Source organism: Microbacterium sp. P03 (assembly GCF_043556235.1).
Lineage (GTDB): Bacteria > Actinomycetota > Actinomycetes > Actinomycetales > Microbacteriaceae > Microbacterium.
Genome location: NZ_JBIGIM010000007.1, coordinates 1 through 115,343 on the forward strand (window position 1 = coordinate 1; position 115,343 = coordinate 115,343).

A 115,343-nucleotide genomic window follows, 5' to 3' on the forward strand; every position below is an offset into this window, starting at 1 on the left:
GGACCGATGCGACGGCTGCTCTGCAGGCGGCAGGATCGGTGGGTGTCTCGTCAACCGTCCCGACGTCGGCTGCGGCGTACCCCGTCAAGGTCACCTTCCCCGAGATCACGATCACCGACCCCACCATTCCGTGACACGATGCCCGAGGACAACGTCATTCGAAGGGTGCCTGGCGTGCCGGACCCTCCGGGTGCCCGTGCAGATCCGCGACGGAGAGAAGTGATGGTGCAGACCAACCGCTTCGAGTGGGTTGACGCTGGTCGCGGCATCGCGATCTCCTTGGTGGCGTTGTTCCACGCCACCAACTGGATGGCCGGCACGGGCCTCGACCTGTCGATGTGGGTGGACATCAACACGGTGGCATCCTCGTTGCGAATGCCCCTGTTCTTCGTGTTGTCGGGTCTCTTCGCAGCCAAATGGCTGATCGCTCCGTGGCGAGAACTGCTTCGTACCAAAGTGCTGCTCTTCATGTGGGTGCTCGTCATCTGGTCCATCATCGGGATGGCCGTGCAGCTCACCGGATTGCAGGCGGCTGGTCAGCAGGTGAACATCTTGGCCGGAATCCGGGACGTCTTCCTGGCGCCGGCGGATCCCCCCTTCGAGCTGTGGTTCATCTGGGCGCTCGCTCTGTTCTTCATCGTTGCCAAACTGTCGCGCACGGTGCCCGTCGCCGTTCAGCTGATCGCCGCGGGACTTCTCTCGGCGGGGGGTCTCACCATCTGGCTGACGACGACGACGGGGCTCACGGGCAGCGTCAAGTTCTACTTCTTCTTCATCGCCGGCCTCTACTTGAGGTCGGTCATCGTGGCCTTCTCTCGACGCTCCCCGTGGCTTCTCGCCGCGGTCTTCCTCGCGTGGGCTGCACTGTCGATTGCTCTGTTCGAGCTGGGTTTCCGCGCGCTGCCCGGCGTCTATTTCCTGAACTGCGTTGTGGGAGTGCTGGCTGGGATCGCCATCAGCCGCGCATTCAGCGGAGCGCGTCTCTTTCGCGGGCTCGGCCGGCAGACGCTTCCGATCTACCTCGCACACACCCCCATCGTCATTGCGATCTCGATCGTCTTCTTCTCCTTTCCTGGGCTGATCGATCTCGCCTCGCCCTTCACCTGGGCGGTGCCTCCCGTCGTCGCAGCCGTCGCGATCGCCTTGGCCGTAATGCTTCACCGCGCGGCCAGCAAGACGACGCCACTGAGCTACTTGTACCAGCCCCCCCGTGTTGCCGTTCGGGCTCTGGGAGGACGACCATGATGCGCAAATCATTGGAGGATGTCTTCGATCCGCGCCTCAATGCGCTGAACGCCGTGCGACTCCTCCTCGCGGCGGGGGTGCTTCTTCGCCATTCCTTCACCATGCTGGGAACATCCACGGGGATCGTCCCTCTCGAGACGATCATGCGCAGTGCCTTCGTCGACGGGTTCTTTGCGATCTCGGGCTACCTGATCGTCAGCAGTTGGATCCGCCGCCCGGACTGGCGTGCCTATGCGCGTGCTCGCTGCCTCAGGATCCTCCCTGCGTTCTGGGTCTGTCTGGGCGTCACAGCGCTGATCTTGTCCCCGCTTCACGCGCTCATCACCGGACACCCCATGTCGCCGCAGTTCTGGGCCGACTCGCTGGGCTATATCTGGCGCAACTGGTTCCTGTGGATATTCCAGGAGGGTATCGACGGCACCCCCACGGGGGCTGCGCCGGCCGAGTCCGGTGTATGGAATGGTTCGCTGTGGACGCTGGCGTGGGAGTTCATCTGCTACATCGCCGTCCTCGCACTCGGGCTCATCGGTCTCCTCAACCGCCGAGCGGTGGTTGCGTCTCTCTTCGTCATCTCTCTCCTTACCCTCGTCGTCGTGAAGCCCCTCTTCCCTGAGCTGTACCTTCTCCACCACGCTGCGCGATTCGGGACCATGTTCCTGGCCGGGGCTGTACTTTACGTATTCCGCACGAAGCTCCCCGCGTCTCCATGGCTCGTCTTGTTGAGCGCCTGTCTCGTCGTGCTGAGTGGCTGGCTGCCTGACTACCGGCTGGTTGCAGCGCTTCCGCTCGCGTATCTCTGCATCGTGGGGGGTGCGCTCATCAAAGTGCCGGCGCTCCGATTGCGCAACGACATCTCGTACGGCACATACATCTACGGATATCCCGCCCAGCAGATGCTCATTGGTTTGGGTCTTGCCGGCGCGGGCGTCGCGGGATTCTTCTTGATGTCGGTCGCGGCGGTCATTCCGCTCGCCGTCGCAAGCTGGTTCCTTATCGAACGGCCGGCCCAGAAGCTGCGCTTCTCAGGTCAACGTACCCGGGACACAGTCTCGGTTACGCCTGGACGGCCCGGCTGAGCTTTCAGCGACGCATCGACGGGTAGGAATGGACGCCCACCGTGGCATCCGCGCCTTGCTGTAACTGATCCCTCGCCCGCAGCCCGGCGGGGGTAGTTTCGGTGATCGCAATGGCTGCCAGAGCGATCGTCAGTGTGACGAACTTCATGGAGCTCGAGGCAGGGCTGAATAGAAGGTCCCAGAAGAATCGCACGGAAAGGTAGGCGAGCAACGCCGTGAGGCCGGCGGAGCGCAACCGGTGTTCCAGGCCCCAGACCACGGTGGTGACCATGACTACGCAGGCGGCGAGGCCCGCCAACCCGAACCAGATCCAGAAGTCGCCGAGCATCGAGTGCACCTCGATTCCGCTGCCGAACATGAATCGCTCCACGTAGCCGTTGTTGGGGTCGTACCCGATCTGCTGCATCGCGGTCTTGGCTGCAGTCACATCGCCGCCCGTCGGAAGCGTGCCTGAGCCGAGACCGAGCGGGTATTCGCGAATGATGGCGAACGAGGCGGATGCTTCTGGCCGACCCCCGAGTAGCAGACTTCCGCTCGTCGCTATCTGCGCGGCGGTCTTGTCCTGCGAGACCTCCCCGAAGTACCCCTCGAGGAGGCTGAACTGTGCGAGTTGGAAGAAGCCGGCGGCAACAAGAATCAAGCCGATGATGTTACCGGCGCGACGCCGACCCTTGGACACAGCCCGGGAAAATCGCTGCCACAGCAGGATGGCCGCCGCGAGGAAGAGCATCGCTGAGTTCGAACGCGAGTCGTTGACAAGTCCGATCACTCCCAGGCCTACGAGCGCGAGCAGTTGGGGGGCGAGACGCGGACGCATCGACAGGATCGCAAGTACCAGCACGGCGATCGGGAGCGAGTAAGTGAACCGCCAAGCGTTCGAGCCCGAGACCGGCTCCAAGAAGATGCCCCCCACCATGCCAGCTCCGTACGAGATCGCGGTCCATGGAGTGCCGATGTGTGCACGGGCGAAGAGCAGAACAGCGATCCCGCCAATCAGAGCGACGACCATTGCTGAGTGAGAGATTGCGAGAGACATGCTCGTGTCATGTGTGGCGGAGCTGAACGATGTCAGAGCTACTCCCGCGCCTAACGAGACAGCGAGCAGGATGAGGAGGGTCGGGATGGTGCGGAAGCGTCGGATAGTGGGAATGAGCGCGGGCAGAAGCGCAATCCCCACCAGCCCGGCGACGGGAGCGAAGGGAACGGCGTTGATGCGGGCGCCGAGAATGACGCAGAGCACCACGGAGACAGCGGCTTCGATAGTGATCGGCCGGTCGAGCACACTGAGCGTGCGGGGTGTCTGCACACTTGATTTTGTCAGACGATGACCCGCGCCTTGCACTCTGCCCGCCGGCCACGGCCTCGCGGACACGAGAACGGGGGACGGGCTCCAGACCCGTCCCCCGTTCTCAGACCAACGCTATTGCCCCGAGCCGAGTTTTTTGGTTCCCGTTGCCCAGCCCAGCAGGCTCGCAACCTCGGCAGAGAGAGGGACGGCGATAGCAGCGTTGGCCTGGGCGTCGGCGGCCATCTGAGCGACACTCTTCGCTGAACTCGTCATCGCGTTCGTCCAGGTGGACCCCTTCGCGGCAGCGAGTGCAGCGGGAGTGTTGTAGACCTCGAGCGACTTATTGTCACCCTTGCCCCACGCGACCATTGTGGGTCCACCGGCCGCCTTGTTGTTGAAGAGATTGCCCTTGATCACGACGTTCCAGGTGTCCACGGCGCGATTCGTCGAGCCATCCAGGGCATTGACGGAGATGCGTCCAGGCGACCCGAACACGTTGTTGGAGACCGTGATGTTCTTGACGAGCCATGTCATCGCCGGGTCGTTCTTACCGACACGGGGATCCCAGCCGGTCGAGGCGGTCGCTGGGCGACGCGCATCCTGCTTCAGGCTGATGCCGTTGTAGACCCCGCCCCCGAAGTCGCTGTTCAAGATCTGCACGTCGGACGTGTTCATCACAATGACGCCAGTGCCTCCACCGATCGTCTGGTTACCCGCCAGAATCGCCTTGGCGGAGATCTCGAGCTGGATCCCGGTAGTGGTGTTGTAGTTGGACGTGGACCGCGTGACCTTCACGTTGTAGCAGGATTCGTCGAACCAGATGCCGGAGCCGGTGTTGCTGCTGGTGTCGACGTTGTCGATGACCACGTCGCGTGACCGCGTGATCTTCACTCCGCCGGCGACCGGCGCGTCCTTGAACTTCTCGACGTTGTTGCCGGTGATCACGGAATTGCGAAGGATGAGGCGATACGCCGCATTTGCACCGAACCCCATCATCCCGTTCCGCTGAGAGGTGACCCGATCGACGAGGGTGTCGTTGTTCCCCACAGACAAACCGATCATCGCATTGTCGACGATGACGAGATTGCGTACGGTCGCGTTCGTGTTCTGCATGCGCACGGCTCCGCTCGATCCGTGCGTCGTGGCGTACCGCCGAACGCCGAACCCCTGCAGGGTGGTGGACTTAGCCATGACGTTGAACGCCTGATTCAAATTGCTCGCCCGCACGCTCTTTCCCGACGGATTGGTACCCAAGATGAGGCGCTTGTTCGTGTAGTCAACGGCGAACGTACCTGCCGTCACTTGCGACGCTGATGCCACCTGTCGCTGCGCGACGCCGTCGATGAAGAGCTGATCGGGGTGTCCGGCCATCGGGTATGAGGGACTCACGAACCGCGAAGCCATGCCACTCATGTCGCTGGCGAACTGTGGGGTCCAGTTCGCAGCCACCCACACCTTGCCGGATGCGGCCCAGTTGGTCACCGGCACCGACCCGTCGAACCAGACCGCCTCGTTGGGGTACGCCTGAACCGTGAGGTTCTTGCCCGCGGGGATCGACACCGACTCGTTGTAAGTACCGCCCCGGATGACAATGGTCGATCCGGCGGCAGCGGCGTCGACGGCCTTCTGCACACTCTTGAACGGCGTACCGATGGCTCCGTTCTGGGTGGCTTGCGTCGAGGTGTTCTTCACGAACAACGCCCCTGAAGGGACGGCGTAGGCAGCGCTTCCCACCGCAAGCGAGCCCCGCCCCGTCGCCGTGGCGACGGGTGTGGTCGCGATCGGTGCAGGGTCAGTCGGGGTCGGGGTCGGGGTCGGGGTCGGAGTCGGCGTCGGGGTCGGAGTCTGGGTGGGGGTTGCGACCGGCGTCGAGGTCGACAGCGCGGCGGCACCGTTCGTGACGGTCAGGTTGTCGAGGGACAGCGTCGTATCACCCGAGCCGCCTGAGGCAAAGCCCCACCATCCGACTCGCCCTCCCGAGGAGATGCGCCCGGCCCCCGCGTCAGTGACACTCAGCTGCGGCGTCGCGGCAACGGCACCGGCGGGCGTGAGGCTGGCGCGGATGACGACGGGCGACTGCCCGGTGATGGAGAAGGACAGGGTCTGCCAACCCGCGTTCTTGATGCTCGAGGCGAGCTTCACGACTCCGATCGACGTCTCTGTCTTGCCGTTCAGGCGCGAGACGGCAAGAAACGGTACTCCGGCTGAGTTCAGCTCGACACGGGCGCGATAGTGCGAGCCATCGGCCTGGTACCGAAGGATCGTGGCGTAATAGGCGCTGCCGGCGAGCGCATCGAGGCGGAGGGTGACGTCCGAGCGGACATCGGCCGCGGTCGCGTCGCCGAGGAGGACGGATCCGCTCTCATTGGGCTTCAAGGTGAACTTCGCTACCCCGCCAGCGACGGTCATCGCTCCCGGCTGGTATGTCCCCCGATACTCTCCGCCGACCGTTGCCGTGCCCCATCCCGTCGTCATCGTCCGGTCGAAAGCATCGTTGACCACGACGGACGAGGCGCCGAACGCGGCTTGCCCGACGAGCGCAGAGGCGACGACGGCGAGAGCGGCCACTCCTGCACCGACGGCTCGCCACCTCCGTCGTGAAGGCGGAACCGAAGTCACTCGCGAGCGCCGTCGTCTACCGACGGGATCAGCGGTCGGTATCGCGGGGATGTCTCCATGAGACCGGGCGAGCGGAGTATGAGCGGAAGTCATCGGAGATCCTTCGAATCGTGTGCGAGCAGAAAGCCCTTGACGGGGTTGTGGCCCAACATTCCGGCCTCGGAGACGGCCCGACCAGGGCCAAAGGTCCCGAAGCGCCGTCTGAGAGCGCGCTCGCGAGGGGAACAGATGGTCACGTGGAGTCGTCTCCGGGAGTCGGCGAGGTCCAAGCGAACACGGCGCACGTCAGTGCGCAGGCGCGACGAAACATCGGGTCGGCGGGGAATGAGAGGCTCATCGGGTTGAGCGTCGGTGGTGAAAGCCAACCTACCTAAGGGTAAATAGTTTCCCGAGCCAGATGAGATGAATCTCACGTCGCGGTAACACCGCGGACTCATGCGTATTCAGTCTGATCTGGTGTATTCGATGACGAGAGTGGATGGACCGTTCCAGACGACCTCTGCCTCGAATCCCAGCTTCGCGAACAGTTCGCTGCTCTCCGCCCGCACTGCGGGAAGGGATTTCTGGTTGAAGATCGCCCACACACGCGTCTGGGCGGACAGCGGCGTGGCAGCGCTGTCTATCGGGCGGGAGAACCCGTCCAATGTGGCGGTCTCAGCACCCGTACGCTCCAGCGTGAGGTCGGTCAATCCGCCGAAAAACCCCGGGTAAGAGGCCGCTATTCGCCGCGTCGTCATCTCGACGACGTCGCGCTGATCGGGGTACCGAGGAGCGAAGTACACACCGTCGCCTTCGATCCTGTTCTGCGCGATGATGCCTGCGACAGCAGACCAGTCGCTCCCTGACTTGGCGAAGGGGGTCCGCTGCGAGACGAAGATCACAGCGATGCTCATCGCGTAGAGGACCACCCCGACCACTGTGTACCAGCGACGTCCGGCAGCCCGTAGGCCCATGGCGATGAGGAGAGCCGCCGCCGGCGCCGTGAAAGTGAAGTACCGCGGCTGGTAGATGGGTGACACGGCGACGGCGTAGGCGCCGATCGCGGCGGTCGGCAGGATGATCCAGGGAATGGCGGTAGCGAGGACACGGCGTTTGTCATCGCCCGGTGCCGCCGGCCTGACCATCGCGATGAGCATCGCTGCGATTCCGACGGCCGCGGCAAGCAGCGCCGCGCCTTGCCACGCGACCGTGAACCACATTGCCGAGGCATCCGGGTCGGGGGTCTCCCCGAGGAAGAATTGATTCACGAGGATCTTACGCACGATACTCGGCAAGCTGCGGTCCCCGTTCCCGCCCAATTGCCCCTGCTGAGACCTGACGAGCAGGAGCAGCGGGATACTGAGGACTCCGGCGGCGGCTGCCGCGGCGATGTAGCCGACGATGGCAAACCTGTCGCGTCGGGCGAGCAGCACCACGGTGACGGCGTGGGCTGCGACGAGCGTGACCAGGTACACGTTCAGGCCGATCCCCACGACTGCCGTGGCGGTGTAAGCCACCCATGGGGCCACTCGCCGTCGCGCGAGCGCCACGGCGAGGAAGTAGGTCGCCCATATCGCAGCGAGCGCCGAGAAGATGAACGGCCTTGCCTCGATACCTCCCCAGGTCAGACGCGGAAGGGTCATGCTGACAATCGCCGCAACGAGGGCAGTCCGCGGTGTCGTCATCACGCGCGCGAGTAGGTACACCCCCACTGCAACTCCGCCGCCCGCCAAGGCGCTCGGAAGCCGCAGCGAGAAAGGGGAGGCGCCGAAGAGGTCGACCCACACGCTCATCACTGCGTAGTACAGGGCGTGCACCGCGTCGATGCGTTGGATCAAATCCCAGAGTTCACTGAGAGATCGGGTTGCGGCCGATATCGTGACGGCTTCATCTGTCCAGATCGACACGCTCGGCGACATGACAGCCGCGAGAGCGGTTGCCGTGACGAACAGTATCGCGGACGTCAACCAGGTGGAGCGTCGCGTCGAGCCTTCCATCGCACGCTCGACCGTCACGTCGATGACGTTGCAGGGGGCAGGCCGAAGGGGCGCTTCTTCTCCTCTGCCCGATAGTAGGGACTGGTGTTCTTGACACGCTTGACACCGTTCAGGACAATTCCGAGGATGGGGACCCGAGTGGTTTCGAACGCCGTGATCGTGCGGAGGATCATGTCCCGTTTGGTCACACGTGATCGCGCCACCAGGACGATGCCATCCACGACCGGAGCAAGGAGGAGAGGATCGCTGACGGCGAGTACGGGAGCGCTGTCGAAGATGACGTAGTCGTACGACGCACGCACTGTCTCGATGAACTCGACCAAGTGGTCAGAGGTGAGCAGTTGTCCCGGGTTCGGCGGGAGCACTCCGCTCGTGAGGATGTGCAGACCGTCGTTGCCCCAAATCTGAACGGCATCGGCGATGCTCACGTCACCCAGGAGAACAGTGGTGAGGCCGACTGAGCCTTCGAGCTGCGTATACGTGGCCACTGATGCGCGTCGCAGATCCGCATCGACGAGGAGCACTTTCGCCCCCTGTTCGGCCATGATCTGGGCAATGGACACACCGATGGACGACTTGCCCTCACCCGACGTTCCGGAGGTGATCAAAAGCACCTTCGACTTGCCGTCGACGTCAGCGAAGCGCAGGTTCGCGACGATGCTTCGCAGCGACTCTGCGGCCGAGCCCGTGGGATCGGCGCGGATCAGGGCGGGAAGAGGCCTACTCCCGGGTGTTTGCGAGACGTCACCCAGGATCGGCGTATCGGTCAGAGCGGTGATGTCGCCGGCATTGGTCAGTCGAGTAGCGAGGAGTCGCCTCAAGAGAGCGAAAACCACTCCGGCGATCAGCCCCGCGATCGCACCTGCGATGGTGAGCAGGCGGACGTTGGGCGAAACCGGGAACTGCGACAACTTGGCAGGGGAGATCGTCTCTATGCGTACCGCTGACTGCTCCTCGGCGTTTTGGGGCGAGAGCCCCTGGACGGCGGAGGCCAATTCGCTCGCGACAGCATCCGCCACATCCCGTGCGAGTGCGGGGTCGCGGCTCACGACGGCGATATTGAGCACGACCGTGTTGAGCGGGGACTCGACCGTGATCGTTCCGGCCAAGGATGACGCAGAAGTGTTCAGCCCGAGATCCTCGATGACGGGATTCAACACCGTCGGTGATGTGGCGACGACAGCGTAGGTCTGCACGAGGTTGGCGACGTAGTTCGAGCCCTGAACCAACTCGTTCGTGTTGTCGCCACGGGCGGGGATCACGATCACGGTCGATTCGGAGCGGAAGATCTCGGGTTGCAATTGCGAGTAGCCGTACCCCGCGATGGCTCCGAGCAGTGCGAGCGCGACGACAACCACCCAGTGCTTCTTCAGGGAGACCAGGTAATCGCGTAAGGTCACGGCTTCTCGATTCGCGTACGGCGTTGAGTGCGGCCCGAAGATCGCGCCACCCCCCCATTCTGTCTGGTCAGGGATGGAATCGATGGCAGCGCCTGCCACGCAGTCGCTGCGTGGCTCCGTGTCGACGGCCGGGATCGTATCGGTCGCTGGTGTCGAACGGTTCTGATGCCGGTGCCCTTCATGTCGGCTGGTAGGGTCGGACAGAGTCTTTTGGGGAGGCCGAAACCGTGGCGGTTCATCGTGTCCTTCTCGTGTGCGAGCAGAACGTTTGTCGTTCGCCGTACCTCGCGGCCGTCGTGAACTCCCTCCTGGCCGGTGACGACAGGCACACCTTCGTCGTGGCGAGTCGTGGCACCACTGTGACTGCGGGGGCGGAGATCTGCTCGGTCGCAGAGAGGAACCTGCGAGGACACGGCATCTCGGTGGGCGTCGAACACGGATCCACGGCACTCGAGCAGGAGGACGTCGTGCGTGCCGACCTCATTCTCACAGCCACCGAGAGGCAGCGATCCGCGATCGCCCTGCTCAGCCCGGGTGCCCGTGTGCGCGCCTACACCGTCCGCGAGGCGATCCTGCTTTCCGAGCGGGAGTTGGGCGCGGACGAGCTCGCACGAGTGCGCGTCGCGTCCCGCCGGTCCTCGTTGCGCGAATTCGCCAGCGCCATCAACGCCCGACGAGGGACTCTGGACCTCCCCGGAGCCACTGTGCGTCCACGACTTGGGGGTAGAAGGGCGGCGCCCGACTCGCCGCTCGACATCCCGGACCATCATCGAACCGGCGGGCAGAGTCATCGCCGGCTATTCGACGAAATGTACGCCGATGCCGGCGTCCTCGCCGCGCGCATCAAGTATGTGCTCGAGACTCCCTGACTGAAGATCTCGGAGTGATCCAGCGAATGCTCAGCGTCTTGTAACGCGCTCGCCATACGTCGCGTTGTCGCGCAGCACGGGAACCGCTATCGTAAGTCGTGGGGATTCGCGCCTACTGGGGTTTGCGCGATGTGTCAGGTGAGGTCATTTCGATCTTCGCCATTCCCCGTCGACAGTGTCTTGGGGGGCACCTTGGATATCACGATCGTTGTGCCCACTTTCAATGAGGCACCGAACATCGCCGAACTGGTTCGCAGAGTGACGCTCGCCACGGCGGGACTCGACGCGGAGATGATTTTCGTCGACGACAGCAAAGACCACACGCCAGAGGTCATCCGGCAGGTCGCGTCAGCCGCATCCTTGCCGGTCAGGCTCATACACAGGGACGAGCCGGCCGGCGGACTGGGCGGAGCGGTCCTGGAGGGTATCGCTGCGGCGGAGGCGGATCACTGCCTCGTCATGGACGGTGACCTGCAGCATCCTCCGGAGAAGATTCCCGAGATGCTCGCTCGTGCGCGACGCCAAGACGTCGATGTCGTCGTGGCATCGCGGTACATGGGGGACGGGACAGCGGGGGGTCTTGCGGACCGATCACGAGTCCTCGTGTCGCGGGCATCCACTCTCGTGACGCGCGCGATGTTCCCGATCAGGCTCAAGGATGTTTCCGACCCTATGACGGGGTTCTTCCTCGTTGATCGTCGCGGTCTCGACATCGAGCAGCTTCAACCGCGAGGCTTCAAGATTCTGCTCGAAATTTTGGCGCGCAAGACGCTGCGCGTGGCGGAGATCCCGTTCCAGTTCGCCGACCGTCACGGTGGCGAGTCGAAGGCATCGTTCCGACAAGGACTGCACTTCCTCGTCCAGCTCGCATCGCTTCGCTTCGGCAAGATGTCGGGTTTCGCCATCATCGGCGGAGTGGGCGCGCTTGCCAATATCGCGATCGTGTGGGCATTGACCGCCGTCGGGGTGAACTACATCGTCGCCGCCATCATCGCGGCCGAGCTCACGATCATCGCCAATTTCCTGCTGATCGAGCGTTTCGTCTTCGATGACATGCGCGGCCAGGCGTCGGGCGTGGGCTCCAGATTCGCGAAGTCCTTCTCGTTCAACAACGCTGAAGCGCTTGTGCGCATCCCCATCATGGCTCTCATGGTCAGCAGTGGTCACGTCTCGAGTGTCATCGCGACAGCCATCACCTTGGCTGTGGCCTTCTTCGTTCGGTTCTTGTTCCACTCTCTCGTTGTCTACGCTCCTCGACGTGCGAGTGCAACACCGAGTCGTGCTCGTGAGATCATCCAGGAGTTGGACCGTCAGTCCGTGGCTCCCGGAGAGCTCTAAATCATTGATCGCGTGACGACAGCGAGCGTCACGTCTGCGAGGAGAATGCGCGTGCGAATCAAAACACGCGGTTTCGGCGTCAAGCGCGCGAGCCGCCGAGTGGCCGAAAGGGTCGACACGGTCTTCGGGCGTTCACTGCGCATGATGTCGCTTCGCGGCCCGAAGCGGACCGTCGGTGTCGTCGGAATCTATCGGGAGGCGCAGCCGATCGCCGCGCTTGTCGAGGAGCTGTCGTCATCCCGGCACGACGTGGTTTTTCGGCTCGGCGCCATGGGGGACATCGCCACGGAACTGCGAGACGAGACGTCGCATGCGCATCTGACAGCAGGCAAGTTTCAGAATCTGAACGTCCTGACGGAATCGCTGGCCGACGTCGACTGGCTTCTGATCATCGATGACGACGTCATCGTGCCGCGGCACTTTCTGGATCAGGCCATCGAACTGTGCGAGCGCCTCGACCTGTCGCTCGCGCAGCCTGCTCAGACACGACTGAGCAACGCGAACTGGCCGCTGACGAAGCGCCGGTTCCTCACCATTGCCCGAGATACACAATTCGTCGAGATCGGCCCAGTCACGCTGATCCGCGCCGACGCGATGCGTAAGCTCCTTCCCTTTCCCACCGACCTCCGGTACGGCTGGGGCCTCGACTTCGAGTGGGCGCAGGTGATGACCGATTTCAAGATGCGAATGGGAGTGATCGACTCGTTGGCAGTCATACACGCGAGCCGAGCGGTCGCGAGCACATACTCGTGGGACGCAGCGCAGAAGGAGGGCCAGGAGTACCTTCGCGGTGTGCCGCACCTCCCGAAGGACGTGGCCGAGGGGAATGGGCTGCGGTTCCACCGGACGATTCCACGCCCTGTCACTCGGTGAACGCTCCCGGCACGACGGGTTTCAGATGACGTCGGCCGCGTGAAGGGTCGCCTCGAAAGCCGCGATGACTGCGTCGCGATTCGCGTTCCGCGAGTGAGGTAGCCGGCGCCCGAGCAGCTCCTCGACGGCCGCGCGGAGGGTGTCATCCTCGACTTCGCGGAGAGTCGGCGGTTCAGGCAGGACCGCGAAGGCATCTCGTGTCTTGCCCACACCGGGGACGAGGACCGGCGTCCCGAACGATGCGGCGACGATCGCCGCGTGCATGCTCGTCGTGAACACCGCACCGGCTCCGGCAAGGACCGCGGTGATGTCATCCGCGGGCAGGTCGTGGAGTGTCGGGATGGCGAACTCGGCGGCGGCAGCGCTCAGCAGCCGGTCCTCTCCTGCATATGAACCCAACGACAATGTCACCATGGGTATGCCCTTCAGCCCGCTCAACACCTTCTTCACGCGATCGAGCGGCCAGCCGTGGAACTGAGCCGCGTGGAAGACGAGTGGCGCATCAGAGAGTCCCGCATGCTGATGGAAGATCGCCTCTCCTCGATCGCGGACGCGGTCTGCGATTTCGAAGTCGGGCATCGCGAAGATCATGTCGGGCGCAACGACGATCCGATCGCGGGCGACTCCCGCACCCGCCAAGCGGTCTGCGCCGTTGTGGGTCCGGACCCACGCGGCACGGTAGTTCGCGACAGCTTTCTGGGCCGCAGAGTCCGCGGGGACGGTGTGGACGCCCGCGGAGATGAGGACTGACGGGCCTGTGCTAATCCACGGCTCGGCGGGCGCCCATGCTCCGGGTCCGTTGAGGAAGTGGCGTGCACCGAACCAGCGCGCGCGAAGGCGATTGATCCTCTTGCCGCGGTCCGCACTCGGTACTGAAAGGTGGTCCATCGCGACCGTCCGATTGTCGAAACGCAGCAGATCTCCCCCGCCCACGAGCGCGACATCCGCATCGCTATCGCGGACCTTGTCCAGCGGCAGGATCGCCTCGCCCGCGGAAGTGCTTCCCGGCACGGGGCAGTAGTGCGAGAGCTGAGCGGGGACACCGAGGATGTCCAAGAGCGACGCGAGCGCACCAGGGTAGAGCTTGTCTCCCCAATTGGGCATCGAGAATGCCCCGATGTGAGCGATGGCCAGCGGCCTTGAGGACGTTCGGGCCGATGTGTTCACTCCGAAATATTACCAGTGCGGCTGATGCGGCCATGTGCCCGGCCGGCCGCTCCCACGCTTGCCGCTTCGAGCTAGGTGTGAATCGTCACGCTGATTTCGTGTGGCCGTCGATTCATGAGAAATTGGTGTGGGGGGAATGGGGATTCCATTGGCTTTGGAAGAGCAAGTACACCCGACGGCAGCTTCGACACGCCGCGGCCTACTGAAGTCCGTCGGCGGCAGTGCGGCGGCTCGCATGATGGTGCTGCCTATCAGCGCGATTCTCGGAATCGTGGTCACCCGCCTCATCATCGACAACTACGGCGAGGCTTCTTACGCCCAGTACATGCTCCTCGTCGGGATCGTCTCGCTGATCCCCTTTGCGGACCTCGGGATCTCAGCGGCGATCATGAATGCGGTTGCTGAGGCCAAAGACCCTCGCACCGATGCCAACCTCCGCGGCACGTTGATCACTTCGATGAGGATCCTGGCGGGGTCGGCCACGACGCTGGCCGTCATCGCCGCGATCCTCACCCTGACAGGATCTTGGTCGACCCTTCTCGGCGAGGGGCTCGACGGGCAGACAGGTGAGCTGGCGGCCGGCCTCTGCATCATGGCGCTTGCACTCGCCATGCTCATCGGGTTCGGTCAACGTATCCTGATCGGCCTGCACCTGAACTTCGTCGCGATCCTTGTCGGCGGCCTGCAGACTCCCATGGTGCTGCTGACGCTTCTCGGCGCCATCGCCATCGGAGTCGATATCGGTCCTTTCGTCGCGGTCATCTCCTACGCCGGGCTCACCGTGACGGGCGCGATCATGCTGTTCCTCGCCAACCGCCGCATTCGCCCGATCCTGGGAGAGGCTTTCCGGGACGCCTGGCGTGTGTTCAGCGTTCGTGGTGGTCGGGTGTTTGACACAGCATGGCCGATGCTCATTCAGATGGTTGCGCTGCCTCTCGCCATGCAGTCCAACCGCCTGATCCTGAGCCACACGTCAGGCGTGACGGAATTGTCCACGTACTCGCTCGCCTCGCAGATGTTCAATCCGATCTTCTCGGTATCCGTCGCCGCCAGCATGGCTCTGTGGCCCGTCTTCGCGCGAGCACGAAAGACGGGGATCTCCGAGGTGTCGCCCGTCAAGCTGTCGCTCATCTTCGCTTCGTTCGCACTCGTCGCTGTGACCGCGATGTCGTTCGCATCACCGCTCCTGGCGCAGCTCGCCTCAGGTGGGGTCATTCAGCTCCCGATCGCACTGGTGATCGCATTCGCGGTGCTGATGGTGGCCCAGGCCGCCAAGAGCCCGCTGGGGATGTATATGACCGACGCGCGAGGACTGCGGTTCCAGGCATATATGGCTCTGGCGATGCTCCCGGTTAACGTGGGTCTCTCTGTGCTGTTGGCGATCCAGTGGGGAGCTGTGGGTCCCGTGATCGGGTCGATCATCGGCGTGCTGCTCTTCCAGCTGTTCGCGAACTGGATCTACGTCCGACGCGATCAACGACGTCGCGCCGCCAGCGAGGACGTGGTCGGTACCTCAACGCTCGTCTGACCGAGTGCCCTCGCCCGTTCGGCCGGAAGCCGATGAGGGCGTCCTTCGAGGAGGCGACACTACGACGACCTCGCGGGTGGTCGCGCTCACGTGTGGGCGGAGGGCGCCGCGCTGCGGCCATCCCACTCACCGTCTGCGCGGCGCGCTCTCCGGCCTGTTGCATGAATCGAGCGACGATCGGCCAGCCGTGCGGCCAGGTCCTCGTAGGCGTCGGCCACGGTGTCCCACCGGAAGACATCCCGCGCGCGGGAGCGGGCGCTCGCGCCCAGTTCGGCAGCACGCTCGCGATCGGCCTCGACGGCGGCGAAGTGCCCCGTGACGTCGCGGGTCGAGTCGAAGAACCAGGCCTGATCGTCGAGCGTCTCGCGGTTGAAGGCGACGTCGTATGCGATCACGGCCGTGCCGGCGCCCATGGCCCGCAGGAGCGACGGGTTCGTTCCGCCGACGGAGTGCCCGTGGACGTAGGTGAAGGCGTGGAAATACAGGGCGTCGAGGAGGTCCTGGTCGTACACACCCCCGAGGAAACGGATCCGTGGATCGTCGGCGGCCGCCGCGCGGATCGCCTGCGTGTAGTCGGCGCTGTACGGAGCGGAGCCCACCACGACGAGCGGCATGTGCGCATCGCTGTGCCGGTAGCCCTCGACGATCTCGAGAACGTGATTCTCCGGCTCGAAACGCGCCACGACGAGGTGGAACCCGTTCGGTTCCAGACCCAGCTCGCGCACACCCTCTTCGGGCGCTGACTCGAGGATCGGAGCACCGTAGCGGATCATCTCGGTGGGGACGTTGAACTGGTGACTGTAGTAATCGGCGATACCCGGGGCATCCGCGATCAGAGCGTCCGCCTTTCGCACGCCGAACTCCTCGGCCCATCGGTAGTAGGCCTTGCCTCTGGCGCCCCACTTGGAACGCCGCCACTCCAGACCGTCCATGTGGAGAGCGACGGGGATGCGCCGGGCGCGCAGCAGCGGAAGGAAGGGAGAATTCGCCGCATTGAAGACGAACGCGACGTCGGGTTTGCGACCCGCCATCGCGTGCACGACGGAGAACCCGGTGTGGCTGAGCGTTTCGACCTGCTTCTGAGGCACGGCGGGAAGATGCACGACCTCCATGCCGAGGTACGTCTTCGCCTTCGACTCGGACCCGCGGGTGTACACGATCACGCGATGTCCCCGCTCGGCGAGCCGCTTTCCCACTTCTTCGATGGCGGTCTCGAATCCGCCGTACGCTGCCGGCACGCCACGGGTGCCGACCATGGCGATCGTCAGCGGCGCGATCGAAGCGGGGTGGTCGTCAGAATCCTGGCGGTCCGTGTGCACGATCTTCAGTAAGCCCCACTCGGTTGAATCATGACCTTGGCGGTGCGCCACATGATCATGAGGTCGTTCATCACCGACCAGTTCTCAACGTAGCGGAGGTCGAGCCCCACGCTCTCATCCCACGACAGGTCGCTGCGACCACTGACCTGCCAGAGGCCCGTGATGCCCGGCTTGATGTACAGGCGGCGGAAGACCGTGCCGTCGTACTCGCTGACCTCTTTCGGAAGCGGCGGTCGCGGACCGACGACGCTCATGTCGCCGACGAGCACGTTCCAGAACTGGGGGAGCTCGTCGAGCGAGTACTTGCGCAGGACGCGGCCGACACGGGTGACCCGCGGGTCGGACTTCATCTTGAACAGCAGACCGGAACCTTGGTTCTCGGCCTGAAGGTCTGCGAGCCGCGCTTCGGCGTCCGTTCCCATCGAGCGGAACTTCACCATGCGGAAGATGGTGCCGTCTCGCCCGATGCGCTCCTGACGGAAGAACACCGGACCGCGCGAGTCCGTCTTGATCAGGATCGCGAGCACGGGCAGCAGCGGCGAGAGCATCAGGATCGCGAATCCGGCGACGAGGATGTCGAGGGCGCGCTTGAGCACGTGCTGACCGCCCGCGAAGGTCGGGATCGCGACGCGGATCAGGGGGAGGCCCTCCACCTGGCGCAGCGAGATGCGCGGCCCCGCGACATCCGCCAGCCGACTGGAGAGGACCATCTCGGCAGCGGTGCCCTCGAGCTGCCAGCTGAGCTGCTTGATGTAGTCGGGATCGTTGTCCGGCTTGCTGGCCACGATGATCGTGTCGGCGCTGAGCACGTTCGCCACCTTGGCGACCGTGTTGGCCGTGCCCACGTTGTCGTACGTGATGCCACCGACCGTCACGGCGGCCGCATCGTTGTCGTCGTCTTCGAGTGTGGCGCCGACGACCATGTACCCGGCGAGGTGGTTGCGCTGGAGCGTGTCGATCACGTACTCGACGTCTTCACGATGCCCGACGACGAGTGCCCGCGAGATGTAGTTGCCGAAGCGGCGCTGGCCGAGCAGCCACTTGCGCCACGCCCAGCGACCCGCGAGCAGGGCGACCAGTCCGACGGGCAGAGCGAACAGGAGCTGCACACGGATGCCCTGCCACTGGAACAGGACGAAGGCGATCGCCAAGATGCCGAAGGCGAGGCCGGTGGCGTGCGCGACGCGCTTGTACTCGGTGCTGCCCGATCCGATGATGTCGGCGCTCCGCGTGTGGAACAGCCCGAGCACGATCAGCCACGTCAGGGCGGACACGAGGGGGACACGCGCGAGGATCGCGGGGTCCGCCGCCAGCAGATCAGGAGCCAGCAATTGAAGCTGACCGACGGTGGTGAGCGCGGTGACCGCGAACACGATCACGACGTCCGTGATCGCCAGACGCGTGCGGTACATCTTCTCCCACCGGCGGCGACGCTCGAGCGTCGGCGTCGAGCGCGGCGTGACCACGGTGCGCGGTACGGCCACGTCGGACCGCGGTGCGGCGACCGGCGAGAAGATGCCCGGCAGCGCGATAGACGTGCTGCGCAACGAATCGTCGACGGCAGTCATCGTGCACCATCAAAATGAGCGCACGAAAAATCGGTTCCCCAGAAACCCATTGTTCTTATTCCCCAGTCGGGCTGAGCCCGTGACACGCGAAGGATATTGATCCTGTTCCGACCCCATATCGGAACATTGCCCCAGCAAGATCTCCGTAGAACGGGATCCTTCGCTGCTACCTACTGTAGCGGGAGATTCCGTGGCTGCAAACGGTGCACGTTAACAGTTCGTTTCATCTTGTTCACCGAAAGTTGTCCGCCGACACGGTTTTCCGGCTGTTGCGTGCACCGCCGCTAACCGATCATGCCGATCAGCGCGTCGACGCCCATGCCGTAGTTGATGCGCTGCACCGGCAGTGCGAGCTTGTCGGTGCCGATCGAGACGTAGCCCGGCTCGATCGTGCGGGCCATCTCGAAGCCGGCCTGGGCGACGCCCTTCTTCGACGTGTCGTTGAAGTGCCCGAACGGATAGGCGATGACCTCTTTGACGCCGAGGACGGACGCCGAGGTCTCGAGGTCAGCGGCGATCTGATCGGCGGGCAGATTCACCATCTCGCCCTTGCCGTTCGCGCCCGCCTTGTGCATGTCGTGGGTGTGCGAGCGCTGCAGCACGTAGATGTTGGGCGCCGGGTCCTGCCGGTAGGCGGTGATCATGAACGATGTCGTAAGCAGCTTGTACTTGTCGACGACCGGCGCCGCGAGATCGAACCACGTCTGGTCGGCATCGTCATCGGTGATGATCACCGAGTGATTGGGCAGGTAGAGCTTGCCGTCGATGAAATCGCCGAGCTCGCGCCACGTCGGCAGGTAGAAGCCTCCGGTCGCGATGTGGTTCATCTGCGCGTCGAAATCGCCGATAAAGGCGTAGTTGCCCCGCAGCCAGCCGCTCTCGCCCTCGGGCTTGGTCGTGAACTGGTGGTACATCAGGATCGGGACCTTCGCCTTCTCGGCGACGTTCTCTTCGGGCGACTTCCACGCACCCGTGAGGGTGATCTGACGATCGGTGCACGCGACGGCGCGCGAACCGTTGACGCGCTGCGTGATGGTGAAGGCCGCGGCATCCGCCGGCGTCGTGTACCAGCCCGCGAATACCGCCCCCTCGCGAGCGGGCGAAGGAAGATGCGCGTACAGCGTCCCCTGCGTCTCGAGCACCGGGGTGTCGGAGATGCCGTCGCCGGCGAACGACACGGCGCAGACGTTCGGGTCGTCCACGCGCGCGAGCAGAAGCTCGGCGTCACTGCGCGGCGTGAACTCCGGGTCGGGCGTCGGCGTCGCGACGGGCGATGCCGGAGCGGATGCCGCGGCCGGCGTCGGGCTCTGCATCAGCGTCGGCACCCAGACGAAGGCGCCGACGACCAGCAGGACCATCGCCGCCGCCGAAGCGAGGACGGCGAACAGGCGCCGACGTCGCCGGGCCCGAAGCGAGGGACCCCGTCGCTGTCGTCGCGATTCGCTCATGCCCGGCCTCCGTCGGTCCTCCCCGCCATCTCTGCGGTCCGCTCCGATCATAAACGTCCAAGACGGCCCTCCCCGGTCCACAGTGTGGTAGGAGACGCGCCGCGACACAACGGAGCCGCGCGGCGAGAAGGGGTGGGTCGCGGCCGGTTAGCCTGGGACCATGGCGACGACGCGTGCGACTCTGGTGCTGATCATCGCGGGTGTTCTCGCACTCGCCGGATGCACGGCGGCACCCGACGCCTCGCCGACGAGGTCCCCGTCGGCGGGGGTGTCCGCGACGGCGACGCGCGTGCCGACGTCGGCCGCGCCGCAGGCCGGAGCGTCGGCCTCACCCGAAGCAGGCGCCACCACGGCGCCGCAGCCCGCCCCCGAGCCGGGATCGCCCGAAGAGGCGGCCAGCGCCTGCGCCCCCATCCAGGCCGCGGTCGAGCCGTACATCGGCGGTCTGACCCTGCGCGAAGGCAGCGGAGCAGTGGAGTCGGGGCAGTCCTGCGGATGGCAGACCGGGGGAGAGACGGATGCCGCGGCCCCGCGCGCCGTCGAGGTCATCGTGTCGTCCGATACGTCCGAGCAGCTCAGCCCCGACGATCTCGCCTCCGCGGGGTTGGACGAGGTGCCGGATGCCGCGATCGAGGCCGCCGGCGGCACCGCTTACACGACCGAGGTGCCGGAGGGCGAGGCATCCGTCATCATCACCATCGTGTCGATGCCGGATCGTCAGATCAGCATCACGGGCGGGAACTGGGACGGGTACCCCGTGCTCGACGGACCTGCCGCGGTCGCCGTCGCGAAGACCCTGCTCGGCATCTGACGCGCCGGCGGCGCGTCGAGAACAGGCGCGAGGCCGCAGACGGGCGGATGCGCGGGAGACGTCCTGTCTTCGGCAGATCTCCGGTGCGCGGTCAGGCGGTGGCGCTCTCTGCGCGCACGCCGGCGGCGGGCAGGATGACGTCGTCGATCGTCGCGACGAGGAAGTCGCGCGTAACCGGTTCGCCGAGCATGAGGACCCGGTAGGCCATCATGGCGGGGCCGATCATGCAGAGGGTCTCGAGGTCGGCGTCGGCGTCGACCTCGCCGCGGGCGATCGCGCGGCGGAAGATGATGCGATTCGCGGCGGCGCGCGGCTCGACGAGGGCCTCGCGGGCGGCGGAAGCCATCTCGGGCGAGCGCGCGATCATCGACACGATGCCGGCCATCACCTTGAGCTTGCGCTGGCTGTCTTTCATGCTCGGCGACTTGATCATCGCGACCAGGTCGCCGCGCAGCGTGCCGGTGTCGGGCGGCGAGGTGAAGTCGGCGCCCCCGGACTTCATGCAGGCCACGGCCTCCAGCACCAGTTCGGGCTTGGACGCCCACCGGCGGTAGAGCGTCGCCTTGCCGGCCTTGGCGCGGGCGGCCACCATCTCGATCGTCATGCCGTCGTACCCGGTCTCGGCGAGGACGTCGAGCGCAGCATCCAGGATCTCGGGATCGCGCGTGTGATCGCGTTTGCGTCCGAGCCGAGGTTTGTCGTCGATGAGGTCGGTCTGCGTCATCGCGGCCACCTCCCTTTCGCTCCCGAGGAACGTTACCAGCGGGTAAATTCCTGAACCATGTAGATCCGGAACTCAAGAGTACCGTATATAGTCATCGTCATGTCTTCTTCACCCACCCTCGCGACGGACAATCGTCGCTGGATCACGCTCGTCGTGGTCGGGCTCGCCCAGCTGATGGTCGTTCTCGACGCGACCGTCGTCAACATCGCCCTTCCCTCCGCGCAGGCCGATCTCGGATTCTCGGACGGTCAGCGCCAGTGGATCATCACCGCTTACTCACTCGCTTTCGCGAGTCTGCTGCTGCTCGGTGGCCGGCTCTCCGACCTCCTCGGGCGCAAGCGCACGTTCATCATCGGCCTGATCGGATTCGCGATCGCCTCGGCTCTCGGGGGCGCCGCCGGCTCGTTCGAACTGCTGGTCGCGGCCCGTGCCCTGCAGGGCGTTTTCGGGGCCCTTCTCGCTCCCACGGCGCTCGCCGTGCTCACCACGACCTTCACGATCCCGAAGGAGCGCGCCCGCGCGTTCGGCGTCTTCGGCGCGATCGCCGGGGCCGGCGGCGCAGTCGGACTGCTGCTCGGTGGCGTCCTCACGGAGGCTCTCGACTGGCGCTGGAACCTGTACATCAACGTCGTCATCGCCGCCTTCGCCCTGATCGGCGCCATGATCTACGTTCCGCACATCACGCGCACCGGTCCGCGACCCAAGCTCGACGTGCCGGGAACCCTGCTCATCTCGGGCGCGCTCTTCGGCCTGGTGTACGGGTTCTCGAACGCCGAGACCGACGGCTGGGATTCACCGCTCACGTGGGGGATGCTCGCGGCCGCGGCCGTGCTGCTCGTCGGGTTCGTGCTGTGGCAGCGCCGTGCGGAGCATCCGCTGCTGCCGCTGTCGATCGTCCTCGATCGCAACCGCGGCGCCGCGTACCTCTCGGTGATGATCGCCGGCGCCGGCATGTTCGGCATCTTCCTGTTCGTGACCTATTACCTGCAGCTCACGCTCGGCTACTCGCCGATCCAGACCGGGCTGTCCTTCCTGCCCATGATCGGGATGCTGGTGCTCGCCGCTCAGCTCGGGACGAACATCTTCGTGCCGCGCTTCGGTCCGAAGATCCTGGTGCCGGTCGGCATGCTGCTCGGCGTCAGCGGGATGATCTGGCTCACGTTCCTCGACGCGTCGAGCACGTACGCCGCGAACGTCATGCCGCCGCTCATGCTGATCGGCTTCGCGATGGGCACGATCATGCCCGCCTCGATGCAGACCGCGACCCTCGGCGTCGACCGTCAGTTCGCCGGCGTCGCGTCGGCGATGGTCAACACGAGCCAGCAGGTCGGCGGCTCGATCGGCACCGCGTTGCTGAACACGCTGGCGGCCACCGCCGCCGCGGACTACCTCGCGTCGCACACGCCGGTCACCCCGGAGGTCGGCGTGCAGGCGGCGATAGCCAGCTACGCCACCGCCTACTGGTGGGGCGCCGGGTTCTTCGCGCTCGGCGCCGTCGTCTCGGCACTCCTCTTCCGCCGGCGCGGGCACGGGCTCTCGCTCTCGCACACGCCGTCGGAGGCGACCGAAGCCCCGACCGAGCCGGTCATCGCGCACTGAGGTCTCGGTGCCCTCGCCTGACGCGGACGCCGTCAGGCCCGCGCTGTCGTCTCGTGGGCGGCGGCCCACGAGGCCAGCAGCCGCAATCGCTCGGCCGACGGTGAGCCCGGTTCGGCGGTGTAGATCATCAGGACGTGCCCGGGCTCGGCGGTGATGGACAGCTCTTCATAGGCGAGGATCACTTCGCCGACCACTGGATGCTGGAAGCGTTTGGTGCCGGAGCCGTGGGTTCGCACGTTGTGCGCCGCCCACAGTGTGCGGAAGACATCGCTGCGGGTCGACAGCTCTCCGACGAGGTCCTGCAGCCCCTTGTCGTGCGGATCGCGGCCCGCCTCGGCGCGCATGATCGCGACGCACATCTCGGCGAAGAGGTCCCAGTCGGGGTAGAACTCCCGTGAGGCCGGATCGAGGAACTGGAACCGCGCGAGATTGGGGACGCGGCCGCCGTCGCCGATGAGCGGCGAATAGAACGCACGTCCGAGCTCGTTGGTCGCCAGGATCTCCTGACGCGGATTGCGGACGAAGGCGACGCCGTCGGTGATCGAGCTCAGGGCCCACTGCAGGCTGAGGCGGGAGGCGGCGGGCTTGCCCGCACGTCGCCGCGACCGCCCCGACGTCGGGATGCCGTCGGCCGCACGGGCGAGATCGAGCAGATGCGCGTGCTCGGTGTCGTCCAGCTGCAGTGCGCGCGCGACGGCATCGATGACAGACGCGGACGCCCCGGCGATCGCTCCGCGCTCGAGCTTGGCGTAGTACTCGACGCTGACTCCGGCGAGGCTCGCCACCTCGCTGCGGCGCAGGCCGTCGACGCGGCGGTTCGGGCCCGCGGTCAGACCCGCAGCGTCCGGAGTCACCCGCGCTCGCCGCGTCATGAGGAACTCGCGCACCTCGGCTCGATTGTCCATGCCTCGAGCGTAGGACGGCAGCCGCCCATGAGGGATGCCCTGCCGGTACACCTCTCCGCAGGGACTCCCTGCGCGGGCGCGGGGCGCGCACAGTGGGTGTCATGCCTACGAAATCGACGCCGCGCTCGCGGCCGACGCTCGGCCGGCCGCTCCCCACGCTCCTGCTGCTGCTCACCGTGTTCGGGCCCATCTCGATGGACCTCTATCTGCCCGCGCTCCCGCAGCTCGCGATCGATCTCGGGGCGATGACGTCCGTCGCCCAGCTGACCGTCACCGCGTGCCTGATCGGCCTCGCCGCCGGTCAGCTGATCGCCGGACCGATGTCGGACCGATTCGGCCGGCGCGGCATCCTTCTCGTCGGCATCGTCGCCTACCTTGCAGCCTCGGTGCTGTGCGCGCTGAGTCCGACGATCGAGCTCCTCGTGCTCGCCCGCGTCGTACAAGGACTCGCCGGCGGTGTCGGCATCGTCATCGCCCAGGCAGCGGGCCGCGACATCCACTCCGGCGGAGCGCTCATCCGCTTCTACGGGCGACTTACCGTCGTCGGCGGGCTCGCCGCGATCGTGGGCCCGCTCCTGGGCGGGGTGCTCAGCACGGCGACCGACTGGCGAGGACTCTTCTTCTTCCTCGCGATGGTCGGTGCCGGCATCCTGATCATCACCCTGGGAGTGTTTCGAGAGACGCTGCCCGTCGAGGACCGCACGTCGGGCGGACTCGCGCACACGCTCAGCGATTTCCGCGTGCTGCTGCAGGACCGGGTGTTCGTGGGGGCGATCCTCAACCAGGGCTTCCTCTATGCCGCGCTCTTCGCCTATCTCTCCGGCTCGACGTTCGTCCTGCAGGACATCTACGGCCTCTCGCCGCTGGGCTACGCCCTGGCATTCGGGGTGAATTCCGCCGGGTTCATGGTGTGCGGATTCCTCGCCGGCCGGTCGGCCGAGAAGTGGAGCGTGCGCGGGACGCTGGCCGTGGGGATCGCGGTGGCGTCCCTGGGCGGTGTGGGCCTCCTCGCATCCGGTCTCACCGAGATGCCGCTCTGGGTCGTGATCGTGTCGCTGTTCGCCCTGGCGAGCGGCGTGGCCGTCTCATCGCCGCCCGCGACCACGCTCGCGCTGGTGGATTACCCGAAGATGGCCGGCACCGCGTCCTCCCTTCTGGGAATGGTGCGCTTCGGCTTCGGCGGGGTGGCCGCGCCGTTGGTGGGCGTCGCCGGCGCCACGAGCATCCTGCCTCTCGGTGTCGTCACGACCGTCGCCGTGATCCTCGCCTCCGCGGCGTTCGTGATCCTCGTGCGCCGCCGTCCCGTCGACGCCCTCGATGCGCTGCCGAGCGCAGCATCCGAAGACCAGACCCCCGCCGTACGGCTACCCACCAGCTGAACAGCACAACGAAGGAGACACCCACATGCGTGGAGTCATCATGCACGCCCCCGGAGACGTCCGCGTAGAAGACCGCGACGACCCGACGATCATCGAGCCGACGGACGCGATCATCCGCCTCTCCGCGACCTGCATCTGCGGCTCCGACCTCTGGCCCTACCGCGGCGCGGAGCCCGCAGACCACATCCCGATGGGCCACGAGTACGTGGGCGTGGTGACCGAGATCGGGGCGGAGGTCTCGACGGTGTCCGTCGGCGACTTCGTCGTCGGATCGTTCTTCGCCTCTGACAACACGTGCGAGATCTGCCAGGCGGGCTATCAGTCTCGCTGCGTGCACGCCGAGGTCATGGGTGCGGTCGGCACGCAGTCCGAGTTCGCGCGCATCCCGCTGGCCGACGGAACGCTCGTCGCGACCCCCGGTCAGCCCGACGCCGACCTCATCCCATCCCTTCTCGCGGCATCCGATGTGCTCGGCACCGGCTGGTTCGCGGCGGTCGCGGCCGAGGCGGGACCTGGCAAGACCGTGGCTGTGGTGGGAGACGGTGCGGTGGGGCTGCTCGCCATCCTCGCGGCGAAGCAGCTGGGCGCCGAGCGCATTATCGCGATGTCACGTCACGCCGACCGGCAGGCCCTCGCACGGCAGTTCGGCGCCACGGACATCGTCGAGGAGCGCGGCGACGACGGCGTGGCCCGGATCAAGGAGCTCACGAACGGCCTCGGCGCGCACTCCGTGATCGAGGCGGTCGGCACGCAGGAGTCGATGATGCAGGCCATCCACGCGACACGGCCGGGCGGGCACGTGGGATACGTCGGCGTCTCGCACGACGTGTCTCTCGACGGGCTCGAGCTGTTCTTCTCGGGTGTCCACCTTCACGGCGGGCCCGCGCCGGTGCGCCGCTTCCTTCCCGAGCTGATCCAGCTCATCTGGGACCGCGCGATCGACCCGGGAACGGTGTTCGACCTCACGCTCCCGCTCGAAGACGCTGCCGAGGGCTACAAGGCGATGGACGAGCGTCGTGCCACGAAAGTCCTGCTCACCGTCTGACCCGTGCTCACCGACTGAGCCGAAACCGAAGGAGAACACATGAACATCGAACCGACCGCCCCGACCGTCAAGAACCCGCCCACCCAGTTCGCCGGCGACGTCTGGGTCGACGTTATCGCCGCGCCCCACGATGCTGACCAGCGGATGTCGGTGGCGGTGGTGCGATTCGCGCCCGGAGCGCGCACGGCGTGGCACGCGCATGCGCGCGGCCAGTTCCTGCGTGTCACGCAGGGCGTCGCCCGCTTCGGCGATCGCGACGGCAACGTGATCGAGGTGCATCCCGGGCAGACCCTGTACACCCCGCCCGGACAGGACCACTGGCACGCGGCGGCCGGAGACTGCTTCATGGAACACATCGCGATGCTCGAGAGCGCGGACGACCCCGCCGCCACCACGGTGTGGAAAGAGCACATCACCGACGAGGAGTACAGCGGCGCGCGGGCCGATCACTGAGGAACCCGGCGCCGCGTCACGCCGACCATGCGCTCGTCGGGTCGACGAGCGGTCCACCGATGAAAGGTATGAGCATGACCGAACAGTCCTCCGCCCAGCGCATGCTGGGTGGTTTCGCCGACAAGCTCGTCGCCCTCACCGACGACGTCCTGTTCGCTGACGTGTGGGAACGCTCCGAGCTGGCCCCCCGCGACCGCAGTCTGATCACGATCGCGGCTCTGGTGGCCGGAGGGAACACGGAGCAGCTCCCGTTCCATCTCGACCTCGGCAGGCGCAACGGGCTCACCGAGACCGAGCTCGTCGAGGCGATCACCCATCTCGCGTTTTACAGCGGGTGGCCACGGGCGATGTCCGCGATCGCCGCCGCCAGAACGGTGTTCGCGTGCGATGAAGGCGCCGAGGGGTGACGCGCCGCGGGGCGAAGGGTCGCGGTGCATCGGTGGCCTGGAGTGCTGCGGGCTTCGTCGGCCTGCTCGCGGCGCTCGCCGCGTGCGCGTCGGCGGCGCCCGAGCCGGGACCGGCGGTGTCTTCCGCGCCGACATCGAGCGAAGCATCCGTCCCCACTCCGACATCGCCGACGACGGCCGCGTCATCCGACTCCACGGAGGGGACGATCGTGCGCTTCACGTCGGCGCGCACCTCGGTCGATGTCGTGATGGGCGAGAGCACTCCAGCGGTGCGCGACTTCCTCGCGTCACTGCCGCTCGAACTCAGCGTCGAAGACCTCGACGGTGCGGAGAAGATCGCGTACCTGCCCCGTGCTCTGGAGCACTCCGGATCGCCGGGCTCCGACCCGGAGGACGGCGACCTCATCTACTACGTCCCCTGGGGCAACGTCGGCTTCTACTACGACGCGACCGGCATCGGCTCCTCCGACGCCACGCTGCACCTCGGCACCTATGCCGCCGACCCCGATCAGCTCGCGCTCCTCGAAGGGGCCGTCTCGGTGGTACTGGTCGGCTGAGCGGATGCCTCGACCTCCGTGGCGCCGGACACCTCGATACACGCGTGTCGGCGTGCGCGCCCGGGCAAAAAAAGACCCTCCTCCAGTAGAAGCCTGGAGAAGGGTCAGTGGCTCCGACGGGCGTCGATCCCGTGACCTCACGATTTTCAGTCGTGCGCTCTACCAACTGAGCTACAGAGCCGCGCAGCATCCGATGTGGAATGTCGCGCTCGAGACGAAAGGCCCTTCTCGGAAGAAAAGGGCCCGTCGCTCGAAGCGACCCTGACGGGACTTGAACCCGCGACCTCCGCCGTGACAGGGCGGCACGCTAACCAACTGCGCTACAGGGCCATGCGTATTCAGTTGTGGGTGTGTCGAGTGACCCCAACGGGATTCGAACCCGTGCTACCGCCGTGAAAGGGCGGCGTCCTAGGCCACTAAACGATGGGGCCGACGTGATCCCGAGGGCTCACTGTGCCGACGCTCAAGCATACGCAATCCCCTTCGGATCCGCCAATCGGGGGCGCGTCCACCGGGGTATCCCGCGTGCAGGGGGGCAGGATGGGGCTGTGCTCTGCGACTGCACGCCGCATCAGGGATCACCCAGTTCGTTGCGCCTGTGACTGAAGTTGCTAGTGTGATGGGTGTTGTGTCCGCCGAACGGAAGGGCCGAGGTGGAGTTCGAACAGCGCCAGACCACGGTCGATGCCTCCGAAGACTGCGGGTGCGCCCCCACCGTCGCGGAGAAGCGCGCTCTCTGGCCGGGGCTCTCCCGCCGGGCCGCTCTAGGCGTCGGTGCCATCGGTCTCGCCACCATCGGAGCGATCGGCACCCCGTTCATCTCCCGTGCGTTCGCCGCCGACTACCCCTCGTGGGACGACGTTCAGGCTGCCAAGGCCAATGAGGCGGCGAAGGCGTCGGAGGTCTCCAAGATCCAGGGACTGATCCAGTCGCTGAACGCCGAGGTCGCGCGCACGCAGGCCGAGGCCCAGCGCACCTCGGACGTCTTCTACAACGCCCAGCAGGCCTACTTCGACTCGGCGCAGCGCGCCACGAGCCTCCAGGAGCAGGCCGACACGCAGGCGGCGGCAGCGACGGATGCCGCGAACAAGGCCGGCCGCGTCGCCGCTCAGCTGTATCGCAACGGCGGCGATGACACGTCGATGAAGCTGTTCTTCTCGGGGTCCGCTGCATCTGCCGACGACCTCCTGGCGCGCCTCGGCACGATGGACAAGCTGCTGTCGCAGAACCAGGCCGTCTACAACGACGCGATCAGCGCCCGCAACTCGGCGCAGAGCCTGAGCGATCAGGCTGTCGTCGCCCGCGACGAGCGCGACAAGCTGCAGAAGGAAGCCGAAGCGGCGATGCGTGCCGCACAGGATGCCGCGACCGCCGCGCAGGCGGCGCTCGATGCCCAGACAGCCAACCTCTCCACTCTTCAGGCTCAGCTCGCCGCGCTCCAGGACACGACGGCCAAGACCGTCCAGGAGTATCAGGCCGGCGTCGAAGCCGCCCGCATCGCGAAAGAGAAGGCCGAGGCCGAGGCGAGGGCTGCGGCTGTAGCTGAGGCTGCGCGCGCCCAGGCTGCTGCGCAGGCCGCAGCAGCGGCTGCCGCAGCGAGCGGCGGTGGCGGCGGAGGCGGCGGTGGCGGCGGAGGCGGCGGCGGCGGTGGAGGCGGCGGAGGAACAGTCGCATCGGGCTGGGCCCGGCCGTCGAACGGTGCGCGCAGCTCCGGGTACGGGCCGCGGTCCGTGCAGTGCGGCAACACCTACTGCTCGAGCGGTTTCCACCACGGCGTCGACCTCGCCAACTACTGCGGGTCGGGCATCTTCGCCGCCCACGCCGGCACGGTCGTCTACTCCGGGTACAACGGCGGGTACGGCAACTACATCAAGATCGACCACGGCGACGGCACCGGTTCGGGATACGGCCACATCGTCAACGGCGGCCTCTATGTGCGGTACGGCCAGCGCGTCAACGCGGGCGACCTCATCGCGGCCGAGGGCAACACCGGCAACTCGTTCGGCTGCCACCTGCACTTCGAGATCTACGTCAACGGACCGGACGTCAACCCGATCACGTTCATGGCAGCGCGCGGCATCTACGTCTGACCCTTCGGCTCCTCACGCCGGTCCGGGCCTGAGCTTCTGCACCCAGCCTGAGCTTCCGCCCGTGAGGGAAAGCCGAGGGCGGACCACCGACGCCGTCGCGTCGAGGCCCGCCCCACGGCATCCGCTCAGACGGTCTTCGGCGACTCGCCCTCACCCTGCGTCTTGGTCTCGCCCTCGTGCTCCTGGAAGCGGGTGTAGGCCTCGGCGACGAGACGCTCGGCTTCGCCGGCGCCCGCCCACTCGTCGACCTTGACCCACTTCTTGGGCTCGAGGTCCTTGTAGTGCTCGAAGAAGTGCTCGATCTCCTTGCGCGTGAACTCGGGGATGTCCTCGACGTCCTGCACGTGGTCCCAGCGCGGGTCCTTGGCGAGTACCGCCACGAGCTTGTCGTCACCGCCGGCCTCGTCGCTCATCTTCAGCACGCCGACCGGTCGCACACTCACCATGACGCCGGGATACAGGTCGTAGTCGAGCAGCAGGAGCACGTCGAGCGGGTCGCCGTCCTCGCCCAGGCTGTTGTCGAAGAAGCCGTAGTTCGTGGGGTAGCCGAACGCGGTGTAAAGGATGCGGTCGAGGAAGACGCGGCCCGTGCCGTGGTCGACCTCGTACTTGACCCGGCTGCCGCGGGGGATCTCGATGACGGCGTCGTATGCGCCCATGCCTGTGCTCCTCTGTCGTGGGGTGCCGGACACGGCGTTTTCCCGGGTCCGGATGCCGCCGACCAGCCTATCCGGTGGCCCGTCCGCGCAGTTGTCGTCCCCCACTTCTGAAGAACGCGACCCCCACAGCGATCACCTCGCGGAATCACGCGGGGTCGCTGCGGTGAGCCCGACGTTTCTCAGAAGTCGGGGACGCCGAGGCGGCGATACCGTAGAGCCGTGGACCCGCGCCCCAGCCTCGACCCCGCCGTCGCCGCGGTACGACTCGCGGTCCGCCAGGCGCTCGCGCCGTTCGCGGCACCCGCCATGCCCGAGACCGCGCCCGCCCGCGACACCGCACCCGCCTCCGACGCCCCGGGCACCGGTCCCATCGTGCTCGTCGCCCTGTCGGGCGGCGCAGACTCGCTCGCGCTCGCATCGGCCGTCGCGTTCGAGGCGCCCAAGCGGGGGTTGCGCGTGACGACGATCACGGTCGATCACGGTCTGCAGGCCGGCTCGGCCGAGGTCGCGGCGCGCGCCGCCGCCCAGGCTGCGGCCATGGGTGCCGACACCCTCGTCGCGACCGTCGACGTGGGTGAGGGCCCGGGCCCCGAGGCATCCGCTCGCGCGGCTCGCTACGCCGCCATCACGGATGCCGCGGCCGACGTCGGCGCCGTGGCGATCCTGCTCGGCCACACACTCGACGACCAGGCCGAGACCATCCTGCTCGGGCTCGCGCGAGGGTCGGGATCGGCGAGCCTGCAGGGGATGGCGGCGACGTCCGATCTCGACGGCATCCCGCTGCTGCGTCCGCTGCTCGGCGTCCGGCGCGAGACGACGCGCCTCGCCTGTGCGGCCCAGCACCTCGACCCCTGGGACGACCCGCACAACACCGACCCCCGCTTCTCCCGCGTGCGCGTGCGGCAGCGGGTGCTCCCGGTGCTCGAGGCGGAACTCGGTCCGGGGATCGCCGAGGCGCTGGCGAGAACGGCCGAGCAGCTCCGAGAGGACGCGGACGCGTTCGACGACATGGTGAACGAGACGATCGAGGACATCGTCGAGCATGCCGAGGCGGGCATCTCGGTGTCGGTTCCCGCGCTCGCCGCGAATCCCGCGGCGCTCCGCCACCGCATCATCCGGCACGTCGTGGCGAGCGAGTTCGGAGAAAGCCTGACCCGGGCGCAGACCCTCGAGGTCGCCCGGCTGGTGACCGAGTGGCGGGGGCAGGGCCCGATCGATCTGCCGGGATGCCGTGCCCGGCGCCTCGGCTCACGACTGGAGTTCGTCGCCCGCGACGCCGAGGCCGCGCTCGGGGGCTGAGCTCGAAAGGCCCCGGGACCCGGCAGCCGCTCGCTCTAGAGTGGGACCATGCGCGCGACGGACATCTCGGCCGACCTCACCTCGACCCTCTTCACCGAGGAGGAGATCCACGCGAAGCTCGACGAGATCGCGGCACAGGTCGCGATCGACTACGAGGGCGAAGAGCTGCTGCTCGTCGGCGTCCTGAAGGGCGCGGTCATGGTCATGGCCGATTTCGCCCGCGCGCTGCCGATGCTCGTGCCCATGGACTGGATGGCCGTCTCGTCGTACGGCGCCGGCACGCGCTCGAGCGGCGTCGTGCAGATCCGCAAGGACCTCGACACCGATCTGCACGGCAAGCACGTCCTCATCGTCGAGGACATCATCGACTCGGGTCTGACCCTCAGCTGGCTGCTCGAGAACTTCGCCTCCCGTGGGGCCGCGTCCGTCTCGGTCTTCGCGCTGCTGCGCAAGCCCGCGGCGATGAAGGTGCACGTCGAATGCCGGTACGTGGGTTTCGACATCCCCAACGATTTCGTCGTCGGCTACGGCCTCGACTACGACGAGCGCTACCGCAACCTGCGCGACGTCGCGGTGCTCGCTCCGCACGTCTACAGCTGAGAGGACGGATGCCTCAGCCGGCGCCGTCGGCCGAGGCATCCGGCGCCCGCACCGTGTGCTGTACGCCGTGGGCGAATGCACAGTCTGGCCATAGCCCGCGCGTTATACCCTGAATCATCGCGCTCGCGCGACTCGTCGACGAAAGGGAACGGGCGTCGCCCGCACCATGGATTTCAAGAAGATCACCCGAAACCCGCTCATCTATGTGCTGCTGATCGGGATCCTTCTGATCGTGGGCTTCTCGCTCATCTCCAGCCTCGGCGGAGCCAAGCAGATCTCCACGCAGGAGGGTCTGCAGCTGCTCAAGGGCGACACGGTGACCGAGGTCACCAACACCGACGGTGACCAGCGTGTCGACATGAAGCTCTCGTCTCCGTACGAGGGCTCCACCGACGTGCAGTTCTACTACGTGACGGCTCGCGGCGCCGAGGTGGTCGACGCGATCAACGCGGCCGACCCGAAGGACGGGTTCGACGACGCCGTTCCGCGCGCCAGCTGGTTCGACGGCTTCCTGTCGCTGATGATCCCGATCCTCCTGCTCGGCCTGCTCTTCTGGTTCCTGATGTCGAGCGCCCAGGGCGGCGGCAGCAAGGTGATGCAGTTCGGGAAGTCGCGCGCGAAGCTCGTCTCCAAGGAGTCACCGACCGTCACGTTCGCGGACGTCGCCGGCTCGGACGAGGCGATCGAGGAGATGCAGGAGATCAAGGACTTCCTGAAGGACCCCACCAGGTTCCAGGCCGTCGGCGCCCGCATCCCGAAGGGCGTGCTGCTGTACGGCCCTCCCGGAACCGGCAAGACCCTCCTCGCCCGCGCGGTCGCCGGTGAGGCCGGCGTGCCCTTCTACTCCATCTCGGGCTCCGACTTCGTCGAGATGTTCGTGGGCGTCGGCGCGAGCCGCGTGCGCGACCTGTTCAACCAGGCCAAGGAATCCTCCCCCGCGATCATCTTCATCGACGAGATCGACGCCGTCGGCCGCCACCGCGGTGCCGGCATGGGCGGCGGCCACGATGAGCGAGAGCAGACGCTGAACCAGATGCTCGTCGAGATGGACGGCTTCGACCCCAAGGTCAACGTCATCGTCATCGCCGCGACCAACCGCCCCGACATCCTCGACCCGGCACTCCTGCGGCCCGGCCGCTTCGACCGTCAGATCGGCGTCGACGCCCCCGACCTCAAGGGGCGCAAGCGCATCCTCGAGGTGCACGGACGCGGCAAGCCCCTCGCCGACGGCGTCGACCTCGAGGTCGTCGCCCGCAAGACGCCCGGCTTCACCGGCGCCGACCTCGCGAACGTGCTGAACGAAGCCGCGCTGCTGACCGCGCGCTCCAACGCGCAGCTGATCGACAACCGCGCCCTCGACGAGGCCATCGACCGCGTCATCGCCGGTCCGCAGCGCCGTACGCGCGTGATGAAGGACAAGGAACGTCTCATCACCGCGTACCACGAGGGCGGTCACGCGCTCGCCGCGGCCGCGATGAACAACACCGACCCCGTCACCAAGGTGACGATCCTGCCGCGAGGCAAGGCGCTCGGCTACACGATGGTGCTGCCCCTCGACGACAAGTACTCCATCACCCGCAACGAGCTCCAGGATCAGCTCACGTACGCGATGGGTGGCCGCGTGGCCGAGGAGATCGTGTTCCACGACCCCACCACGGGCGCCTCGAACGACATCGAGAAGGCGACCTCCATCGCCCGCAAGATGGTCACCGAGTACGGGATGACGATGGATGTCGGACCCATCAAGCTCGGTTCCTCCAGTGGCGAGGTCTTCATGGGCCGGGATATGGGCCACGGGCGCGAGTACTCCGAGCGGGTGGCGGAGCAGATCGACCAGCAGGTGCGCGGGCTCATCGAGCAGGCGCACAACGAGGCGTACCAGGTGATCAACGAGAACCGCGACGTGCTCGACCGCCTGGCGCTCGAGCTGCTCGAGAAGGAGACGCTCGACCACCTCGAGCTCGCCGAGATCTTCTCCGGCGTGCGTCGCCTGCCCCCGCGCCCGCAGTGGCTCTCGAGCAGCGAGCGCCCGGTGTCGGAGCAGCCTCCCGTCGAGGTGCCCCGTCGTCGCGAGGAGGCGGGCCTCGCCGCCTCCGTCGAGGCCGACCCGCAGACCGAAGCCTCGAAGGAGCCTCGCCGCCGGCCCTCCGGGCAGGCGCGTCCCGCGACCGCGTAGGCTCGGCCACATGGCCGTGGATCATGAGCGCGTCGCCGCCCTCGTGCGCGAGCTGCTCGAGGCGATCGGTGAGAACCCCGATCGCCCGGGGCTGAGGGAGACTCCGGAACGCGTCGCATCGGCGTACGGAGAATTCTTCTCCGGTGTGGGAGCGGATGCCACCGCCCCGCTGGCCCGGACGATCTCGGTATCCCGCGGGCCGGCACCCGATACCCTCCCGTCGGGTGCGGTGATGCTGCGCGACATCCGCTTCCGCTCCGTGTGCGAGCACCACCTTCTGCTCTTCCAGGGCCGGGTGCACATCGCGTACCTGCCCGGCGAGAAGGTCGTCGGTCTCGGCGCCCTGCCCAAGGTGGTCGACATCCTCGCGTCGCGCCCGCAGGTGCAGGAGCGCCTGGGCGAGCAGATCGCCGACGCGATCGCGGGTTCGCTCGATGCCCGAGGCGTGCTGGTCGTCATCGATGCGGTGCACGGTTGCGTCGCGATGCGCGGGGAGCGTCAGCCGGATGCCTCGACCCTCACGATCGCCGCGCGGGGCGAGCTCGCCGAGCCTGCCGCCCGCGCCGAGCTGATCGCGCTCCTGGGGGCGCCGCGCTCATGAGCACCGTCATCATGGGGATCGTCAACGTGACCCCCGATTCCTTCAGCGACGGCGGCCGGTATCTCGACGTCGACGCCGCCATCGCCCATGGTCTGCGTCTGCGCGCGGAGGGCGCGGACCTGCTCGATGTCGGCGGGGAGTCCACCCGGCCGGGTTCGGAGCGCGTCGACCCTGCGCTCGAACAGGAGCGCGTGCTGCCGGTCGTGCGGGCTCTGGCGCGCGAAGGTGCCGTGGTCAGCATCGACACCATGAACGCGTCGACGGCGCTGGCCGCGATCGGGGCCGGTGCCCGCATCGTCAACGACGTGTCGGGTGGGCTCGCCGACGCCGGCATGCTGGCCGCCGTCGCCTCCACCGACGCTGACATCGCCCTCGGTCACTGGCGTGGCCCGTCCGCCGACATGTACGCACGTGCCGAGTACGACGACGTCGTGCGCGATGTCGTCGGCGAGCTCACCGACCGGGTCGCCGCGGCCGCGGCCGCGGGCATCCCGCCCGCCCGCGTCATCGTCGACCCGGGGATCGGCTTCGGCAAGCGCGGTGCGCAGAACTGGGACGTGCTGCGCGGACTGCCCCGCCTGGTGGCGCTCGGACCCCGCGTCCTGGTCGGCACCAGTCGCAAGAGATTCCTCGAGGACGCGTTGGGGACCGCGACGCCGGTCTCCACCCCGCCGACCGTCGCCGCGCCGCGCTCCGGACAGGAGCGTCGCGACCTCGCCACCGCCGTGACGAGCGTGCTCGCCGCGCAGGCGGGCGCCTGGGCCGTGCGCGTGCACGATGTCTCGACCACCCTCGACGCCCTGCGCGTCGCCCAGCTCTGGCAAGGAGACGCGCGATGGACATCGCAGACCGGATCGCGGTGAGCGGCATCCGTGCCCGAGGCTTCCACGGTGTGTACCCCGATGAGCGCCGCGACGGGCAGGACTTCGTGGTCGACGTGGTGATGGACCTCGACACGCGGCGAGCCGCCGAGACCGACGACGTGCTCGACACGGTGCACTACGGCGAGGTGACCGAAGCGGTCGCGGCGGTCGTGAGCGGCGACCCCGTCGACCTGATCGAGACGCTGGCGGCGCGCATCGCCATCGCGGTTCTGGCGTTCCAGCTGGTGGAGGCGGTCACCGTGACGGTGCACAAGCCGGATGCCCCGATCCCGGTGCCGTTCGCCGATGTGACGGTCACGATCCACCGGCGACGGGAGCAGCAGGCATGAGCCGCCGGCTGGCCGAAGGCTTCTCGGGGGATGCCCGCCGGCACGACCGGCACCCCGTCGCGGCCGTCGTCGCGTTGGGCGCGAACCTCGGCGACCGGGCGGCGACGCTCGTCGCGGCCGCGGATGAGCTGCGCGCACTGCCGCTGACGACCGAGGTGCGGGTCTCGACGCCGGTCGAGTCGGTCGCCGTGAAGCCGGAAGGACCGGATGCCTCGGCCCCGGCCTACCTCAATGCGGTGGCTCTCGTCACGACCCGTCTCGCGCCATCGGTGCTGCTCGGGTTCCTGCATGCGATCGAGTCGTCGCACGGACGCGAGCGGCGTGAGCGGTGGGGTGACCGCACCCTCGATCTCGACCTCATCGCGTACGCCGATGTACGCAGCACCGGACCCTCCCTGCTGCTGCCGCATCCTCGCGCCGGGGAGCGCGAGTTCGTGCTCGTGCCCTGGCTCGAACTCGACCCCGACGCGGAGCTACCCGGGCGAGGACGCGTCGACACGCTGCTCGCGCACCTGAGAGGCGCATCGTGAGACGCACGAGTCCCGGCATCCTGATCATCGCCGCCGTCATCGGCGTCGTGCTCGGCTTCCTCGCCGACCTGACCCTCACATCGCTCGGTCGTCCGACCTTCACCCCGGTCGTCACGCTGCCGATCCTGCTGGTTCTGCTGGGCGCCCTCGTCGTGATCCTCGCGATCCCCATCCGCCGGGCCACGCGCGGTGCGCGGCAGGATGCCGCCGGGGGAGCGCTGCGCGACCGCGTGATGGCCGCCCCCGTCAACCCGTTCCGGGCGCTGCGCATCGCGATGCTCGCCAAAGCGTCGAGCATCGTGGGTGCCGTCGTCGGCGGGATGGCGGCGGGGCTGGCGGTCTTCCTCCTGACCCGACCCGTCATGCCGTCGGTAGGCTCGTTGAGCATGCTCATCGCGACGATCGTGGCCGGCGTGCTCCTCGTAGCAGCCGGGCTCGTCGCCGAACACCTGTGCACCATCCGGAAGGACGACGATGACGAACAGCCCGGAGGCACCGACCCCGGCAGCCGCCGCGACGCCGGAGGGCGCGAGCCCCGAGACCCGGACTCCGGAGACCGGGACGCCGGAGGCTACGGTCACTGACCCGGCCTCGTCCTCGTCCTCGTCCTCGTCGCAGGATCCGGCGTTCGTGCGCCCCGGCGATGACGCGGCGATCCATGGGTCGCACCTCGGCGACGACGCGGTGCTGGATGCCTCGACCTTCGACCACATCCGCGAACCCCGATCGGCAGCCCGCCTGCCGTTGGGTGACGGTACGTGGCACCAGATCGCCCGTGCCTACGTGTGGGTGCGCATCATCTCGACGGCCGTCTCGCTCCTCGTCGTCACGGCCATCGTCCTCGCGCTGTGGCTGCTGCTGCACCAGACGTGGGTATGGATCCCCGGCGGCATCCTGATCGTGATCCTCGCGTGGACGATCATCATCACGCCGCGCCAGGCGCGATCGATCGGCTATCAGCTGCGCCACGACGACCTCGTCTTCCGTCGGGGCATCCTGTGGCAGCGCATGGTCGCGGTGCCCTACGGCCGGATGCAGCTCGTCGACATCACGCACGGGCCGCTCGATCGGGGCTTCGGCATCGCGCAGCTCAAGCTCGTGACGGCCGCCGCCAGCTCGGGCGTCGTCATCCCGGGGGTCACCCAGCTGGCCGCCGAACAGCTGCGCGACACCCTGATCGACGTCGCCGAGACCCGCCGGACCGGCTTGTGACCAGCATCCCTCCCGGTTTGCCGGAAGTGCCCGCCGCTCCGGTGAATCCGGCGCGGTCCACCACGCGGTCGCCCCTCAGCGACGGCGAATGGCACCGGCTGCACCCGTTGACGCCCCTGCTGCGCGGCGGTCTGTTCCTCGTCGTCGTGATCGGCATCGTGATCGCCAACCTGCGCGAGCGTCTCATCGACTGGTTCCTCCCCGCGCTCGTGCCCGATCTGCCCGACGGAGAGCTCCCGCCCGACCCGCTCGACTACGTGCTCGAGCACAACCTGATCCTGATCGGACTCCTGGCGGTGCTCGGGATCGCGGCGATCGTCGTCGGGATCTTCTGGCTGTCGTGGCGCTTCCACACTTTCCGCATCACCGGCCACGAGGTCGAGGTGCGCAGCGGTGTGCTGTTCCGCACCCACCGCCGCGCGCCCCTCGACCGCGTGCAGGGCGTCAACCTCACCCGCCCGATGATCGCGCGCCTGCTCGGCACCGCGAAGCTCGAGGTGGTCGGTGCCGGTCTCGACGCCAACGTGTCGCTCGAGTACCTGTCCACCCAGAGCGCCGAGGCCGTCCGCGCCGACATCCTGCGCCTGGCATCGGGCATGCGCCTCGCCGCAGAGACTCCGGCCCTGCCCGGCGAGTCCAGCGCCGCGCGGGCGCGCCGCGTGGCCGGCACGGTGAGCGACGGCATCACCGGGATCATCGTCGGAGCAGAAGAACCCGTCGCCGAACCCGAATCGGTCGTCCACATCCCGGTGCTCCGGCTCGTGGCATCCCATCTCCTGAGTGGTTCGACTGTTTCGCTGCTCGTGCTGCTGGTGGCGATCGTCGTGGGATCGACCATGGGCTCGCCCTGGGTGCTGTTCGCCTTCATCCCCGCGCTGCTCGGCTTCGGCGCGTACTGGGTGCGCGGCATCACCCGTGCTCTGCGATACTCCATCGCCCCGACGCCGAGCGGGGTGCGCATCACGTTCGGCCTGTTCACCACGATCACCGAGATCCTCCCGCCGGGCCGTGTGCACGCGGTCGAAGTGACGCAGTCCATCCTCTGGCGCCCCGCCGGCTGGTGGTCGGTCACCGTCAACCGCCTGTCGGGCAGGTCCGTCGAGAGCGGGCAGGATCAGTTCACCACCGTGCTGCCGGTGGGCACCCGGGCCGACGTCGAGCGCGTCCTGCGACTGCTGCTGACCGACCTGCCCGAGTCGGAATGGCCGCTCGTGTTCGAGCACGGCATCCTCGGACCGCAGCAGGACGATCCCTACACGAACACCCCTCGTCGAGCCCGCATCCTGCGGCCGCTCTCCTGGCGGCGCAACGGCTTCCTCCTGGCCAGGGACGCGATGTTCCTGCGGCGCGGCCTGATCTGGCGGGCGCTCGCGATCTTCCCGCTCGCGCGCATGCAGAGCGTGGCGCTCGAACAGGGTCCTCTCGATCGCGCGCTGCGCGTGGCATCCGCTCGTATCCACACGATCACCGGGCGCGTGCACGGGGGACTCGGAGCCATCGACCGCGACACCGCCGTCGACCTCTTCGCTGACACGTCGCAGCGCGCGATCTCGGCCGCGGCGACCGACCGCAGCCACCGGTGGGCGGGGAGCGACCAGGTGCCGGTGGAGCCCGACATGAGTGGAGTGCGCGAATGAGCAGGGACGGCCGACTGGGCGTGGGAATCGTCGGCGCAGGCCGTGTGGGACCGGTCATCGGGGCGGCGCTCGCCGGCGCGGGCCATGCTCTCACGGGCGTCACGCACGGGTCCGACGACGAGCGCGTCGAGGCGATCCTGCCGGGCGTGCCGGTGCTGGATGCCCTCGAAGTGGTGCGGCGCAGTGAGCTCGTCGTGGTCGCGGTGCCGCACGATCAGCTGCCCGGCCTCGTCGCGGGCCTCGCCGAAGTGTCGGCCTGGCAGCCCGGGCAGCTCGTTCTGCATACCGATCCGGCGTACGGCGTGGATGTGCTCGCCCCCGCCGTCGGGCGTGGAGTCATCCCCCTCGCGGTGCACCCGGCGATGATCTTCACCGGCACCTCGATGGACCTCCGTCAGCTGCACCACACCTACGCCGCAGTCACTGCACCCGCGCCGGTGCTGCCGATCGCGCAGGCGCTCGCGGTCGAACTGGGGTGCGAGCCGGTGGTGATCGCCGAGGCCGATCGCCTTGCCTACGCCGAGGCGATCTCGACGGCGACGGCGTTCTCCCGTTCGATCGTCCAGCAGGCGGCTGCGCTGCTGACGGGCGCCGGGGTCGAGAACCCCGGGCTGTACCTTTCGGCGCTCGTGCACTCGGCGATCGACCAGGCTCTGCAGGACGCCGGCCCGCCGGTGGTGCCGCCGCTGCTCTGACGTCGGAAGGGATGCGCCGTGCGGCCGACGCCCCCTGCAGTGTCCCTCGGTGCGGCCGGTCGGCGGTCGGCGGTCGGCCGGTCGGCGGTCGACCGGGGCCAGAGGCTGTTCGGGCTCCGTCGATAGACTGAGGCCGACTTCCGAGGAGCTTCCCCCATGACTGACACGCCAGCGGCCGACACGACCGCCGCGCCCGCCACCCCGCCCGCCGTCGACACCGAGGCCGCAGAGGCCGAGGTCTTCGAGCAGAAGGCCGTGCGGCTGGCCAAGCGCGAACGGCTGATCGCCGAGCGAGCGGATGCCGCGGGGGGCGCGTACCCCGTCAGCCTGCCCATCACGACCACGATCCCGGCGCTCCGCGCCGAGTACGGCGACCTCGAAGCCGGCGCCGAGACCGGTGTGATCGCGGCGGTCGCGGGACGCGTCGTCTTCAGCCGAAACACCGGCAAGCTCTGCTTCGCGTCGCTGCAGTCCGGCGACGGGAGCCGCATCCAGGCCATGGTCTCGCTCGCGGCCGTCGGCGAAGACTCGCTGCAGGCGTGGAAGGAGCTCGTCGACCTCGGCGACCACGTGTTCGTCAGCGGTGAGGTCATCTCCAGTCGCCGTGGCGAACTGTCGATCATGGTGGGTGAGTGGGCGATCGCCTCCAAGGCGATCCTGCCGCTGCCCAACGTCTACTCCGAACTCAACGAGGAGAGCCGCGTCCGCAGCCGTTACCTCGACCTGATCCTTCGCGACCAGGCCCGCGAGACCGTGCGCGCACGAGCAAAGGTGAACGCGAGCCTGCGGGCGACGTTCGCCGAGCACGAGTACCTCGAGGTCGAGACCCCCATGCTGCAGGTGCAGCATGGAGGAGCGTCCGCTCGTCCGTTCGTCACGCACTCCAACGCCTTCGACACCGACCTGTATCTGCGCATCGCACCCGAGCTCTTCCTCAAGCGGGCGGTCGTCGGCGGCATCGATCGGGTGTTCGAGATCAACCGGAACTTCCGCAACGAGGGCGCCGACTCGACCCACAGCCCCGAGTTCGCGATGCTCGAGGCCTATCAGGCGTACAGCGACTACAACGGCATCGCCGACATGACGCAGGAGCTGATCCAGAAGGCGGCGATCGCCGTCTCGGGTTCGACCACCGTGACCTGGGCCGACGGGACCGAGTACGACCTCGGCGGCCAGTGGGATCGCATCTCGATGTACGACTCGCTGTCCGAGGCATCCGGCCGTTCGATCACGACCGAGACGTCGCTCGATGAGCTTCGCGCGTTCGCGGACGAGGTCGGCGTGACCGAGCCCCCGCACCCGACGCACGGCAAGTACGTCGAGGAACTGTGGGAGCACTTCGTGAAGGGCGGCCTGACCCGGCCGACCTTCGTGATGGACTTCCCGGTCGACACGAGCCCGCTCGTGCGCGAGCACCGCTCGATTCCCGGCGTCGTCGAGAAGTGGGACCTGTACGTGCGCGGCTTCGAGCTGGCGACCGGCTACTCCGAGCTCGTCGACCCGGTCATCCAGCGCGAGCGTTTCGTGGAACAGGCGATCCTCGCCGCCCGCGGCGACGTCGAGGCGATGCGGATCGACGACGAGTTCCTGCGCGCGCTCGAGCACGGCATGCCGCCGTCGGGCGGCATGGGCATGGGCATCGACCGGCTGCTCATGGCGATCACGGGACTCGGCATCCGCGAGACGATCCTCTTCCCGCTCGTCAAGTAGCGGCGTCCGGGGAGGGCGTTTCGTCTCGCTGCGCTCGCTCGACGACCGGGGCGCAACAGGGTCAGTTCGTTCCGCGCGCTCGCTCGACCGACCCGGGTCAGGCGATGCGGGTGCCCTTCGGCAGCCGCCTCGCGGGCGTGCGGGTGCGGGTGATCGCCCACCACAGTGCGCCGAGGGCGAGGAGGACATGGATGCCGAGGCCGAGGAACCAGCTCGGGACGGTGCCGGCCACCTGCTCCTCGGTCGTCGGGTAGTCCTGCGCGCTGAACTCGTTGTAGTTCGCGCAGTCGTCGTAGGTCTGCGCGAGCTCCGGCGCCTTCTGCGTCAGCCGGACCCCCGACGAGATCTGTGAGAAGAGGTCGACGGGCTGCCCGTTGGCGTCGAACTTGAGCGGAGTCGCGTCGGCGAGGATCACGTACGGGTTGGCGGACAGGACCCACCACACCCGGTCGAACCGTGGGGCCTGGTACTCGTACGTGGTCCACTCGCCGCAGGTGGGCGGATCGGTCGTGGGCTGACCGGTCTCCTCGTCCCACTCGATGGAGCGGTTCGTGCTCGTGGCGGTCGAACTGAACGCGGTGCCGCCGAGCCCGAACGCGATGAGGGTGCCGATGCTGAGCGCGGCGACTACGAGATAGGTCGTCACGACCGACAGCACGGGTCGAGAGATGATTCCCGACAGGCCGACGCCGATCGCCGCGATCACACCGACCTCGATCACGAGCACAGCCAAGGAGCACAGCACCGTGAGCGCTCCGATGCCCGGGTTGCCCGGGTCGGCCAACGCCGCGGTGGACGCGTACGTGCCGTACCGCACGGTGGAGTCCGCACCGCGCCCGGCGCCCAGGATGGCGGCGAAGATCATGAACGGGGCGGCCGTCACGAGGAAGGCCAGTCCGGTGATCCACGCGGCGAAGAACTTGCCCCAGACGATCTGTGCGGTGCTGAGCAGTGTCACCTGCACGGGTGCGAGGGTCGCGGCATCCCGATCGGAGTTGATCGAACCACCGCTCAGCGCCGGCGAGACGAGCGTCACCATGAGCAAAACGACGTACGTCACGACCGAGTAGACGAGTGCGGAGCTGTTGCCCGAGAACGCCGATGACATGGTCGCCAGCGCGGTCACGATGAGCAGCACGACGAAGAAGACGCCGAGCAGCACGTACCACGCGACGCCGCGCACACGCTGCCGCAGCTCGAGCCCGATCATGGTCCGGACGCCCCCGCCGAAGGCGCTCACGCCGGATCCCCCGCCGTGAGGTCGAGGAAGGTCTGCTCCAGCCGACCCGTCACGGGGGCGAACTCCGTCACGAGCATGCCCGCCGCCGTCAGTCGGGCAAGGGCGTCGGCCGCCGCACGGTCGGACGTGAACGGCGCGATGATCTCCTCGCGCTCGCGGCTCATCACGTCGCGTGGCACACCCATGTCGCGGAGGACGGCTGTCGCGGCATCCGCTCCGCTGATCTCGGCGACGTCCAGCGTCCGGATGCGCCATGCGCGGGCCCGTTCGGGTGCGTAGCTGATCTGGTCTGCGCTGACGGTGCGTCCGCCGCGGAGGAAGACCGCGGTGTCGGAGAGCTCCTCGAGTTCGGCGAGGATGTGGCTCGAGACGAGGATCGTCCGGCCCTCGCCGGCGAGTCGCCGCAGCAGGATCCGCAGATCGATGCGGGACTGGGGGTCGAGTCCGGAGGCGGGTTCGTCCAGCAGCAGGACCGAAGGGTTGTGCACCAGGGCCCGCGCGAGCCCGAGACGCTGCTTCTGCCCGCGCGAGAACACGCGCGCGGGCTTGTCTGCGAGGTCCTCGAGGCGCACGAGCGCGAGCAGCTCGTCTGTGCGGGCGGATGCCTCGGCCCGCGGCATCCGGTACATCCGCGCGGTCGTCACCAGCGTCTCGCGCGCCGTGAGCGAAGGCCAGGCACCGAGCGCGTCGGGCATCCAGCCGAGGATCGAGCGGACGGCGGAGGGATCGGCCACGGGATCGGCGCCGCCGACGGTCATCCGCCCGGCGTCGGGTGCCAGCAGGGAGGCGAGCATCAGGAGCAGTGTGGTCTTGCCCGACCCGTTGGGTCCGACGAGAGCGGCGATCTCGCCGGGATGCGCCTGGAATGTCACGTCGACGACGGCATGGACGTCGGCGAACGAGCGACGCAGCCCCTCGACGCTGATGCCCGCCGAGGAGGCGGATGCGGGCGTGGGGACTGAGGCAGGCTCCATCGTCATAGCGCAAGCCTATGCGGGGGCTATGGCGGGGCCCGGGAGTGCACACCGGATTCGGAGGGTCGGCCATCGGTCAGCGCGCGCCCGGAGCGCGGAACGCCCAGTCGGGAAGGTGACCCGCCTGGACGAACGAGCAGACGATCTCGGCGAGACCGTGCTCGGGCTCGATGGAACGCGCTTCCTCGGCGTAGTGCTCGGCGTGCGTGGAGCGGCCGAGAGCCCAGGAAAGCCAGGCGCACGCGGACAGCGGGCCCGGCCGGACATCGCGGGGCGCCGTGGCTGCGGCCCGGCGGGCGACGTCGAGGGCGCTCTCGAGGCGCGCAGGATCGGGCCGACCGCCCTCGCCCCACATGTGCATGGCGAGGTAGGTCGGGTACTCCTCGCCCTCCTCCCAGCGCAGCTGCGCCTGGAGCGCATCGTCGCCCGCCGAAAGGTCGCCGCACCACTGCACGAGGGCGATGTCCCGCAAGGAAGGTCGGGAGAGGCACCAGATCATGGCCGCCGCCAGGTACGGGTCGCGCTCCCCGGCACCGGCATCCAGGGCGTCCTCGAAGAGGGACGGGAGGTCGTCCAGCGCGCAGACGGTCGCCAGCGCCCGCGGGTCGACGCGCGCACTCGGAGGCGGCGCGGGTTCGGAGGGCCGGCCGCGGTCGGGTCCGCAGATCAGCCTCACTCCGTCATCGAGGGAGATCAGTGCGCGCGCCACCCTCTCCCGCTCCGCCGGATCGGCCGCCGGGAGCAGTGCACCCGCCCGTTGGTCGCCGACCGGCGCAGCCGGCAGCTCGGGGTGAATGCCTGACGGCCGATCGAGATCATCCAGCGACCGGCCCTCGTCAGGGCACTCCGGGTCGAGGTACGACCCCCATCCGTCGGGCGCGACGCAGAGCACGTTCGTCACTCGCAGCCCGCACTCGTCTGCGCGGAGAAGCAGCGCGCGGGCGAGGTCCTGACGCGGCATCGACGACGATGTCGTCGTGCCCCTCCCCGCGGCCGTCGAACCCCGCCCGGCCGCGGCCGACGCGAAAGGGTCGTCGGTGTAGATGACCGCGGCGATCGCGTCGGCGTCCGGCACGCGGCACACCAGACCGACGTAGGTGGCCGACAGCGGGTCGACGTCGGCGTCCTCCGGCGGAAGATCCACGCGCATCCCGCCCAGACTGCGGCCGCCGGCGAACGGGATGAGCACCAGGCTGTCGCGCGGCACGCAGCCGACCAGGTGCGGGACGAGGGACAGGAACTGAGCGGCGCTCGCCGCCTTCACGATGGTTGTCATGTCGCGACTCTGGCCCGCGGCATCCGTCGCCGGGATCATCGCGCCGGCGTCTGGGGAGTCGGATGCGCAGAACGGACCGACGCACAAACAGCTTCGCGATCTGTGGAGGAACGGCGGCATTGTGGGTGTCCGCGCTTCCGCGGCGACCGGGGGAGGAACGGACGGTGTCGAACCACTTCCGCGCGGGTCACCTGGCGCCGCGTATCCTGGGGTCATGGACTCCTTCTGGGTCGCGGCATCCCTGGCCCTCCTGCCGACGGTCGTCGTCAGCGTGCTGTTCTTCTTCGTGCTGCGGAGCATCATCCGGATGGACCGCACCGAGCGCCGCGTCTACTCCAAGATCGAGGCGGAGGAGCGGGCCAAGCGCGGCCTGCCCGCGGCGGCCGCCGCCGACCGCGCCTAGCCCGGACAGGCGGTGTCGACACCGCCCGCTACGCTGAGAGCACGTGTCGGCGAGGGGGTGCGGTGATCAACATCACCTTCGATGCCACGTGGTGGCTGATCGTCGTCTTCGTGTTCGACATCATCGTGCGCGTCGCTGCGATCATCATCGTCCCGCGCAACCGTCGCCCGACGGCCGCCATGGCGTGGTTGCTCGCGATCTACTTCATCCCTCTCATCGGGGTGTTCCTCTTCCTCCTCATCGGCAACCCGCGTCTTCCCCGCAAGCGTCGGCGTCAGCAGCACCAGATCAACACCTACATCCAGGAGACCAGCGAGCATCTCGACTTCGGCACGCACCGCCCGCGGGCGCCCGAGTGGTTCACGTCGCTCGTGACGATGAACCGCAACCTCGGGGCGATGCCGCTCGCCGGTGACAACACCGCCCACTTGATCTCCGACTACCAGACCAGCCTCGACACCATGGCCGACGCGATCCGCACGGCGAAGCAGTACGTGCACGTCGAGTTCTACATCCTGCAGACCGACGACGCGACCGACAACTTCTTCCGGGCACTGGAGGAGGTGGCGGCGCGCGGCGTGACCGTGCGCGTGCTGCTGGACCACTGGGCCAACCGCGGCAAGCCCTACTACCGGAAGACCCTGAAGCGCCTCGACGCGATGGGCGCCCAATGGCATCTGATGCTCCCCGTGCAGCCGTTCAAGGGCAAGTACCAGCGGCCCGATCTGCGCAACCACCGCAAGCTCCTGGTCATCGACGGCGCCGAAGCGTTCATGGGGTCGCAGAACGTGACCGACTCCACCTACAACCTGCCGAAGAACATCCGTCGCGGCCTGCACTGGGTCGACCTCATGACACGGCTCGAAGGCCCGGTCGTGGCATCCGTCAACGCCGTCTTCCTGTCGGACTGGTACAGCGAGACGAACGAGGTGCTCACCGACGAGATCGACCTGTTCAACGTCGGGTCGGGTCCGGGTGAGCTCGACTGCCAGGTCGTGCCGTCCGGGCCCGGGTTCGACGGCGAGAACAACCTGCGTCTCTTCGCCGGCCTGCTCTACGCCGCGCAGCGCCGCATCTCGGTCGTGAGTCCGTATTTCGTGCCCGACGAGTCGCTGCTGCTGGCCATCACCACGGCGTGCCAGCGCGGGGTCGATGTCGAGCTGTTCGTCTCCGAGGAGGGCGACCAGGCGATGGTCTACCACGCGCAGCGCAGCTACTACGAGACGCTTCTGCGCGCGGGCGTCACGATCCGGATGTACCGCAAGCCCTACATCCTGCACACGAAGTGCTTCACGATCGACGACGAAGTGGCCGTGATCGGCTCGAGCAACATGGACATGCGCTCCTTCGGCCTCAACATGGAGATCTCGCTGCTGGTGCGCGGCGAGGAGTTCGTCGCCGAGATGCGCGAGGTCGAGGACATCTACCGCGGACTCAGCCGCGAACTGACCCTCGAGGAATGGCTGAAGCAGCCCCTCCGCTCGACCGTGCTCGACAACCTCGCGCGACTCACCTCCGCCCTGCAGTGACGTCGGGCGAGCAGAAGAGCGGATGCTGCGCCCTCTCGGCCGCGCGCGCCGCGGCGAGCACGGGGCGAGGTGTCTCCCGGTAACGGCACAGCGGGATGTTACGGGTCCGTGACCCATTTCGCCGGTTGCGCCCAGCGGGTTCCGACAGGATCGAATCATGACCTCGACCCCCCGCCGTCTCCTCGCCATCTGCCTCACCCTCGGCGCCGCCGCCGCCGCCCTCAGCGCCTGCGCCACCCCGACGGCGGGATCGCCCGCGTCCTCCTCGCCCCCCACGGGGGACGGCACGGTCGTCACCGAACTGGATGCGGCCTGGTTGGACAGCGGCCGAGCAGTCGCGATCATCACGTCGGGCAGCTCGACGTGTCTCCCCATCGCCGATGAGCCGATGTACGCCGACGGAAAACTGACGGTCGAGCTGACCGACCCCGAGGCTGCGGCTTGCACCCAGGACCTCGTGCCACGTGCCTCCGTGGTGACCCTTCCGGAGGGCGTCGACCCGACCAAGAACCTCGAGATCGTCGTGACCGGCACGTACGCCGGCGACACCGACCTCGACGGGGATGCCTCGCTCACCGGCATCCCCGGGCAGCCCACCGATTACCTGCCCAGCGCGGGCTGGTTCGACGACGGCGCCTTCGTGCTCCTGTCCTGGGGCAGCTCGACGTGCGTCCCGGTGCTGGAGAGCGCCGAGGCGACCGGGGCATCCGAGGTCACGGTCACCTTCCAGACCCCGCCCGCCGACCAGATCTGCACGGCCGACATGGCACCGCGGACGACGATCATCGACGTGACGGGCCTCGAGGAGGACTCCGGTGCGCAGCTCGTGCTCTCGGGCGGCGAGTTCGACGACGTGACGATCCCCATCGCCGGCTCCTGAGCCGCGCGGGGATACCGCGCCCGGAGACCCGCTGAGATCAGCCGATCCGCCGAGCACGGGACCCGTCAGGCGTCGGACCTGACCAGGAGCTCGCCGACCTCGCAGTCCAGCGCCCGGCAGATCGCCGACAGCGTCGAATAGCGGATGGCGCGGGCGCGGTCGTTCTTCAGGATGGAGAGGTTGACGATCGAGACGCCGACGAGCTCGCTCAGCCGGGTCAGGGTCATGCCCCGCTCGGCGAGCAGCTCGTCGAGACGGCAATGGACGCCGGATGCCTCGTCCTCCGCCTCGCCCGGGGTCATACGAGACCCTCGGTCTCCCGCTGGAGGCGCTCGCCGATCTGGAAGGCCGTCGCCACTGCCGTGAGCACCAGGATCACGAAGACCGGTGTCAGGTCGCTTTCGAACACCACACCGTCGTACGAGCGGTCACTGACCGCCGCCAGCGCACCGTTCACCGTCATGTTCGACAGGATCGAACCGAGCACCCACCCGACGGCGACGACACCGGCACCCGTGTACATCAGGCGCGCCGTGCCGCGCCGGAACGCCCGGCCGCGAGCGAGCCGCAGACAGAAGAGTCCCGCGATCGCGATCAGGGCGATCAGCGTCAGGCCGACGACGACCGGCTGGGCCCAGACCGCGAAGAGCGTCGCGGGGGCGGGATCGGCCACGTCGATGACGGCGCGGTCGACGGAGACGTCGACGGCCGAACCGGCGGGGCCGATCGGCAACGGCGCGGTCTCGCCGGTGAACGGCACCAGGACCGGGATGCTTCGGGCCGACGCCACCTCGACGAGCCGCGAGACGACCCACGCGACGACGGCGACGATGCCCGCAAGGCTCAGGACGGCGTACAGGTACATGCCGGTCCGGTCGCTCCGGGAAAGCTGGGGAGTATCGATCATGATGGTCAGCTCCTTATCGAGGATCGTTGTTATCGATGTTCATAACGTAACGATTATCGATACTGGCCGCAACCCCCGGCCGCACTATGCCCACGGCGAACAGGAGCCCGTGGCATCCGTGCCCTGGTTACCCTCGATGTAAAGGCGCGCGTACCGTGTCTGCCTGCCCCGCGCAGAAGGAGTGACGATGTTCGAAAGATTCACAGACCGTGCCCGCCGAGTGGTTGTGCTCGCCCAAGAAGAGGCGAAGATGCTCAATCACAACTACATCGGGACCGAGCACATCCTGCTCGGCCTGATCCACGAGGGCGAGGGCGTCGCCGCGAAGGCGCTCGAGTCGCTCGGCATCTCGCTCGACGCCGTGCGTGAGCAGGTGCAGGACATCATCGGCCAGGGTCAGCAGCAGCCGACCGGCCACATCCCCTTCACGCCGCGTGCGAAGAAGGTGCTCGAGCTGTCCTTGCGCGAAGCGCTGCAGCTCGGCCACAACTACATCGGCACCGAACACATCCTGCTCGGCCTGATCCGCGAGGGCGAGGGCGTCGCCGCCCAGGTGCTCGTCAAGCTGGGCGCCGACCTCAACAAGGTGCGCCAGCAGGTCATCCAGCTGCTCAGCGGCTACCAGGGTCAGGGCAAGGAGCCCGCGGGCGTCTCGGGTTCTGCGCACGACAACACGCAGGCCGCCCAGGGCGGCTCGGCCGTGCTCGACCAGTTCGGCCGCAACCTGACGCAGGCCGCTCGGGACAACAAGCTCGACCCGGTGATCGGGCGCGAGAAGGAGATCGAGCGGGTCATGCAGATCCTCTCCCGCCGCTCCAAGAACAACCCCGTCCTGATCGGCGAGCCCGGCGTCGGCAAGACCGCGGTCGTCGAGGGCCTCGCCCAGGCGATCGTCAAGAACGAGGTGCCCGAGACCCTGAAAGACAAGCAGGTCTACTCGCTCGACCTCGGTTCGCTCATCGCCGGTTCGCGCTACCGCGGCGACTTCGAGGAGCGCCTGAAGAAGGTCACGAAGGAGATCCGCACGCGCGGCGACATCATCGTCTTCATCGACGAGATCCACACCCTCGTGGGTGCGGGCGCCGCCGAGGGTGCGATCGACGCCGCCTCGATCCTCAAGCCGCTCCTCGCTCGCGGCGAGCTGCAGACGATCGGTGCGACGACGCTGGACGAGTACCGCAAGCACTTCGAGAAGGATGCCGCGCTCGAGCGCCGTTTCCAGCCGATCCAGGTCGCCGAGCCGAGCCTGCCCCACGCGATCAACATCCTGAAGGGGCTGCGCGACCGCTACGAGGCGCACCACAAGGTGCAGATCACCGACGGCGCCATCGTCGCGGCCGCGAACCTCGCCGACCGCTACATCTCGGATCGCTTCCTGCCCGACAAGGCGATCGACCTGATCGACGAGGCCGGCGCCCGCCTGCGCCTGTCGATCCTGTCGTCCCCGCCCGAGCTGCGCGAGTTCGACGAGAAGATCGCCAAGGTCCGCGAAGACAAGGAGCGCGCCTCCGAGGACCAGGACTTCGAGAAGGCCGCGTCGCTGCGCGACGAGGAGAAGTCGCTCCTCGCCGAGCGTCTGCGCCTCGAGAAGCAGTGGCGATCCGGCGATGTCGCGACCCACGCGGTCGTCGACGAAGGGCTCATCGCAGAGGTGCTTGCTCAGGCCACCGGCATCCCGGTGTTCAAGCTCACCGAGGAAGAGTCCAGCCGCCTCGTGTTCATGGAGAAGGCGCTGCACCAGCGCGTCATCGGCCAGGAAGAGGCGATCGCCGCTCTGTCGAAGACCATCCGACGTCAGCGCGCGGGGCTCAAGGACCCCAAGCGGCCGTCGGGGTCGTTCATCTTCGCCGGTCCGACCGGTGTGGGAAAGACCGAGCTCGCCAAGGCGCTCGCGGAGTTCCTCTTCGACGACGAGACCGCACTGATCTCGCTCGACATGTCGGAGTTCGGGGAGAAGCACACCGTCTCACGTCTGTTCGGCGCCCCTCCCGGATTCGTCGGATTCGAAGAGGGCGGTCAGCTCACCGAGAAGGTGCGCCGCAAGCCGTTCTCGGTCGTGCTCTTCGATGAGATCGAAAAGGCCCACCCCGACATCTTCAACTCGCTGCTGCAGATCCTCGAGGAGGGTCGGCTCACCGACGGTCAGGGTCGCGTCGTCGACTTCAAGAACACCGTCATCATCATGACCACCAACCTGGGTGCGCGCGACATCGCGGGCGGCCCGGTCGGATTCCAGGTCGAGGGTGACTCCGCGACGTCCTACGACCGGATGAAGGGCAAGGTGCAGGAAGAGCTCAAGCGGCACTTCAAGCCCGAGTTCCTCAACCGCGTCGACGACATCATCGTGTTCCCGCAGCTGTCCAAGCCCGAGCTGATCCAGATCGTGGACCTGTTCACGAAGCGTCTCGCCGAGCGTCTGCTCGATCGCGACATGACGATCGAGCTGTCACTGCCGGCCAAGGAACGCCTCATCGAGATCGGGTTCGACCCCGCCCTCGGTGCCCGGCCCCTCCGCCGCGCGATGCAGCACGAGATCGAGGACCGCCTGTCGGAGAAGATCCTGCACGGCGAGCTCGTCCCGGGCGATCACGTGAAGGTCGATTCCGACAGCACCGGCTTCCTGTTCGAGAACGCCCCCCGCGGCGAGAAGGTCGCCGTCGGCGTCGTGGCCGGAGAGATCACCGCCACACCCGACCTCGCCATCACCGGCGAGTAGTCCGAGACGACGAAGAGCGGATGCTGCGGCATCCGCTCTTCGTCGTCTGCGGGTCTGCTCGGCGTCGGTGAAACCGTGCGGCCGTTCGGACTTTAGGCTGGTGCAATGGATCAGTTCGTCGTCCGGGCAGCGCGCACCTCGGATGTGCGCGCCATCCAGGGTCTCCTGGAGCCCTACGTGCAACGGCGGATCCTGCTCGGCAAGGACGTCGTACTGCTCTTCGAGTCGGTGCAGGAGTTCCTCGTCGCCGAGACGCCGGCGGGCGAGATCATCGGATGCGGCGCGCTGCATGTGATCTGGGAAGACCTCGGCGAGGTGCGCACGCTGATCGTGGCCGACGGCTGGCTGCACCACGGCGTCGGCCGCGGCATCGTCGAAGGGCTCGAGCGACGCGCCTCCGAGCTTGGGCTGAGTCGCCTGTTCTGCCTGACCTTCGAGGTCGACTTCTTCACCCGCCGCGGGTTCTCGCCGATCGGCGAGCAGATCGTCGATGCCGACGTCTACTCGCAGCTCATCCGCAGCCCCGACGAGGGCGTGGCCGAGTTCCTCGATCTCGCGCACGTGAAGCCGAACACCCTCGGCAACACCCGCATGCTCAAGGTGTTCTGAGCCCCTCTCGCGGAGTGCAGAACGGCCGCCCGGGCGTGCCGACCCCGCTTCTCCGTGCCCCCGGCTTAGCCTGGACCCATCGTGTCCGAACAGCCTCCTCGCAAGCGCCCGACGCCCGCCGTCTACCGGCGGCGCCGGCTGGTCGTGCTGCTGGCCATCGTCGTGGTCGCGGTCGTGGTGTGGGTGCTGATCGCCCAGCCGTGGCGGAGCGCCGCCGCGCAGGTGTCCGCACCGAAGCCCGACGCCGGCGCGAGCGCATCGCCGGTCATTCCGTCGGACACCGGGGCAACCCCGACGGCCACCCCCGAAGCATCGGAGGGCCCTTCGATCTCGGACGAGCCCGCCCCTGAGCCCGCCCCCAGCGCCGAACCGACCGCTGAGCCCACGCCGGAGACGACCGTCGGTGCCCCCGTCGTCGCGACACCGTGCATCGCGAGCGACGTGCAGGTCAAGCCCGTGGCCGATGCCGAGACTTATGCCGCGGGTCAGAATCCCCAGTTCTCGATCTCGCTGACGAACCGCAGCGGCAAGGACTGCACGATGAACGTCGGAACCAGCACCCAGACGTTCACCGTGATGAGCGGCAGCGACATCTGGTGGCGCTCCACCGACTGCCAGAGCGAGCCGAGCGACATGGTCGTGTTGCTCGCCGCCGGTCAGACGGTGACGAGTGCGGCGCCTCTCACCTGGGACCGCACGCGCTCAGCGGTCGGATCCTGTGACGCGACCGATCGGCAGAAGGCGCCTGGCGGTGGGGCGTCGTACCACCTGTCGGTGGCGATCGGCGGGATCTCGTCGACCCAGTCGACGCAGATCCTGCTCTACTGAGGCCTCAGATGCTCGGCCGCGGAGCACTCGCGCGTCGTCGATCGGGATGACTCGTGCTGTCCCCCGAAGAGGGGACAGACAAGAACCGGTGGGCAGGCATACCCTAGGGCTAGCTCCCACCGATATGGGTTCGTCGCCTCCCCAGTGGCGTCGCCGAATTCGCCCCCAGCGAACCGGATCACGAACTTCGATGTGGAGAGCCGAGGGCCCTCTCGAGTCGGCCGCCGCGCAGCGGATGACTCGAGGGGGTCCTGCGCGTACCGGGGGGCACGCGCGGAAGGCGGGATCGAGCGACATTCGTCGTCTCGATCCCGCCGGCCTCTTCTCCGGCTCCTCGCGGCCGGTCGCCCCGCGTCAGGGCTTGTCGCCGAAGACCTCCGAGTCCATCTGGTCGTAGCCCTCCGACATGGGGTCACCGTGCGAGCCGCCCGACAGGGCGTATTCCTCCTCCGGCGAGAGGATCAGCCGGTGGCGGTAGAACACCGCGAAGCCGATCAGGATGATCGCGTACACGACCACGATGGCGATGATCGCCGGTCCGAATGTCGGGTTGAGCAGGAATCCGACGAAGATGAGCGCGGCGATGACGGCGGCGATGACCGCACCGGGGATGCCCCACGGGCTGCGGTACGGACGCTCGGCGTTCGGGTACTTCCGCCGCAGGATGATGAACGACACCATCTGCAGCAGGTACGCCAGCACGGCGCCCCACACCGCGATGTTCAGGACGATCGCCCCGGCGACGGCGCCCGCGCCCTCGGCGTCGACGCTGGCCAGCACATCCAGTACGACCAGCGCGATGAACCCGATCACGGCTCCGACGACGAGCGCGACCCAGGGCGTCTGCCGCTTGCCCGTGAGCGAGAGGAAGCGCGGATAGTAGCCGGCCCGCGAAAGGGAGTACATGTTGCGTCCGTAGGCGAACATGATGCCCTGGAGCGACGCCAGCAGGCCGACCAGCGCGAACAGCGCGAGCACGGCGGCCGCTTCATCGCCCACGATGGCGCGGAAGCCGTCGAGCAGCGGCTCGCCGGCTGTGCCCGTCGCTTCGGCGCCGATGACACCGGTGTTCAGGAACAGCACGAGCAGGCCCGTGACGATCAGGGTGCCGCGGGCCCAGAAGCCGGCCTTCGGGATGTCGCGCACCGGGTTGTGTGATTCCTCTGCGGCCAGGGGCAGCTCCTCGATGCCGAGGAAGAACCACATCGCGAAGGGGAGGGCGAACAGGATCGGGAACACCCCGTGCGGGAGGAACTCCGTCTGCCCGGGATCGGGCGCGATGTCCCACAGCGCGGCCCAGGAGAAGGCCCCCGAGAAGACCGCCATCGCCGAGAAGACCAGGATGATCGCGATGGAGATGATCGAGACCACGATCGCGAATCTGAAGGAGATGGCGGCGCCCGCCGCATTCAGGGCGATGAACAAGGCGTACAGGATGATCCACCAGACCCACGCGGGCAGGGAGATCCCCAGCAGATTACTGGTGATCGCATCGGCGTAGGACGCCGAGAAGTAGACGATCACCGCAGTTGTCGCGACGTACTCGATGGTCTCAGCGGCGCCGGTGATGAGGCCTCCCCACGGTCCCATGGCCGACCGTGCGAACGAGTAGGCCCCGCCCGTGTGCGGCATCGCGGCCGCCATCTCCCCGATCGAGAAGATCATCCCGTAGTACATCGCGATCAGGATCACGAAGGCGATCAGCATCCCGCCGAAACCGGCGAAGTCGATGCCGAAGTTCCAGCCCGAGAAGTCGCCCGAGATGACCGCGGCCACGGCCAGGCCCCACAGGCCCCAGATGCCGGCCGATCGTTTCAGGGTCCGCTTCTCGAAATAGTCGGTGCCTGCACGGGTATAGGTCGCTCCTGCGACCTTCCGCGCGTCGTTGCTCGCTTGAGACATCAGTCCTCCGTGCGCTTCGGGTGAGCGCGCGGCCGCGCCCTGGCCCCGATTGTGATGCCTATTGGCAGGATGTGTCTACCTTTGGATGTAAGTTCCTCGTTACAGTTGGTGCACGTCGCAGGGGCATCCCGCCGCATGCGCAGGGGGACGCGGAAGAGGAGAGGGACGGATGCCGGGAAACCTCAGTGTCGCGGAGCTGCAGAGTCGGATCGCACAGGGCGAGATCGACACGGTGATCGTCGCCTTCGCGGATGCGCAGGGCCGCCTCGTGGGAAAGCGCACCTCGGCGCGCTTCTTCACCGACGTCGTCCTGCCGCACGGTGCGGAGGCGTGCAACTACCTGCTGTCGGTGGACGTCGACATGAACACCGTCGAGGGCTACCCGATGTCGAGCTGGGAGACCGGCTACGGCGACATGATGCTGCTGAGCGATCTCGAGACGTTGCGAACGATCCCCTGGCTGCCGGGCACGGCGCTCGTCATGGCCGACCTCGGCTGGGAAAGCGGTGATCGCGTGACGCAGTCGCCCCGCGACATCCTGAAACGACAGCGCGAACGCCTCGCAGACCGGGGCCTCGTCGGCTACGCCGCCACCGAGCTCGAGTTCATCGTCTTCGACGACTCCTATCGCGAGGCCTGGAGCAAGGGGTACCGCGACCTCCAGCCGGCCACCGACTACAACATCGACTACAACCTGCTCGCCTCGACGCGCATGGAGCCGCTGCTGCGCGACATCCGTGTCGGCATGGAGGGCGCGGGCATGTACTGCGAGGGGGTCAAGGGCGAGTGCAACCTCGGTCAGCAGGAGATCGGGTTCCGCTACGCCGAGGTTCTCGAGACCGCCGACCAGCACGCGATCTACAAGAACGGTGCGAAGGAGATCGCCGACAAGCACGGCAAGTCGCTGACGTTCATGGCCAAATTCAACGAGCGCGAAGGCAACAGCTGCCACATTCACCTCTCGGTGCAGGGTGAGGACGGCGACGCGGTGATGGCCGGAGACGGCGAGTACGGCTTCAGCCCGTTCATGGGTCACTGGATCGCCGGCGTGCTGGCCACCCTGCGGGAATTCACCCTCCTGTACGCACCCAACATCAATTCGTACAAGCGCTTCGCCAAGGGCTCGTTCGCGCCGACCGGCATCGCGTGGGGCGTCGACAACCGGACGTGCGCGCTGCGCGTCGTCGGGCGCGGAGCCGGCCTGCGCGTGGAGAACCGGGTGCCCGGCGGTGACGTGAACCCCTACCTCGCGATCGCCGCGATCATGGCCGGCGGACTCCACGGCGTGCAGAACGAACTCGAGCTGCCCCCGCCGATGACGGGGAACGCCTACGCCGCGGGGGTCGACCAGCTGCCGACCACCCTGCGCGACGCCGCTCGACTCTTCGGCGAGTCGACGATCGCGCGCGAGGCCTTCGGTGACGACATGGTCGAGCACTACCTCAACCAGGCGCGGATCGAGGTCGAGGCCTACGACTCCGTCGTCACCGAGTGGGAGAGGGTGCGCGGTTTTGAGCGCCTCTGAGCGCCCGCCGGTCGTCGGACTCACGACCTACCTCGAGCAGGCGAAGCAGGGTGTGTGGGACGTGCGTGCCTCGTTCCTCCCCCAGCAGTACTTCGACGCCGTGACCGCGTCGGGCGGTGCCGCGGTGCTGCTGCCACCGCAGCCGAATCCGGATGCCGCGGCCGAGGTCGTCCTCGACGGCATCGACGGGCTCATCCTCACCGGGGGACTCGACGTCGCTCCCGAACTGTACGGCGCCGAGCGTCACCCCACCACCGATCCTGCGCGCAGCGATCGCGACGCGTGGGAGCTGGCCCTGTTCCGCGGCGCCGAGGTGCGGCGGCTGCCCGTGTTCGCCATCTGCCGCGGACTGCAGCTCGTCAACGTCGCGCGGGGTGGGACCCTGCACCAGCACCTGCCCGAGGCGCTCGGCACGGAGCGGTACCGGATCGGAGGCGGAGTCTTCGCCACGAACGCCGTCGCCGTCGCGCCGAACTCGACCCTGGCGCGGCTCGTCGGAGACGGCGACCTCGATGTGCACAGCTACCACCACCAGGGCGTGGACCGCGTGGGCGAAGGTCTCGTCGTGAGCGGACGCACGGACGACGGTCTGGTGCAGGCGTTCGAGGATCCGGATGCTGCGTACCTGGTCGGCGTCCAATGGCACCCCGAGGAGAACCCCGAGGATCGGCGGCTGTTCGCCGGCCTCGTCGACGCGGCCGCCGAGTTCGCCGCGCGTAAGCACGCCTCTCCGTCCGTCCTCCCGCAGCACCGGAGCGCGCCGGTCGGCGAGCGGACGACGCGAAACGAAGGGATTCTCGCGTGAGCGACACCTACACCCTGATCAATCCGGCCACGGGCCGGGCGTTCCAGGAGATGCCGCGCGCCACGGTGGACGAGGTCGACGCCGCCGTCGCCCGCGCGGTGACCGCTCAGCGCGGGTGGGCAGATGCGGCTCCGGTCGCCCGGTCCGACGCTCTGCGCGCCTTCGCGCGCATCGTCGAACAGCATGTCGAAGAGCTCGCGGCCCTCGAGGTGCAGAATTCTGGGCATCCGATCTCGTCTGCTCGGTGGGAGGCGTCGCACGTCGCGCAGGTGCTCAACTTCTCCGCCGGGGCGCCGGAGCGGTTGTCCGGGCAGCAGATCCCGGTCGCCGGGGGGTTGAACGTCACGTTCCACGAGCCGTACGGCGTCGTCGGCATCATCGTGCCGTGGAACTTCCCGATGACGATCGCGTCGTGGGGGTTCGCACCGGCGCTCGCCGCCGGCAACGCGGTGGTGATGAAGCCCGCCGAACTGACGCCGCTGACCGCGGTGCGATTGGGTGAGCTCGCCCTCGAGGCGGGCCTTCCCGAAGGACTCTTCCAGGTCATCACCGGTGCGGGGTCGGTGGTCGGGGAGCGCTTCGTGACGCACCCCGACGTGCGCAAGGTCGTCTTCACCGGCTCGACGCCGGTCGGCGTCGAGGTCGCGGCGGGATGCGCACGCGGACTCAAGCCGGTGACGCTCGAGCTCGGAGGCAAGAGCGCCAACATCGTGTTCGCCGACGCCGATCTCGAGGCCGCCGCGTCCGCCGCCCCCGGGGCCGTGTTCGACAACGCGGGTCAGGACTGCTGCGCGCGCAGCCGCATCCTCGTGCAGCGGTCGGTCTACGATCGGTTCCTCGAGCTGCTCGAGCCCGCCGTCCGGGACTGGAAAGTGGGCGATCCGTCGCTGGAGTCGACGTCGATGGGCCCGCTCATCTCGGCGGCGCACCGCGACACGGTGGCGTCGTTCGTCGACGATGACCGGGTGGCGTTCCGCGGCTCGGCCCCGTCGGGCGACGGGTTCTGGTTCGCGCCGACCGTCGTCCTGGCGGACCCCGGGGACCGGATCGCGCAGGAGGAGGTCTTCGGCCCGGTCGTGGCCGTGCTGCCCTTCGACGATGAGGCCGACGCGATCCGTCTGGCGAACGACACCGCGTACGGCTTGGCGGGATCGCTCTGGACCGAGAACCTCGGCCGTGCCGTCCGCGTCTCGCGCGGGGTCAAGAGCGGCGTGCTGTCGGTCAACTCCCATTCCTCGGTGCGCTACTGGACGCCCTTCGGCGGCATGAAGGCGTCGGGACTCGGCCGCGAGCTCGGGCCGGATGCCGCGGAGCATTTCACCGAGACGAAGAACGTGTTCTTCGCGACGGATGCCCGGTGAGCGGGCTCGGCGAGCCCGCCGACGCGGTGGCGCGGCGCAGCCGGAGCTGCGTGTCCGGGCGGGGCGGGTTCGCCGGGCCGGAAGCCGCGCAACGTGGGCACGGCACGCTCGTGGCGCGGATCCGCGGGGACGGGAAGGCATGAGATGGCACGGCACGGCGTGGAACGGGAAGGCATGAGATGGATCTGACGCAGAGGCTCAAGGACAGGGTCGCAATCATCACCGGCGGCGCGTCGGGGATCGGCCTGGCGACGGCACGACGGTTCGCGGCCGAGGGCGCGCGGGTGGTGATCGCCGACCTCGATCCCGCGTCGGGCGAGGCGGCGGCAGCCGAGGTCGACGGACTCTTCCGGCCGGTGGACGTCGCGGACGAGGCATCCGTCAACATGCTCTTCGACTCGGTCGCCGGAGATCTCGGACGGCTGGACATCGCGTTCAACAACGCGGGGATCTCCCCGCCCGACGACGATTCGATCGAGACGACCGAGCTCCCCGCATGGGACCGCGTGCAGGATGTGAACCTGAAGAGCGTGTATCTCTGCTCGCGCGCTGCGCTGCGGCATATGGTGCCGCAGGGTCGCGGATCGATCATCAACACGGCATCGTTCGTCGCGCTGCTCGGCTCGGCGACGTCGCAGATCAGCTACACCGCGTCGAAGGGCGGGGTGCTGGCGATGACCCGTGAGCTCGGGGTGCAGTTCGCGCGGCAGGGGATCCGCGTGAACGCACTTTGCCCCGGCCCGGTGAACACGCCGCTCCTGCAGGAGCTTTTCGCCTCGGACCCGGAGCGCGCGCAGCGGCGGCTCGTGCACGTGCCGATGGGACGGTTCGCGCAGCCGGAGGAACTCGCCGCGGCCGTCGCCTTCCTGGCCTCAGACGATGCGTCGTTCATCACGGCGTCGACCTTCGTCGTGGACGGCGGCATCAGCAGCGCCTATGTGACGCCGCTGTGAATCGTCTCGTGCCGCGGACTCCTCAAGAATGCAGCGAGATCGGCGTTCTGGTGGCCACGAGCACGCGGCGCACCGTTTTTTGAGGAGTTGCGCACAGGCGGGTCAGATCACGGCGGGAGGGCGGAGCGATGACATCACGGGCAGACGGTGCGGTGGTGACGCCGGAGGGGGAGCCGCCGCCGCAGCTCACGGAGGTGCACCGCGCGGTCTACCGTCCGGTGCGGCAAGGGAACGCCCTCGAGCACACGGTCGCGCGCCTCGCGCAGACCATCCGCCTCGGGGTCGTCGCGCCCGGGGAATCGCTGCCCTCCGAGCGCGACCTCGCCGGGCTCTACGGCGTCAGCCGTGACACCGTGCGCGAGGCCACCCGCGAGCTGACCGACACCGGCTACCTCGTGCCGCGCCGCGGGCGCTACGGCGGGACGTTCGTCGCCGACCCGCTTCCGCGACCGGTCGACCTCGGCCCGGTCGATCCCGGTGAGCTCGACGACGTGCTCGGCCTCCGCCGGGTGCTCGAGGCGGGAGCCGCGCGCGCGGCGGCCGAGCGTACGCTTAGCGCTCCCGAGCGCGAGGCGCTCTGGGCGCTGCACGCGAACGCCCAGAGCGCGGGCGAAGATCAGTACCGCCGGCTCGACACGCTCCTGCACCTGTCGATCGCCGAGCTCGCCGGCATCCCGTCGGTGATCGCGCTCGTCGCCGAGAATCGGGCCCGCGTCAACGGCTGGCTCGACACCTTCCCGCTGCTGCCCCGGAACATCGAGCATTCGAACGCCCAGCACCAGGAAGTGGTGTCCGCGATCCTGGCCGGGAGGGCGGATGCCGCGGAGGCGGCGATCCTCGATCACCTGGCGGGGTCGGAGGCGCTGCTGCGCGGATTCCTCACCTGAACGGGATCGTTAGGCTGGGGACGTGGCATCGGGAAAGAAGAGCGGGAAGACCGGCAAGAGCGGCAGGAAGAAGACGCCCCTGGAGTTCCGGAACGTGGCGCTCGTGGATGCGCTGCAGACGCAGGACATGGCCGCCGTCGCGTTCGCACTGCGACACGGGCCGACCGTGGTGCCGTTGATGAAAACGGGGACCCGCGACAATCCGCTCGACACAGGTGAGATCTGGACCTACCGCGACCCGAACACCGGCGACATCGCCCTGCTGCTGTTCAGCGATGCCACGCACAAGCCCGAGACGCTGCCGCCCGCGGTCGCCCTGCAGTCGCCGGAGTCGCTGAAGGCGATTCTGGAAGCGCACCAGGCCGAGATCACCACGGTGTTCTTCGACATCGCGGGCCCGCACCCGATGCAGGCCACGCCGGCCGACCTGCTGGCCGCACTTTCGATCTGAGAGGCACCAGCCGCCCGCGCGCGTTCAGAAGCCCGGGGCGGGGTCACCCGGCCGGGCCCTGGCCCGGGTCGTCACGTCGCGGAGCGCCCCACTCAGCGTCTCGGAGCGGTTGTCGATGACCTCGGTGTATCCGAGCCGGGCAGCCTCGCTGCGTCGCTGCGTCACCTGGGTGACGGGGCGGATCTCACCGGCCAGACTCAGCTCGCCGATCGCGGCGAAACCCTTGGGCATCGGCTTCTCGCTCACCGATCCGGCGACGGCCAGTGCGATCGCGAGGTCGGCGGCGGGCTCGGTGAAGCGCACCCCGCCCACCGTCGAGACGTAGACGTCCTTGTCGGAGGTCACGATCTTCGCCTTCTTCTCCAGGACCGCCAGCACCATCGCGACGCGGGCGCTGTCGACCCCGTTCACGACCCGGCGGGGGTTCGGCGCCTTCGTGGCGATCGTCAGCGCCTGCACCTCGACGGGCATCGCCCGTCGTCCCTCGAGGGCGATCGCGACACACGTGCCTGCCTCGATCTTCCCGTGCCCGAGGAACAGCTGGCTCGGGTCGGGAACCTCGGTGATTCCGGCGCCGGTCATGTCGAAGCATCCGACCTCGTCGGTCGGCCCGAAGCGGTTCTTGAGGGCGCGGATGAAGCGCAGCGACGTCTGCCGGTCGCCCTCGAAGTGGCAGACCACGTCGACGAGATGCTCGAGGATGCGGGGCCCCGCGATCGAACCGTCTTTCGTGACGTGGCCGACGATGATGACCGGGAGGCCCCGATCCTTCGCCACCCGGATGAGGGTGGATGCCACCTCCCGCACCTGCCCCGGATGCCCGGCCATGCCGTCGGACAGCGACGACGACACGGTCTGCACCGAGTCGACGATCAGGAGTTCGGGCTGCACCTGGTCGATGTGACCGAGGATCGTGGCGAGGTCGGTCTCGGCCGCGAGGTAGAGCTCGTCGTGCAGCGCACCGGTGCGCTCGGCGCGCAGCCGCACTTGGGCGGTCGACTCCTCTGCGCTCGCGTAGAGCACCCGTCGCCCGGCCCGCGCGCTCGCGGCCGCCACTTCGAGCAGCAGCGTGGACTTTCCGACCCCGGGTTCGCCCGAAAGGAGGATCGCCGCGCCCGGCACGATACCGCCCCCCAGGACGCGGTCGAATTCGCCGACACCGCTCGTGCGCCGCGGGGCATCGGTCGTGTCGATGGTCGTGATCGGACGCGCCGCGCGACCGGCTCCCGGTGCGATCGGGGCGACCGAGCGCGAAATGCCGGGGGACTCGGATGCCTCGACCACGGTGCCCCACTGCTGGCATTCGCCGCAGCGGCCGACCCATTTCAGGGTCGTCCACCCGCACTCCGTGCACCGGTACGGCGCGGCTTGGGTGGGTCTGCGGGTGGCCATCGTCTCAGCGTAGGCGGGACCGGCGACATCGCTGCGGCAGCTCTCCGCGGTCTTCGAGACCGCAGACTGGAGGCATGAGCCAGACCTCGCGCGCCCCGGGTTCGAGCACCGCCCGGCGCCTCGGACGGTGGGTGCTCGGAGCTTTCCTCACGGTCGCCGGCGTCGCCCATCTGACGTTCGCGCGGGAGTCGTTCCGCGCGCAGGTGCCGCCGTGGCTGCCGCTCGATGCGGATCTCGTCGTCCTGGCCTCGGGAGTCGTCGAGGTCGGCCTGGGACTCGCGCTGCTCCTGCTCGGCAGACATCGCGTCGCGGTGGGATGGGTCGTCGCACTGTTCTTCGTCGCGGTGTTCCCGGGGAACATCGCGCAGTACGTCGAGGGACGCGACGCGTTCGGTCTCGACACGGACCTCGCGCGCGGCATCCGTCTCATCTTCCAGCCGCTGCTCGTGCTCTGGGCGCTCTGGTCGACGGGCGCGTGGCGGGCGTGGCGCGAGAATCGACGCCGTCGAGCCCGCGCGTGATCGGACGGGCGTCAGCCCCGCAGCGAATCCGCGACCTCGCGCAGCGCGTCGGCCGAGCGCCTCAGCAGCCCCAGTTCGTCGTCAGAGAACGGCGTCTCGGGGATGGGGAACGCCCCTGAGGCGCTCACGATCGACGGCACCGACAGGGCCACGCCGCTGAGACCGTGGAAGCCGTCGAGCACCGTGCTGACCGGCATGACGGCGTGCTCGTCCTGCAGGATCGCCTCGGCGATGCGCGCACTCGACAGGCCGATCGCGTAGTTGGTCGCGCCCTTGCCGAGGATCACCTTGTAGGCGGCGTCGCGCACATCGACCGCGATGCCGTCGAGCTCGTGCACGCCCATCGGGGGGTGCTGCTCGGTCTGCCAGTCGAGGATGGGGACGGTGCCGATCGTCGCGGTCGACCAGAGGGGGAACTCGGTGTCGCCGTGCTCGCCGACGATGTAGGCGTGCACGCTCGACGACGAGACACCCGCACGGCGCGCGAGCTCCCAGCGCAGCCGAGAGGTGTCGAGCACGGTGCCCGACGCGAAGATGCGCTCGGGTGGAAGACCGGTCGACTCCTGTGCGAGCACGGTGAGCACGTCGCAGGGGTTGGTCACGATGACGTAGATCGCGTTCGGCGCGGCCTCGAGCAGCGCCGGCATCATCTTCTTCATGATGCCGGCGTTGACCCCGGCGAGCTCGATGCGCGTCTGTCCGGGGTTCTGTTTCGCGCCGGCCGTGATGACGACCACGTGCGAGCCCTCCACCACCGACAGGTCGCTGCCTCCGGTGATCTGACTCGACCCGGTGAACTGCGTGCCGTGGGCGAGGTCGAGCACTTCGGCCTCGACCTTCGCGGTGGCGATGTCGTAGAGCGCCACGTGCCGGGCCGACCCGCGGATCAGTGCGGCGTAGGCGACGCTCGCGCCCACGCTTCCGGCTCCGACGACGGTCAGTTTCGAGTTCTCGATGACGCTCATGCGCTCAGTCTGGCAGGGCGGCGAGTACTGCGGCTACGGCGACCCCTGATGTTCAGGTGCTCTGCGGAGCGGACGTGTCGGGGGCCGTGTCGGCCGGGGTGCGCGACCCGTCGGCCGAGGCATCCGCTCTCTTCGTGTTGCGGATGCCGAGGAACGAGGCCACGCCTCCGGCCGCCATCAGGAGGGCCGTCACGACGGCGGCGCGGTGGAAGCCGTCGAGGTCGAGACTGCCGCCGATGATCGCCGCGAGGGCGGCGATGACGAGGAGGCCCGCGACCCGCGAGACCGCATTGTTGACGGCCGAGGCTATTCCCGAGCGGGCTGTGTCGACCGCGCCGAGGATCGCCGCGGTGAGCGGGGAGACGGTGACCGACAGGCCCAGGCCGAAGACGATCATGCTGGGCAGCACCTGCCACCAGTAGTCGAAGTCGGTGCGGACGGTCAGCAGCAGCAGCGCGCCGACGCCCATCAGCAACGGCCCGACCGTCATGAACAGGCGCGGTCCCCAGCGCCCGGCGAGGGTGCCCATACGCGAGCTGAGGACGATCATGAGGATCGTCGTCGGAAGGCTCGCGAGACCCGCGAGGGTCGCGGGCAGTCCCGCGCCCTGCTGCAGGTAGACGGCCACCACGAACCCGTTCAGCGACAGGGCCGCGTAGATGAAGAACGTCGCGACGTTGCCGGTCCAGAAGTTACGGATGCGGAAGAGTCCGAGCGGCAGGATCGGCGACGACGAGGTGCGCTGCCGGAGGAGGAACGCGGTGAATAGCAGGATGCCGCAGACCAGCGGAATCCAGATACCGGGGTCGGTCCAGCCGAGGTTGGGCTGCTCGATCAGCGCGAAGACGGCGGCGCCGAGCCCGAGCGTGCACATGGCGCCGCCGAGCCAGTCGATGCGGGTGTCCGGCCGCCGCTCGTCGTGCGCGGTGAGCCGGGTGAGGAGCCAGAGCGTGATCGCGATCGGGACGACGTTGATGAGGAATACCCACCGCCATGACAGGTAGTCCACGAAGAGCCCGCCGATGAGCGGCCCGGCGATCATCGCGCTCGTGGTGAGGGCCGTCCAGGTTCCGATCGCCTTGCCCTGCAGCGGACCGCGGATGGTCGAGGTGATGAGGGCGAGTGAGCTCGGCACGAGGAACGCCCCGGCGGCGCCCTGCAGAGCCCGGGCGATGACGAGGAACAGGGGATCGAGCGACAGGGCGACCGCGATCGAGGCGACGCCGAACCCGATCAGCCCGATCCGCATGACGAGGATGCGGCCGAAAGCGTCGCTCACCGACCCCGCGAGCAGGATCAGCGCCCCGAGGGCGATGAGGTAGGCGTCGACCACCCACTGCTGGGTCGTCAGGCCGCCGCCGAGGTCGCGGCCGATCGCCGGCAGGGCGACGTTGACGACGGTGCCGTCGAGGAACGCGACGAAGGAGGCGAGTGCGGCGATCGCGACGACGAGCCGCTGCTGCGGGGCGAGGGTGCTCTGGCTCACGGTGCCAACTTAGCCCCGCCGGGGTGACGGGAGGGTGCGTGCGCCGGAGGCTGACGGGCTTAGCCTGAGGAGTGCGGTCGGATGCGGCATCCGACACCCCCACCGGACGGGACGACGTCATGGAATTCGGACTGCACATCGCAGATTTCACCTGGAACACCGGCCCGTCGAAGCTCGGCCCGATGCTGGCGGCCCACGTGCGCAATGCGGAGGCCTCGGGCATCCAGCGCATCACCGTGATGGACCATTTCTGGCAGCTGCCCGGCATCGGACCCGTCGAGCACGAGATGCTCGAGGCCTATGCCACCCTCGGCTTCATCGTGGCGAACACCGAGAAGGCGCTGCTGCACACGCTGGTCACCGGAGTGATCTACCGCGAGCCGGCGCTGCTCGCCAAGGCCGTCACGACGCTCGACGTGCTGTCGGGCGGCCGGGTCGGCCTCGGCATCGGCGCGGCATGGAACGAGGAGGAGTCCGCCGGGATGGGCTTCGAGTTCCCGCCGGTCGCCGAACGCTTCCGGCAGCTCGAGGAGACGATCCAGATCTGCCTGCAGATGTGGTCGGACTCGGAGGAGCCGTACGAGGGTGCGATCTATCAGCTCGGTCGCACGCTGAACTCTCCGCAGAGCATCGCGCGGCCGCATCCGTACCTGATGATCGGCGGCAGCGGCGAGAAGAAGACGCTGCGCATGGTCGCCCAGTACGCGGATGCCTGCAACATCTCGTTCAGCCCCGAGTCGGCGCGCAAGCTCGACGTGCTGCGCGGGCACTGCGACGCGGTCGGCCGGGACTACGACGAGATCGAGAAGACCGCGATGATCCCGATCACGCCCGAGTCGACGCCCGAGACCGTCGCCGCGACCGTGCGCGAGATCGCGGAGGTCGGCTTCACCGCGACGTACGTCTTCGCCGTGGGCATGCCCGAGCCCTCGCAGGTCGTCGACGTCATCGCCGGAGCGGCGGCGCTGGGCGAGTGACGGATGCCGTGGCCGGCCCGGCTCAGGCCGGGCCGGTGGCGACGGCGCGCAGCAGCGGCCGAGTGACGGCGAGGGCCGCCCAGACGATGAGCACGCCGATCCCGATGGTCGCTACGATCACCACGATCGAGACGGGGCTGACGATCAGGGCGATCCCCGTCAGCGGCAGCAGCACGACGGCTGCCGCGACGGCGGAACCGACCACGGCCACCCGCACCGGAAGCATCGTCTCTCGTCGGCGCGCAGCATCCATCGTCCGTGAGGGGACGCCGAGCAGGCTGAGCCCGCGATACAGCTCGGTGCGGTCGAGGATGCCGGTGGCCTGACCGATCGCCGTCGCGCACGCCACCATGACGAACGTTCCGATGACCGTGATGGCGAGCCCCGTGCGGATGTCGGTGACCAGAGCGGCGTCGGCGGATGAGGCGCCGCCGGTCGCGACATCCATCAGTGCCGCGCCGACGCCGGCGAACACGGCCACGAACGACGCCATCGCCAGCGGCGCGACCTGGCGCCATATCGCGTGGGGGCTCTCGAGCATGGCGCGCGCGGCAAGGAGGCGCTCCGGGGTGCGGGCCCGACGCACCTCGAGCCGCGCCAGCACGCGGACGAGCCAAGGGCCGATCACCGAGAGCGCGCCGAGGATGCCCGCGCAGACCGCGCCGAGGACGACCACGAGGGCGATCATCGACGTGGCCGCGCCGAGGAGGCTCATCACCGCGTAGCCGAGGCCGATGGCGACGACCGCGATCACGGCACGGATCGCGGCGACGTGCGGTGCCGCGTCGCGAGTTCGCACACCGAGCGGCGAGACGACGACGCGCCGCAGGCTCGCGATCGCGCTGACCGCGGCCAGAAGCACGATGCCCGCACAGACGACGACGATCGCCCACACCGGCAGGAGCACGCCGCCGGCGGTCAGCGCGGCACCCCGGAATCGGATGAGCCCCACGAGCGGCGATGTCGCCAGGAACACGACGGTGCCGGCGAGCGAGCCTGACCCGGCCAGGGTCGTCGCTTCGAGCACGGCGATCGAGCGGACCGTGGTGCTCGAGGCTCCGAGCAGTCGCAGCGTGGCGAGGCGGTCGTCGCGTCGACGTGCCGACAGGCGGGCGGCGGCCCCGCCCACGGTGACGAGCGGCACCAGAAGCAGTGCGAGGGCGACCACGGCGAGCAGCTGGTAGAGCCCGGCGAGGTCGTCGGTCGTCGTCCAGAACGTCTGCGCGCCCCCGACCACGATAAGCACCAGAGCGGTGACGGCTGCGAAGGCGACGACCGGCAGCAGCACGGTGCCCTTCCGGGTGACGCCGGGTCGCAGGAACAGGCGCGTGAGGGCGAGGGCGGATGCTGCGCCACGGCGTCGAGGCCGGACCGATGTGAGGACGCCTGAGGTCATGCCGACACCGCCCGACCCGCGCGCTCGCCGACGACGCGGCCGTCGCGCATGTCGACGATGCGGTCGCACTGCCGGGCGATCTGGTCGGAGTGGGTGACGAGGACCAGAGTGGAGCCCCGGCCGGTCGTGGAGGCGAGGAGGGCCGCCATCACCTCGTCGGACGTGCGGGAGTCGAGGGCTCCCGTCGGCTCATCGGCGAAGACGATCCCGGCTCCGGTGACCTGCGCGCGGGCGATCGCGACGCGCTGCGCCTGGCCGCCGGAGAGCTGTCCGATACGGCGGTCCTCCATGCCGGCCAGGCCCAGGTACTGCAGCCACGGCGCGGCCTTCCGTTCGGCCTCGGGCCGCGGCATCCCGGTGATCATGAGGGCGAGTGCGACGTTCTCGATCGCGGTGAGCTCGGGCACGAGCATGCCCTGCTGGAAGACGAAGCCGAACGATTCGCGGCGCAGTCGAGTGCGATCGGCGTCGTCGAGGGTGGTGACGTCGGTCGTCGCCCCGTTCGCCGCCAGGTGCACGGCGCCCGAGTCGGGGAGCACGATGCCGGCGAGGACATGCAGGAGCGTCGTCTTGCCCGAGCCGGATGCGCCCATGATGGCGACGGACTGGCCGGCGAAGACGTCGAGGTCGACCCCGGCGAGGGCGACGGTCTGCCCATAGGTCTTGGTGAGGGCGCGGGCGTGGAGGAGCGGAACGGTCATGGGTCAAGTCTTCGCGCGGGCCTGTCGCGGCGCGTCGGGCGGAAGGGTGATCCGGGTCATCCTGGGGGATGATCCGGATTGCGTGCGCGCTGTGAGGTGTGCGGACCTGACGCCGATTCGCCGCATCCCCGCGCGTGTCGTAAACTCGACGACGGTGACGTGTCCGAGCGGCCGAAGGTGCAACACTCGAAATGTTGTGTAGGTTCACCCCTACCGTGGGTTCAAATCCCACCGTCACCGCCATTTAAACCCCTGATCAGCGGCACTTTCGAGTGTCGCTTTTCGGCATTTTGGGAACAAATCGGGAACATTTTCTTGCCGATTTCTTTTCCGATTGGGCCGGTGGCTAGCGGAAAAGTGCTCATTCGTGGCACGAGACCCGCATAGATCCGCGAGTTCCTCGCGCAAAAGGGGCTGAATCTACTGTGTTTATGCCCCACGGTAAGTAGATCTCGGACAATGCGGCGGCGTCGCGGTCACTGCACGCGAGTTCGCCGATGCCGGTGTCCGAGGCTCGCAGTGAGCGAGGGTCGCCTGAGGCGCAACTCAGCCGGCCCGCACCTCCGTCGCCTGGATGGCCGAATTTCCTCCGTCGACCGCGAGATCGGCGCCGTTCACGTACGACGCGCCGCGGCTGTTCAGGAAGAGCAGTGGCAGGACCTGCTCCTGCACCGTCGAAGCCCGCCCGCTCGGTCTCAAGGAGGCAGCGAGTAATTCGGGAGGGAAGGCCTGCTGGCTCACCTCGAGCAGGGCTGTGTCGACCTGCCCGGGACTTGCGGCGTTGATTCGCAGCCCGCGCTTGACCAGCACGCTCGACTGTTGCAGCGTCCACACCGTGAGTGCTTGTTTGCTGAACGGATATCCGTGCCCGGCGATCTTCTCGTGCTCCTCGTACCAGGCGAGCCCGGAGTCGTATGAGGGAGTGTCCACGAACTCTCGGATGACAGGGAGATGGTCTCTCCATGCCCCGGCGACGCTCGAGGACACATTGGCGATCGCACCTCCCGGGGGCATTATTTCAATAACACGCTCCGTCAGCAGGCGCGGGCCCAGGAAGTTGACCTTGAGTATCTCGCGGGAGGAAAGGGTGGGCGGCGCGCCCGCGCAGTTGAAGAGCGCGTCGACGGGCCCGCTGAGCAGCGAAGTGGCGTGATCCACGGAATCCACCGACGCAAGGTCCACGCTGTGGAACTGTGCAATCGGGAAGGTCGGACGTCGTCGACTCAGCCCGAACACCTCCGCCCCGAGGTCGACGAGGGCGCGAGCCGCCGCCTCCCCGACTCCGGACGAACAGCCGGTCACCACGACCCGTGTGCCTCGATAATCTGCGAATGTCATGCGGCGCCTTCCGACGGGAGGGATGCGGCGCTGAGCGCGCCTCTGCGGGCGACCGCGCCCAGCCAGGCGAGGCTCGGCTTGGGCGTGCGGGTGAACGTCGTGCGGTCGACCGCGATGAGGCCGAAGGTCGGCTCCCAGTGGCCCCATTCGAAGTTGTCCAGAGCGCTCCAGTGCAGGTAGCCACGGACATCCACCCCCTCGTCCGCCGCCGCGAGTAGGTGCGTCAGCGCCTCCGACGTGTAGGCGACGCGCCGATCATCGTCAGGGGTGGCGATACCGTTCTCGGTCACGACAATCGGCACCCCCTGAGTGATCGCCCACGCGTGGCGGACCGCGATGCCGAGCGCATCGGGGCGATACGGGGTGCCGACCATCGTGTTGTCGGGGTTGGGGGGGTTCGGCACCAGACCGGTCTGATCCACGGCCTGGGTGGAGTAGGCCTGGACACCGATGAAGTCGTCGCCGCGTGCGCCTTCGAGGAAGACGTCTTCGCGGGCGTAGCGCTCCTGCTCGAGCCGCGATGCCGAAGTCGCGTCGGCCGCGTACAGCGCAAGATTCGCCACGGTCCAGCCGACGGCGGAGGTGGTGTGTTCCCGCACGATCGACCGCGCCGCATGGTGCGCGTCGATCAGCCTCCGAGTTGCCTCGGGTGAGGGGAGCGGCAGGACGAATCCGTCTGCCCGCTGGACGGTGGGCGTGTCGATCTCGGGAACGGCGTCCGCGTTGATGGCTCCGGCCATCAGCATCATGAAAGCGAACATGTTGGGCTCGTTGATCGTGCAGACCCACGGCACACCGTCGAGGATGTCGCAGACCCGCGTGACGTAGGCGGTGAAGCGTTCGATCGCGGTGTCGCCGAGCCATCCGCCTTCTTCGATGAACCACCGGGGGCTGGAGAAGTGATGCAGCGTGACGACGGGTGTCAATCCGAGACGGATCGCGGTGTCGATCATCCGGCGATAATGAGCGAGTTCGGCGAGCGAGAACTGCCCTGGGAGCGGCTCGACGCGCGCCCATTCGATGCCGAAACGGTAGGCGTTGAGTCCGGCGTCGGCGAGTAGCCGCATGTCGTCTTCGTAGCGGTGGTAGCTGTCGACGGCGTCGCCGCTGGGGTTGAAGTGCGGCATCCGCTGTTCGTAGACCCACCAGTCGCTGTTGAGGTTGTTGCCTTCGATCTGGTGCGGCGCGGTGGATGCGCCCCACAGGAAGGTCGGCGATGGGTCTGTCATTCTCGTTTTCCGATCTTTCGGGTCAGGGCCATGGGATGAAGCCTTCAGCGCGCACGGTCCACCCCTTGGGAAAGCCCGCGGGTGTGCCGTCGTCGCCGCCCGCGGCGAGGAGAGAGAGGGCGGCGAGAAGCGCGCCGTTGCCGGGGAGGTAGAGCGGCAGCGCAGCCCCCAGCTGAGGATTGTGACCGACCGCCGTGAATGCGTTTCGCCGCTCGTCGCGAAGCAAGATCTGAACGGCAAGGTCCGGTCGGCCGAGTCGAGTTGCCGTCATAGCCATCATGGGGAAGTCCCACCCCCACGCGGAGGGCCACTCCCAATCGTTGAGGATGTCGGCGAGGGTGGCAGCCATCACGTTCGCCTCGATCAGTGGGGTGGCGGGGACGAGCCCCAGAGCTGCCGTCGCGGACGGGTGGTCGTCTCGCCGCAATGGTCCCGGGTCACGGACAGCGCGGTAGAGGCCGTCGACCTGCAAAGGCTGTGCGAGGTGATTCTGAACAAGGGTCCACTCATCGTTCCGATCGAGCCCTGAGCGCTCGCGCCACCGCTGGGCGATTTCCAAACCCCACCACCAGTAGGCCAACTCGAATGTGGGGTCTTGGGTGAGGGTGGCGTCGTAGAACTCTTGGGCCGGCATGATCGGTGGGCCGAGATGGTAGGACCCCTCATGTTCGTCGGCGAAGGCGCTCATGAAGGTCGCCGTCTCGGCTACGAGATCGGCGAAGCGTGCCAGCAGCTCGCTGCGATGTGGCTCGACGGACGCGCGCCAGACGAGCTCGAGCATGTAGAGGATGTGCGGTTGCTGCCAGGCCAGCAGCGACCCGATGGGTGTGGGGCTTTCGCGCCCGTCCGGGCCGACTTGCTTTGGCCAGCGCGCTCCGGAGTAACCCTGTCGCGCTGCTGTGGCGCGGGCGACGTCGAGGACGGTCTCGTACCAGGGGAGGCTGCGTTCGAGCAGTTCGGGGCGCCCCCAGGTGGCGAAGTGGGCGGCGTGCCACGGATGCATCTCGAGGTGGAACTTACCTTGCCACGAGTTGGTGGTCAGGCCTGTTTCCTGCGGAGGGAGGATGCCGGCGCTGTTGACGCGGGTGAGGTATTGGGACAGGACCGCTCGTCGCTCGAGTTCTGCGGCCCGGGGGTCGTTTGTGTCGGAGAAGTCGAGTGCCGCTCCGCTCAGCCAAAAGTGCTCCCACGCCTTTTCTGCACAGGCGGCGACCGTGGTGAAGCTTGGAAGAGTCGCTTTTGGAATCGCGGCCGGCGCGAACGACACCACCACTTCGAGGTGCGGTGCGTGGTGATCGGGATGGGCGGAGATGAGAAAGAGGTGGGGTCGATCGCCCGGCTCGATTGCTGCACCGGTCGTGGCTGCGATCCCGACGTCGTACTCAGTTGCGTCCACGTGCCGGCGGATGGTCGCCTCATGGCCGTGGACGTCCAGGTGGGACTCGTGCCGGTCGGTGGCAGCCCAGTCGGAGCTTTGGAAGAACCCTGTGCTCGCATACGGGAACTCCACTTCCACTTGGGCGCGCTGATCGGCTAACAGTGTCGACTCGATGCGGAAAGCCACGACTGACGACTCCGGCTCGGCAACGGTGGTGACCCGCACCGGCGCGTCGGCGTAGAGGAAGTCGCTGGTGACGATGCCCCTCCACAGATCGAGGGTCTGCGTCGGGTCCGCGAGTGCGGTGGGGTCCGTTTCTACGGGCGCGGTCGCGGAGCGGCGAAGGCGAAGGCCGATCCGACCCAGGTTCAGGCGGTGCGGATTCTCGTGCAGCCAGGTTCCTGCCTTCAGTTCGTCAGGCACCTGGCCCATCGCGGCAGCGTGCATGTCGTAGCGGTCGGGGTACCGCACCGCGCCGCGCGCGGTCTGGTATTCCGACATCGCGTCATTCAGCGTGTAACCCGCGGGATTTGGCATCTCGTGCCAGCCCCAGTTGCTCATCGTGCACAGGGAGATCACGGGCAGACTACTCGCCGAGCCTGACGCGCGGTCTGGAGCGGACTCTACGGCCCTCATCATTTCGGTCAGCTGGTCGTGAGCGGCTGGGAAGGTCTGCATGCCCGTGATGTCGACGGTGAAGGCGAAGTCGCCGTTGCCGACGGTGAGGACCTGGTCGGGCGCGAAAGATGTCAGCTGTATATTGTGGCGGCTCACCAGAGCGCGTCGGTCGATGGGTGCCCCAGATGAGATCACTCGTGGATCTCCAGCGTCGTAGCGATGTCTGCGGTGGAGTCTCCCCCGACCCAGATGTCGATGATCGTGGGATCTTGGTCGAAACGGCGGGTGACGGCGCTCCAGTAACGAAGCTGGTCCGGGCCGACGGGGAACGTCAGCGTGCGCGTCTCTCCTGCCTGGAGAGGGACGCGCTGGAAGCCCTTGAGTTCGCGGACCGGTCGCGACGAGGTGCCGTATCGCTGGTGGATATACAGCTGGACCACCTCGTCGGCCGCGCGGCCCGACGTGTTACGCACCTCTACCGATACCCGGGTCGCCTCGCCCACACTGATCGCACTTTTCTCGACTCGAAGATCGGTGTATTGGAAGGTGGCGTACGACAATCCATGTCCGAACGCGTACAGCGGGGTGCTGGCTTCTTCGAAGTAGCGTTCTGCCTGGTTCTCGGGCTGGAAAGTGCGGTAGTGCGCGTAGACGAGCGGTACCTGGCCGACATGGCGGGGCCACGTAAACGGCAGCCTGCCGGCCGGAGACACCTCACCGAGCAGCACCCGGGCAACAGCATCCCCTCCCCGCGTTCCCGGATACCACGCCTGCACGATCGCCGCGACGTTGTCGTCAGCCCACCGCAGATCAAGGGGACGTCCTGAGACGACGACCAGGACCACGGGAGTGCCGGTCGCGACGACACGCTGCAGCTGCTCGAGCTGGCGGCCGGGCAAGTCGAGTGTGGCGGTCGACGCCTTTTCCCCCGCTTGGTTCTGCCGCTGGCCGACGACCAAAATCGCTACATCGGCGGATGAGGCGACCTCGACGGCGTGGGCGATCTCAGTATCGTCGTCCCAATCGGCCGGGGTTTTCGCGACCGTGGGGTCGGCCTCGTCGAACATCGAGGGGAAGATCCGATCCGGAATCCCGGCTCCCGGGGCGTACGAGACTGTCGTATCCCCGAGCCGTGACGTGATGCCCTCGAGGATCGTGACGGTTTCGGAGGTGTCGTGGTCGAAGACCCACGGCCCGAGAAGATCGCGCTTGCTGTCGGCGAGTTGCCCGATGACCGCGACCGCGCCTAAGGCGTTGCGTGCGAGCGGCAGCGCCTTGTCCACGTTCTTCAGAAGGACGATCGACTGCTCGGCAGCGGTTCGGGCAACGTCGCGGTGCGCGACCGAGCTCAGGACGCCGGGGGTGATGGTGTCGTCGACGAAGGGGTTTTCAAACAGGCCGAGCTGGAACTTCGCCTTCAGCACGCGCCGAACAGCGACGTCGAGCGAGTCCTCGCTGACCGTGCCGTCGGCGAGAGCTTGCGGCAGACGCGAGTACGCGGCGTCGGCCATGACCATCTCCATGTCGAGCCCGGCGTTCAGTGCGCGGGACGCGGCGTCCGTCAGATCCTTTGCGAAGTGCTGGACCTCGAGCGATCGAACCGCGTTGGCGTCCGATACGACGAAGCCCTCGAAGCCCAGCTCGTCACGGAGGATGTCGGTCAGCAGCCAACGGTTGGCCGACGCGGGTACCCCATTGAGGTCCATATATGCGCTCATGACGTTCGCCGCGCCGGCGTCGATGGCCGCCTTAAACGGCGGGAAGTAGACGTTCCACAGTTCGGAGTCGGAGACATCGGCATCGTCGTAGTCACGACCCCCGCGGGCGGCACCGTAGCCGGCGAAGTGCTTCGGGCCGGCGAGGATGCGTTCGGTGCCGAAATCACCTTGGAAGCCGCGCACCTGCGCTGCGGCGACGGCCGCGCCGAGCACCGGGTCCTCTCCGGCGCCCTCGAAGATCCGACCCCAGCGAGGGTCGCGGGCGATATCGACCATGGGCGCGAACGTCCAGTGGATGCCGGCCGCCCGCGCTTCCCGCGCCGCAACAGTCTGCGCCTCTTCGATAAGGGCTGGGTCCCAGCTCGCCGCCAGACCGATCGGCGCAGGGAAGATCGTACGGAGACCATGGACCACGTCGAAGCCGAACAGCAACGGGATACCGAGCCGGGTCTCGTGGACGGCCATCCGCTGCAGTCGGTTGATGACTCGCGGCTTCGTGACGAACAGCGCGGAGCCGACCTCACCCCTGGCCAGTGCTGCCTCGACGGCGAGGGGCTGGTCGAGGAACGCGCGGTGCTCGGGCGGGAGTGAATCGATGTCGAATCCTTCGGGCAGTTCCATGCCGCCGAAGTAGAAGTACTGGGTCAGCTGTCCGGCCTTCTCTTCCACCGTCATTAGGGAGAGGAGGTCGGCGATGCGATCCTCGACGGGTGCGGTCGGATCGCGGTAGATCGATTCGGTCATGTGGTTCTCGTTTCATGAAGTGCGTCACCCGCGGCGGCGCGGGAAACAGCTCAGTCCGACGTGAGGGACTCCGGGATGGTGTACTGGATGCTTCGCACGAGGATCTGACCGGTGAGTGCCTGCACGCCGAAGACTCGTCCGGTGAATCCGCCGGCGACCTCGGTGGAGAGATAGCGGCCATCGAACGCCCCGAAGATGTGCTCCTCGCCTGCCGCGGTGACGGCGAGTTCGACGAGATCCGGCTCAAGCGATACGCCGTGCGGCAGAAGCGTCGGCGCGTGCGCGCTGATCCGAAGGGTCGGGGCGGCGCCCTCCGGGACGTCCCAGTGGCCGGCCGAATGGGCGACCGGCCCGATGACAACCTTTGCCTCTACGACAGCTCCGTCGTAGGTCAGGCCGTACCAATGACGGTCGTCGATCCGCAGGAGGAACCGGCCGGCGGCGCGATCGTTGAGCGGCTCGAATACGGCCGACGCGCTCCAGACGACGTCCCTCGCCCGAGCTGCCAGAAGGGTGCTGCCCGCACCGGCATCCGCGTCGATGACGAGACCATCATCAGCGCCGTGGCGGGAGAAGGACTGGGGGAACCGCCCGACCCCCAGCCAACGATCGTGCAACCTGGGGCTGACGAACCGGTCCTCGAAGGAGCGATCTACCACGGGCGCGGTGAAGCGGTCCTCGTCCACATGGGGCCAGCCGTCGACCCAGTGGATGCCGACGACGAAGGTTTCGCGGCCGTTGACGTGGAAACCCGGCGACTGCCCGCGGGGTCGCACGCCCAAGTGCAGGGCTGCCCACGTGCCGTCTGCGAGTTCGACCAGATCGGCGTGGCCCGTGTTCTGCACGGGGTGGGTAAGGCTTCGGTGGCTGAGAAACGGATTTCCAGGTGCCGACTCGAAGTCTTCGTCCAGGGTGCGGGCGCGGGCGATCGTCGCCGCGTGACCCCGCTCGGTCCCCCCCTCGGCAAGGAGCAGGTACCACCACCCATCGATGCGGTACAGATGGGGTCCCTCCGGGAAGGCAAGTCCCGTGCCTTGCCAAAGGGGCCGCGGCGACGCCAGCATCTCGCCCGTCTCCGTGTCTATGGGGGCGGACTGGATGCCGGGCTGCTCAGGATCGAGTGAGCACCACGTCACGTGAGCGGTGCCGTCGTCGTCCCACGCGATATCTGGGTCGATGCCGATCGCGCCGGCGATGTGAACAGGATCGGAGTAGGGGCCGGCCGCGTCCTCGGCGTGGATCAGGAAGTGGCCTCGGCCGAGGGGGATGTCGTTGACGTTCGTGCCGATGATCCAGAATCGTCCGTCGTGGTGGCGGATTGTCGGGGCGAAGATCCCGGCACTGGGATAGCCGTCATGCTCGGCGATCTGAGTAGCTCGGGTCAGCGCGTTGCCGATCGGAGTCCAAGTGACGAGATCAGTGCTGGAGTGGATCGGGATGCCGGGCAGGTACTCGAAGCTCGAGTTGATCAGGTAGTAGGTGTCGCCCACTCGACAGATCGACGGATCGGGAAAGAAGCCTGGGAGAACAGGGGTGGTTGAGGTCACGATGCGTTCCTCGGGCTCGTTGTGGAGGCTGGAGTCAGACCCGGCACGTGAAGCGCAGTTCCGTCGAGGGTCAAGGTGGCGTCACCGTGCCGCTGAGAGGTCACGTTCAGGACGATCTCGCCGTCCAGGCCGGTACCCCGCACGATGGCGAGGGCGCGGCCCCGGTACGTGGTGCGTTCCGTGTCGACGAAACTCTCCTCCGTCGAGGGTGCCGCGCTGCCGAGCGCCGCAAGCACGCCGGGCCCCGAGACAGTCACCGAGACGTGATCGACGGATGCCGCATCCACGACTCCATCTCCGTCGGCGAGTTCGACCCACACATAGGAGAGGCTGTCCGGACCGGTCAGCTGTTCGGTCTCGGCGCGCAGCCGCAGTCGCGGCTCGCCGGCGGATCGCAGGCTGCTGCGGCCCGTCTCGACGCCCTGACGGTACGCGATGGCGACGAGCTCACCGGGTTCGTACGGGGTGTGAAAGCGAGCGACGAAGCCCCGTTTCGGGCCAGAGGCCCGTCGACCCAGTGAACGGCCGTTGAGGATGAGTTCCACTTGGTCTTCGGCAGAATACACCTCGATGTCGGCCCTACCGGTGAGGCCGCGCCACGACCAGCTAGTGACGGCATCCGTGGATAGCCAGGGGGTCTTGTTGGGTCTTTGGCCCGCTTTGTCGACCGGGCGGACTGCGATCCCTGGGGCATCCGTGATACCCCACACAGCCTGAGCAAGCAGAAGTGTTGCCGCCGACGCGCCGGTGATGTCGAACACGCCGCACCCTGCCAGGACGCCCGGGTAGGGCTTGGCGATGCCGCCTGGCTCTTTGCCGTACGACCAGTAGCCGAGGCCGACTTCGCCGAGGTAGTCCCAGCCTGTCCAGCTGAAGTCGCCGATCACGCCGGGGATCGAGGTGACGCGTTTCCAGATGGCCGGCAGATCTCCCGGCATCGATTCCGTGCCGACGATGACGCGGTCCGGGTAGCGTTTGCGGGCGCGGCGGTAGCTCGCGTAGCCGTAGTTGTACCCGGCGATGTCGACGCTCGCGAAGATGTCGCGCGAGGCGTTGTCAGCGGCGGGCAGCATAGACGCGAGGACCATCATCCTGCCGAGCTTCGCCGTCATCAGGTTGGCGGCGGTGCTTGTGGCCGGCGTTCGCTCCGGCGGTGTCGCGTCGCCTCCCTCTGCGGGCTTGGCCTTCGCGGCCATCATCGCCAGCAGCGGGTTGACGGCGATCGTCGTGTGACGCGTGGGGTCGACTTCCGTGAAGTAGGCCTGGATCTCAAGTGCGAGGTCGACGCCGGGCCCGGTGGCCGACTCGGCGATCTCATTGCCGATGGAATACATGATCACCGACGGCCGATTGCGGTCGGTGGCGATCATCGCGGCGGCATCCGCACGCCATTCGTCACGGAAATGCTCGGCGCGGTCGTGTGAGGTTTTGTGGGCGAACCACACATCAGTGAGTTCATCCATGACGTAGAGTCCGAACTCGTCACACGCATCGAGGAACGCGCGCGACAACGGATTGTGCGCACTTCGGATTGCGTTGTAGCCGGCCTCCTTGAGCAGACGCGCGCGGCGACGCTCCGCATCCGTCCACGTAGCCGCACCGAGCAGTCCGTTGTCGTGATGCACCGCAGTGCCGCGGAGGAGCACCTGTTCGTGGTTGATGCGCAGGCCCTGACGAGCATCGACCTCGATCGTGCGAAGACCCGTCCGGCGGTGACGTTCGTCGAGGGTCTGAGCGTCGAAGAGCACGCTCACGCGCACGTCATAAAGGTGTGGGTGCTCTGCCGACCAAAGCCGCGCATCCGCGATCGGGATGCTGACATTCGCGACGCCCTTCGACACAGACGCGGCGCCGGATGCCTCGACCTTACCGTCGAGCTCGAAAGCGACGAAGACCTCGGCGGACGCGGGGACGGGGCCGTCGATACGCGTCTCCACATCGACGACCGCGTCGCTGCGCTGACGACCCTGGTCGACCGTGCGCGTCACGATCCGGACGCCGTCGGGTGCGATGTGCACGGCACCGTCGGACTCCAGCCACACGGGCCGGTAGATGCCGGATCCGGTGTACCAGCGGCTGTTCGGCACGTGACGGTTGTCGACGTAGACCTCGATCGTCAACGCCTCGCCCGGGGTGACGACATCGAGCGGAACGCTGAACTCTCGGTACGGGCTGTCGTTGCGACCGATTTCGCGGCCGTTCATGAAGACGCGGGTCGCCCCGTAGACGCCCTCGAACGTCAGACGCTGCGAGCGTTTCCCCGCATCGTCCGGTGCCGTCCACCGCTTGCGATACACGTATGCCCCGCCCGCGAAGAATCCGCCGTGGTTGTCGGTGCCAGCATCTGCCGACCGCGGCTCGCCGATCATGGCGTCGTGGGGGAGACGAACCGGGATGCCCGCGTCGACGCCGTCGCGGTGGAAGGTCCAGCCATCCGTGAACAGAGTGGTGGTCATTGTTTCAGCTCCAAGTCAGTCGCGACGGATGGTCGGACGCGCTCAGCGGACGCTCTTGACCTTCCACTGGACGATGATCCCAGCGGTGATCGTCAGGACCGATGCGACGATGAAGAGCAGGCCGTAGTTCTTCTGATCGCCGCTCGCGCCGATCAGGATCAGCGGAGCCGCGACGAGCGGCGCGAAGCCCTGTGCGATGGAGGTGGAGTAACCGTTGATGCCGAGGAACCGGCCGGCATCCGTGTCTTTCTCGGGAAGAACGTTCAGCACGAGGGCCTGATCGACGGAGGAGAACACACCCAGCGCGAGCCCGGTGAGCGCGGATCCGATGAGGAGGACGCCGAAGTTGCTGCCCCCGAATGCGAGCGTGATCGCCCCGGCGGTGTACACGATGCCGGAACCGAGGACGAAGATCTTTCGGCGGCCGAGCTTGTCGGAGAGGATTCCACCCAGGAGTGCGCCGACACCCGTCACGGCGAGGCTGACGAGCGACAGGATGACGATGATTCCGCCGATGTCGGCGACCTGTCCACCCTCGCTGAGGCGGGAGGCGAAGAACAACGACGTGAAGGTGGTCGAGAAGGTCACACCCGTCATGAACAGCAGGCGGGCCAGCCAGTTCCAGGCGAAGTCCGGGTAGCTGCTTGGTTTGAAGACCATGCTCCCGAGCACCTTCGCGGCGGTCATCGAGTCTGCGAATTCGATACCGCGGGTGTCGCGCTCCGGGATGAAGATGAACCACGCGACGAGGCTGAGGAGTCCGACGGCGCCGGGAACGAGGAATACCAAGAAGTTGTTGCCGATGAACGCGCTAGCAAGGCCCACGCCGAAGACCGGCGCGACCATCTGGACGAACCCGGTCATACCGGCCACTCGCCCGTACTGCGATTCGGGTAGGCGATCAGCCTGCGACTGGATGAGCGAGTTCATGGTGGTGCTCCACCCGAACGACGTGATCACCCACCCCACCAGAAGCAGCGGGACCCCTGTGGCGGAGGCGACGACGGCGAGGCCGATGAAGCCGACGACCGCGCCGCCGAGGCCGAACTGGCGGCGTCTGCCGAACCTCGACCGCGTACGGTCGCTCCAGATCCCCATCAGAGGACCGGTGATCGTCGTCACGATGGCGGCAATGCCGATGATGTAGCCGAGCACTTCGACGTTCTGCGGCACCAGCTCCTGCACGCGCAACGCGAGCGAGATGCCGATCGGCGCGACCAGGGCGACATACGCGCCGAACATCGCGAGCAGCAGGAACACGATGTACTTCGGCCGCACCGGCGTGCGAAGCGTACCGGTGGCCGTGTTCTCCGCGAGCGTGTCGGCGGCCAGTGCCTGCTGCGCGGGCGAGGTTGAAGCGCCGGGGACTGTCGGCGCGTTCGGGTTATCCGACATGAGGACTCCTTTGTCATTCGGCCGGGGCATCCGGCCAGCCAGGTGGCGTCACGCATCGATGAGAAGCTCTCGCATTGTCACGTGACAATGGCAGTAGACCACATCCTGTTATCACGTGTCAATAGGGGGTTGACACGCGATAATCGCGTAGGATCTCAATTGAGGGGGAGGCCGCCGATGGTGTCGACGACGAGTGCAGATGTGGCGCGTCACGCGGGCCTGTCGCGCGCGACGGTGAGTCAGGTCCTGAACGGTCACTCCCACCGGTTTGCCCCCGACACTGCTGAGCGGGTGCTCCGCGCTGCCAAAGAGCTCGGCTACGAGCCGTCCGCGGCCGGCCGGATGCTGCGACAAGGCTCGAGCGACTTCATCATCGCGCTGATACCGAACACCACCTTCGGCGGGAACCTGCAGGACATCTACGACACCGTGACAGATCTGCTCGCCGAGAAGGGTCTCACCCTCGTACTGCGCCTATCAGCGCAGTCGGCGATATCGCTCGACCGCATCCTCGCCAGCATGCGACCCCGTGCCGTGCTGTCACTCCAGCCCTTCACCGATGCGGAGCGAGCGGTCCTCTCGGAGCGCGATGTACCAGGGTTCGACACCTCTTCAGGGGAGGACCTGAACTACGCGATCGGGCGCATGCAAGCCGAGCACCTTATCGACCGCGGGTACCGGCGCCTTGCATTCGCACACCTGCGCGACAACCGTCAGGATCCGTTCGGCACGGATCGCGAGAACGCCGTCCGTGAAGTGTGCGCAGCTTCAGGCCTGCCCGCACCCACCGTCCTCGGCCTCGCCATCGATCCGACGGACGCCGCGGTCGCCATGGACGCGCTCGAACCGGGCTACGGCATCGCTTGCTACAACGACGACATCGCCATCACCCTGCTCAGCGCGGCCGCCCGCCGCGGGTGGCGCGTGCCCGCAGACATCGGTCTCATCGGGATGGACAACACCCCGCTCTCGAGAGTCACCGAGCCGCGACTCACGACAATCGGAATCGACTTGTCTGCCGTCGCACAGAACAACGTCGCGGCCGCACTTTCGGCACTAGGCAGGGAAGATGCGCCGCCGTTCACCGACATGGACCTTCGATTGATCCCTGGCGGATCAGCTTAGGTCGGTGCTCTGGTGCTCCCTTGCTCAGGGGTTTGGGGGGAGGTGGTGAGGCGCGAGTCGGCACCACGCGACTCAATCACGCTGCCAGACAGCGCCGAGCGTCGAGCTACGTGGAATGAGGCGCGGCTCGAGGGTTACCGTCCGAGTTGAGGCGCCGGGGTTGCCCATTTGTTCGAGGAGGAGGTCGGCTGCTGTGCTGCCCATCTCCTCGCCGGGCTGGCTGACGGTCGATATCGGGATGGAGCTCTCCGATGCGAAGTGATTGTTGTCGTACCCCGTGACTGCAACATCGAACGGCACGGCGAAACCCGGCGATGAGTTCAGGATCTGGATGATGCCGATAGCAAGGAGGTCCGAGGCGGCGACGATGCCGTCATAAGTTCCGGCGGGTTGCTTCAAGATTTGTTGTGCGAGTTCGCGACCATGCCGGATGTTGAGCCCGCGTGTTTCGATGACGTCGAGCGAGGCGTCAGGAAACTGTGACGAGGCCCGCTCGGCGCCCTCGAGCCTCGCGGCCACGGCGCCCAAGAAGAGCGGGCCGCCTGCGAACAGCAGCCGACGTCTACCGAGTGCGAGCAGATGTCCCGCTGCCGCGGCGCCCCCGTGCTTCTCATCTACCACCACACCTGAGTACGAGTGCACGGGAGACTCATAATTCACCAGCACCGTCGGTGTGGAACGGCTCGGAAGCTGCTCAGACCGCATCAACGGCGTGTCCAGCGGTGCGAAGATAATGCCGGCCATCCGGGACCGATCAAGGAGCTCGAGGTTGTGAATCTCGCGAGTCGGCTCGACGTCGGAATTGACGATCAGCACGTCCATCCCGTGCCGTCTCATCACCTTCTCGGCTCCGCGAGCGATATCGACGAAGAACGAATTACCAAGATCTGCAAGGACCAGGCCGACGGACGTGCTGCTTCCCGCGGCGAGTGAGCGCGCCGCGTCATTGCGGACGAATCCGAGCTCGGCAATCGATGCGAGAACGCGCCGCCGTGTCGCCTCTCTCACCCGATCTGGATTGTTCAGGGTGTTCGATACCGTCCCGATGGCCACTCCGGCGTGTGCCGCGACATCGGCCATGCTCGGCTGCGGACGCGGTGCAATCATCCGATTAGTCACTCCCGCCCTCCCCAAGCTCTGCCGCACCGAGACACGTCACTGTATCGGACGAGGCGACATCGTTATTGAAGCGATTCATTTAAGTCGACTACACAGATTGACACACCCGACTCTATCTGGCACCTTGTCTCTGAAGCGCTTCAAAAGAGGCGTCGCATTCAAGGAGGAATAGTGACCACAGCATCGAGGCGCCCGCGTCGCCTGGTCCCGGCAATCGCACTCATCGGAGTCGGCGCGCTCGCGCTGGCGGCTTGCTCGGGGGGAGGAGGCTCCTCGGAATCCGGCGGGGCTGGGGACGCCGCGTTCACCTACCTGGGGCAGACGGAGAACACGACCATCGCCGCGACTTTGGCGTCACTCGGGGATTCTGTCTGCGCCGACCCGGAGGCCGCTGCGCCGCTCACCCCGGATAATCTGCCCGGTACGACGTGGGACCAGCAGCTGCAGCTGCTGGCGAGCCAGGACGCGCTCTCGGACATTTCGATGGCCGCCGGAACCCCGTCTCTAATGAAGCAGTTCATCGACGCCGGACAGGTGGTCAACCTCTCCGAGGCGCTCGACGAACTCGGAGTCGCCGACAAGATCCTTCCCGCTGCCGACTCCACGATCAAGGCGCTCTACGGCGACGGGTCGCTGTACTCGCTTCCCACCGAGTTCAATATCGAGGGCTTCTGGTACAACAAGCAGCTGCTCGCTGACAACGGGATCGACGTGCCCGAGACGTGGGACGACCTCGTCGCCGCCGCCGCGACCCTGAAGTCCGCCGGCATCCAGCCTTTCTCCGCCGCGGGCAAAGATGGGTGGCCGGTGACCCGGCTGGTCGGCGACTACATCGTGCGCGATCTCGGTCCCGACGCCCTTCAGAAGGTCGCCGACGGGGACGCCAAGCTCACCGATCCCGAGTACGTCGCCGCGGCGGACGCCGTCGCCGAGCTGGGCGCCAACGGCTACTTCGGTGATGCCGTGGGATCGATCGACTACAACGCCGCGATGAATGTCTTCCTCACGGGGAAGTCCGCGTTCTTCTATATGGGCAGCTGGGCGCTGGCGAACTTCAACGACCCTGAGGCCAACCAGATCGGGGCTGACAACGTTGGTTTCGCTCAGTTCCCCGCCGTCGAGGGTGGCTCCGGAAGCATCGATCAGATCCCCGCGAACGTCGGCATCCCCGTGATGCTGTCGCAGAAGGGGTTCGACGACGACAGCAAGGCGTGGCTGAAGTGCATCGCCGAGAATTACGGCGACACGGTCCTGGCCGACTCAGGCGTGGTGTCGGGTTTCGCGGTGTCGAATCCCCCCGCCGACCTCCCCGAGACGACCAAGACGGTCCAGGATGTCATCGCCAACGCGCCGTCGAGCGTCTTGTGGTTCGAGGCCCTCTTCACCTCGAAGGGCACCAGCGTCAGCCAGACCAACGGGGGAGCCCTCGCCAGCGGCGCCGTCAGCGGCGCGGACTTCATGAAGCTCGTCCAGGCCGCCAACGACGAAGGTTGATCCGTCGTTCCGGGGCGGGTGCGCGATCGCCCGCCCCGGAACATCCACCGAAAGAGCTGCCATGCAGAAAGTCCTCGGGGACAAGCGCGCCATTCTGGTGCTGCTGGGTCCTGCCCTGCTCATCTACACCGCGATCATGCTGGTCCCGATCATCTGGTCGATGTACTACACCGTTCAAGACGGAAACCCCATCATCGGGTTCACTTTCAGCGGACTCGACAACTTCGCAAAGTTCTTCCAGGACCCCGCCGCATGGGATGCCGTCTTCTTCACCCTGCGGTACGCCCTTGTGCTCACGCTCCTGCAGGTGGTTGTCGGCTACGGTCTCTCGCTGCTGTACGTCTTCTGGCTGAGACGCGCGTCCGGCCTCATCCGAACCGTGATCTTCTTCCCGGTGGTGCTGCCGACCGTCGCCGTCGCGCTGCTGTTCCAGAAGCTGTTCGAGGCCGCGCCCACCGTGGGGCCTGTCAACTCGCTGCTGAACGTCATCGGCCTCTCATCTGTGGACTGGTTCGGCAACCCGACGGCTTCGTTCGGGGTCATCATCCTCATGGACATTTGGCGGTCCATGGGCTTCTACGCGGTGCTTCTGTATGCGGGCCTCGTCGACATCCCCGAGGAGCTCATCGAGTCGGCACGGATCGACGGCGCAGCCGGGTGGAAGTTGATCCGCAGCATCATCGTTCCCTTGTCGCTTCCCGTTCTACTCTCGGCCGTCATCTTCAGTATCAACGGCACGCTCAAAGTCTTCGACACCGTCGTCGCGCTGACCGCAGGCGGGCCCGGCAGCGCCACCACGCCGTTGACGCTCTACATGTTCCGAACGTCGTTCGCCTACGGCGATTACGGCTACGGCAGCACGATTGCCCTGATGCTCACCATCCTGTGTCTGCTGTTCACCGTCTTCATCTTCCGGTCCACCCGGCGCGACCTCACGAAGGACTGATCATGAGTGCCACCACCACCATCGTCACCGGCATGGATCAGCCCGGTGCTCTCGGGAGGCCGCTGCCTCGGCGCCGCGGCATCCGCGACTTTCTGGTTCGCCTTCCGCTCCGCGCCTTCATCGCAGTGTTGTTGTTCGTCGTGATCTATCCGATGATCTGGATGTTCATCGGGTCGTTCAAAACTCAGAGCGAGTTCTTGAACGAACCGTTCTGGAGCCTGCCTGCGTCCTGGTCCCTCGACAACTACGTCTCCGTCTTCACCACCGGCAACTTCGGGCAGTACATTCTCAACAGCTCCATCGTCGTCTTCCCCTCCTTGGCCGTCATCCTGCTCCTCGGCGTCGCCGCGGGGTTCGCGCTCGAGGTCATGGTGTGGAAGGGCAAGGCGACCGTCTTGCTGCTGTTCCTGGCCGGCATCATGGTGCCCACCCAGATGATCCTGCTGCCGCTGTTCACCATCTACTTTCGGCTGCACCTGACCGGAACGCTGTGGCCGCTGATCCTCACGTACATCGCGACGGGGATGCCGCTCACCGTTTTCATGATGGCGACGTTCTTCCGCGCGATCCCCCGCGAGATCTTCGAAGCCGCGACCATCGACGGCGCGAACATCTTTCGGATGTTCTGGTCGCTCGGAGTGCCGCTGGTGCGCAACGCGCTCTTCACGGTCGGCCTCGTCCAGTTCTTCTTCCTCTGGAACGACTTGCTGGTCGCGTTGACCTTCACAACGAGCAGTGATCTGCGCACCATTCAAGTGGGACTCTTGAACTTCACAGGCCAGTACGGAGCCGTCCAGTACGGCCCGACTTTCGCTGCCATCGCCGTGAGCGTCTTCGGCACCCTGATCATCTACCTGTTTCTCAACCAGCAGGTCATGAAGGGCCTCACCGCTGGGTCGGTGAAAGGCTGATGGCGGCGGTGATCACTGACCTCTGGCTCGAGAATCGACGCGGAGGCAGCACGATCGGCATCGGTGAAGCGGCCCCCCGCGTCTCCTTCGTCGTGAATGAGCCGGCACCAACCTTCGAGCTGGAGTTCACCCTCGACGGTAGACCCCTCCAGCGCGCCGTCGCGACGACCGCGACGCGCCTCGCGTGGCCGTTCACTCCGCTCGTGAGCCGTGAAGGCGGGATACTGCGGCTCAGAGCTTCGGGCGGAGCATGGACCGATGCGCGCCGCATCGAGCGGGGGATAGGGGATGACTGGGGCGTGGATTTCGTGTCCCCCTCCACAGCTGCCGCGCGAGACGCTCCGCGGCCCGCATTTCTTCTCCGGACGACGTTCGACCTGGTCGCGGCCGGGATCGACGTCGACGAGGTGTCCCATGCCCGCGTGTATTCGACGGCCCACGGACTCTACGAGCTCGAGTTCAACGGGCAAAGGGTCGGCGATGACCATCTGGCTCCTGGCTGGACCAGCTACCTCCACCGTCTGCGTTACCAGACCCACGATCTCACCCCGGCCCTCACAGACGGCGAGAATGTCCTCGGCGCATGGATCGCGGACGGCTGGTATCGCGGCCACATCGGGTTCGACGGGGGCGTCTGGGACGCGTACGGCCCCGACGTCGCCCTGCTCGCCCAGGTGGAGATCACCACGCGCGATGGCAGACACCACCTGATGCAGCTGACCTGGGCCTGGACGACGTCGCCCATCACTTCTGTGGGTCTCTACGAAGGGGAGTCCTACGACGCCCGGCGGGTGCCGGCGGGGTGGTCCGAAACGGGCTTCGACTCGTCGGGCTGGAAGGGCGCGGTCATCCTCCCGAGGGCGGACTACGGTGCGCGCATCGAACCGCCGACCGCTGAGCCCGTCCGGCAGACCGAGGTGCTGCAGCCTGCGTCCGTCGAGCGTCGGAGCAACGGCCGGATCCGTCTGGATTTCGGGCAGAACATTTCGGGTGTCATCCGCATCCGAGTGAACGCGGAGGCGGGTCACGTGATTCGGCTGCACCATGCCGAAGTCATCGAGAACGGCGAGCTGGGTACGCGCCCGCTCCGAGCGGCGACGTCGGTGGACACATACGTCGCCGCGGGAGCCGGTCCTGAGGTGTACGAACCCCGGTTCACGATCCACGGGTTCCAGTACGTCGAATTGGAGAACTGGGTAGGCGACCTGCGGGACGGCGACGTCCAGGCCGTCGTCATCCACACCGGCATGCAGCGAACCGGTTGGTTCGACTCCTCGCATCCCGGGCTGAATCAGTTGCACTCGAACGTCGTGTGGAGCATGCGGGACAACTTCGTCGACATCCCGACCGACTGTCCGCAACGCGACGAGCGCATGGGATGGACCGGGGACATCCAGGTGTTCACCCCGACCGCACTCCGCCTCTTCGCTGCGCACGGAACCCTCACCGGCTGGCTGAGGGACCTCGCTTTCGAGCAAGCCGATCAGGGCCACGTTCCGAACTTCGTGCCGTGGGTGGAGTGCGGCTTCCCGAACTTCCCCACCGCCGCGTGGGGTGACGCGGCGGTAATCGTGCCGTGGGAGATGTACATGAATGACGGCGACACCCAGGTTCTCGCCGACCAGTATCCGAGCATGTGCGCCTGGGTTGACCTGGTCGAGGAACTCACGGGCGGCACGGGTCTCTGGAATACCAGCTTCCAGCTCGGCGATTGGCTGGATCCCACCGCCCCGCCGGACGACGCGGGCAGATCCCATACCGACAAACACCTCGTCGCCACCGCCTACCACGTCAAGACGGCAAGGATCGTCGCGCAGACGGCCGAGATGCTCGACCAAAGCGACGACGCCGTCCGGTATCGCGAGGTAGCGGCTCGCGCAACGGCCGCTTTTCAAGCCGAGTTCATCAGCGAGTCCGGACGCGTCGTCAGCGATACGGCGACCTCCATCGCCGTAGCGATCGTGTTCGACCTCTTCAAGAATGAGCAGCAGGCGGCCAGGGCAGGGGAACGGCTGCTGCAGCTCGTCGGCGAGAGCGGATTCCACATCTCGACGGGGTTCGTCGGCACCCCGATCATCTGTGATGCGCTCCTGCGCGCGGGGAGCATGGACTACGCGTACCACCTGCTGCTGCAGGAGGAACTGCCGTCCTGGCTGTATCCGGTCGGCATGGGTGCCACGACCATCTGGGAACGCTGGGACAGCATGCTGCCTGATGGGTCGATCAACCCCGGAGACATGACCTCCTTCAATCACTATGCGCTGGGCGCGGTGGTCGATTTCCTCCATCGATCGGTCGCGGGCCTCTCTCCTGATGCCCCGGGCTGGAGCCGCATCCGTTTTCAGCCGCGTCCGGGAGGCGGGCTGGATCACGCCCGCGCCGCCTACGACACCATCCACGGCAGGGCGGGGATCGCCTGGGAGAGGCGCGGCGACGAGCTCACCATCCGCGTCGAGGTTCCCGCGGGTGTTCCCGCTGTCGTCGTGCTTCCGGCCACAGGTGAAGAGGTCGAGGTCGGAGCCGGTGTACACGTGATCCACACTGCTTTCCGCGCCTCAGCCGAGGACCCGGACGCCCCCTTCTTCGGATGGCGTCGAGAGGCTCCGGTCGGCGCATGATCCCTGGAGAAGAAGTGAATAATATGCACACGCTCATCCGTCCCGGCGAGGTATGGCTGGACACGAAGGGAGAGCGCATCCACGCCCACGGCGGCTCCGTCATCGTGGTAGACGACGTCTACTACTGGTACGGCGAGAACAAAGAACACTCAACTCCGGGCAGCGGCATCTGGCACTGGGGCGTGAGGTGCTACTCCTCCACGGATCTCGTCAACTGGGAGGATCGCGGGCTCATCATCCCTCCAGACGAACGCGACGCAAGCTCACCCCTTCACCCGGCGCAGGGACTTGACCGCCCCCACATCATCTACAACGCGGCCACGGCGAAGTTCGTCTGCTGGGTGAAAGTGATGACGAAAGGCTCCGTGCAGCGCTCGACCGTACTCACGGCGGACAACGTCCTCGGTCCGTACAAGATCGAACGCACGTGGCTACGCCCCCTCGACATGAGCGCCGGCGACTTCGACCTCGTCGTAGATCCACACGACGGCAAGGCCTACTACTACTTCGAACGAGTGCATTCGGAGATGATCTGCGCCGATCTGTCGACTGACTACACCGACGTCACCGGCTACTACTCCACTCATTTTCCCCGACCTCAGCCTCCGTTCGTCCGGGAAGCCCCCGCGTTCTTCGAGCGAGACGGTGGGAAGTATTTGCTGACGTCCGGTACGACTGGCTACTACCCCAACCCGTCGGAGGCGGCCGTCTCGCGCTCGTACCACGGGCCGTTCGAGATCCTCGGTGACCTGCATCCCTCCGACGGATCGCGAACGTCGTTCCATTCGCAGATCTCGTCGGTCTTTCGTCACCCCGGCAAGAAGGATCTCTACATTGCAATCGCTGACCGGTGGCTTCCGCGCTATCTGGAATACGGCGCCCAAGCGCATGACGCGTTCGTCGAACACTTCGCACCTGGCAAGGACAGCGACGAGCCGATGGCGGAGTTCGCGTACGTCGACAGTTCGATCGCCGATTACGTCTGGCTTCCCATCCGTTTCGACGGCGACCGCCCATACATCGAGTGGCGCGACGAATGGAGCATCGACGAGTTTGACTGACGCCCGCTTCACCGCGCTCGCCCGTCACACCATCGATCACCACTTCGAGGAGGCTGCAGCGCACCGGGCTGGGACTGCCCTACTCGTCGCCCGCACCACATCCGTGACTCTCGTCTGACTAGCGCGAAACGGGCATCACTGGAGCCGGTCGTTGTGGGCTCGCTTGTTCAGCGCGCAGTGGGAGGCGCGCGACGAACGTCACTCCAGGACCTCGACGTCAGGGTTCACCGCTCGCGCGAGCCTTCTAGAGCGGGAACAGAGGGGGAAGAATCTGATGAAATCGACCTCAGAAACGAGTCGGGTCTGAGAAGCTGCGTCGCTACTTTCACGCGGTCCTGAGGCCCCCTAACACCCTTGTGATGCATTCCGGCAAGGGTTCCAATCCCACCGTCACCGCCGCATAAAGACGTGATCAGCGGCTCTTTCGAGCGTCGGTTTTCGGCTTTTCGGGGACAGATCGGGAACATCTTCTTTCCCGATTTCTTCCCGTAACTCGAAGAGCGGTCGTCACTCGAGCCGCTGCACGAGCATGTCGGCGACGGCCGCCATCCCTGCGCTATCCGGGTGGTAGGGCGCCCCCCCGCGGAGCGATAGGTGAAAGCGGCGCGTCCAAGCCACGTTCGACCATGCGTGATGTTCTCGCGAGAGCTCGCCCACGTTCAGGAAAACACCGCCCTCGGCCGCGGCGACCGACGCGAACGTCTCTGTCAAGCGCAGAGCCACGTCACCTCCCCACCGGGTCAGGTCACCCCGGGGTGACGCTCGCAGCACGTTCAGCCGGTGATCGCTATTCGCCTGTGGCGGGAGGATGGTGAGATAGTCGACCAGCACTATTTCCGCCTCGGGTGCACGCGAATGGAGTTCTCTCAGGATGCTCGCGAGGTTTGCCGAGAGGGCTCGGAATCTTTCATCCGTCTTCGCCGGGTCGGTGAACTCGGCCACCCGTCTCCGGATGCCGGGGAGCGCTCGCAGCGGCCAGGGCAGGCTCGAGAACGTCAGCGCCGGCAGGTAGCCGACGTCGTTACCTCCGGCTGTGATTGTCACCAGTCGTGTGTCAGAGGTCACCGCGTGGAGTTGAGCCGCGCGGCCTTTTGTCCCGTGAAGAATGTCGTCGGTGGTCGCGCCTGAGAACGTGACATCGCGCAACGTCAGGCCCAGCCGCGAAGCGACGAGATGCGCGTAGTTGTTGGCGGAGCGCCCAGATGCGCGGGGCGCCCCAGCGGCCCGGGGTTTCAGGCCCGGCCCCGCTGCAAACGAGCTTCCCATCGCGACGTACGCGCTACCGCGAGCGATGGCCATCTCAGCGGCCTCCGAAAACCAGCAGAGCGTAAGCGATGGAGGCCGTCACTGTTGCGACTGCGACCCATCCGATCGCCATCGAGGCGCGTCGCGTATGTTGACGACGTTGTCTTGGGTGGTCCGGGGTAACCGTCATGATCAGTCCTTCAAGAGTTCCCTGTGGTGGCGCTGGTCAGAAAATCGAGGGTGGCGTCGAGGGCTGTGTGAGCCTGGGGAAGTGAAAAGTCGAATTGGTATTCGTGGCCGAGGCCGTCTCCGGTCCCGTCCCAGAACAGCGTTGTCACTGCGACCTCTTTCTGGACGAGCGCGGATGCGAGCTCGGCGGCTTGGCTGCGGAAGGGGTCCGCGTCGCCCACGCTGAGAAATGTCGGCGGGTAGTCGGTCGTCGCGGTGCTCGTGGTCGACAGGTTTTCTATCCCGGGAGCGGTGGTCCATTCACGGTGGCCGGTGTAAGCCCAGAGGTAGGTGCGCAACGCCGGGAATCCCGTGTCGGCGACCGTCTGCATGTTGTAGAGGCCGCAGAAGAGCACGACCCCGCGGAGCGGTCCGGCCATCCCTGTAGCCGTCGAATGGAGTGCCGGCGTCGTCTGGAGCGAGGCCGCCACCTGCCTATTCGTCTCCAGCGCAGCCACCTCGCTGGCGATCTGTGCGCCCGCCGAGTCGCCTCCGAGAACGATCTTGTCGGGGTCGCCGCCATACTCCGTGGCGTGCTTTGCCAGGAAGCCCAGCGCTGCGTCCGCCTGCAGGACGGGCACCGGATGCTGCGATCCGGGCGCCAGGGAGTAATCGAGGTTGGCTACGACGTAACCGTGACTCGCCAGGATCGAGGTGTAGTCGGCCACGGTATCGGCAGAGCTGGAAATGAATCCACCACCGTGGATCCAAAGCACAACCGGCAGGAGGGCCTCCCCGGTCTCCGTCGGCCGCGAGATCGTGATGCTTGCCGGCGGTGCGTTGGTGGCAGTGATAGCGATTGGTTCAGTGGAAGAGACGGCCGCTTCGACTGCGCTGAAATCGTCTGGGGGTGTCACCTCGGGCTTCGCTTCGAACACCGCCTTGACGATCGCGGCTCCCGGCTCCACCGACAGCTCGTATGTGAGGAACGCGACGATCAGTCCGACAAGCACAGAAGTAGCTATGAACCGGGCCCGGCGAACCCACGCAGTTCGGCGCATCATCTGCTCCTCAGGTTGTGGGTTCGCCGGGTCGCGGGGGCCGATTACCTCTTGATGAACTCGAGGATGTCCTGGTCCAGTTCCTTCTGGTAGTCGCCGTAGATGCCGTGTGGGCGCCCCGGGTAGACCTTCAGGGTGCCGTTTTTGAGTAGCCGGATCGCCTTTTCCGCTGCTGCGGCGATCGGGACGATCTGGTCGTCATCGCCGTGAGCGATCAAGACCGGTGCGTCGATCGCCTTGAGGTCTTCCGTGAAGTCGGTCTCGGAGAACGCTGCGATGCAGTCGTAGGCTGCCGCGATGCTCACCTCCATGCCCTGGCGCCAGAAGTCGTCAATGAGGCCTTGGGACACTTCCGCGCCCTCTCGATTACCTCCGAAGAAGGGGACGGCGAGGTCCTTGTAGTACTGCGAACGGTCAGAGACCACGCCCTCGCGGATCGCGTCGAACACCTCGATGGGGGCCCCTTCGGGGTTGGCCGAGGTTTTCAGCATCAGCGGCGGAACCGCACCGGCCGTGATCACTTTGGCTACCCGGTCTTTGCCGTACTGCGCTGCATACCGGATGACCTCACCGCCGCCGGTCGAGTGGCCGATCAAGATGAGGTCTTTGAGGTCGAGGGCCTCGACCAGGTCCTTGAGGTCGGCGGCATAGTGGTCCATATCGTTCCCGGTGTAGGTCTTGCTCGAGCGGCCGTGGCCGCGACGGTCATGGGCGATGGCCCGGTAGCCCGCGTCGGCGAAGAGTTTGAGCTCGAGCGCCCAGGCATCGGAGTTGAGCGGCCAGCCGTGGCTCAAGATGATGGGCTGCCCCTCTCCCTGTTCGATGTAATAGATGTCGACGCCGTCGGTGGTTGTGATGTAAGGCATGGTTCTTGCGCTTCTTCCTGATGGGGATGACGGGGGTGAGTGGCTACTCGCCGAGAAAGGCGAGGGTGTGGCGGGCGGCTTCGTCGGCGTGCTGAAAGATCGAACCGTGCGAGGCGTCCGGGTATATGTGGAGGGTGGCGTTCGGCAGCAGCCCTGCCAGCGTGTAGCTCGCTCTGGTGGGGATCATGATGTCGTCGTCGCCCTGCAGGATGAGGGCGGGCTGCTGCATTTCAGCGAGCCGGGCGACGGCGTCCCAGTCACGAATGCCCCACCTGAGCACCGCCTCGTACTGTGCGTTCTTCGCTTCCAGCGACGGCTGCTCATCGCGTCCGTCGGCCCAGCCGTAGATTCGCCCGAGTGACTCCTGGCCCGCCGCCTGACTTGTGTCGGTATGGGCGTAGAAGACGTACAGCACGCCTGCGGGGCCGGTCTCATCAACAACCACGGCATCCTCGACGTCCTTGCTCCAGCGCTCCATGCCCGGCGCTCCTTTAGGGCCGGTGCCGGCCAAGATGACGCGGCGCACGAGTTCAGGCTGCGAGAGCGCGATGTCCTGCGCGACGAAGCCACCGAGGGAGAAGCCGAAGAGGTCGACTTCGGCCAGACCGAGGGCGAGAATGAAGGCAATAGCATCGTCAGCCATCTGCTCCACCGTGTTCGGAGTCGTTCCCGATGTCGAGCCGACGCCGGTGTTGTCGAAAAGGATCACATCGCGCTGCTCGGCGATCTGATCGACGAGCTTCGGGTCCCAGTTGTCGATGTTGCCGCGGAAGTGCTGAAGGAACACCAGCGGGATGCCCGTTCCGGTGCCGAAGCGGCGGTAGGCGTAAGTCACGCCATTCGCCGCCTCCAGATACGCGATCGGAGTCCCGACCATTCCCGTCGTGGATGCCATTTTGGTGCCTTTCGTGAGGATTGCGGAGGTGTCGTGCCCTAGCGGCGACAGGTTCAAGAGTGCTCGTCGACCACCTCTTGCCGAACCGCTGAGACACAGATTCGGACGAGCTCGCGGCGCGGGCGGGGTCCGTGGAAAGGAAGCGTCGCTGATACCGGCCCGGAGACATTCCGAGTCTGTGCACGAACACTCTTCGCAAGGATTCGGAGGAGCCAAAGCCTGCGAGTTCGGCGGCCATGGTGACGGAGTGGCCCGCATCGAGGTGAGCTTTGGCGAGCTCGAAACGGATCAGTTCCACATACCGGCCGGGGGTCGTCTCGAGGTTCTCGTGGAAAAGCCGCGTCAGATGCCGAGGGCTCACCAGCGCGATCCTTGCGAGAGATTCGAGTGAGTACTCCGCAGTGGGATCGGCCTTCACCTGATCTATGACGGCTCGGAGCGCCGGAGTTCTTGGGCTCGGGCCGTCCAGAGCCACCGAGAATTGAGACTGCCCCCCGGCCCGCTGCATGTAGACCACCAGCGATCGGGCGACTGTACGGGCCAGGTTCGAGCCGTGGTCTTCTTCGAGCAGTGATAGCGCGAGATCGATGCCGGCCGTCACGCCGGCCGATGAGTAAATTTCGCGGTCTCTGACGAATATCAGGTCAGGTTCGACGGTTGACTTGGGGTAGCGGCGGGCCAATTCGCCCGCGTGCTTCCAGTGAGTGGTGGATCGCCGACCGTCGAGCAGGCCGGCCGCGCCGAGTACGAAGGCCCCCGTGCAGATCGAGGCCACGCGCCCGGCCCGCTGGGCAAGATGCTCTGCTGCTGACGCAAGTTCGGCCGGCACTGGCTTCGAGGGGAAAGGCTCGCCCCCTGCGATCAGAACCGTGTCCCAGCGGGAGTCGCTGAACGCGGACTCATCCGCGGAAATCCGCACTCCGATAGAAGTCTGTACGCCGCCACCGTCTGCAGTGAGCATGGAGATGCGGTAATCGGTTCCTGAGAGGTTCGCTTCCGCGAACACCTCCGACGGCCCGGCGATGTCGAGCATCTTGGCGCCCTCGAAAACGAGAAAGCCGATCGTGTGGGTCTCAGACACAAGACATTCTTTTCGTCGGCCGAGGTCATCGAGGAGAGCCGGATGTCAGCTACCGGCCTGGAGTCGGCCGATCTCCGTGCGGGCGGCAGTGACGATCTCGTCGTTGGTGTGAGCGTGCCCCCATAGGCCCCACCCGCCAGGGACCGCCTCCGTGAGCAGAACCCAGGTGCGGTCCGACAATCCCGGGTCGCCCGCGGCTGCCGCGACGATCGCGGTGAGCCGCGAAACGGCCGCAATCTGCTTGTCGCGATCCAGAGCGCCCGCGTTCGTCAGCACCTGCACCCGCACATAGTTCGTGTCGCCATCGACATTGGACAGATCACCCTCGGCAAGTTCGTGGATGAACGCGGCGGTGTTCTTGTGGAACATCGGGATGTCAGGGACTTCTTCGATTTCCTTGACGGCCGTAGCGATGTCGATTGCGAGCTGATGCGTGTCTGCGAACGTGCCGGCGGTGGCGTAGACGTCGATCATGGGCATGAGGTTCTCCTTCGGTTCTGCTCAGCCTGAACTATGTAGGTCGTCATAGTCAAGATAAATTATGATCAACTTCATACCGCGCTGGTGCAGCGGCAACAGGAGCGATGAAGGTGGCCTCGTGGCGAAAAATACGCGTCAGCACATGATTGATGGCACCGTCCACCTCCTCGCCCGTGGCGGCATGCAGCAGACGTCATTCGCGACTGTCCTCGAACACACCGGCGCTCCTCGTGGGTCGATTTACCACCACTTTCCCGAAGGAAAGGATCAGATGGTGTCGGAGGCCGTCGCCGCCACGGGGGCTCGTTCCATCGCGATGATTCACGCGTGGCGCGGTGAGACGGCTGAGGTGATCGCTCAGCGATTTCTTGCCGCATGGAGACTCCTCCTCACCGCCACGAACTTCAGCGCAGGGTGCGCAGTCCTCGCCGTCACCACATCCACCGAGTCCGACGACGTGCGGAGCGACACCGCACGGGTCTTCCGTACCTGGAGCGAGGAACTAGCGGCTCTGCTCATCGAAGGGGGGCTGCCCGAAGAACACGCCCCCGGGATGGCCGCACTCCTGATTGCGGCTTCCGAGGGAGCGGTGGTGATGAGCCGGGCAGAACAGCGGATCGAGACCTTTGATCTCGTTGCGGCTCAAGTGCTCGCTCGTCTCGCCTCGCTGTCGGAACGAACGTGATGATCAGTCCAAGCGGGGATCGCCTCCGCCGGTCGTATTGAGATGGTTCAGCATCGGCCGGCGGTCACGCTACGTATTGGGCCCATCCCGCAGGTGCGCGCCATGTCAGATCGAGGAAGGTCGCATAAGCTGATGCCCTGCCCGATTCGGTTTGGGGCGGTCGGGCGTTCTGCGCGAAGATCCGAGGCTTGAAACCTCCAGTCATCATTTGACTTGGAGCTTCGCCATGATCTCTGCTCTTGCCGGTACCGTCCTGGTTGTCGACCGCGACCGCGCCGTCATCGATGTCGGCGGGATCGGCCTCGAGGTCTTTCTCGTGGAGTCCCATGCGTCGACCCTGGTCGTCGGTGAGCGCGCGTTGCTCCACACCGTGTTCACGAAACGGGCCGACGGTATGCACTTATCGGGATTCGCCAGCCGGGACGAGCTGGACCTGTTCGAGATGCTCACCGCCACTCCGGGAGTCGGCGCGAAGACGGCACGCGCCGCGTTGGCGACTCTGGGACACGACGGACTCGTCGATGCGATTCGACGTGGGAACGAGCCGACGCTGCGGAAGGTACCGGGAGTCGGAGCGCGCGCAGCATCGATGATCCTCGTGACGATGCGCCCGAAGCTCGGTGCCCTGAACGCGTCCGAGGACGAGGATGTCGATCATGCGACCGTGAGCTCTCGACAGGGGGAGGCGGTCGTCGCGCTCCAGTCGCTCGGCTGGAACAAGCGCGACGCCGACCGAGCCGTGAGCGAGGCGGTTGCCACGTCAGCGCCCGACGGCACCGTGCAGTCGCTGATCCGAGCTGCAATGACGACCCTCTCGCGGCGCTGATCGCGGGTCGGTGACACGCGTGTCGCGTCGACGGTCCGCGTCAGCGGGGCTGCGCATCGGCGACCTTGGCTATGCCGAACTCCTCGAACCGCACGCCCACTCCTCTACGCGCCCACGTCGGGACTGGTCAGGACGAAACAGACGCTGCCTCCGCCGGCCTCAGCAGCGCAAGGCGAGCGGCGCGGCCGTGCCGCCGCCGCTCCGCGGCCTCCTGTGAGAGCCGCACGATGTAAGAGACGATGACGACGGCCACCATCCCGGCGCCGCCGACGAGAAGGACGCCCGCTTCGGCAATGCCGAATATGACGGCCAGCGCGCGGTCACCGGCATGCTCGGTGACGGTCGCGACGCTCACGAGGTCACCGCCGCGCTCGTCGAGGCCGCCGGAGCGAGGGCAAGACTGCTCATGTACGTCGTCGCCCGCGTGCCGACCTGGACGAGCGTGCCCGCAACGAAGGCGAGCAGGCTGTAGGCCGGGTCACCGACCGTCAGGGTATTCGGTGATGTGGTCTGTACGGGGAGATGCTCAGTCATGTCGATTCCTTCATGGTGGGTGGTTCTGGGTTGCTCCCAGCCTCGCGTTCCGACCTCTCGGCGACGTCATGCGCAGGGATGAACCGATGTCATCCGTACGGCGTAGAGCCGGGATGGTCAGTCGGGACGTGAACCGCTACTACTGCGGCTGCAGTAGCCGCCCCGATGCGTCCGGACGACGAGTTCAGGGCGGTGATGCCCGATGATGAGCACCATGAGTTCCGAGACAGCCCCCGCCGACGTAGCGTGGCCGAAGCCGTCCTGGTTCCTCCGCGGTCCGCTTCTGTCGAGCGGGGTCATGATCGCGGCGAGCGCGGCTCTCGTCACCGAGCTCAGCGTGATGCTGATCGCTGGTGAAGAATCACTCGGCTACCTCGGTCTCGGGCTGTCCGCGTTCGGACTCCTGGTCATCTTTCGTGCCCGTTGGGTGGGTTTGGCCCTTACGACAGCCGGAGGAGTCGCCAGCGCGCTCTTCGCTGCGGAGTACGTCGGCATCTGGACCGTGACGGTCTTTTCCATCTTCTTGTTCGCCAAGCAGGGTCGGCACGTCCTCCCCGCAACGGCGGCGGCAGCATCGACTCTCTATCTCGCCCTGGTCTACCGCGAAGGCGGACAGTTCACAGCGCCGACAGCTCTGGTGGCGGCGACCTTCGTCGTCGCGGCGGCCGCCGCGGGCAGCGTCGTCCGGCTGCAGACGGAGTCATGGAACGCAGCGCGTCAGCGCGCGACGGATCTCGCCGCAGCTCAGGCCGTCGAACTGCGGCAGGCGGTGACCGACGAACGTCTGCGGATCGCGCGAGATCTGCACGACGTCGTCGGACACGAACTGGCCGTCGTGAACATCAACGTCGGGGTAGCCGAGGTCAGCCTCCCCGCCGAGGCTGACGCCGCTCGCCGGGCTCTGCGGTCAGCTCGCGAGGGGCTGCAACGCACGTTGAAGGAGACTCAGCAGATCCTTGATCTTCTCCGTGAGAGTGGCGCGGAGCCCGATCAGCGGTCTGAACTTCCTCTGATCGAAAACGTTCCGTCCCTGGTCGGGCGCATGATCGCCGCTGGCGCCCTGATCGAGGCGCATATCGATACGGTGCTTCCCGGGCTGGATCCGGATGTGTCCGCCGCGGCGTACCGGATCGTGCAGGAGGCACTGACCAACGCGGGCAAATACAGCACCGGACCAGTTCGTATGGGCATCAGCTCCACGGACGAGCGCCTGCTCATCGACGTGAAGAATGAGACGTCGGTGATCTCGACGGGTACCGACGTCAGCCGGATCGGGTACGGCATCGTCGGCATGCGGGAGAGAACACAATCTGCGGGTGGCACGATCAACATCACGCACTCCGGCGAGACGTTCAGGGTCCACGTCGAATTGCCGACCATAAGGAGCACAACATGATCCGGGTACTGATCGTCGACGATCAGGAGATGATCCGGACAGGGCTTCGGACCATCATCTCCACAAGTCCGCAGATCGAGGTCGTCGCCGACGTCGGCGACGCGTTCGCCGCGATCGACCTCCTGAAGACGACCTCGGTGGACGTCATCCTGATGGACATCCGGATGCCGGGAATCGACGGTGTCGAGGCCACTGCCCGGATCCGTCGTACCCACACCGCCGACCAGATCAGGATCATCATCCTCACCACGTTCGAGCACGACGAGAACGTATACGCCGCTCTCAGCGCCGGCGCGAACGGATTCCTCGGCAAAGGCGTGGGACCGACGGAGCTCATCGCCGCAATCACCGACGTGATGACGGGGGGCGGAGCACTGTCCGCCAGCGCCGCCGCCGCCGCGATCGCACGAGTCGCCGAATCCCCCGCGCAACGTATCGACGAGTCGATCGCTCGACGATTCGAGGCACTCACGCCCCGTGAACGCGACGTGGTGGTCGCCGTCACGCGAGGGCTGTCGAACGATGAGATCGCCGCGGAGATGTTCGTCTCACCCTTCACCGTCAAAACGCACGCGAACCGCGCCATGGCGAAGGTCGCCGCACGCGACCGCGCGCAGCTGGTCGCTTTCGCGTACCGGGCCGGCCTGGCCGCCGAAAGCTGAGCCTTTCCGGACAAGGGACTGGGTCGAAGACGAAGAAGACCTGGCCGGTTCGGCCAGGTCTTCTTCGTTGGGGGAGTCAACCCGCCCCACTAGATGGCGGTCTCGTCCACGACCATCGGCTCGGGAGCGGTGGCGAACAGTGCGGCGACGTCCGCGCCGACGGGCTCGGTCACGATCTGTCGAGCGCCGAGCGTCGCGAGCAGCGCCTGCGCCGCGGCAGTGCTCTCGGTCGCGATCTCAAAGATGACCGCGGATTCGTTCTGCGAGAGTGACTCTCCCAGCGTCTTCAACTGCGCATCCTTGAAGCCCATGTCGCGGAGTTTGCTGGCGAGCACACCGATTCCGCCGCCGGCCAGAACCCCGAGGGGGCCGCCGATGAGGCCGATCGCGCCACCCAGCAGCGCACCGCGGCCGGGGCCCCAGTCCTTGGATTCGACGAAGTGCGGTGTGCCGTCGGCCTTCACGTGAAGAACAGCAGTGTTGGCGATTCGTCCGGGGTAGGCGCCGAGCACGGCCGATGCGGCTCGGGTGCTGCCATCGGAGGTGTCGAACGAGGCGGCGAGGATCTGGCGGGTGGTGGTCGAAGTGTTCATGGGGTGTCCCTTCCTACGAGCCGAGTGACCTTCACCGGCTGCTTGTATCAATCTTGATTCGAGTGCTCGATACGCTCGTCGTCTCGTCGGATCGACCGTTATCGTCCATCCGCAGTAGTGCGGCGGCGGGCCTGCCCACGCGGTCGCGTGGATGTTCGTTGACGGAAGGCGGGGCCGCTGCCGTGTGGGCAGCGGCCCCGCTCGAGGACGGGCAGCTCAACCGACGAGGGCTGGCTGCTTCTCCTCTTCTCGTGCTGTGGCTTCGAGGGAGTGACCCTCGACGTCAACGTCCGGGAGGATCTTGTCGAGCCATTTCGGCAGGTACCAGGCGGACTTTCCCAGCAATGACAACAGTGCGGGCATCAGCACGAGCCGCACGATGAATGCATCCGCGGCGACTCCGACCATCAGGCCGAAGGCGATCGAGGCTCCGATCGCGAATGTGCTGGTCGCGAATCCGGCGAACACCACGATCATGATGGTGGCGGCCGCGACCAGGACGGGGCCGGAGCGCGCGAACCCTTCACGGATCGCGCCCTTCGGATCCATGCCCTTGCGGTGCATCTCCTGTATCCGCGAGACGAGGAACACCTGGTAGTCCATCGCGAGGCCGAACAGCACGCCGACCAGGAGGAGTGGGAGCAGAGACAGCATCGGGTCGCCCTGTGGGGCGGCGATGAGCGGGTCAAGCCATCCCCATTGGAAGACGGCCACGCTGGCGCCGAAGGAGGCGCCGACGGAGAGAAGGAACCCGATCGTTGCCACGAGCGGGATGAGGAGCGATCGGAACAGCACGATCATCAGAACGATCGAGATCACGACGATCACGATGATGTACTTGATCAGCGCCTGCATCAGCTGGGCATCCTGATCGATACCGATCGCCGTCTCGCCCGTGACCTCCAGGTGGACGCCGGCCGTGGCGTCGGCATCGTCTCGGATGCTGTGCACGATGTCCTTCGTCGACTGGTCGATCGGGCCGCCTTCGGGGATCACGATGATGCGGGCGAAGGTGCCGTCCGCGCTGATCTCTGCGGGGGTGATCTGCTGCACGCCGTCGAGGGCAGCGAGGTCCCCTTCGATGGTCGCGGTCTGAGCGGCGATGTCATCGCCTTCTGCGAGCACGATCAGCGGGCTCTGCACACCACCGAATTCGTCGAGCACGAGGTTGTAGGCGGCGCGTTCCGTAGAGGAGGGGTCCGCACCTCCGGGGACGTTGAACGCCGTCTTCATGCTGAGCATCGGCAGGGCCGCGATCACGAGGATCAGAACGCCGGCGAGCAGCGAGATGATCGGGCGGTTCACGACGAAGCTGCCCCATCCACGCATGACGCCGCGCCTCTGCTTTTCGCCTTCGGACCACAGTTCACCGCGTTGAAAAGCTGTACGGTGCTTTTTCGACAGCGCGTGAATGCCGAGGAACCTCATGAGGGCGGGTAGCAGCGTGAGGGCGAGAAGCACGGCGATGAGTACACCGAATGCGGCGGCCATCCCCATCTCTGTGATGAAGCTGAGGTTCGCGACAAGAAGGGCGACCAGCGCGACGATCACGGTGAGTCCGGCGAACACAACGGCTGTCCCGGCGGTACCGGTCGCCCGGGCGATCGCATCGTCCACACTTTTGCCGCTGCGGAGCTCATTGCGGAAGCGGGACAGGATGAACAGGCTGTAGTCGATGCCGACGGCGAGGCCGAGCATGGAAGCCAGGATGATGCTGTTGTCGCTGATCGGGACGATGGAGCCGAAGGCGAGGATGCCCATCAAACCGACGCCGACACCGAACGCGGCGATGAGCAGGTTGGCGCCTGCGGCCAAAAGTGAACCGAACGTGAGAGCCAAAACCACGAACGCGATGAGCACGCCCACCCCTTCACCGATGCCCGGTGCGGGAGCGCCGATGGGGACGAGGTTCCCGCCCAGCTCGACACCGAGAGCGGGTGGGGCGTTCTCCTGCAGGTCGAGGGCCGCGTCGTAATACTCCTTCTGTTGGTCGGCTGTCAGGTCGCCGTAGGAGACGGTGGAAACAGCCAGGGAACGGTCTTGGGAGATGGAGGGATGAGCGGCATCCAGCGGGTTGCTGACCGATGCCACGCCCGGAAGACTCTCGGCGTCGGCGAGAAGCGACCCGATATCTGTGGCGGTTGCCGGGTCAGCGACGTCGCCGCTGTCGGGGTGGAACACCAGCTTCAAGGCGGCACCGTCGGCGCTGGCGCCGACGGGGAACTCGTGGTTCATACGCTCGAGGGCGAGCGATGCCGGGGAGTCGGGGATCGAGGAGTCCGCCTTCTCACCAGAGCTTGAGTTGCTGCCGATGGCGAAGACACCGATGAGCGCAGCGAAGATCACCAACCAGGCGACCACCACCACCCACCGGAACCGGGCGCTGAACCGCCCGACATGGGACAGAAAAGTTGACATGAGGAATCCTTCGAGTTCGAGAAGCAAGGTCGAACTCCAGGATCTCGAGGACCTGACGTCAGCGAATCGTGCATCCAGACCGCCAGGACTACCGCGTTCGCAGTAGATCAGGGTGTCGCGAAGGCCCGTTCCAGCACCTGTCGGGCCTCCATCACGTTCTGGCCGCTGAGCTGGCGGAACGCCGCAGTGATCTCTTCGGCAAGGTCGAACGACGGCGCAACGAGCCACTGCGCCTGCAGGCCGTCCCACACCGCGACAAGCCTTCGGGCGACGGCCTCGGGTTCGAGGTCAGGATGCGCGAGGCCACGGTGCTGGCGGTGGCGGAGCATGTTGGCAAAGCCTTCAATCGCCTGCGCGTTGTGCTGAACGAAGTAGTCATGAGCGGGGTGGCCTATTTCTTGCGCGCGGGCGCTGAGATACGTGATGAGGCGCACTTTCCAGACGTGACCGGCGTCGAGGCGGGCGAGGGCGGCGACCACCTGATCCACATCACCCAGCTGTGCGTCGTCGCGGCTTCCGATGTCATCGCTCGTGGCCCGATCGGACAGCTCGAGTGCCGCGACCAGAAGATGGTCGCGCGTCGGGAAGTGGTAGAAGAGTGCGCGTTCGCTCACACCGGCGTCAGCCGCCACCTGCGAGACGGTCAGCTGGCTGTGGCCGTCGCGCTGAATGAGGCGCAGCGCGGCGCCGGCGATCTCTACTCGGCGCACAGCTGACTTCGCGTAAGGACCACGTGTTGATGGAGTGGACATGTGACGCACTTTACCCCAATGTTGCAGTTATATACAGTATTGGCGGCGGCCGACTCTGGCACCTCAGACAGGTCGCGGCTAACCTGATCATCAATTGGTGGGTCTTGCCTATTTTCGATGGATGACCCGCCATCGCCGACAAAGGAGTCTTCATGAGCACGCCCGACCAATCGCCCATCGTTCCGGCCGCTGAGACCGCCCGCGGAGTCGGTGAGCTGCTCGAAGGCTCTGAGACCGGGGCTCCGGCACTGCCCAAAGCGAAGGCCCGGTGGATCACCGCCCTTGTGGTCGGGGTGTTCGGCGCTTACATCGCGTTCGTCACCCCGATCGCGATCTCCTTGGCACTTCGCGTGGACAATCTCGCGCCCGACAACTCCGAGTACCTCGGCATCATCCTGAGTGTCGGCGCGCTCGCATCACTGCTCTTCGGGCCGCTGGCCGGACAGCTCAGCGACCGCACGAAGACGCGCATCGGTCGCCGCCGCCCCTGGATCATCGGCGGCATCGTCGTGGGCTTCATCGCGCTGGCGATCATGGGTCTCGCCCCGAACATCCTGGTGCTGGGTATCGGATGGGTGCTCGCCCAGCTGGGCTGGAGCCAGGTCCTCAACAACCTCACCACCCTGATGGCCGACAAGCTGCCGGAAAGCCAGCGCGGCAAGGTCTCCGGGCTGACCGGGGCGATGACAGGGCTCGCGCCCGTCTTCGGTGCCGTCATCGGCGGTATGGTCTCGGCCAACCCCGTCGCGTTGATGCTTGTCCCCGCGACCATCGGCGTCGTCCTGCTCATCCCGATCCTGATCGGCGCTCACGAGATCGACAGCCGCTCGCTGGCGGGTGAAGAGCCGATGACACTCCGCACCACCCTGGCCAATTTCGTCTTCAACCCGAAGCGCTACCCCGATTTCGGGTGGAACTGGCTCGGACGCGCGATCTTCTTCTTCGGCCTGACGCTCAGCACGACATACACCGCATTCTTCTACGCCGACCGTCTCGGCATCGCGGTGGACGAAACTCCCGCAGTCGTCGCGACCGTGGGTGGAATCGGCATCCTCGGCGTCGTCGTGGGCGCACTCCTCAGTGGGTTCCTGTCTGACCGTCTTCGTCGACGCAAGCCCTTCATCCTGGTGGCGGGAATCCTCTTCGCGGCGGGAAGCGTCGTGATGATCTCTGCGGGAAGCGTTGCGATCCTCGTCGTCGGCACGCTCATCACGAACCTCGCGATCGGCGTCTTCGGTGCGGTCGATCAGGCCCTCATGCTGGACACCCTGCCGGCCAAGGAGACCGACGCCGCAAGATTCGTCAACATCTTCGCCTACGCCACGACCCTGCCTCAGGCGCTCGCGCCCGCCGCCGCATCCTTGCTGCTCCTCGTGGGCGCTACGGGCGACTCGAAGAACTACGTCATCCTTTACATCGCGGCGGCCGTGCTGACCATCGTCGGCGGCATCCTGATCCTGCGGATCAAGTCGGTGCGCTGACGTGGCATCCACCTACCGCGACACGACCCGGACGGTCGCAGAGCGAGTCGAAGACCTGCTTTCCCAGTTGTCCATCGAGGAGAAGGTGGGGCAGCTGACGCAGTACTTCTACTTCGGAGGCATGGGAGAACTCCCCGCGGACTTCGACATCACCTCGCTCCCCCCCGAGGCGCAGGAATTCGCTCGACAGCCGAAGCTTGTCGAGGCCGCCGTCGGGGCAGGAGCCGCGGGCTCGGCGCTATTCGTCACCAAGCCCTCCGTCGCGAATCGCTTGCAGAAGCTGGCGGTGGACGGCACCAGGCACGGGATCCCGCTGATCTTCGGTTTCGACGTCATCCATGGTTTCCGCACCGTCTTCCCCGTGCCCATCGCGCAGGCGGCGACGTGGGATCCGGCGACCATCACGGCAGCCCAGATCGTCGCAGCACGTGAAGCGCGGTCCGCGGGTATCCATTGGACCTTCGCGCCGATGGTCGACATCGCGCGCGACGCCCGCTGGGGACGAATCATCGAGGGTGCCGGTGAAGACCCCTTTCTCGGGTCGGCGGTGGCCGCAGCGCAGGTCCGGGGATTCCAGGGCGACTTCGGCCCGGAGAACGTGCTGGCCTCTCCGAAGCACTTCGCCGGCTATGGAGCCGCACGCGGAGGGCGCGATTACGACGACGCCGAGATCTCGGACTCCGAACTCCGCAACGTCTACTTCCCGCCATTTCAGGCCGCGATCGACGCGGGGGCCGCGACTGTCATGAGCGCATACATGGACCTGAACGGCGTACCTGCCAGCGGTAATTCCTGGCTGCTCACCGATGTACTGAGGGACGAGCTCGGCTTCGACGGGTTCGTCGTCTCTGACGCCAACGCAGTCAGGTCGCTGGAGACGCAGCACTTCGCCGCTTCCCCCCTCGACGCCGGCGCACGGGCCATCACCGCAGGGCTCGACATGGAGATGTGTATGTTCGACCCGGCGTTCCACACGCTGCCGGATGCTGTCGCCCAAGGTCGGGTCGACGAGAACGTCATCGACACCGCGGTGCGGCGCGTGCTGACGGCGAAGTTCCGACTCGGCCTCTTCGAAAACCCCTATGTGGACGAGAGCGTCACTGCGACCGTCCTGGACGCGCCGGTGCATCGCCATCTCGCTAGAACCGTCGCCGAGCGCTCTGCGGTGCTGCTGAAGAACGATTCGGCGCTCCCGCTCCGAGAAGAGGCGCTCCGATCGATCGCTGTGATCGGTCAACTCGCCGGCAGCAAGCGCGACACCCTCGGGCCGTGGGTGTTCGACCACGATACCGCCGAGACGGTCACGATCGTCGAGGGCATCCGCACCCGCGCGGGCGATGACATCACGGTCGATCACGCGCCGGGAGCCGGCATTCCCGCCCGCATCTTCCCGTCGATGTTCGACCGCCAGGACCCGACCGTCGCCAACACCCCCGTGGATTATGACGACGACGCAGAGATCGCCCGTGCCGTCGCGCTCGCCACGACGGCGGATGTCGCGGTCGTGGTCGTCGGTGAACGACAGAACCAGATCGGCGAGAACGCGTCGACGTCGACCCTCGAGCTGCCGGGACGTCAACTCGAACAGCTGCAGAAGATCGTCCAGACCGGCACCCCCGTCGTGCTCGTCGTCATGTCGGGTCGACCGCTCGATCTCCGCTGGGCCGACGAGCACGTGCCCGCGATCCTCCAGGCCTGGTATCCCGGGTCCCGTGGTGGTGAGGCAGTGGCCGCCCTCCTTTTCGGCGACGTCTCGCCCGCCGGACGGCTTCCCTTCACCTGGCCTCGCCACGTCGGCCACGTGCCGATGATCTACTCCCACCTGCGCAGTTTCGCGCCCGACGCGCAGGGCGAACGGTACTGGGACGAGGCATCCACTCCTCTTTATCCGTTCGGGCACGGAATGAGCTACGGAACGTTCCGCTACGAGGCGCTGCGCGTCGACCGCGATCACATCGGCGTCGGAGAAACGGTCGTCGTCTCGGTCGACGTCACCAACAGCTCCGACCGTGACGCCGACGACGTCGTGCAGCTCTACATCCACCAGCGCTACGGCACCTCGTCACGTCCCGTCCGCGAGCTGAAGGGGTTCGAACGGGTGCCGCTGACGGCAGGGGAGACCCGTACCGTCACCTTCGATCTCGGGCCCGCCGAGCTGCGCTACTGGAGCGCCGCGACGCGCGGCTGGATCCAGGACGCGACCACGATCGACATCTGGGTGGGCGGTGACTCCACGGCGGACCTCGCCACGACGATCACCGTGGCCGCCGACCGCGCGATACCGGGAGGTCAAGCATGACCACCACCCTGTTCACCGACGGCTGGACCTTCCGGAAAGCTTCAGCGGCAGTGCCCGTGCCCGTTCGGCTGCCGCATGACGCCATGATCGCCGAGACACGCTCACCGGACGCCGCGACCGGCAACCATGGTGGCTTCTTCCCCGGCGGGCGCTATGTCTACGCCAAGGAGTGGCTGGTCCCCGATGATGCCGGGCACCGCACCCACAGCCTGCTGTTCGAGGGTGTCTACGGCATCACGAGCGTGACACTCGACGGCCGCGAGGTCGGAACCTCCGACAGTGGATACCGCGAGTTCGCCGTCACTCTCGGCGACATCGTCCCCGGCGATCGGGTCACGATCGAAGTGCATGTCGACAACACCGACGTGCCGAACAGCCGCTGGTACACCGGCTCCGGCATCTACCGTCCGGTATGGCTCGAATCCGTCGGCGCGACCCGGATCGCCCGCGATGGCGTGCACGTGGTCACGCGATCGATCGCACCATCGGGTGCTGCGGTCGACGTCACCGTGCACATCGACGGAGAGGTCCCGGCCGGTGCGGCCGCGGCGGTCACCATCTCCCGTGACGGTGTCGTCGTCGCGCACGAACAGACCTCCGTGCCCGCGGGAGGGAAGATCACCTTCCCCGTGACGATCCGGAACACGCAGCTCTGGTCGGCGGATCATCCCGACCTCTACGACGTCCGGGTCGACCTGTCGGTCGACGGCGACCCGGTCGATGAGAGGCGAATCCGTACCGGGCTGCGGACGGTGCAGGTTGACGCGCGCCACGGGCTGCGTGTCAATGGAGAGACCGTGCTGCTGCGGGGGGCGTGCGTGCACCACGACAACGGCATCCTCGGTGCGGCCACGTTCGCGGCCTCGGAGCGCCGTCGCGCGCGACTGCTCAAGGAGACCGGATACAACGCTGTGCGCAGCGCGCACAACCCGTTGTCGCGGTCATTCCTTGATGCCTGCGACGAGCTCGGCCTCTACGTGATGGATGAACTGACGGACGTCTGGCTGAAGCACAAGACCTCTCACGACGGCGCCGACCGGTTCGCGCAGACGTGGCGGGCGGATGCCGCGGCCTTGATCGCGAAGGACCGCAACCGCGCGTCGGTGATCATGTATTCGATCGGCAACGAGATCGCGGAGACGGCGACGGATACCGGAGTGACCGCCGCACGCGACATCGACGCCTTCTTCTCACAGGAGGACCCCGCTCGGCCGACGACGCTCGCGGTCAACCTGCTCCTCAACATGATGGCCAGCCGGGGTTCCTCTCCTTTCGAGAGCGAGAACTACGCCGGGGACGCCGGAGGAGAGAAGAAGAAGAGCAAGAAGAGGCCGAAGAAGGACGCGACCAGCACCGCCGCCAACCTCGTGACGGCGAAGCTCGGACGCATCATGGAATTGGCGTCACGCCTGCCCGCCGCAGACAAGGCGAGCCGCGACTCGTTCGCCGTCGTCGACGTCGCGGGGTACAACTACGCGTTCGGGCGATACAAGGCCGACCGCAAGCGCTACCCCGAGCGCGTGATCGTGGGCAGCGAATCGATGCCCGGCGACCTGCCCGCCATCTGGAAGCGCGTCACCTCGGTACCCGGCGTCATCGGCGATTTCATGTGGACGGGATGGGACTACCTCGGCGAAGCGGGCATCGGTGCGTGGAGCTACGGCGACGACCCCGGCAGCATCAACAAGCCGTACCCCGCGCTCGTGGCCGGGCCGGGGGCATTCGACATCACGGGACTCCCCGGAGTGCCGGCGCTGCTCGCTCAGGCCGTGTGGGGAACTTCGAACACACCCGGAATCGCCGTCCGGCCCATGGATCGTCAGGGTCAGCGAGCCAACAGATCTCCGTGGCGCACGTCGGATGCGGTCAGCAGCTGGTCGTGGCGGGGCTTCACCGGTGCGGCCGACATCGAGGTCTACTCGGCGGCCGACGAGGTCGAACTGCTCCTGAACGGCCGGTCCATCGGCCGGAAGAAGGCCGGATTGCGTGTGGACTTCTTGACAAGGTTCCGAACGACCTACGAGCCCGGTGAGCTGGTCGCCGTCGGCTACGTCCAGGGTGTCGAGTTGGGTCGCAGCTCGCTGCGCAGCTCGCTCACCCCTTCTCTGACACTCCGGCCCGAGACCACGACGATGGCCGGGCCCGACGACCTCGCCTACGTCTGGATCGAACTCGCGGACGGGGCCGGCGTGGTCGACATCAGCGCCGCCGACGAGGTCACCGTGTCGATCGCCGGCCCGGCAACCCTTGCGGGGCTCGGCAACGCCGCGACATCGACAGAGGAGTCCTTCGCAGACGACCAGCACACCACCTCCGGCGGCCGCGCCCTCGCGATCATCCGAGGTGGGATCGCGTCCGGTGACGTCACCGTCACCGTCCGATCCGCCCACCACGGCACCGCGACGCTCCGGCTGAAGAGCGAACCGGAGGATGCCGTCCACACGCCGACGCCTGTCGATCCGTCGCGCCAGACCGAACCCGCCGACCTCGAGGAGACCATCTCGTGACCGATACAACGCCTCTTCTCTCCGCCCGCAGCACGATCGGCGCGTGGCTCGCGCACCCGGTTGGATCGCAGATCGTCGCGGGAATCGCCGGCCAGGCGGGAATCGACGATTCCGCCCTCGGACTCATGCGGAACATCCCCCTCGAACGGCTCCTCTCCGCCGGGGGCGAACCACCCGCGGGTCTCGTCGAATCCCTCGAGAGCAAGGTCAACGGTGGCGAGGTTCCCGAACCGGACGCCGTCACCGGTCTGGGCTGGACCGAAGTCATCACAACCGGTCGCTTCACCGGCAAGACGGTGATCGTCACGGGCGCAGCATCCGGAATCGGACGGGCGGTCGCCTCACGTGTCGCGCGTGAGGGAGGCCGCGTGATCGCCGTCGATCTCTTCCAGGATCGCCTCGACGCGTTCGCCTCATCGCTCCCCGACGCCGACATCACCGCAGTCGCCGCAGACATCACGAACTCCGGAGACATCGCCCGGATCATCGATTCCGCACACGGACGCGCGGACGCGCTGGCCAACGTCGCGGGCATCATCGACGACTTCTCACCCATCCACGAGGTGAGTGACATCGTGCTCGAGCGGGTCTTCAACGTGAACGTCTTCGGCGTCATCCGCCTCACGCGAGCCGTCATCCCCCTGATGATCGAAGCGCGACGCGGCTCGATCGTGAACATCGCCTCCGAAGCGGCGCTCCGAGGGTCATCCGCTGGCCTCGCGTACACCGCGTCCAAGACCGCGGTCCTCGGCATCACCCGCAGCACCGCCTACATGTACGAGAAGTTCGGCATCCGGGTCAATTCGGTCGCTCCCGGCGGCACGCTCACCGGAATGCGTCCCGGCGCCACCAGCCAGTTCGGCCAAGCCCGGCTCAACGAGCACATCGCCGATGCCCCGCTCGCTCTTCCCGAGGCGCTTGCCGCGTCGATCGCCTTCCTTCTCAGCGACGACGGGGTGAACGTCAGCGGAGCACTGTTGGCCTCCGACGGCGGCGAGTCGGTCTTCTGACCATTTCGAAAGAGAACACCATGACCGCACGCACCATCCGACCGGGTCAGACCTGGCTCGACACGAACGGCAACCGCATTCAGGCACACGGAGGCTCGATCTTCCACCAGGACGGCGTCTTCACCTGGTACGGCGAGAACAAGGAACACACGACTCCGGGCAGCGGCAACTGGCACTGGGGAGTGCGCGCCTACACCTCGTCCGATCTCGTGAACTGGGAAGACCGCGGCCTCATCATCCCGCCCGTGCTCGACGATCCCGACTCACCGCTGCACCCGGCGCAGAGCATGGATCGACCCCACATCATCTACAACGAGCTCACGGGCAAATACGTGTGCTGGCTGAAGATCATGAACAAGGACGACACGCAGGCCTCCACCGTGCTCACCGCCGACACCCTCCTCGGGCCCTACGACATCGTGCGAAGCGGTCTGCGACCGCTGGGAATGGATGCGGGAGACTTCGACCTCGTCGTGGACCCCGCCACGAAGAAGGCGTACTACTACTTCGAAAAAGTGCACACCGACACGATCTGCGCCGACCTCACCGACGACTACACGGATGTCACCGGAGAGCACAGCGTGCATTTCCCGCACCCGGGGCCGCCGTTCAACCGCGAGGCCCCCGCGTACTTCACCCGCGATGGACGGCACTACCTCGTCACGTCGAGCACCACCGGCTACTTCCCGAACCCCTCCGAGTTCGCGAGCGCCACAGATTTCCACGGCCCCTGGACGGTCCTCGGCGACGCCCATCCTGGCGACCCATCGCGCACTTCCTTCCATTCGCAGATCAGCTCGGTGTTCCAGCATCCGACGAAGAAGGATCTCTACATCGCGCTCGCGGATCGGTGGCTTCCTCAGCTGCCGGATGACATCCCGAATGTGTTCGACGCGGTCGCCGCCCGGATGCAGGGCCGGCCGATGCCGGAAGTCAGCGGAGGTGCCGACCTTGTCGAAATGATGGCGTTGGCGAACGGCGAGAACACCGCGATCGCCGACTACGTCTGGCTGCCGATCCGGTTCGACGGGGACCGCCCCTTCATCGACTGGATCGACGAATGGAGTCCCGAGGACTTCGAGTCGCTGCAGGAAGGCTGAGCGGACCATGTCACTGATCGGTAAACTCATCGTGAGACGGTTCATCCAACCTGCGCATGACATGCGTGCATCGCAGTTCGCAGAACTGGCGCCATCACCAGCGGAGGTCGTCTTCATCGGCGACAGCATCACCGCGGGCGGTCTGTGGCATGAGTGGTTCCCCGAGGTCTCGGTCGCCAACCGCGGCATCGACGGCGACACCACGGAAGGTGTGCTCGCGCGACTGTCCAGCGCGGTCGCGGGCGCACCCGCTCGCGTGTTCATCCTCATCGGCACGAATGATCTGAGCTGGAAGGTGAGCCCCGACGTCATCGTCGGTCGCGTCACGCAGATCCTCGACGGGATCCGGGGTGCGTCTCCTGCTGCCGAAATCTTCTTGCAGAGTGTCATGCCGCGTAACGCCAAGTTCCGCGACCGGATCACCGACCTCAACCGGCGATACCGCCACCTGGCTCAAGAACAGCACGTGACCTATCTCGACTTGTGGCCGGCGCTCGCCGACTCCAACGGCGCGCTGACTTCGCACCTCACGCTCGATGGCCTCCACCTCAACGGCGCGGGCTACCGCGCGTGGTCGGCTGTGCTTCGGCCGCTGGTCTCATGAGAGCGATCCGCCTGCGCACCGAATACCTGGACGCACCTCTCGGACTCGGTACTCGCACGCCGCGCTTCTCGTGGAACTGCGAAGGGGGGTTGGTGCAGAGCGCCTACCGCGTGGTCGCCGAGCGTGATGGTGAGACCGTGTGGGACAGCGGGAAAGTGCTGTCCTCGCGCATGCTTCACCTTGAGTACGCGGGCTCGCCGCTGCAGAGTCGCGACCTCGTGGAGTGGAGCCTCACGCTGTGGGATGAAACTGACACCCCGGGGCCGCCGAGCAGTTCGCGATTCGAGCTCGGCCTGCTCGAGCCCGGTGACTGGATCGCGCAATGGATCACCGGGGACTACGCACCCCGGAGGAACCACCGCTACCCCGCGGATTGCTTCCGCAAGCGGTTCCGCGTCCGAGGCCAGGTGACGAGGGCCCGGCTGTACGTGACCGCCTGCGGCGTCTACGACGCGCACCTCAACGGCAGCCGCGTGGGCGACGTCGAGCTCGCACCCGGCAGCACCGACTACCGGCACCGCCTGCAGTACCAGACCTACGACGTCACCGACCTGATCACTGCAGACAACACGCTCGACCTGCGGCTCGCCGACGGGTGGTACCGAGGATCGATCGGATGCTTCGGGCCGACCAATGTCTTCGGCCGTCGCACCACGCTCTCCGCGCAACTCGAGATCACGCACGCCGACGGCACCCGAGAGACGGTCTCCAGCGATGAGTCCTTCTCCTGGAGCAACGACGGTCCCTTGCGCTTCGCCGACCTCAAAGACGGCGAGATCTTCGACGCCCGCCTCGCTCCCACATACGACGGGCGCGCTCGTCTCGCCACCGCCGGCCCCACACCCACAGCGGCCGATAACGTCGTTCCTCGGAAGCAGGAGGAGTTCACCCCCCGTCTGCTCACCACCCCGAGCGGCGCGCGTGTCCTGGACTTCGGCCAGAACATCGCCGGCTTCGTCGGGTTCACCGTGACCGCTCACGCGGGTCAACGGATCCACCTCCGCATGGGCGAGATCCTCGACGAGCGCGGTGAATTCACCCAGTCCAACTTTCAGGTGCAGAAGCCCGTCAGAGAATTCGGGTGCGTGAGCGAAGTGCTGCTGATGACGCAGAAGCCCGGCCTGCTCCGTGGGGAACTGCAGCCGACCCCGAAGCAGGAGGTCGAGGTGGTCTGCGTGGAAGGCGAGACCACCTACCAGACCGCGTTCGCCGTCTTCGGCTTCCGGTACGCGCTGATCGAGACTGACGTCGACGTCGACCCCGCAGATTTCCGAGCGATCGCCGTGTACTCCGACATGGAGCAGGTCGGCGACTTCGAGTGCTCGAACCTCGACCTCAATCGTTTCCTCGAGAACACGCGGTGGAGCATGAAGGGCAACTTCCTCGACGTTCCCACCGACTGCCCCACGCGCGAGCGACTCGGGTGGACCGGCGACGCGCAGGTCTTCTTCGACACGGCCGCGTACCTGATGGACGTCGCGAGTTTCTACCGAAAATGGCTCCGCGACCTTCGAGACGCCCAGGCGAAGTCCGGCAAAGTGTCGGCGGTCGTGCCCTACAACGGCATCGCCATGATGTACGACGCCACGGGCGGCTCGGTGGGGTGGGCGGACGCCATGGTGCTCGTGCCGTACCGGTTCTGGAAACGCTACGGCGATGAGGACATCATCCGGGAGTTCTATCCGATGATGCGCGCATACGCGCGATTCATGATCGACCGCACCGGCCACAAGAACCGTGCCGCCGCAGCATCCAACCCCTTCGATGAGTACGTCTACGAGAAGGGCTTCCACCTCGGGGAGTGGCTCGAGCCCGAAGACATCCGTGACGAGGTGTCTGCACGGTCGCGCCCGTCCCGAGCGGAGGAGGCCACCGCGTACCTGCATTACACGATGGCGCATCTCACCGAGATCGCTAACACCCTCGACGAGAGCGAGGATGCTGCGCTCTACCGGGAGTACGCGGACGGGGCGAAGCGGGCCTACAACCACCTCTTCGTCAGCGGCGGTGCGATCGACAGTGATCGCCAGGCGAAACTCGTGCGACCGCTGGCTCTCGGGCTCGTCGACGGCGCCACCGCGGAACGTCTCGAAGAACGGCTGGTGGATGCGGTGCAAGCCCGCGGGTACCGCATCGGCACGGGGTTCCTGTCCACTCCGTTCGTCCTGCCGGCCCTGACGGACGCGGGCCGCGCCGACGTCGCGTACCGAATGATCGAGAACACCGATGCACCCAGCTGGCTCGCGGAGGTGAAGGCCGGTGCGACCACGGTCTGGGAGGACT

97 protein-coding genes, 4 tRNA genes and 1 pseudogene (1 of these 102 running past the window's edge) are annotated in these 115,343 nt (G+C 66.9%); 58 read left to right on the top strand and 44 right to left on the bottom strand.

The window, feature by feature from the left end; genetic code table 11:
* Positions 1-222: 222 nt before the first annotated feature.
* A complete protein-coding gene (locus ACFXOO_RS15060; RefSeq protein WP_394563990.1) occupies positions 223-1,245 on the top strand; it encodes an acyltransferase family protein in 1,023 nt (340 codons plus the stop codon).
* Positions 1,242-2,321 carry an acyltransferase family protein gene (locus tag ACFXOO_RS15065; protein ID WP_378843840.1) on the top strand — a complete coding sequence of 360 codons (1,080 nt, stop codon included), beginning with the start codon at positions 1,242-1,244 and terminating at the stop codon, positions 2,319-2,321. Before ACFXOO_RS15060 ends, ACFXOO_RS15065 begins: the two co-directional genes overlap by 4 nt.
* Before the next feature lie 4 nt (positions 2,322-2,325).
* Here the strand turns inward: ACFXOO_RS15065 and ACFXOO_RS15070 are convergent, their stop codons facing one another.
* The 4 genes from ACFXOO_RS15070 to ACFXOO_RS15085 all read right to left on the bottom strand — a co-directional run bounded on the left by ACFXOO_RS15070 (position 2,326) and on the right by ACFXOO_RS15085 (position 9,604).
* On the bottom strand, positions 2,326-3,603 hold the full coding sequence (locus ACFXOO_RS15070) for a hypothetical protein (protein ID WP_394563991.1): 1,278 nt from the start codon (positions 3,601-3,603) through the stop codon (positions 2,326-2,328).
* A 138-nt stretch (positions 3,604-3,741) separates the two neighbouring features.
* Positions 3,742-6,177, bottom strand: a complete 2,436-nt coding sequence (locus ACFXOO_RS15075; protein WP_394563992.1) for a right-handed parallel beta-helix repeat-containing protein — start codon at positions 6,175-6,177, stop codon at positions 3,742-3,744.
* 494 nt (positions 6,178-6,671) lie between these two features.
* Positions 6,672-8,045 carry a glycosyltransferase family 39 protein gene (locus tag ACFXOO_RS15080; RefSeq protein WP_378843834.1) on the bottom strand — a complete coding sequence of 458 codons (1,374 nt, stop codon included), beginning with the start codon at positions 8,043-8,045 and terminating at the stop codon, positions 6,672-6,674.
* Positions 8,046-8,218: 173 nt separating this feature from the next.
* A complete protein-coding gene (locus ACFXOO_RS15085; RefSeq protein WP_378843832.1) occupies positions 8,219-9,604 on the bottom strand; it encodes a polysaccharide biosynthesis tyrosine autokinase in 1,386 nt (461 codons plus the stop codon).
* Between the two features lie 227 nt (positions 9,605-9,831).
* On the opposite strand from ACFXOO_RS15085, the gene ACFXOO_RS15090 reads away from it, so the two are divergent.
* The 3 genes from ACFXOO_RS15090 (at position 9,832) to ACFXOO_RS15100 (ending at position 12,684) form a co-directional block, all read left to right on the top strand.
* Positions 9,832-10,473 (top strand): hypothetical protein, encoded by a 642-nt coding sequence (locus ACFXOO_RS15090; RefSeq protein ID WP_394563993.1) that lies wholly within the window; start codon positions 9,832-9,834, stop codon positions 10,471-10,473.
* Positions 10,474-10,665: 192 nt separating this feature from the next.
* Entirely contained in the window at positions 10,666-11,811 is a 1,146-nt protein-coding gene (locus ACFXOO_RS15095) for a glycosyltransferase (RefSeq protein WP_394563994.1), read from the top strand.
* Positions 11,812-11,862: 51 nt separating this feature from the next.
* Positions 11,863-12,684 (top strand): hypothetical protein, encoded by an 822-nt coding sequence (locus ACFXOO_RS15100; RefSeq protein WP_394563996.1) that lies wholly within the window; start codon positions 11,863-11,865, stop codon positions 12,682-12,684.
* A gap of 21 nt (positions 12,685-12,705) precedes the next feature.
* Here ACFXOO_RS15100 and ACFXOO_RS15105 read toward each other — a convergent pair whose 3' ends face one another.
* Positions 12,706-13,851: a polysaccharide pyruvyl transferase family protein gene (locus ACFXOO_RS15105; protein ID WP_394563997.1), complete on the bottom strand. Its 1,146-nt coding sequence runs from the start codon at positions 13,849-13,851 to the stop codon at positions 12,706-12,708.
* A gap of 235 nt (positions 13,852-14,086) precedes the next feature.
* On the opposite strand from ACFXOO_RS15105, the gene ACFXOO_RS15110 reads away from it, so the two are divergent.
* The gene (locus ACFXOO_RS15110; protein ID WP_378843823.1) at positions 14,087-15,379 is read left to right on the top strand and encodes a lipopolysaccharide biosynthesis protein; all 1,293 of its coding nucleotides are present in this window, start codon (positions 14,087-14,089) and stop codon (positions 15,377-15,379) included.
* A gap of 86 nt (positions 15,380-15,465) precedes the next feature.
* Here ACFXOO_RS15110 and ACFXOO_RS15115 read toward each other — a convergent pair whose 3' ends face one another.
* The 3 genes from ACFXOO_RS15115 to ACFXOO_RS15125 form a co-directional block, all read right to left on the bottom strand.
* Positions 15,466-16,635, bottom strand: a complete 1,170-nt coding sequence (locus ACFXOO_RS15115) for a glycosyltransferase (RefSeq protein WP_394564059.1) — start codon at positions 16,633-16,635, stop codon at positions 15,466-15,468.
* A gap of 68 nt (positions 16,636-16,703) precedes the next feature.
* Positions 16,704-18,266, bottom strand: a complete 1,563-nt coding sequence (locus ACFXOO_RS15120) for a sugar transferase (protein ID WP_394563998.1) — start codon at positions 18,264-18,266, stop codon at positions 16,704-16,706.
* A 284-nt stretch (positions 18,267-18,550) separates the two neighbouring features.
* Entirely contained in the window at positions 18,551-19,714 is a 1,164-nt protein-coding gene (locus ACFXOO_RS15125; protein WP_394564000.1) for a polysaccharide deacetylase family protein, read from the bottom strand.
* A gap of 160 nt (positions 19,715-19,874) precedes the next feature.
* On the opposite strand from ACFXOO_RS15125, the gene ACFXOO_RS15130 reads away from it, so the two are divergent.
* Positions 19,875-20,525, top strand: a complete 651-nt coding sequence (locus ACFXOO_RS15130) for a hypothetical protein (RefSeq protein WP_378843817.1) — start codon at positions 19,875-19,877, stop codon at positions 20,523-20,525.
* 91 nt (positions 20,526-20,616) lie between these two features.
* Here ACFXOO_RS15130 and ACFXOO_RS15135 read toward each other — a convergent pair whose 3' ends face one another.
* The gene (locus ACFXOO_RS15135) at positions 20,617-21,249 is read right to left on the bottom strand and encodes a TetR/AcrR family transcriptional regulator (protein WP_378843815.1); all 633 of its coding nucleotides are present in this window, start codon (positions 21,247-21,249) and stop codon (positions 20,617-20,619) included.
* Positions 21,250-21,348: 99 nt separating this feature from the next.
* Here ACFXOO_RS15135 and ACFXOO_RS15140 point away from each other — a divergent pair, with 99 nt between their 5' ends.
* Entirely contained in the window at positions 21,349-22,848 is a 1,500-nt protein-coding gene (locus ACFXOO_RS15140) for an MFS transporter (RefSeq protein WP_378843813.1), read from the top strand.
* 32 nt (positions 22,849-22,880) lie between these two features.
* Here ACFXOO_RS15140 and ACFXOO_RS15145 read toward each other — a convergent pair whose 3' ends face one another.
* A complete protein-coding gene (locus ACFXOO_RS15145) occupies positions 22,881-23,753 on the bottom strand; it encodes a helix-turn-helix transcriptional regulator (RefSeq protein WP_378843811.1) in 873 nt (290 codons plus the stop codon).
* A gap of 101 nt (positions 23,754-23,854) precedes the next feature.
* On the opposite strand from ACFXOO_RS15145, the gene ACFXOO_RS15150 reads away from it, so the two are divergent.
* From ACFXOO_RS15150 to ACFXOO_RS15170, 5 genes are all read left to right on the top strand, one after another.
* The gene (locus ACFXOO_RS15150) at positions 23,855-25,132 is read left to right on the top strand and encodes a multidrug effflux MFS transporter (protein WP_378843810.1); all 1,278 of its coding nucleotides are present in this window, start codon (positions 23,855-23,857) and stop codon (positions 25,130-25,132) included.
* A gap of 25 nt (positions 25,133-25,157) precedes the next feature.
* The gene (locus tag ACFXOO_RS15155; RefSeq protein ID WP_378843808.1) at positions 25,158-26,177 is read left to right on the top strand and encodes a zinc-dependent alcohol dehydrogenase family protein; all 1,020 of its coding nucleotides are present in this window, start codon (positions 25,158-25,160) and stop codon (positions 26,175-26,177) included.
* A 39-nt stretch (positions 26,178-26,216) separates the two neighbouring features.
* Positions 26,217-26,630 (top strand): cupin domain-containing protein, encoded by a 414-nt coding sequence (locus ACFXOO_RS15160; protein WP_394564001.1) that lies wholly within the window; start codon positions 26,217-26,219, stop codon positions 26,628-26,630.
* Positions 26,631-26,698: 68 nt separating this feature from the next.
* Positions 26,699-27,037: a carboxymuconolactone decarboxylase family protein gene (locus ACFXOO_RS15165; protein ID WP_394564002.1), complete on the top strand. Its 339-nt coding sequence runs from the start codon at positions 26,699-26,701 to the stop codon at positions 27,035-27,037.
* Complete coding sequence (locus ACFXOO_RS15170; RefSeq protein WP_394564003.1) at positions 27,034-27,594, top strand: cyclophilin-like fold protein; 561 nt, start codon at positions 27,034-27,036, stop codon at positions 27,592-27,594. The genes ACFXOO_RS15165 and ACFXOO_RS15170 overlap by 4 nt, the downstream gene beginning before the upstream one ends.
* Positions 27,595-27,702: 108 nt before the next feature.
* Here the strand turns inward: ACFXOO_RS15170 and ACFXOO_RS15175 are convergent.
* The 3 genes from ACFXOO_RS15175 to ACFXOO_RS15185 all read right to left on the bottom strand — a co-directional run bounded on the left by ACFXOO_RS15175 (position 27,703) and on the right by ACFXOO_RS15185 (position 28,025).
* A tRNA-Phe gene (locus tag ACFXOO_RS15175) sits at positions 27,703-27,775 on the bottom strand.
* Positions 27,776-27,850: 75 nt separating this feature from the next.
* Positions 27,851-27,924 (bottom strand) — tRNA-Asp (locus ACFXOO_RS15180).
* A 28-nt stretch (positions 27,925-27,952) separates the two neighbouring features.
* Positions 27,953-28,025 (bottom strand) — tRNA-Glu (locus tag ACFXOO_RS15185).
* Between the two features lie 222 nt (positions 28,026-28,247).
* On the opposite strand from ACFXOO_RS15185, the gene ACFXOO_RS15190 reads away from it, so the two are divergent.
* Positions 28,248-29,684, top strand: a complete 1,437-nt coding sequence (locus ACFXOO_RS15190; protein ID WP_394564005.1) for a M23 family metallopeptidase — start codon at positions 28,248-28,250, stop codon at positions 29,682-29,684.
* A 125-nt stretch (positions 29,685-29,809) separates the two neighbouring features.
* Here the strand turns inward: ACFXOO_RS15190 and ACFXOO_RS15195 are convergent, their stop codons facing one another.
* Entirely contained in the window at positions 29,810-30,343 is a 534-nt protein-coding gene (locus tag ACFXOO_RS15195; protein ID WP_378843798.1) for an inorganic diphosphatase, read from the bottom strand.
* A 219-nt stretch (positions 30,344-30,562) separates the two neighbouring features.
* On the opposite strand from ACFXOO_RS15195, the gene tilS reads away from it, so the two are divergent.
* The 12 genes from tilS (at position 30,563) to lysS (ending at position 42,016) form a co-directional block, all read left to right on the top strand.
* Positions 30,563-31,642 (top strand): tRNA lysidine(34) synthetase TilS, encoded by a 1,080-nt coding sequence (gene tilS, locus ACFXOO_RS15200; RefSeq protein WP_394564006.1) that lies wholly within the window; start codon positions 30,563-30,565, stop codon positions 31,640-31,642.
* Between the two features lie 48 nt (positions 31,643-31,690).
* A complete protein-coding gene (gene hpt / locus ACFXOO_RS15205) occupies positions 31,691-32,242 on the top strand; it encodes a hypoxanthine phosphoribosyltransferase (protein WP_378843796.1) in 552 nt (183 codons plus the stop codon).
* Positions 32,243-32,408: 166 nt separating this feature from the next.
* Complete coding sequence (gene ftsH, locus ACFXOO_RS15210) at positions 32,409-34,418, top strand: ATP-dependent zinc metalloprotease FtsH (RefSeq protein WP_394564007.1); 2,010 nt, start codon at positions 32,409-32,411, stop codon at positions 34,416-34,418.
* A 10-nt stretch (positions 34,419-34,428) separates the two neighbouring features.
* Entirely contained in the window at positions 34,429-35,019 is a 591-nt protein-coding gene (gene folE, locus ACFXOO_RS15215) for a GTP cyclohydrolase I (protein WP_378853922.1), read from the top strand.
* Complete coding sequence (gene folP, locus ACFXOO_RS15220) at positions 35,016-35,882, top strand: dihydropteroate synthase (RefSeq protein ID WP_394564008.1); 867 nt, start codon at positions 35,016-35,018, stop codon at positions 35,880-35,882. The genes folE and folP overlap by 4 nt, the downstream gene beginning before the upstream one ends.
* Entirely contained in the window at positions 35,855-36,232 is a 378-nt protein-coding gene (gene folB / locus ACFXOO_RS15225; RefSeq protein WP_394564009.1) for a dihydroneopterin aldolase, read from the top strand. Before folP ends, folB begins: the two co-directional genes overlap by 28 nt.
* The gene (folK, locus tag ACFXOO_RS15230; protein WP_394564011.1) at positions 36,229-36,762 is read left to right on the top strand and encodes a 2-amino-4-hydroxy-6-hydroxymethyldihydropteridine diphosphokinase; all 534 of its coding nucleotides are present in this window, start codon (positions 36,229-36,231) and stop codon (positions 36,760-36,762) included. Before folB ends, folK begins: the two co-directional genes overlap by 4 nt.
* The gene (locus tag ACFXOO_RS15235) at positions 36,759-37,346 is read left to right on the top strand and encodes a DUF3180 domain-containing protein (RefSeq protein ID WP_394564012.1); all 588 of its coding nucleotides are present in this window, start codon (positions 36,759-36,761) and stop codon (positions 37,344-37,346) included. The genes folK and ACFXOO_RS15235 overlap by 4 nt, the downstream gene beginning before the upstream one ends.
* 46 nt (positions 37,347-37,392) lie before the next feature.
* Entirely contained in the window at positions 37,393-37,974 is a 582-nt protein-coding gene (locus ACFXOO_RS15240; protein WP_394564013.1) for a PH domain-containing protein, read from the top strand.
* The gene (locus ACFXOO_RS15245) at positions 37,971-39,611 is read left to right on the top strand and encodes a PH domain-containing protein (RefSeq protein WP_394564015.1); all 1,641 of its coding nucleotides are present in this window, start codon (positions 37,971-37,973) and stop codon (positions 39,609-39,611) included. The genes ACFXOO_RS15240 and ACFXOO_RS15245 overlap by 4 nt, the downstream gene beginning before the upstream one ends.
* On the top strand, positions 39,608-40,306 hold the full coding sequence (locus tag ACFXOO_RS15250; protein ID WP_378853910.1) for a DUF2520 domain-containing protein: 699 nt from the start codon (positions 39,608-39,610) through the stop codon (positions 40,304-40,306). The genes ACFXOO_RS15245 and ACFXOO_RS15250 overlap by 4 nt, the downstream gene beginning before the upstream one ends.
* A 156-nt stretch (positions 40,307-40,462) precedes the next feature.
* A complete protein-coding gene (lysS, locus tag ACFXOO_RS15255; RefSeq protein WP_378853908.1) occupies positions 40,463-42,016 on the top strand; it encodes a lysine--tRNA ligase in 1,554 nt (517 codons plus the stop codon).
* 97 nt (positions 42,017-42,113) lie between these two features.
* Here the strand turns inward: lysS and ACFXOO_RS15260 are convergent, their stop codons facing one another.
* The 3 genes from ACFXOO_RS15260 to ACFXOO_RS15270 all read right to left on the bottom strand — a co-directional run bounded on the left by ACFXOO_RS15260 (position 42,114) and on the right by ACFXOO_RS15270 (position 45,506).
* On the bottom strand, positions 42,114-43,256 hold the full coding sequence (locus tag ACFXOO_RS15260; protein WP_394564016.1) for an ABC transporter permease: 1,143 nt from the start codon (positions 43,254-43,256) through the stop codon (positions 42,114-42,116).
* Positions 43,253-44,236, bottom strand: coding sequence for an ABC transporter ATP-binding protein (locus ACFXOO_RS15265; RefSeq protein WP_394564018.1), 984 nt, complete (start codon positions 44,234-44,236; stop codon positions 43,253-43,255). Before ACFXOO_RS15265 ends, ACFXOO_RS15260 begins: the two co-directional genes overlap by 4 nt.
* A gap of 70 nt (positions 44,237-44,306) precedes the next feature.
* Positions 44,307-45,506 (bottom strand): DUF4192 family protein, encoded by a 1,200-nt coding sequence (locus ACFXOO_RS15270; protein WP_394564020.1) that lies wholly within the window; start codon positions 45,504-45,506, stop codon positions 44,307-44,309.
* A 214-nt stretch (positions 45,507-45,720) separates the two neighbouring features.
* Here ACFXOO_RS15270 and ACFXOO_RS15275 point away from each other — a divergent pair, with 214 nt between their 5' ends.
* From ACFXOO_RS15275 to ACFXOO_RS15285, 3 genes are all read left to right on the top strand, one after another.
* Entirely contained in the window at positions 45,721-45,909 is a 189-nt protein-coding gene (locus ACFXOO_RS15275) for a hypothetical protein (RefSeq protein ID WP_378843769.1), read from the top strand.
* Between the two features lie 62 nt (positions 45,910-45,971).
* Positions 45,972-47,438 (top strand): cardiolipin synthase, encoded by a 1,467-nt coding sequence (gene cls, locus ACFXOO_RS15280; RefSeq protein WP_394564021.1) that lies wholly within the window; start codon positions 45,972-45,974, stop codon positions 47,436-47,438.
* Positions 47,439-47,595: 157 nt separating this feature from the next.
* Positions 47,596-48,318 (top strand): hypothetical protein, encoded by a 723-nt coding sequence (locus tag ACFXOO_RS15285; RefSeq protein ID WP_394564022.1) that lies wholly within the window; start codon positions 47,596-47,598, stop codon positions 48,316-48,318.
* A 65-nt stretch (positions 48,319-48,383) separates the two neighbouring features.
* Here ACFXOO_RS15285 and ACFXOO_RS15290 read toward each other — a convergent pair whose 3' ends face one another.
* Positions 48,384-48,620, bottom strand: a complete 237-nt coding sequence (locus ACFXOO_RS15290) for a helix-turn-helix domain-containing protein (RefSeq protein WP_378843764.1) — start codon at positions 48,618-48,620, stop codon at positions 48,384-48,386.
* Positions 48,617-49,225, bottom strand: a complete 609-nt coding sequence (locus ACFXOO_RS15295) for a hypothetical protein (RefSeq protein WP_394564024.1) — start codon at positions 49,223-49,225, stop codon at positions 48,617-48,619. Before ACFXOO_RS15295 ends, ACFXOO_RS15290 begins: the two co-directional genes overlap by 4 nt.
* A 187-nt stretch (positions 49,226-49,412) precedes the next feature.
* On the opposite strand from ACFXOO_RS15295, the gene ACFXOO_RS15300 reads away from it, so the two are divergent.
* The 3 genes from ACFXOO_RS15300 (at position 49,413) to ACFXOO_RS15310 (ending at position 53,378) form a co-directional block, all read left to right on the top strand.
* Positions 49,413-51,941, top strand: coding sequence for an ATP-dependent Clp protease ATP-binding subunit (locus tag ACFXOO_RS15300; RefSeq protein ID WP_378843760.1), 2,529 nt, complete (start codon positions 49,413-49,415; stop codon positions 51,939-51,941).
* A 105-nt stretch (positions 51,942-52,046) separates the two neighbouring features.
* Positions 52,047-52,550, top strand: a complete 504-nt coding sequence (locus tag ACFXOO_RS15305; protein ID WP_378843758.1) for an amino-acid N-acetyltransferase — start codon at positions 52,047-52,049, stop codon at positions 52,548-52,550.
* A gap of 81 nt (positions 52,551-52,631) precedes the next feature.
* Positions 52,632-53,378, top strand: coding sequence for a hypothetical protein (locus ACFXOO_RS15310; protein WP_378843756.1), 747 nt, complete (start codon positions 52,632-52,634; stop codon positions 53,376-53,378).
* A 354-nt stretch (positions 53,379-53,732) separates the two neighbouring features.
* Here the strand turns inward: ACFXOO_RS15310 and ACFXOO_RS15315 are convergent, their stop codons facing one another.
* Positions 53,733-55,280 (bottom strand): amino acid permease, encoded by a 1,548-nt coding sequence (locus tag ACFXOO_RS15315; RefSeq protein WP_378843754.1) that lies wholly within the window; start codon positions 55,278-55,280, stop codon positions 53,733-53,735.
* Between the two features lie 169 nt (positions 55,281-55,449).
* On the opposite strand from ACFXOO_RS15315, the gene ACFXOO_RS15320 reads away from it, so the two are divergent.
* From ACFXOO_RS15320 to ACFXOO_RS15345, 6 genes are all read left to right on the top strand, one after another.
* On the top strand, positions 55,450-56,805 hold the full coding sequence (locus tag ACFXOO_RS15320) for a glutamine synthetase family protein (RefSeq protein WP_378843752.1): 1,356 nt from the start codon (positions 55,450-55,452) through the stop codon (positions 56,803-56,805).
* Positions 56,792-57,610 carry a gamma-glutamyl-gamma-aminobutyrate hydrolase family protein gene (locus ACFXOO_RS15325; RefSeq protein WP_378843750.1) on the top strand — a complete coding sequence of 273 codons (819 nt, stop codon included), beginning with the start codon at positions 56,792-56,794 and terminating at the stop codon, positions 57,608-57,610. Before ACFXOO_RS15320 ends, ACFXOO_RS15325 begins: the two co-directional genes overlap by 14 nt.
* Positions 57,607-58,971 (top strand): aldehyde dehydrogenase family protein, encoded by a 1,365-nt coding sequence (locus ACFXOO_RS15330; RefSeq protein ID WP_378843748.1) that lies wholly within the window; start codon positions 57,607-57,609, stop codon positions 58,969-58,971. Before ACFXOO_RS15325 ends, ACFXOO_RS15330 begins: the two co-directional genes overlap by 4 nt.
* Before the next feature lie 179 nt (positions 58,972-59,150).
* On the top strand, positions 59,151-59,924 hold the full coding sequence (locus ACFXOO_RS15335; protein ID WP_378843746.1) for a 3-oxoacyl-ACP reductase: 774 nt from the start codon (positions 59,151-59,153) through the stop codon (positions 59,922-59,924).
* A gap of 128 nt (positions 59,925-60,052) precedes the next feature.
* Entirely contained in the window at positions 60,053-60,811 is a 759-nt protein-coding gene (locus tag ACFXOO_RS15340; RefSeq protein WP_378843744.1) for a FadR/GntR family transcriptional regulator, read from the top strand.
* Positions 60,812-60,833: 22 nt separating this feature from the next.
* Positions 60,834-61,262: a dehydrogenase gene (locus tag ACFXOO_RS15345; RefSeq protein ID WP_378843742.1), complete on the top strand. Its 429-nt coding sequence runs from the start codon at positions 60,834-60,836 to the stop codon at positions 61,260-61,262.
* Positions 61,263-61,286: 24 nt separating this feature from the next.
* Here the strand turns inward: ACFXOO_RS15345 and radA are convergent, their stop codons facing one another.
* The gene (gene radA, locus ACFXOO_RS15350; RefSeq protein WP_378843740.1) at positions 61,287-62,654 is read right to left on the bottom strand and encodes a DNA repair protein RadA; all 1,368 of its coding nucleotides are present in this window, start codon (positions 62,652-62,654) and stop codon (positions 61,287-61,289) included.
* Positions 62,655-62,728: 74 nt separating this feature from the next.
* Here radA and ACFXOO_RS15355 point away from each other — a divergent pair, with 74 nt between their 5' ends.
* Complete coding sequence (locus ACFXOO_RS15355) at positions 62,729-63,175, top strand: hypothetical protein (RefSeq protein WP_378843738.1); 447 nt, start codon at positions 62,729-62,731, stop codon at positions 63,173-63,175.
* A gap of 11 nt (positions 63,176-63,186) precedes the next feature.
* On the opposite strand, the gene ACFXOO_RS15360 is transcribed toward ACFXOO_RS15355, so the two are convergent.
* Together ACFXOO_RS15360 and ACFXOO_RS15365 are read right to left on the bottom strand one after the other, a co-directional pair.
* Entirely contained in the window at positions 63,187-64,140 is a 954-nt protein-coding gene (locus tag ACFXOO_RS15360) for an L-lactate dehydrogenase (RefSeq protein ID WP_378843736.1), read from the bottom strand.
* Positions 64,141-64,192: 52 nt separating this feature from the next.
* Entirely contained in the window at positions 64,193-65,626 is a 1,434-nt protein-coding gene (locus ACFXOO_RS15365) for an MFS transporter (protein WP_394564027.1), read from the bottom strand.
* 71 nt (positions 65,627-65,697) lie between these two features.
* On the opposite strand from ACFXOO_RS15365, the gene ACFXOO_RS15370 reads away from it, so the two are divergent.
* Entirely contained in the window at positions 65,698-66,603 is a 906-nt protein-coding gene (locus ACFXOO_RS15370) for an LLM class F420-dependent oxidoreductase (RefSeq protein ID WP_378843732.1), read from the top strand.
* 22 nt (positions 66,604-66,625) lie between these two features.
* Here the strand turns inward: ACFXOO_RS15370 and ACFXOO_RS15375 are convergent, their stop codons facing one another.
* Both ACFXOO_RS15375 and ACFXOO_RS15380 read right to left on the bottom strand, forming a co-directional pair.
* Positions 66,626-67,999 carry an FtsX-like permease family protein gene (locus ACFXOO_RS15375; RefSeq protein WP_378843730.1) on the bottom strand — a complete coding sequence of 458 codons (1,374 nt, stop codon included), beginning with the start codon at positions 67,997-67,999 and terminating at the stop codon, positions 66,626-66,628.
* Positions 67,996-68,700 (bottom strand): ABC transporter ATP-binding protein, encoded by a 705-nt coding sequence (locus tag ACFXOO_RS15380; protein WP_378853878.1) that lies wholly within the window; start codon positions 68,698-68,700, stop codon positions 67,996-67,998. Before ACFXOO_RS15380 ends, ACFXOO_RS15375 begins: the two co-directional genes overlap by 4 nt.
* Before the next feature lie 153 nt (positions 68,701-68,853).
* On the opposite strand from ACFXOO_RS15380, the gene ACFXOO_RS15385 reads away from it, so the two are divergent.
* Positions 68,854-68,943 (top strand) — tRNA-Ser (locus ACFXOO_RS15385).
* A 303-nt stretch (positions 68,944-69,246) separates the two neighbouring features.
* Here the strand turns inward: ACFXOO_RS15385 and ACFXOO_RS15390 are convergent.
* The 7 genes from ACFXOO_RS15390 to ACFXOO_RS15420 are packed head-to-tail and all read right to left on the bottom strand — an operon-like array spanning position 69,247 to position 81,123.
* Positions 69,247-70,038 (bottom strand): coniferyl-alcohol dehydrogenase, encoded by a 792-nt coding sequence (locus ACFXOO_RS15390; protein ID WP_394564029.1) that lies wholly within the window; start codon positions 70,036-70,038, stop codon positions 69,247-69,249.
* Positions 70,035-71,267: a family 1 glycosylhydrolase gene (locus tag ACFXOO_RS15395; RefSeq protein ID WP_394564030.1), complete on the bottom strand. Its 1,233-nt coding sequence runs from the start codon at positions 71,265-71,267 to the stop codon at positions 70,035-70,037. The genes ACFXOO_RS15390 and ACFXOO_RS15395 overlap by 4 nt, the downstream gene beginning before the upstream one ends.
* Positions 71,268-71,289: 22 nt before the next feature.
* Positions 71,290-73,419, bottom strand: a complete 2,130-nt coding sequence (locus ACFXOO_RS15400; RefSeq protein ID WP_394564031.1) for a hypothetical protein — start codon at positions 73,417-73,419, stop codon at positions 71,290-71,292.
* A 35-nt stretch (positions 73,420-73,454) separates the two neighbouring features.
* Complete coding sequence (locus tag ACFXOO_RS15405; RefSeq protein ID WP_394564032.1) at positions 73,455-75,725, bottom strand: glycoside hydrolase family 3 N-terminal domain-containing protein; 2,271 nt, start codon at positions 75,723-75,725, stop codon at positions 73,455-73,457.
* Between the two features lie 50 nt (positions 75,726-75,775).
* Positions 75,776-77,272 (bottom strand): family 43 glycosylhydrolase, encoded by a 1,497-nt coding sequence (locus ACFXOO_RS15410; RefSeq protein WP_394564033.1) that lies wholly within the window; start codon positions 77,270-77,272, stop codon positions 75,776-75,778.
* Complete coding sequence (locus ACFXOO_RS15415) at positions 77,269-79,728, bottom strand: glycoside hydrolase family 2 TIM barrel-domain containing protein (RefSeq protein ID WP_394564035.1); 2,460 nt, start codon at positions 79,726-79,728, stop codon at positions 77,269-77,271. Before ACFXOO_RS15415 ends, ACFXOO_RS15410 begins: the two co-directional genes overlap by 4 nt.
* Positions 79,729-79,770: 42 nt before the next feature.
* Complete coding sequence (locus tag ACFXOO_RS15420) at positions 79,771-81,123, bottom strand: MFS transporter (protein ID WP_378853864.1); 1,353 nt, start codon at positions 81,121-81,123, stop codon at positions 79,771-79,773.
* A gap of 177 nt (positions 81,124-81,300) precedes the next feature.
* On the opposite strand from ACFXOO_RS15420, the gene ACFXOO_RS15425 reads away from it, so the two are divergent.
* Entirely contained in the window at positions 81,301-82,248 is a 948-nt protein-coding gene (locus ACFXOO_RS15425; protein WP_378853862.1) for a LacI family DNA-binding transcriptional regulator, read from the top strand.
* Between the two features lie 72 nt (positions 82,249-82,320).
* Here the strand turns inward: ACFXOO_RS15425 and ACFXOO_RS15430 are convergent, their stop codons facing one another.
* A complete protein-coding gene (locus ACFXOO_RS15430; protein ID WP_378853860.1) occupies positions 82,321-83,328 on the bottom strand; it encodes a LacI family DNA-binding transcriptional regulator in 1,008 nt (335 codons plus the stop codon).
* A 210-nt stretch (positions 83,329-83,538) separates the two neighbouring features.
* Here ACFXOO_RS15430 and ACFXOO_RS15435 point away from each other — a divergent pair, with 210 nt between their 5' ends.
* The 5 genes from ACFXOO_RS15435 (at position 83,539) to ACFXOO_RS15455 (ending at position 90,397) form a co-directional block, all read left to right on the top strand.
* Complete coding sequence (locus tag ACFXOO_RS15435) at positions 83,539-84,861, top strand: ABC transporter substrate-binding protein (RefSeq protein WP_378853858.1); 1,323 nt, start codon at positions 83,539-83,541, stop codon at positions 84,859-84,861.
* 61 nt (positions 84,862-84,922) lie between these two features.
* Positions 84,923-85,807, top strand: coding sequence for a carbohydrate ABC transporter permease (locus ACFXOO_RS15440; RefSeq protein ID WP_378853856.1), 885 nt, complete (start codon positions 84,923-84,925; stop codon positions 85,805-85,807).
* A 2-nt stretch (positions 85,808-85,809) separates the two neighbouring features.
* Complete coding sequence (locus ACFXOO_RS15445; protein ID WP_378853854.1) at positions 85,810-86,718, top strand: carbohydrate ABC transporter permease; 909 nt, start codon at positions 85,810-85,812, stop codon at positions 86,716-86,718.
* Complete coding sequence (locus ACFXOO_RS15450) at positions 86,718-89,336, top strand: family 78 glycoside hydrolase catalytic domain (RefSeq protein ID WP_394564036.1); 2,619 nt, start codon at positions 86,718-86,720, stop codon at positions 89,334-89,336. Before ACFXOO_RS15445 ends, ACFXOO_RS15450 begins: the two co-directional genes overlap by 1 nt.
* Positions 89,337-89,359: 23 nt before the next feature.
* The gene (locus tag ACFXOO_RS15455) at positions 89,360-90,397 is read left to right on the top strand and encodes a family 43 glycosylhydrolase (RefSeq protein WP_394564037.1); all 1,038 of its coding nucleotides are present in this window, start codon (positions 89,360-89,362) and stop codon (positions 90,395-90,397) included.
* A gap of 507 nt (positions 90,398-90,904) precedes the next feature.
* Here ACFXOO_RS15455 and ACFXOO_RS15460 read toward each other — a convergent pair.
* The 6 genes and pseudogenes from ACFXOO_RS15460 to ACFXOO_RS15485 form a co-directional block, all read right to left on the bottom strand.
* The gene (locus ACFXOO_RS15460) at positions 90,905-91,696 is read right to left on the bottom strand and encodes an SGNH/GDSL hydrolase family protein (RefSeq protein WP_394564039.1); all 792 of its coding nucleotides are present in this window, start codon (positions 91,694-91,696) and stop codon (positions 90,905-90,907) included.
* A 146-nt stretch (positions 91,697-91,842) separates the two neighbouring features.
* Positions 91,843-92,874: an alpha/beta hydrolase gene (locus ACFXOO_RS15465; protein WP_394564040.1), complete on the bottom strand. Its 1,032-nt coding sequence runs from the start codon at positions 92,872-92,874 to the stop codon at positions 91,843-91,845.
* Positions 92,875-92,915: 41 nt separating this feature from the next.
* A complete protein-coding gene (locus tag ACFXOO_RS15470) occupies positions 92,916-93,737 on the bottom strand; it encodes an alpha/beta fold hydrolase (RefSeq protein ID WP_378853844.1) in 822 nt (273 codons plus the stop codon).
* 43 nt (positions 93,738-93,780) lie between these two features.
* On the bottom strand, positions 93,781-94,689 hold the full coding sequence (locus tag ACFXOO_RS15475; RefSeq protein WP_394564041.1) for an alpha/beta fold hydrolase: 909 nt from the start codon (positions 94,687-94,689) through the stop codon (positions 93,781-93,783).
* Positions 94,690-94,786: 97 nt separating this feature from the next.
* Positions 94,787-95,713 (bottom strand): annotated as a pseudogene (locus ACFXOO_RS15480) (GlxA family transcriptional regulator); the annotation flags it as partial.
* Positions 95,714-95,758: 45 nt separating this feature from the next.
* On the bottom strand, positions 95,759-96,187 hold the full coding sequence (locus tag ACFXOO_RS15485) for a hypothetical protein (protein WP_394564043.1): 429 nt from the start codon (positions 96,185-96,187) through the stop codon (positions 95,759-95,761).
* Between the two features lie 67 nt (positions 96,188-96,254).
* Between ACFXOO_RS15485 and ACFXOO_RS15490 the strand changes: the two genes are divergently transcribed.
* The gene (locus tag ACFXOO_RS15490; RefSeq protein WP_394564044.1) at positions 96,255-96,878 is read left to right on the top strand and encodes a TetR/AcrR family transcriptional regulator; all 624 of its coding nucleotides are present in this window, start codon (positions 96,255-96,257) and stop codon (positions 96,876-96,878) included.
* 226 nt (positions 96,879-97,104) lie between these two features.
* Positions 97,105-97,704 carry a Holliday junction branch migration protein RuvA gene (ruvA, locus tag ACFXOO_RS15495; protein WP_394564045.1) on the top strand — a complete coding sequence of 200 codons (600 nt, stop codon included), beginning with the start codon at positions 97,105-97,107 and terminating at the stop codon, positions 97,702-97,704.
* A 127-nt stretch (positions 97,705-97,831) separates the two neighbouring features.
* Here ruvA and ACFXOO_RS15500 read toward each other — a convergent pair whose 3' ends face one another.
* Both ACFXOO_RS15500 and ACFXOO_RS15505 read right to left on the bottom strand, forming a co-directional pair.
* Positions 97,832-98,059, bottom strand: a complete 228-nt coding sequence (locus ACFXOO_RS15500) for a hypothetical protein (protein WP_394564046.1) — start codon at positions 98,057-98,059, stop codon at positions 97,832-97,834.
* Positions 98,056-98,238, bottom strand: a complete 183-nt coding sequence (locus ACFXOO_RS15505) for a hypothetical protein (RefSeq protein WP_378843709.1) — start codon at positions 98,236-98,238, stop codon at positions 98,056-98,058. Before ACFXOO_RS15505 ends, ACFXOO_RS15500 begins: the two co-directional genes overlap by 4 nt.
* Positions 98,239-98,452: 214 nt before the next feature.
* On the opposite strand from ACFXOO_RS15505, the gene ACFXOO_RS15510 reads away from it, so the two are divergent.
* Together ACFXOO_RS15510 and ACFXOO_RS15515 are read left to right on the top strand one after the other, a co-directional pair.
* Positions 98,453-99,634 carry a sensor histidine kinase gene (locus tag ACFXOO_RS15510; protein ID WP_394564047.1) on the top strand — a complete coding sequence of 394 codons (1,182 nt, stop codon included), beginning with the start codon at positions 98,453-98,455 and terminating at the stop codon, positions 99,632-99,634.
* Entirely contained in the window at positions 99,631-100,296 is a 666-nt protein-coding gene (locus ACFXOO_RS15515; RefSeq protein WP_378843705.1) for a response regulator, read from the top strand. Before ACFXOO_RS15510 ends, ACFXOO_RS15515 begins: the two co-directional genes overlap by 4 nt.
* An 89-nt stretch (positions 100,297-100,385) precedes the next feature.
* Here ACFXOO_RS15515 and ACFXOO_RS15520 read toward each other — a convergent pair whose 3' ends face one another.
* The 3 genes from ACFXOO_RS15520 to ACFXOO_RS15530 form a co-directional block, all read right to left on the bottom strand.
* Entirely contained in the window at positions 100,386-100,889 is a 504-nt protein-coding gene (locus tag ACFXOO_RS15520; protein ID WP_394564048.1) for a DUF1269 domain-containing protein, read from the bottom strand.
* Between the two features lie 216 nt (positions 100,890-101,105).
* A complete protein-coding gene (locus tag ACFXOO_RS15525) occupies positions 101,106-103,307 on the bottom strand; it encodes an MMPL family transporter (RefSeq protein WP_394564049.1) in 2,202 nt (733 codons plus the stop codon).
* Positions 103,308-103,414: 107 nt separating this feature from the next.
* The gene (locus ACFXOO_RS15530; protein ID WP_394564050.1) at positions 103,415-104,059 is read right to left on the bottom strand and encodes a TetR/AcrR family transcriptional regulator; all 645 of its coding nucleotides are present in this window, start codon (positions 104,057-104,059) and stop codon (positions 103,415-103,417) included.
* A 152-nt stretch (positions 104,060-104,211) separates the two neighbouring features.
* Here ACFXOO_RS15530 and ACFXOO_RS15535 point away from each other — a divergent pair, with 152 nt between their 5' ends.
* From ACFXOO_RS15535 to ACFXOO_RS15565, 7 genes are all read left to right on the top strand, one after another.
* Entirely contained in the window at positions 104,212-105,540 is a 1,329-nt protein-coding gene (locus tag ACFXOO_RS15535; RefSeq protein WP_378843697.1) for an MFS transporter, read from the top strand.
* Between the two features lies 1 nt (position 105,541).
* Positions 105,542-107,839 carry a glycoside hydrolase family 3 N-terminal domain-containing protein gene (locus ACFXOO_RS15540; protein ID WP_394564051.1) on the top strand — a complete coding sequence of 766 codons (2,298 nt, stop codon included), beginning with the start codon at positions 105,542-105,544 and terminating at the stop codon, positions 107,837-107,839.
* Complete coding sequence (locus ACFXOO_RS15545; RefSeq protein ID WP_394564052.1) at positions 107,836-110,346, top strand: glycoside hydrolase family 2 TIM barrel-domain containing protein; 2,511 nt, start codon at positions 107,836-107,838, stop codon at positions 110,344-110,346. The genes ACFXOO_RS15540 and ACFXOO_RS15545 overlap by 4 nt, the downstream gene beginning before the upstream one ends.
* The gene (locus tag ACFXOO_RS15550; RefSeq protein ID WP_394564053.1) at positions 110,343-111,356 is read left to right on the top strand and encodes an SDR family NAD(P)-dependent oxidoreductase; all 1,014 of its coding nucleotides are present in this window, start codon (positions 110,343-110,345) and stop codon (positions 111,354-111,356) included. The genes ACFXOO_RS15545 and ACFXOO_RS15550 overlap by 4 nt, the downstream gene beginning before the upstream one ends.
* A gap of 20 nt (positions 111,357-111,376) precedes the next feature.
* Positions 111,377-112,456, top strand: a complete 1,080-nt coding sequence (locus ACFXOO_RS15555) for a family 43 glycosylhydrolase (protein ID WP_394564054.1) — start codon at positions 111,377-111,379, stop codon at positions 112,454-112,456.
* Positions 112,457-112,517: 61 nt separating this feature from the next.
* Positions 112,518-113,060, top strand: coding sequence for a GDSL-type esterase/lipase family protein (locus ACFXOO_RS15560; RefSeq protein ID WP_394564055.1), 543 nt, complete (start codon positions 112,518-112,520; stop codon positions 113,058-113,060).
* Positions 113,057-115,343, top strand: partial view of a family 78 glycoside hydrolase catalytic domain gene (locus ACFXOO_RS15565; RefSeq protein WP_394564056.1) — the 5' portion only. Its footprint extends 320 nt past the window's final position; the window shows 2,287 of its 2,607 coding nt (coding positions 1-2,287); it begins with the start codon at positions 113,057-113,059; its stop codon lies off the right edge, out of view. Before ACFXOO_RS15560 ends, ACFXOO_RS15565 begins: the two co-directional genes overlap by 4 nt.

What these genes read in the sequence shown, in the direction of transcription:
- ACFXOO_RS15415 (WP_394564035.1), bottom strand. Translation starts at nt 79,728, where the DNA reads ATGACCACCACTCTGTTCACGGATGGCTGGACCTTCCACCGCGACGGC.
- ACFXOO_RS15110 (WP_378843823.1), top strand. Translation starts at nt 14,087, where the DNA reads ATGATGGTGCTGCCTATCAGCGCGATTCTCGGAATCGTGGTCACCCGC.
- ACFXOO_RS15555 (WP_394564054.1), top strand. Translation starts at nt 111,377, where the DNA reads ATGACCGCACGCACCATCCGACCGGGTCAGACCTGGCTCGACACGAAC.
- ACFXOO_RS15530 (WP_394564050.1), bottom strand. Translation starts at nt 104,059, where the DNA reads ATGTCCACTCCATCAACACGTGGTCCTTACGCGAAGTCAGCTGTGCGC.
- ACFXOO_RS15270 (WP_394564020.1), bottom strand. Translation starts at nt 45,506, where the DNA reads ATGACAACCATCGTGAAGGCGGCGAGCGCCGCTCAGTTCCTGTCCCTC.
- ACFXOO_RS15165 (WP_394564002.1), top strand. Translation starts at nt 26,699, where the DNA reads ATGAGCATGACCGAACAGTCCTCCGCCCAGCGCATGCTGGGTGGTTTC.
- ACFXOO_RS15535 (WP_378843697.1), top strand. Translation starts at nt 104,212, where the DNA reads ATGAGCACGCCCGACCAATCGCCCATCGTTCCGGCCGCTGAGACCGCC.
- ACFXOO_RS15485 (WP_394564043.1), bottom strand. Translation starts at nt 96,187, where the DNA reads ATGATCGACGTCTACGCCACCGCCGGCACGTTCGCAGACACGCATCAG.
- hpt (WP_378843796.1), top strand. Translation starts at nt 31,691, where the DNA reads ATGCGCGCGACGGACATCTCGGCCGACCTCACCTCGACCCTCTTCACC.
- ACFXOO_RS15115 (WP_394564059.1), bottom strand. Translation starts at nt 16,635, where the DNA reads ATGGTCGGCACCCGTGGCGTGCCGGCAGCGTACGGCGGATTCGAGACC.
- ACFXOO_RS15390 (WP_394564029.1), bottom strand. Translation starts at nt 70,038, where the DNA reads ATGACATTCGCAGATTATCGAGGCACACGGGTCGTGGTGACCGGCTGT.
- folE (WP_378853922.1), top strand. Translation starts at nt 34,429, where the DNA reads ATGGCCGTGGATCATGAGCGCGTCGCCGCCCTCGTGCGCGAGCTGCTC.
- ACFXOO_RS15520 (WP_394564048.1), bottom strand. Translation starts at nt 100,889, where the DNA reads ATGAACACTTCGACCACCACCCGCCAGATCCTCGCCGCCTCGTTCGAC.
- ACFXOO_RS15445 (WP_378853854.1), top strand. Translation starts at nt 85,810, where the DNA reads ATGAGTGCCACCACCACCATCGTCACCGGCATGGATCAGCCCGGTGCT.
- ACFXOO_RS15375 (WP_378843730.1), bottom strand. Translation starts at nt 67,999, where the DNA reads ATGACCTCAGGCGTCCTCACATCGGTCCGGCCTCGACGCCGTGGCGCA.
- ACFXOO_RS15515 (WP_378843705.1), top strand. Translation starts at nt 99,631, where the DNA reads ATGATCCGGGTACTGATCGTCGACGATCAGGAGATGATCCGGACAGGG.
- ACFXOO_RS15195 (WP_378843798.1), bottom strand. Translation starts at nt 30,343, where the DNA reads ATGGGCGCATACGACGCCGTCATCGAGATCCCCCGCGGCAGCCGGGTC.
- ACFXOO_RS15470 (WP_378853844.1), bottom strand. Translation starts at nt 93,737, where the DNA reads ATGCCTTACATCACAACCACCGACGGCGTCGACATCTATTACATCGAA.
- ACFXOO_RS15340 (WP_378843744.1), top strand. Translation starts at nt 60,053, where the DNA reads ATGACATCACGGGCAGACGGTGCGGTGGTGACGCCGGAGGGGGAGCCG.
- ACFXOO_RS15395 (WP_394564030.1), bottom strand. Translation starts at nt 71,267, where the DNA reads ATGACAGACCCATCGCCGACCTTCCTGTGGGGCGCATCCACCGCGCCG.
- ACFXOO_RS15275 (WP_378843769.1), top strand. Translation starts at nt 45,721, where the DNA reads ATGGACTCCTTCTGGGTCGCGGCATCCCTGGCCCTCCTGCCGACGGTC.
- ACFXOO_RS15315 (WP_378843754.1), bottom strand. Translation starts at nt 55,280, where the DNA reads ATGTCTCAAGCGAGCAACGACGCGCGGAAGGTCGCAGGAGCGACCTAT.
- ACFXOO_RS15510 (WP_394564047.1), top strand. Translation starts at nt 98,453, where the DNA reads ATGAGTTCCGAGACAGCCCCCGCCGACGTAGCGTGGCCGAAGCCGTCC.
- ACFXOO_RS15125 (WP_394564000.1), bottom strand. Translation starts at nt 19,714, where the DNA reads ATGAGCGAATCGCGACGACAGCGACGGGGTCCCTCGCTTCGGGCCCGG.
- radA (WP_378843740.1), bottom strand. Translation starts at nt 62,654, where the DNA reads ATGGCCACCCGCAGACCCACCCAAGCCGCGCCGTACCGGTGCACGGAG.
- ACFXOO_RS15455 (WP_394564037.1), top strand. Translation starts at nt 89,360, where the DNA reads ATGCACACGCTCATCCGTCCCGGCGAGGTATGGCTGGACACGAAGGGA.
- ACFXOO_RS15295 (WP_394564024.1), bottom strand. Translation starts at nt 49,225, where the DNA reads ATGATCGATACTCCCCAGCTTTCCCGGAGCGACCGGACCGGCATGTAC.
- ACFXOO_RS15320 (WP_378843752.1), top strand. Translation starts at nt 55,450, where the DNA reads ATGCCGGGAAACCTCAGTGTCGCGGAGCTGCAGAGTCGGATCGCACAG.
- ACFXOO_RS15065 (WP_378843840.1), top strand. Translation starts at nt 1,242, where the DNA reads ATGATGCGCAAATCATTGGAGGATGTCTTCGATCCGCGCCTCAATGCG.
- lysS (WP_378853908.1), top strand. Translation starts at nt 40,463, where the DNA reads ATGACTGACACGCCAGCGGCCGACACGACCGCCGCGCCCGCCACCCCG.
- ACFXOO_RS15150 (WP_378843810.1), top strand. Translation starts at nt 23,855, where the DNA reads ATGCCTACGAAATCGACGCCGCGCTCGCGGCCGACGCTCGGCCGGCCG.
- ACFXOO_RS15360 (WP_378843736.1), bottom strand. Translation starts at nt 64,140, where the DNA reads ATGAGCGTCATCGAGAACTCGAAACTGACCGTCGTCGGAGCCGGAAGC.
- ACFXOO_RS15155 (WP_378843808.1), top strand. Translation starts at nt 25,158, where the DNA reads ATGCGTGGAGTCATCATGCACGCCCCCGGAGACGTCCGCGTAGAAGAC.
- ACFXOO_RS15305 (WP_378843758.1), top strand. Translation starts at nt 52,047, where the DNA reads ATGGATCAGTTCGTCGTCCGGGCAGCGCGCACCTCGGATGTGCGCGCC.
- folB (WP_394564009.1), top strand. Translation starts at nt 35,855, where the DNA reads ATGGACATCGCAGACCGGATCGCGGTGAGCGGCATCCGTGCCCGAGGC.
- ACFXOO_RS15160 (WP_394564001.1), top strand. Translation starts at nt 26,217, where the DNA reads ATGAACATCGAACCGACCGCCCCGACCGTCAAGAACCCGCCCACCCAG.
- ACFXOO_RS15405 (WP_394564032.1), bottom strand. Translation starts at nt 75,725, where the DNA reads ATGACCGAATCGATCTACCGCGATCCGACCGCACCCGTCGAGGATCGC.
- ACFXOO_RS15060 (WP_394563990.1), top strand. Translation starts at nt 223, where the DNA reads ATGGTGCAGACCAACCGCTTCGAGTGGGTTGACGCTGGTCGCGGCATC.
- ACFXOO_RS15560 (WP_394564055.1), top strand. Translation starts at nt 112,518, where the DNA reads ATGCGTGCATCGCAGTTCGCAGAACTGGCGCCATCACCAGCGGAGGTC.
- ACFXOO_RS15135 (WP_378843815.1), bottom strand. Translation starts at nt 21,249, where the DNA reads ATGACGCAGACCGACCTCATCGACGACAAACCTCGGCTCGGACGCAAA.
- ACFXOO_RS15490 (WP_394564044.1), top strand. Translation starts at nt 96,255, where the DNA reads ATGATCAACTTCATACCGCGCTGGTGCAGCGGCAACAGGAGCGATGAA.
- ACFXOO_RS15355 (WP_378843738.1), top strand. Translation starts at nt 62,729, where the DNA reads ATGAGCCAGACCTCGCGCGCCCCGGGTTCGAGCACCGCCCGGCGCCTC.
- ACFXOO_RS15120 (WP_394563998.1), bottom strand. Translation starts at nt 18,266, where the DNA reads ATGACTGCCGTCGACGATTCGTTGCGCAGCACGTCTATCGCGCTGCCG.
- ACFXOO_RS15140 (WP_378843813.1), top strand. Translation starts at nt 21,349, where the DNA reads ATGTCTTCTTCACCCACCCTCGCGACGGACAATCGTCGCTGGATCACG.
- folP (WP_394564008.1), top strand. Translation starts at nt 35,016, where the DNA reads ATGAGCACCGTCATCATGGGGATCGTCAACGTGACCCCCGATTCCTTC.
- ACFXOO_RS15545 (WP_394564052.1), top strand. Translation starts at nt 107,836, where the DNA reads ATGACCACCACCCTGTTCACCGACGGCTGGACCTTCCGGAAAGCTTCA.
- ftsH (WP_394564007.1), top strand. Translation starts at nt 32,409, where the DNA reads ATGGATTTCAAGAAGATCACCCGAAACCCGCTCATCTATGTGCTGCTG.
- ACFXOO_RS15290 (WP_378843764.1), bottom strand. Translation starts at nt 48,620, where the DNA reads ATGACCCCGGGCGAGGCGGAGGACGAGGCATCCGGCGTCCATTGCCGT.
- ACFXOO_RS15145 (WP_378843811.1), bottom strand. Translation starts at nt 23,753, where the DNA reads ATGGACAATCGAGCCGAGGTGCGCGAGTTCCTCATGACGCGGCGAGCG.
- ACFXOO_RS15505 (WP_378843709.1), bottom strand. Translation starts at nt 98,238, where the DNA reads ATGACTGAGCATCTCCCCGTACAGACCACATCACCGAATACCCTGACG.
- ruvA (WP_394564045.1), top strand. Translation starts at nt 97,105, where the DNA reads ATGATCTCTGCTCTTGCCGGTACCGTCCTGGTTGTCGACCGCGACCGC.
- folK (WP_394564011.1), top strand. Translation starts at nt 36,229, where the DNA reads ATGAGCCGCCGGCTGGCCGAAGGCTTCTCGGGGGATGCCCGCCGGCAC.
- ACFXOO_RS15425 (WP_378853862.1), top strand. Translation starts at nt 81,301, where the DNA reads ATGGTGTCGACGACGAGTGCAGATGTGGCGCGTCACGCGGGCCTGTCG.
- ACFXOO_RS15380 (WP_378853878.1), bottom strand. Translation starts at nt 68,700, where the DNA reads ATGACCGTTCCGCTCCTCCACGCCCGCGCCCTCACCAAGACCTATGGG.
- ACFXOO_RS15440 (WP_378853856.1), top strand. Translation starts at nt 84,923, where the DNA reads ATGCAGAAAGTCCTCGGGGACAAGCGCGCCATTCTGGTGCTGCTGGGT.
- ACFXOO_RS15465 (WP_394564040.1), bottom strand. Translation starts at nt 92,874, where the DNA reads ATGATGCGCCGAACTGCGTGGGTTCGCCGGGCCCGGTTCATAGCTACT.
- ACFXOO_RS15420 (WP_378853864.1), bottom strand. Translation starts at nt 81,123, where the DNA reads ATGTCGGATAACCCGAACGCGCCGACAGTCCCCGGCGCTTCAACCTCG.
- ACFXOO_RS15525 (WP_394564049.1), bottom strand. Translation starts at nt 103,307, where the DNA reads ATGTCAACTTTTCTGTCCCATGTCGGGCGGTTCAGCGCCCGGTTCCGG.
- ACFXOO_RS15335 (WP_378843746.1), top strand. Translation starts at nt 59,151, where the DNA reads ATGGATCTGACGCAGAGGCTCAAGGACAGGGTCGCAATCATCACCGGC.
- ACFXOO_RS15265 (WP_394564018.1), bottom strand. Translation starts at nt 44,236, where the DNA reads ATGACGATGGAGCCTGCCTCAGTCCCCACGCCCGCATCCGCCTCCTCG.
- ACFXOO_RS15300 (WP_378843760.1), top strand. Translation starts at nt 49,413, where the DNA reads ATGTTCGAAAGATTCACAGACCGTGCCCGCCGAGTGGTTGTGCTCGCC.
- ACFXOO_RS15250 (WP_378853910.1), top strand. Translation starts at nt 39,608, where the DNA reads ATGAGCAGGGACGGCCGACTGGGCGTGGGAATCGTCGGCGCAGGCCGT.
- ACFXOO_RS15285 (WP_394564022.1), top strand. Translation starts at nt 47,596, where the DNA reads ATGACCTCGACCCCCCGCCGTCTCCTCGCCATCTGCCTCACCCTCGGC.
- ACFXOO_RS15130 (WP_378843817.1), top strand. Translation starts at nt 19,875, where the DNA reads ATGGCGACGACGCGTGCGACTCTGGTGCTGATCATCGCGGGTGTTCTC.
- ACFXOO_RS15450 (WP_394564036.1), top strand. Translation starts at nt 86,718, where the DNA reads ATGGCGGCGGTGATCACTGACCTCTGGCTCGAGAATCGACGCGGAGGC.
- ACFXOO_RS15460 (WP_394564039.1), bottom strand. Translation starts at nt 91,696, where the DNA reads ATGGCCATCGCTCGCGGTAGCGCGTACGTCGCGATGGGAAGCTCGTTT.
- ACFXOO_RS15430 (WP_378853860.1), bottom strand. Translation starts at nt 83,328, where the DNA reads ATGGCCGATGTCGCGGCACACGCCGGAGTGGCCATCGGGACGGTATCG.